114 protein-coding genes and 1 pseudogene (2 of these 115 only partly in view) are annotated in these 112895 nt (G+C 73.6%); 66 read left to right on the top strand and 49 right to left on the bottom strand.

The window, feature by feature from the left end:
- Positions 1 to 1199, bottom strand: the 5' portion of a protein-coding gene (locus tag CRP29_RS14440) for a cytochrome ubiquinol oxidase subunit I (protein WP_245852826.1). It extends 373 nt beyond the left edge of the window; the window shows 1199 of its 1572 coding nt (coding positions 1–1199); the start codon lies at positions 1197 to 1199; its stop codon lies beyond the left edge, outside the window.
- A 120-nt stretch (positions 1200 to 1319) separates the two neighbouring features.
- Between CRP29_RS14440 and CRP29_RS14435 the strand changes: the two genes are divergently transcribed.
- Both CRP29_RS14435 and CRP29_RS14430 read left to right on the top strand, forming a co-directional pair.
- Positions 1320 to 1670 carry a BlaI/MecI/CopY family transcriptional regulator gene (locus CRP29_RS14435; RefSeq protein ID WP_097195764.1) on the top strand — a complete coding sequence of 117 codons (351 nt, stop codon included), beginning with the start codon at positions 1320 to 1322 and terminating at the stop codon, positions 1668 to 1670.
- A gap of 11 nt (positions 1671 to 1681) precedes the next feature.
- The gene (locus CRP29_RS14430) at positions 1682 to 2626 is read left to right on the top strand and encodes a M48 family metalloprotease (RefSeq protein WP_097195763.1); all 945 of its coding nucleotides are present in this window, start codon (positions 1682 to 1684) and stop codon (positions 2624 to 2626) included.
- A gap of 21 nt (positions 2627 to 2647) precedes the next feature.
- Here CRP29_RS14430 and CRP29_RS14425 read toward each other — a convergent pair whose 3' ends face one another.
- The 7 genes from CRP29_RS14425 to CRP29_RS14395 form a co-directional block, all read right to left on the bottom strand.
- Positions 2648 to 3010: a hypothetical protein gene (locus tag CRP29_RS14425; protein ID WP_097195762.1), complete on the bottom strand. Its 363-nt coding sequence runs from the start codon at positions 3008 to 3010 to the stop codon at positions 2648 to 2650.
- A 102-nt stretch (positions 3011 to 3112) separates the two neighbouring features.
- Positions 3113 to 5410, bottom strand: coding sequence for a heavy metal translocating P-type ATPase (locus CRP29_RS14420; protein WP_097195761.1), 2298 nt, complete (start codon positions 5408 to 5410; stop codon positions 3113 to 3115).
- Positions 5407 to 6324, bottom strand: coding sequence for a hypothetical protein (locus tag CRP29_RS14415; protein WP_097195760.1), 918 nt, complete (start codon positions 6322 to 6324; stop codon positions 5407 to 5409). Before CRP29_RS14415 ends, CRP29_RS14420 begins: the two co-directional genes overlap by 4 nt.
- A gap of 31 nt (positions 6325 to 6355) precedes the next feature.
- Complete coding sequence (locus CRP29_RS14410) at positions 6356 to 6562, bottom strand: heavy-metal-associated domain-containing protein (RefSeq protein ID WP_091983833.1); 207 nt, start codon at positions 6560 to 6562, stop codon at positions 6356 to 6358.
- A 32-nt stretch (positions 6563 to 6594) separates the two neighbouring features.
- Entirely contained in the window at positions 6595 to 6864 is a 270-nt protein-coding gene (locus CRP29_RS14405) for a metal-sensitive transcriptional regulator (RefSeq protein ID WP_097195999.1), read from the bottom strand.
- Positions 6865 to 6983: 119 nt separating this feature from the next.
- Positions 6984 to 7319 (bottom strand): helix-turn-helix domain-containing protein, encoded by a 336-nt coding sequence (locus CRP29_RS14400; RefSeq protein WP_097195759.1) that lies wholly within the window; start codon positions 7317 to 7319, stop codon positions 6984 to 6986.
- Between the two features lie 73 nt (positions 7320 to 7392).
- Positions 7393 to 7893 carry an Hsp20/alpha crystallin family protein gene (locus CRP29_RS14395; protein WP_097195998.1) on the bottom strand — a complete coding sequence of 167 codons (501 nt, stop codon included), beginning with the start codon at positions 7891 to 7893 and terminating at the stop codon, positions 7393 to 7395.
- A 178-nt stretch (positions 7894 to 8071) separates the two neighbouring features.
- On the opposite strand from CRP29_RS14395, the gene CRP29_RS14390 reads away from it, so the two are divergent.
- The 6 genes from CRP29_RS14390 (at position 8072) to CRP29_RS14365 (ending at position 12436) form a co-directional block, all read left to right on the top strand.
- On the top strand, positions 8072 to 8488 hold the full coding sequence (locus CRP29_RS14390) for an STAS domain-containing protein (protein WP_097195758.1): 417 nt from the start codon (positions 8072 to 8074) through the stop codon (positions 8486 to 8488).
- 9 nt (positions 8489 to 8497) lie between these two features.
- Complete coding sequence (locus CRP29_RS14385; RefSeq protein WP_097195757.1) at positions 8498 to 9766, top strand: YibE/F family protein; 1269 nt, start codon at positions 8498 to 8500, stop codon at positions 9764 to 9766.
- Between the two features lie 14 nt (positions 9767 to 9780).
- Positions 9781 to 10401, top strand: a complete 621-nt coding sequence (locus CRP29_RS14380) for a class I SAM-dependent methyltransferase (RefSeq protein WP_245852825.1) — start codon at positions 9781 to 9783, stop codon at positions 10399 to 10401.
- The gene (locus CRP29_RS14375; RefSeq protein WP_097195756.1) at positions 10398 to 10724 is read left to right on the top strand and encodes a TraR/DksA family transcriptional regulator; all 327 of its coding nucleotides are present in this window, start codon (positions 10398 to 10400) and stop codon (positions 10722 to 10724) included. Before CRP29_RS14380 ends, CRP29_RS14375 begins: the two co-directional genes overlap by 4 nt.
- A gap of 151 nt (positions 10725 to 10875) precedes the next feature.
- Entirely contained in the window at positions 10876 to 11283 is a 408-nt protein-coding gene (locus CRP29_RS14370; protein ID WP_097195755.1) for a YciI family protein, read from the top strand.
- 7 nt (positions 11284 to 11290) lie between these two features.
- Complete coding sequence (locus CRP29_RS14365) at positions 11291 to 12436, top strand: RNA polymerase sigma factor (RefSeq protein ID WP_097195754.1); 1146 nt, start codon at positions 11291 to 11293, stop codon at positions 12434 to 12436.
- On the opposite strand, the gene CRP29_RS14360 is transcribed toward CRP29_RS14365, so the two are convergent.
- Genes CRP29_RS14360 through CRP29_RS14340 form a run of 5 tightly spaced genes read right to left on the bottom strand, consistent with a single transcriptional unit; the run spans position 12424 to position 17308 of the window.
- The gene (locus tag CRP29_RS14360) at positions 12424 to 13323 is read right to left on the bottom strand and encodes a glycosyltransferase family 2 protein (protein WP_097195753.1); all 900 of its coding nucleotides are present in this window, start codon (positions 13321 to 13323) and stop codon (positions 12424 to 12426) included. The genes CRP29_RS14365 and CRP29_RS14360 overlap by 13 nt on opposite strands.
- Positions 13320 to 14186: a glycosyltransferase family 2 protein gene (locus CRP29_RS14355; RefSeq protein ID WP_245852824.1), complete on the bottom strand. Its 867-nt coding sequence runs from the start codon at positions 14184 to 14186 to the stop codon at positions 13320 to 13322. The genes CRP29_RS14360 and CRP29_RS14355 overlap by 4 nt, the downstream gene beginning before the upstream one ends.
- Complete coding sequence (locus CRP29_RS14350) at positions 14183 to 15295, bottom strand: prenyltransferase/squalene oxidase repeat-containing protein (protein ID WP_245852823.1); 1113 nt, start codon at positions 15293 to 15295, stop codon at positions 14183 to 14185. The genes CRP29_RS14355 and CRP29_RS14350 overlap by 4 nt, the downstream gene beginning before the upstream one ends.
- Entirely contained in the window at positions 15282 to 16061 is a 780-nt protein-coding gene (locus CRP29_RS14345) for a class I SAM-dependent methyltransferase (RefSeq protein WP_097195752.1), read from the bottom strand. Before CRP29_RS14345 ends, CRP29_RS14350 begins: the two co-directional genes overlap by 14 nt.
- Positions 16055 to 17308 (bottom strand): glycosyltransferase family 4 protein, encoded by a 1254-nt coding sequence (locus CRP29_RS14340; RefSeq protein WP_097195751.1) that lies wholly within the window; start codon positions 17306 to 17308, stop codon positions 16055 to 16057. The genes CRP29_RS14345 and CRP29_RS14340 overlap by 7 nt, the downstream gene beginning before the upstream one ends.
- 96 nt (positions 17309 to 17404) lie before the next feature.
- Between CRP29_RS14340 and CRP29_RS14335 the strand changes: the two genes are divergently transcribed.
- The 3 genes from CRP29_RS14335 to CRP29_RS14325 all read left to right on the top strand — a co-directional run bounded on the left by CRP29_RS14335 (position 17405) and on the right by CRP29_RS14325 (position 19711).
- Positions 17405 to 17698 carry a Dabb family protein gene (locus CRP29_RS14335; RefSeq protein WP_097195994.1) on the top strand — a complete coding sequence of 98 codons (294 nt, stop codon included), beginning with the start codon at positions 17405 to 17407 and terminating at the stop codon, positions 17696 to 17698.
- A 61-nt stretch (positions 17699 to 17759) separates the two neighbouring features.
- Positions 17760 to 18524 carry a hypothetical protein gene (locus tag CRP29_RS22795; RefSeq protein WP_097195750.1) on the top strand — a complete coding sequence of 255 codons (765 nt, stop codon included), beginning with the start codon at positions 17760 to 17762 and terminating at the stop codon, positions 18522 to 18524.
- Between the two features lie 95 nt (positions 18525 to 18619).
- A complete protein-coding gene (locus tag CRP29_RS14325; RefSeq protein ID WP_097195749.1) occupies positions 18620 to 19711 on the top strand; it encodes a DUF4192 domain-containing protein in 1092 nt (363 codons plus the stop codon).
- 25 nt (positions 19712 to 19736) lie between these two features.
- Here CRP29_RS14325 and CRP29_RS14320 read toward each other — a convergent pair whose 3' ends face one another.
- Entirely contained in the window at positions 19737 to 21815 is a 2079-nt protein-coding gene (locus CRP29_RS14320) for a S9 family peptidase (protein ID WP_097195748.1), read from the bottom strand.
- A gap of 75 nt (positions 21816 to 21890) precedes the next feature.
- Positions 21891 to 22616, bottom strand: a complete 726-nt coding sequence (locus CRP29_RS14315) for an iron-dependent transcriptional repressor DtxR (RefSeq protein WP_097195747.1) — start codon at positions 22614 to 22616, stop codon at positions 21891 to 21893.
- 186 nt (positions 22617 to 22802) lie between these two features.
- Here CRP29_RS14315 and CRP29_RS14310 point away from each other — a divergent pair, with 186 nt between their 5' ends.
- Positions 22803 to 23984, top strand: a complete 1182-nt coding sequence (locus CRP29_RS14310; RefSeq protein ID WP_097195746.1) for an acetoin utilization protein AcuC — start codon at positions 22803 to 22805, stop codon at positions 23982 to 23984.
- A 13-nt stretch (positions 23985 to 23997) separates the two neighbouring features.
- A complete protein-coding gene (locus CRP29_RS14305; protein WP_097195745.1) occupies positions 23998 to 26694 on the top strand; it encodes a bifunctional acetate--CoA ligase family protein/GNAT family N-acetyltransferase in 2697 nt (898 codons plus the stop codon).
- 103 nt (positions 26695 to 26797) lie between these two features.
- Here the strand turns inward: CRP29_RS14305 and sigB are convergent, their stop codons facing one another.
- Both sigB and dtd read right to left on the bottom strand, forming a co-directional pair.
- Positions 26798 to 27790 carry an RNA polymerase sigma factor SigB gene (sigB, locus tag CRP29_RS14300; RefSeq protein WP_176522977.1) on the bottom strand — a complete coding sequence of 331 codons (993 nt, stop codon included), beginning with the start codon at positions 27788 to 27790 and terminating at the stop codon, positions 26798 to 26800.
- A gap of 243 nt (positions 27791 to 28033) precedes the next feature.
- On the bottom strand, positions 28034 to 28465 hold the full coding sequence (gene dtd / locus CRP29_RS14295; RefSeq protein WP_097195744.1) for a D-aminoacyl-tRNA deacylase: 432 nt from the start codon (positions 28463 to 28465) through the stop codon (positions 28034 to 28036).
- A gap of 154 nt (positions 28466 to 28619) precedes the next feature.
- Here dtd and CRP29_RS14290 point away from each other — a divergent pair, with 154 nt between their 5' ends.
- Both CRP29_RS14290 and CRP29_RS14285 read left to right on the top strand, forming a co-directional pair.
- Positions 28620 to 29033 (top strand): STAS domain-containing protein, encoded by a 414-nt coding sequence (locus CRP29_RS14290; RefSeq protein ID WP_176522976.1) that lies wholly within the window; start codon positions 28620 to 28622, stop codon positions 29031 to 29033.
- A 40-nt stretch (positions 29034 to 29073) separates the two neighbouring features.
- Positions 29074 to 31260: a SpoIIE family protein phosphatase gene (locus tag CRP29_RS14285; protein ID WP_097195742.1), complete on the top strand. Its 2187-nt coding sequence runs from the start codon at positions 29074 to 29076 to the stop codon at positions 31258 to 31260.
- Between the two features lie 96 nt (positions 31261 to 31356).
- Here the strand turns inward: CRP29_RS14285 and CRP29_RS14280 are convergent, their stop codons facing one another.
- Positions 31357 to 32001 carry a dihydrofolate reductase family protein gene (locus CRP29_RS14280; RefSeq protein ID WP_097195741.1) on the bottom strand — a complete coding sequence of 215 codons (645 nt, stop codon included), beginning with the start codon at positions 31999 to 32001 and terminating at the stop codon, positions 31357 to 31359.
- A gap of 153 nt (positions 32002 to 32154) precedes the next feature.
- On the opposite strand from CRP29_RS14280, the gene CRP29_RS14275 reads away from it, so the two are divergent.
- Both CRP29_RS14275 and CRP29_RS14270 read left to right on the top strand, forming a co-directional pair.
- A complete protein-coding gene (locus CRP29_RS14275) occupies positions 32155 to 32535 on the top strand; it encodes an ArsR/SmtB family transcription factor (protein ID WP_097195740.1) in 381 nt (126 codons plus the stop codon).
- A complete protein-coding gene (locus CRP29_RS14270; RefSeq protein WP_097195739.1) occupies positions 32532 to 34238 on the top strand; it encodes a SulP family inorganic anion transporter in 1707 nt (568 codons plus the stop codon). Before CRP29_RS14275 ends, CRP29_RS14270 begins: the two co-directional genes overlap by 4 nt.
- A gap of 33 nt (positions 34239 to 34271) precedes the next feature.
- Here CRP29_RS14270 and CRP29_RS14265 read toward each other — a convergent pair whose 3' ends face one another.
- Positions 34272 to 35564, bottom strand: coding sequence for a nitroreductase/quinone reductase family protein (locus tag CRP29_RS14265; protein ID WP_217991604.1), 1293 nt, complete (start codon positions 35562 to 35564; stop codon positions 34272 to 34274).
- Positions 35565 to 36017: 453 nt separating this feature from the next.
- Between CRP29_RS14265 and CRP29_RS14260 the strand changes: the two genes are divergently transcribed.
- Positions 36018 to 36275 (top strand): nickel-binding protein, encoded by a 258-nt coding sequence (locus tag CRP29_RS14260; protein ID WP_245852822.1) that lies wholly within the window; start codon positions 36018 to 36020, stop codon positions 36273 to 36275.
- Between the two features lie 31 nt (positions 36276 to 36306).
- Here the strand turns inward: CRP29_RS14260 and CRP29_RS14255 are convergent, their stop codons facing one another.
- Positions 36307 to 39186 carry an ATP-binding protein gene (locus tag CRP29_RS14255; protein ID WP_176522975.1) on the bottom strand — a complete coding sequence of 960 codons (2880 nt, stop codon included), beginning with the start codon at positions 39184 to 39186 and terminating at the stop codon, positions 36307 to 36309.
- A 163-nt stretch (positions 39187 to 39349) separates the two neighbouring features.
- Between CRP29_RS14255 and CRP29_RS14250 the strand changes: the two genes are divergently transcribed.
- The 6 genes from CRP29_RS14250 (at position 39350) to CRP29_RS14225 (ending at position 44316) form a co-directional block, all read left to right on the top strand.
- Positions 39350 to 40720, top strand: a complete 1371-nt coding sequence (locus CRP29_RS14250; protein ID WP_097195736.1) for an FAD-binding oxidoreductase — start codon at positions 39350 to 39352, stop codon at positions 40718 to 40720.
- Positions 40721 to 40758: 38 nt separating this feature from the next.
- Positions 40759 to 41121 carry a cupin domain-containing protein gene (locus CRP29_RS14245; protein ID WP_097195735.1) on the top strand — a complete coding sequence of 121 codons (363 nt, stop codon included), beginning with the start codon at positions 40759 to 40761 and terminating at the stop codon, positions 41119 to 41121.
- A gap of 537 nt (positions 41122 to 41658) precedes the next feature.
- Entirely contained in the window at positions 41659 to 41796 is a 138-nt protein-coding gene (locus tag CRP29_RS14240; protein WP_245852821.1) for a hypothetical protein, read from the top strand.
- Positions 41797 to 42026: 230 nt separating this feature from the next.
- Positions 42027 to 42614 carry an HhH-GPD-type base excision DNA repair protein gene (locus CRP29_RS14235; RefSeq protein WP_097195734.1) on the top strand — a complete coding sequence of 196 codons (588 nt, stop codon included), beginning with the start codon at positions 42027 to 42029 and terminating at the stop codon, positions 42612 to 42614.
- 241 nt (positions 42615 to 42855) lie between these two features.
- Entirely contained in the window at positions 42856 to 43662 is an 807-nt protein-coding gene (locus CRP29_RS14230; RefSeq protein WP_097195733.1) for a hypothetical protein, read from the top strand.
- A 15-nt stretch (positions 43663 to 43677) separates the two neighbouring features.
- Positions 43678 to 44316 carry a ribonuclease D gene (locus CRP29_RS14225; RefSeq protein WP_097195732.1) on the top strand — a complete coding sequence of 213 codons (639 nt, stop codon included), beginning with the start codon at positions 43678 to 43680 and terminating at the stop codon, positions 44314 to 44316.
- Here CRP29_RS14225 and CRP29_RS14220 read toward each other — a convergent pair.
- Positions 44310 to 45020: a hypothetical protein gene (locus tag CRP29_RS14220; RefSeq protein ID WP_141437139.1), complete on the bottom strand. Its 711-nt coding sequence runs from the start codon at positions 45018 to 45020 to the stop codon at positions 44310 to 44312. The two genes, CRP29_RS14225 and CRP29_RS14220, sit on opposite strands and share 7 nt — an antisense overlap.
- Before the next feature lie 398 nt (positions 45021 to 45418).
- Between CRP29_RS14220 and CRP29_RS14210 the strand changes: the two genes are divergently transcribed.
- Positions 45419 to 45751, top strand: a complete 333-nt coding sequence (locus tag CRP29_RS14210) for a hypothetical protein (RefSeq protein WP_097195729.1) — start codon at positions 45419 to 45421, stop codon at positions 45749 to 45751.
- Positions 45752 to 45887: 136 nt separating this feature from the next.
- Here CRP29_RS14210 and CRP29_RS14205 read toward each other — a convergent pair whose 3' ends face one another.
- The 4 genes from CRP29_RS14205 to CRP29_RS14190 form a co-directional block, all read right to left on the bottom strand.
- Complete coding sequence (locus CRP29_RS14205; RefSeq protein WP_097195728.1) at positions 45888 to 47222, bottom strand: hypothetical protein; 1335 nt, start codon at positions 47220 to 47222, stop codon at positions 45888 to 45890.
- Entirely contained in the window at positions 47219 to 47590 is a 372-nt protein-coding gene (locus tag CRP29_RS14200; RefSeq protein ID WP_097195727.1) for a hypothetical protein, read from the bottom strand. The genes CRP29_RS14205 and CRP29_RS14200 overlap by 4 nt, the downstream gene beginning before the upstream one ends.
- A 139-nt stretch (positions 47591 to 47729) precedes the next feature.
- Positions 47730 to 48134 (bottom strand): hypothetical protein, encoded by a 405-nt coding sequence (locus CRP29_RS14195; protein WP_097195726.1) that lies wholly within the window; start codon positions 48132 to 48134, stop codon positions 47730 to 47732.
- 101 nt (positions 48135 to 48235) lie between these two features.
- Positions 48236 to 48622: a hypothetical protein gene (locus CRP29_RS14190; protein WP_097195725.1), complete on the bottom strand. Its 387-nt coding sequence runs from the start codon at positions 48620 to 48622 to the stop codon at positions 48236 to 48238.
- A gap of 425 nt (positions 48623 to 49047) precedes the next feature.
- Between CRP29_RS14190 and CRP29_RS14185 the strand changes: the two genes are divergently transcribed.
- On the top strand, positions 49048 to 49533 hold the full coding sequence (locus tag CRP29_RS14185; protein WP_097195724.1) for a MarR family transcriptional regulator: 486 nt from the start codon (positions 49048 to 49050) through the stop codon (positions 49531 to 49533).
- Positions 49534 to 49625: 92 nt separating this feature from the next.
- A complete protein-coding gene (locus CRP29_RS14180) occupies positions 49626 to 49841 on the top strand; it encodes a hypothetical protein (RefSeq protein ID WP_141437138.1) in 216 nt (71 codons plus the stop codon).
- Positions 49842 to 50039: 198 nt separating this feature from the next.
- On the opposite strand, the gene CRP29_RS23315 is transcribed toward CRP29_RS14180, so the two are convergent.
- On the bottom strand, positions 50040 to 50306 hold the full coding sequence (locus CRP29_RS23315; protein WP_245852820.1) for a hypothetical protein: 267 nt from the start codon (positions 50304 to 50306) through the stop codon (positions 50040 to 50042).
- On the opposite strand from CRP29_RS23315, the gene CRP29_RS23820 reads away from it, so the two are divergent.
- On the top strand, positions 50202 to 50852 hold the full coding sequence (locus tag CRP29_RS23820; RefSeq protein ID WP_425427096.1) for a hypothetical protein: 651 nt from the start codon (positions 50202 to 50204) through the stop codon (positions 50850 to 50852). The two genes, CRP29_RS23315 and CRP29_RS23820, sit on opposite strands and share 105 nt — an antisense overlap.
- 2865 nt (positions 50853 to 53717) lie before the next feature.
- Here the strand turns inward: CRP29_RS23820 and CRP29_RS23815 are convergent.
- From CRP29_RS23815 to CRP29_RS14165, 3 genes and pseudogenes are all read right to left on the bottom strand, one after another.
- Positions 53718 to 53933: pseudogene (locus CRP29_RS23815) on the bottom strand (recombinase family protein); the annotation flags it as partial.
- A 614-nt stretch (positions 53934 to 54547) separates the two neighbouring features.
- Positions 54548 to 54853 carry a hypothetical protein gene (locus CRP29_RS14170; RefSeq protein ID WP_097195721.1) on the bottom strand — a complete coding sequence of 102 codons (306 nt, stop codon included), beginning with the start codon at positions 54851 to 54853 and terminating at the stop codon, positions 54548 to 54550.
- A gap of 97 nt (positions 54854 to 54950) precedes the next feature.
- Positions 54951 to 55601, bottom strand: coding sequence for a hypothetical protein (locus CRP29_RS14165; RefSeq protein WP_097195720.1), 651 nt, complete (start codon positions 55599 to 55601; stop codon positions 54951 to 54953).
- An 804-nt stretch (positions 55602 to 56405) separates the two neighbouring features.
- On the opposite strand from CRP29_RS14165, the gene CRP29_RS14160 reads away from it, so the two are divergent.
- The 6 genes from CRP29_RS14160 (at position 56406) to CRP29_RS14135 (ending at position 60826) form a co-directional block, all read left to right on the top strand.
- On the top strand, positions 56406 to 56876 hold the full coding sequence (locus CRP29_RS14160) for a DUF6153 family protein (protein ID WP_141437137.1): 471 nt from the start codon (positions 56406 to 56408) through the stop codon (positions 56874 to 56876).
- 98 nt (positions 56877 to 56974) lie between these two features.
- Positions 56975 to 57625 carry a DUF305 domain-containing protein gene (locus CRP29_RS14155; RefSeq protein ID WP_097195718.1) on the top strand — a complete coding sequence of 217 codons (651 nt, stop codon included), beginning with the start codon at positions 56975 to 56977 and terminating at the stop codon, positions 57623 to 57625.
- 131 nt (positions 57626 to 57756) lie between these two features.
- The gene (locus CRP29_RS14150) at positions 57757 to 58584 is read left to right on the top strand and encodes a F510_1955 family glycosylhydrolase (protein ID WP_245852816.1); all 828 of its coding nucleotides are present in this window, start codon (positions 57757 to 57759) and stop codon (positions 58582 to 58584) included.
- A gap of 243 nt (positions 58585 to 58827) precedes the next feature.
- Positions 58828 to 59088, top strand: coding sequence for a hypothetical protein (locus CRP29_RS14145; protein ID WP_141437136.1), 261 nt, complete (start codon positions 58828 to 58830; stop codon positions 59086 to 59088).
- Positions 59089 to 59117: 29 nt separating this feature from the next.
- Positions 59118 to 59372 (top strand): SHOCT domain-containing protein, encoded by a 255-nt coding sequence (locus CRP29_RS14140; RefSeq protein WP_245852814.1) that lies wholly within the window; start codon positions 59118 to 59120, stop codon positions 59370 to 59372.
- A 62-nt stretch (positions 59373 to 59434) separates the two neighbouring features.
- Positions 59435 to 60826, top strand: a complete 1392-nt coding sequence (locus CRP29_RS14135) for a multicopper oxidase family protein (RefSeq protein WP_245852812.1) — start codon at positions 59435 to 59437, stop codon at positions 60824 to 60826.
- Positions 60827 to 60894: 68 nt separating this feature from the next.
- Here CRP29_RS14135 and CRP29_RS14130 read toward each other — a convergent pair whose 3' ends face one another.
- A complete protein-coding gene (locus tag CRP29_RS14130) occupies positions 60895 to 61491 on the bottom strand; it encodes a DUF305 domain-containing protein (protein WP_097195715.1) in 597 nt (198 codons plus the stop codon).
- A 443-nt stretch (positions 61492 to 61934) separates the two neighbouring features.
- On the opposite strand from CRP29_RS14130, the gene CRP29_RS14125 reads away from it, so the two are divergent.
- The 9 genes from CRP29_RS14125 (at position 61935) to CRP29_RS14080 (ending at position 70913) form a co-directional block, all read left to right on the top strand.
- On the top strand, positions 61935 to 62312 hold the full coding sequence (locus tag CRP29_RS14125) for an ArsR/SmtB family transcription factor (protein ID WP_097195714.1): 378 nt from the start codon (positions 61935 to 61937) through the stop codon (positions 62310 to 62312).
- A 160-nt stretch (positions 62313 to 62472) separates the two neighbouring features.
- The gene (locus tag CRP29_RS14120; protein ID WP_097195713.1) at positions 62473 to 62814 is read left to right on the top strand and encodes an NADH-quinone oxidoreductase subunit A; all 342 of its coding nucleotides are present in this window, start codon (positions 62473 to 62475) and stop codon (positions 62812 to 62814) included.
- Complete coding sequence (locus tag CRP29_RS22425; protein WP_141437135.1) at positions 62805 to 64064, top strand: hypothetical protein; 1260 nt, start codon at positions 62805 to 62807, stop codon at positions 64062 to 64064. The genes CRP29_RS14120 and CRP29_RS22425 overlap by 10 nt, the downstream gene beginning before the upstream one ends.
- On the top strand, positions 64057 to 64995 hold the full coding sequence (locus tag CRP29_RS14105; protein ID WP_097195710.1) for a complex I subunit 1 family protein: 939 nt from the start codon (positions 64057 to 64059) through the stop codon (positions 64993 to 64995). The genes CRP29_RS22425 and CRP29_RS14105 overlap by 8 nt, the downstream gene beginning before the upstream one ends.
- A gap of 10 nt (positions 64996 to 65005) precedes the next feature.
- The gene (locus CRP29_RS14100) at positions 65006 to 65587 is read left to right on the top strand and encodes an NADH-quinone oxidoreductase subunit J (protein WP_097195709.1); all 582 of its coding nucleotides are present in this window, start codon (positions 65006 to 65008) and stop codon (positions 65585 to 65587) included.
- Positions 65584 to 65901 (top strand): NADH-quinone oxidoreductase subunit NuoK, encoded by a 318-nt coding sequence (locus CRP29_RS14095; protein WP_097195708.1) that lies wholly within the window; start codon positions 65584 to 65586, stop codon positions 65899 to 65901. The genes CRP29_RS14100 and CRP29_RS14095 overlap by 4 nt, the downstream gene beginning before the upstream one ends.
- Complete coding sequence (locus tag CRP29_RS14090) at positions 65898 to 67835, top strand: proton-conducting transporter transmembrane domain-containing protein (RefSeq protein WP_097195707.1); 1938 nt, start codon at positions 65898 to 65900, stop codon at positions 67833 to 67835. The genes CRP29_RS14095 and CRP29_RS14090 overlap by 4 nt, the downstream gene beginning before the upstream one ends.
- A gap of 4 nt (positions 67836 to 67839) precedes the next feature.
- Entirely contained in the window at positions 67840 to 69456 is a 1617-nt protein-coding gene (locus CRP29_RS14085; RefSeq protein ID WP_097195706.1) for a complex I subunit 4 family protein, read from the top strand.
- Positions 69457 to 69461: 5 nt separating this feature from the next.
- Entirely contained in the window at positions 69462 to 70913 is a 1452-nt protein-coding gene (locus CRP29_RS14080; RefSeq protein ID WP_097195989.1) for an NADH-quinone oxidoreductase subunit N, read from the top strand.
- A 325-nt stretch (positions 70914 to 71238) separates the two neighbouring features.
- Here the strand turns inward: CRP29_RS14080 and CRP29_RS14070 are convergent, their stop codons facing one another.
- On the bottom strand, positions 71239 to 72855 hold the full coding sequence (locus tag CRP29_RS14070; RefSeq protein WP_097195704.1) for a recombinase family protein: 1617 nt from the start codon (positions 72853 to 72855) through the stop codon (positions 71239 to 71241).
- A gap of 63 nt (positions 72856 to 72918) precedes the next feature.
- Here CRP29_RS14070 and CRP29_RS14065 point away from each other — a divergent pair, with 63 nt between their 5' ends.
- A complete protein-coding gene (locus tag CRP29_RS14065) occupies positions 72919 to 73428 on the top strand; it encodes an HhH-GPD-type base excision DNA repair protein (RefSeq protein ID WP_281256811.1) in 510 nt (169 codons plus the stop codon).
- A gap of 9 nt (positions 73429 to 73437) precedes the next feature.
- Here the strand turns inward: CRP29_RS14065 and CRP29_RS14060 are convergent, their stop codons facing one another.
- Positions 73438 to 74355, bottom strand: a complete 918-nt coding sequence (locus tag CRP29_RS14060; protein ID WP_141437134.1) for a universal stress protein — start codon at positions 74353 to 74355, stop codon at positions 73438 to 73440.
- Between the two features lie 185 nt (positions 74356 to 74540).
- On the opposite strand from CRP29_RS14060, the gene CRP29_RS14055 reads away from it, so the two are divergent.
- A complete protein-coding gene (locus CRP29_RS14055; RefSeq protein WP_097195701.1) occupies positions 74541 to 74873 on the top strand; it encodes a DUF3099 domain-containing protein in 333 nt (110 codons plus the stop codon).
- Here the strand turns inward: CRP29_RS14055 and CRP29_RS14050 are convergent.
- From CRP29_RS14050 to CRP29_RS14035, 4 genes are read right to left on the bottom strand one after another with little or no spacing between them, the layout of a single operon-like run.
- Positions 74860 to 75711: an ABC transporter ATP-binding protein gene (locus tag CRP29_RS14050; protein ID WP_097195700.1), complete on the bottom strand. Its 852-nt coding sequence runs from the start codon at positions 75709 to 75711 to the stop codon at positions 74860 to 74862. The two genes, CRP29_RS14055 and CRP29_RS14050, sit on opposite strands and share 14 nt — an antisense overlap.
- Positions 75708 to 76760, bottom strand: a complete 1053-nt coding sequence (locus tag CRP29_RS14045; protein WP_097195699.1) for a FecCD family ABC transporter permease — start codon at positions 76758 to 76760, stop codon at positions 75708 to 75710. The genes CRP29_RS14050 and CRP29_RS14045 overlap by 4 nt, the downstream gene beginning before the upstream one ends.
- Entirely contained in the window at positions 76757 to 77800 is a 1044-nt protein-coding gene (locus CRP29_RS23045) for a FecCD family ABC transporter permease (protein ID WP_217991602.1), read from the bottom strand. The genes CRP29_RS14045 and CRP29_RS23045 overlap by 4 nt, the downstream gene beginning before the upstream one ends.
- A gap of 23 nt (positions 77801 to 77823) precedes the next feature.
- The gene (locus CRP29_RS14035) at positions 77824 to 78843 is read right to left on the bottom strand and encodes an iron-siderophore ABC transporter substrate-binding protein (RefSeq protein ID WP_097195698.1); all 1020 of its coding nucleotides are present in this window, start codon (positions 78841 to 78843) and stop codon (positions 77824 to 77826) included.
- A gap of 173 nt (positions 78844 to 79016) precedes the next feature.
- On the opposite strand from CRP29_RS14035, the gene CRP29_RS14030 reads away from it, so the two are divergent.
- Positions 79017 to 79247 carry a DUF3039 domain-containing protein gene (locus CRP29_RS14030; protein ID WP_091983777.1) on the top strand — a complete coding sequence of 77 codons (231 nt, stop codon included), beginning with the start codon at positions 79017 to 79019 and terminating at the stop codon, positions 79245 to 79247.
- Positions 79248 to 79369: 122 nt separating this feature from the next.
- On the opposite strand, the gene CRP29_RS14025 is transcribed toward CRP29_RS14030, so the two are convergent.
- The 5 genes from CRP29_RS14025 to ppgK form a co-directional block, all read right to left on the bottom strand.
- Positions 79370 to 80476: a YihY/virulence factor BrkB family protein gene (locus CRP29_RS14025; protein WP_097195697.1), complete on the bottom strand. Its 1107-nt coding sequence runs from the start codon at positions 80474 to 80476 to the stop codon at positions 79370 to 79372.
- A gap of 74 nt (positions 80477 to 80550) precedes the next feature.
- Positions 80551 to 82758, bottom strand: coding sequence for a VanW family protein (locus CRP29_RS14020; protein ID WP_097195696.1), 2208 nt, complete (start codon positions 82756 to 82758; stop codon positions 80551 to 80553).
- Between the two features lie 142 nt (positions 82759 to 82900).
- On the bottom strand, positions 82901 to 83125 hold the full coding sequence (locus CRP29_RS14015; protein ID WP_091764134.1) for a DUF7455 domain-containing protein: 225 nt from the start codon (positions 83123 to 83125) through the stop codon (positions 82901 to 82903).
- A gap of 484 nt (positions 83126 to 83609) precedes the next feature.
- Positions 83610 to 84974, bottom strand: coding sequence for an RNA polymerase sigma factor (locus CRP29_RS14010; RefSeq protein WP_097195695.1), 1365 nt, complete (start codon positions 84972 to 84974; stop codon positions 83610 to 83612).
- Positions 84975 to 85228: 254 nt separating this feature from the next.
- Entirely contained in the window at positions 85229 to 85972 is a 744-nt protein-coding gene (gene ppgK / locus CRP29_RS14005) for a polyphosphate--glucose phosphotransferase (RefSeq protein ID WP_097195694.1), read from the bottom strand.
- A 54-nt stretch (positions 85973 to 86026) separates the two neighbouring features.
- Between ppgK and CRP29_RS14000 the strand changes: the two genes are divergently transcribed.
- Positions 86027 to 86854: an inositol monophosphatase family protein gene (locus tag CRP29_RS14000; RefSeq protein ID WP_097195693.1), complete on the top strand. Its 828-nt coding sequence runs from the start codon at positions 86027 to 86029 to the stop codon at positions 86852 to 86854.
- A gap of 18 nt (positions 86855 to 86872) precedes the next feature.
- Here CRP29_RS14000 and CRP29_RS13995 read toward each other — a convergent pair whose 3' ends face one another.
- Together CRP29_RS13995 and CRP29_RS13990 are read right to left on the bottom strand one after the other, a co-directional pair.
- A complete protein-coding gene (locus tag CRP29_RS13995; RefSeq protein WP_097195692.1) occupies positions 86873 to 87421 on the bottom strand; it encodes a LytR C-terminal domain-containing protein in 549 nt (182 codons plus the stop codon).
- A gap of 29 nt (positions 87422 to 87450) precedes the next feature.
- The gene (locus CRP29_RS13990; RefSeq protein WP_097195691.1) at positions 87451 to 88497 is read right to left on the bottom strand and encodes a phosphotransferase family protein; all 1047 of its coding nucleotides are present in this window, start codon (positions 88495 to 88497) and stop codon (positions 87451 to 87453) included.
- 302 nt (positions 88498 to 88799) lie between these two features.
- Here CRP29_RS13990 and CRP29_RS13985 point away from each other — a divergent pair, with 302 nt between their 5' ends.
- The 6 genes from CRP29_RS13985 to CRP29_RS13960 all read left to right on the top strand — a co-directional run bounded on the left by CRP29_RS13985 (position 88800) and on the right by CRP29_RS13960 (position 92622).
- Positions 88800 to 89099, top strand: a complete 300-nt coding sequence (locus CRP29_RS13985; protein WP_097195690.1) for a DUF4193 domain-containing protein — start codon at positions 88800 to 88802, stop codon at positions 89097 to 89099.
- 61 nt (positions 89100 to 89160) lie between these two features.
- Entirely contained in the window at positions 89161 to 90057 is an 897-nt protein-coding gene (locus CRP29_RS13980; RefSeq protein WP_097195689.1) for a hypothetical protein, read from the top strand.
- A gap of 59 nt (positions 90058 to 90116) precedes the next feature.
- A complete protein-coding gene (dut, locus tag CRP29_RS13975) occupies positions 90117 to 90599 on the top strand; it encodes a dUTP diphosphatase (protein WP_217991601.1) in 483 nt (160 codons plus the stop codon).
- Position 90600: 1 nt separating this feature from the next.
- Positions 90601 to 91359: a DUF3710 domain-containing protein gene (locus CRP29_RS13970; protein ID WP_097195688.1), complete on the top strand. Its 759-nt coding sequence runs from the start codon at positions 90601 to 90603 to the stop codon at positions 91357 to 91359.
- Entirely contained in the window at positions 91356 to 91733 is a 378-nt protein-coding gene (locus tag CRP29_RS13965; RefSeq protein WP_097195687.1) for an OB-fold nucleic acid binding domain-containing protein, read from the top strand. Before CRP29_RS13970 ends, CRP29_RS13965 begins: the two co-directional genes overlap by 4 nt.
- Before the next feature lie 13 nt (positions 91734 to 91746).
- On the top strand, positions 91747 to 92622 hold the full coding sequence (locus CRP29_RS13960; RefSeq protein WP_097195686.1) for a DUF3159 domain-containing protein: 876 nt from the start codon (positions 91747 to 91749) through the stop codon (positions 92620 to 92622).
- On the opposite strand, the gene CRP29_RS13955 is transcribed toward CRP29_RS13960, so the two are convergent.
- Together CRP29_RS13955 and CRP29_RS13950 are read right to left on the bottom strand one after the other, a co-directional pair.
- Positions 92623 to 93303 (bottom strand): potassium channel family protein, encoded by a 681-nt coding sequence (locus tag CRP29_RS13955; RefSeq protein WP_097195685.1) that lies wholly within the window; start codon positions 93301 to 93303, stop codon positions 92623 to 92625.
- Positions 93303 to 93971 carry a potassium channel family protein gene (locus CRP29_RS13950; protein WP_097195684.1) on the bottom strand — a complete coding sequence of 223 codons (669 nt, stop codon included), beginning with the start codon at positions 93969 to 93971 and terminating at the stop codon, positions 93303 to 93305. Before CRP29_RS13950 ends, CRP29_RS13955 begins: the two co-directional genes overlap by 1 nt.
- Positions 93972 to 94141: 170 nt before the next feature.
- Here CRP29_RS13950 and CRP29_RS13945 point away from each other — a divergent pair, with 170 nt between their 5' ends.
- The 7 genes from CRP29_RS13945 to CRP29_RS13915 all read left to right on the top strand — a co-directional run bounded on the left by CRP29_RS13945 (position 94142) and on the right by CRP29_RS13915 (position 101493).
- Positions 94142 to 96178 carry an APC family permease gene (locus CRP29_RS13945; protein ID WP_097195683.1) on the top strand — a complete coding sequence of 679 codons (2037 nt, stop codon included), beginning with the start codon at positions 94142 to 94144 and terminating at the stop codon, positions 96176 to 96178.
- Positions 96171 to 97466, top strand: a complete 1296-nt coding sequence (locus CRP29_RS13940; RefSeq protein WP_097195682.1) for a class I SAM-dependent RNA methyltransferase — start codon at positions 96171 to 96173, stop codon at positions 97464 to 97466. Before CRP29_RS13945 ends, CRP29_RS13940 begins: the two co-directional genes overlap by 8 nt.
- A gap of 83 nt (positions 97467 to 97549) precedes the next feature.
- Entirely contained in the window at positions 97550 to 97780 is a 231-nt protein-coding gene (locus CRP29_RS13935; RefSeq protein WP_097195681.1) for a DUF4177 domain-containing protein, read from the top strand.
- A 60-nt stretch (positions 97781 to 97840) separates the two neighbouring features.
- Positions 97841 to 98209 (top strand): hypothetical protein, encoded by a 369-nt coding sequence (locus CRP29_RS13930; protein WP_217991600.1) that lies wholly within the window; start codon positions 97841 to 97843, stop codon positions 98207 to 98209.
- Between the two features lie 129 nt (positions 98210 to 98338).
- Complete coding sequence (gene dxs, locus CRP29_RS13925; RefSeq protein WP_097195679.1) at positions 98339 to 100255, top strand: 1-deoxy-D-xylulose-5-phosphate synthase; 1917 nt, start codon at positions 98339 to 98341, stop codon at positions 100253 to 100255.
- Positions 100252 to 100536, top strand: coding sequence for a thiamine-binding protein (locus tag CRP29_RS13920; RefSeq protein ID WP_097195678.1), 285 nt, complete (start codon positions 100252 to 100254; stop codon positions 100534 to 100536). The genes dxs and CRP29_RS13920 overlap by 4 nt, the downstream gene beginning before the upstream one ends.
- A gap of 96 nt (positions 100537 to 100632) precedes the next feature.
- A complete protein-coding gene (locus CRP29_RS13915; protein ID WP_097195677.1) occupies positions 100633 to 101493 on the top strand; it encodes a trypsin-like serine protease in 861 nt (286 codons plus the stop codon).
- Between the two features lie 111 nt (positions 101494 to 101604).
- On the opposite strand, the gene CRP29_RS13910 is transcribed toward CRP29_RS13915, so the two are convergent.
- Positions 101605 to 103692: a 3-hydroxyacyl-CoA dehydrogenase NAD-binding domain-containing protein gene (locus tag CRP29_RS13910; protein ID WP_217991599.1), complete on the bottom strand. Its 2088-nt coding sequence runs from the start codon at positions 103690 to 103692 to the stop codon at positions 101605 to 101607.
- Positions 103689 to 104894: a thiolase family protein gene (locus CRP29_RS13905; RefSeq protein ID WP_097195676.1), complete on the bottom strand. Its 1206-nt coding sequence runs from the start codon at positions 104892 to 104894 to the stop codon at positions 103689 to 103691. Before CRP29_RS13905 ends, CRP29_RS13910 begins: the two co-directional genes overlap by 4 nt.
- Before the next feature lie 227 nt (positions 104895 to 105121).
- Between CRP29_RS13905 and CRP29_RS13900 the strand changes: the two genes are divergently transcribed.
- Entirely contained in the window at positions 105122 to 106102 is a 981-nt protein-coding gene (locus tag CRP29_RS13900) for a hypothetical protein (protein ID WP_097195675.1), read from the top strand.
- 388 nt (positions 106103 to 106490) lie between these two features.
- Here CRP29_RS13900 and CRP29_RS13895 read toward each other — a convergent pair whose 3' ends face one another.
- Together CRP29_RS13895 and CRP29_RS13890 are read right to left on the bottom strand one after the other, a co-directional pair.
- Positions 106491 to 107693: an HRDC domain-containing protein gene (locus tag CRP29_RS13895; RefSeq protein ID WP_245852806.1), complete on the bottom strand. Its 1203-nt coding sequence runs from the start codon at positions 107691 to 107693 to the stop codon at positions 106491 to 106493.
- A gap of 140 nt (positions 107694 to 107833) precedes the next feature.
- Positions 107834 to 108451 (bottom strand): DUF3000 domain-containing protein, encoded by a 618-nt coding sequence (locus CRP29_RS13890; protein ID WP_097195984.1) that lies wholly within the window; start codon positions 108449 to 108451, stop codon positions 107834 to 107836.
- Between the two features lie 115 nt (positions 108452 to 108566).
- On the opposite strand from CRP29_RS13890, the gene hemE reads away from it, so the two are divergent.
- The 5 genes from hemE to hemQ all read left to right on the top strand — a co-directional run.
- The gene (gene hemE / locus CRP29_RS13885) at positions 108567 to 109643 is read left to right on the top strand and encodes a uroporphyrinogen decarboxylase (RefSeq protein ID WP_245852805.1); all 1077 of its coding nucleotides are present in this window, start codon (positions 108567 to 108569) and stop codon (positions 109641 to 109643) included.
- Positions 109640 to 111016: a protoporphyrinogen oxidase gene (gene hemG, locus CRP29_RS13880; RefSeq protein ID WP_097195673.1), complete on the top strand. Its 1377-nt coding sequence runs from the start codon at positions 109640 to 109642 to the stop codon at positions 111014 to 111016. The genes hemE and hemG overlap by 4 nt, the downstream gene beginning before the upstream one ends.
- Before the next feature lie 52 nt (positions 111017 to 111068).
- Entirely contained in the window at positions 111069 to 112037 is a 969-nt protein-coding gene (locus tag CRP29_RS13875; protein ID WP_097195672.1) for a hypothetical protein, read from the top strand.
- Positions 112038 to 112102: 65 nt separating this feature from the next.
- Positions 112103 to 112252, top strand: a complete 150-nt coding sequence (locus CRP29_RS22790; RefSeq protein ID WP_176522974.1) for a hypothetical protein — start codon at positions 112103 to 112105, stop codon at positions 112250 to 112252.
- A 67-nt stretch (positions 112253 to 112319) separates the two neighbouring features.
- Positions 112320 to 112895, top strand: the 5' portion of a protein-coding gene (gene hemQ, locus CRP29_RS13870) for a hydrogen peroxide-dependent heme synthase (protein ID WP_097195671.1). The gene runs 141 nt beyond the window's last position; 576 of the gene's 717 nt are visible here — the first part of the coding sequence; it begins with the start codon at positions 112320 to 112322; its stop codon lies off the right edge, out of view.

Genomic DNA, 112895 nt, shown 5'->3' with positions numbered 1-112895 from the left:
GATCCGTAGACGCCGATCCGCGACGTCGGTACCCGGCCGCGGCGGGTGGACCAGAGGGCGTAGGCGGCGACCGCGGCCGACAGCCCGCCCATGCCGATCATCAGCCGGAAGTTCCAGTAGGTGACCGCGAGCAGGGGCGTGTAGTCGATCGGCTCGCCGGCCTTGTCGCCGAAGGACGGGTCGTCGGGGTAGGTCTCGCCGTAGACGGCCGCGTACTCCTCCTGCAGCTCGTTGACGCCCGGGACGGGGGAGGAGAAGTCGCCGTGGGCCAGGTAGCTGAGGATGTACGGGACGGTGATCGAGTGGACGTCGTCGCACTCGTTCGAGCCGAACTTGCCGAAGGCGAAGATGGAGAACGACGCCGGCGCCTCGGTCTCGCAGAGCGCCTCGGCCGAGCTCATCTTCAGCGGCTGCTGCTCGTACATGAGCTTGCCCTGCCAGTCACCGGTGACGGCGGTGAGCACGAACGCCGCCAGCGAGACCCAGCCGCCGAGCCGGACCGAGCGGCGCCACACCGCGTGGTCGACGTCGGTGGTGGGCTGCCCGGCCAGCTTCCGCTTCCGCAGGTGCCACAGGCCGATGCCGACCAGGAGCGCGCCGGCGACCATGAGCGCGGCGACGATGGCGTGGCTGAACGCGGCCAGCGCGGTGCTGTTGGTGAGGACCGCGAGGAAGTCGACCTGCACGGGCCGGCCGTCCTCGCCCACCTCGACGCCGACCGGGTGCTGCATCCAGGAGTTGGCCGCGATGATGAAGTACGCGCTCACGACCGAGCCGATGACCGCGGCCCACAGCGTGGCCAGGTGCACCTTCTTCGGGATCCGGCCCCAGCCGAAGATCCACAGGCCCAGGAAGGTCGACTCCAGGAAGAACGCCAGCAGCGCCTCCAGCGCCAGCAGCGAGCCGAAGACGTCACCGACGAAGCGCGAGTACTCGCTCCAGGCCAGGCCGAACTGGAACTCCTGCACCAGGCCGGTGGCGACGCCGAGCACGAAGTTGATCAGGTAGATCCGGCCCCAGAAGCGGGTCATCCGCAGCCACTCGGGCTTGTCGGTGCGCACCCACATCGTGTGCATGACCGCGACCAGGATCCCCAGTCCGATGGTCAGCGGGACCATCAGGAAGTGGTAGACGGTCGTGATCCCGAACTGCCAGCGCGCGATGTCCAGCGTGTCCATGCCCAGGACGTCCACGGGCACTGCTCCTCGTCTCTCGGCGGCGACCGTCGTACGATCGGCGCACTCTTTCTACGCCGAGTAGAAGGGTCTTTTCTACGACACGTAGAAGAACGCGCTGTGAGCCGCACGACAGGAGGACCGATGGCCACGCTGGGTGAGCTGGAGCGGGCCGTCATGGATCAGCTCTGGTCGGCCGACGGGCCGGTCGCGGCGACCACGCTGCGCGAGGGTCTCGCCGACCGCGGCATCGCCCTGACCACCGTGCACACCGTGCTGACCCGGCTCGAGCAGAAGGGGTTCGTCGTCCACGACGACGCCCGGCCGCGGCGCTTCACCGCCCGCGCCAGCCGCGAGGACCACGCCGCCGAGCTCATGCACGAGGTGCTCGGTCAGGCGGCCGACCGGCAGGCGGTGCTGGCCCGGTTCGTCGGCAGCGTGAACGACGACGAGGCGCGCCTGCTCCGGGAGCTGCTCGCCGGCGACGGTCGCTGACCCCACCCCTCATGCTGCCCGCCACCGCGGCCGCTCTCGCCGTCCTCGCCGCCGCACTGGCGTGGCCGGTGCCGGCGCTGCTGGGCCGCGCGCGCTGGCCGGGCCGCGACCCGCTCGTCGCGCTGGTCTGCTGGCAGGCGATCGGGCTGGCCGGAGGACTCTCGATCATCGGCGCGCTGCTTGTGCACGGCCTGGCTCCCTGGGGCCACTCGCTGCCCGAGGCCTGGTGGTCGTGGGTGCGCGGCGAGCCGGCCGGCGGCCCGGTCCGCGGTGACCACTGGGTCGCCATGACGCTGGCCGCCGTGCTGGCCCTGCAACTGGTGGGGGTGCTGGCACTGTCCTGGTTCCGCACCGCGCGCGTCCGGCGTCGCCACCGCCAGCTGCTGGAGCTCGTGGTCGAACCGGGCGCCGCGCCCGACACCCGGCTGCTGGAGCACCCCGCTCCGGTGGCGTTCTGCATCCCCGGCGCGCGGCCGCTGCTGGTGCTCTCCTCGGGGATGGTCGCCGAGCTGGACGCGGCCGAGCTCGCCGCCGTCATCGCGCACGAGCGGGCGCACCTGCGCGAGCACCACCACCTGCTGCTGCTGCCGTTCGTCGCGTGGGAGGCGGCGCTGCCGGTGCTGCCGGCGGCCGGGCGCGCGCACGCGGCGGTCCGGGAGCTGGTGGAGATGCGCGCCGACGACGTCGCGCTCCGCGAACTGGGCGGGGGCGACCTCGACGGCGCCGACCCGCGGCGCACCCTGGCGCAGGCGGTCGTGGCTGCCGCGGCCCGCCCCGGGGCAGCGGAGGTGCCCGGCGGCGCGCTCGCGGTGACCGGCGGCGCGGTGCGGGCCCGTGTGGTCCGGCTGCTCGAACCGCCGGCGCCACTGCCACCGGCGGCCCGGGCGGCCGCCCTGCTCGGCGCCGTCCTGCTGCTGCTCCTGCCGACGGCGCTGCTGCTGCTACCGGCGCTGTGACTGCTACCGGCGCTGTGACTGCTACGGGCGCTGTGACCCGGCGAGCACCCACTCGGCCACCGCGGAGCCGAGCGCGACCGCCGCGCTGATCCGGGCCGCCCGCCCGTACCGGGCCGAGCCGAGGAACGGCAGCATGCTCGCAGCGTGCAGCAGGTCGATGCCGGCTGCCGCGGCGAGGACCGCCGGCTCCGGACGGGCGAGCACCGCGGCGTGCTGACCGAGCATCCGGGCGCCGAGCGCGCGGAGCAGCCAGTGGCGTTCCGGCGGGAACGCCGGCGCGACGGCGTCGAGCACCTGCTGGGGGCGGGCGAGCACGACCAGCCCGAGCGTGGCGCCGGCCGCGGCCAGGACGCGGATCGGGGTGCGTGGCAGCTGGTGGCGCATCAGGACCTCCGGGGGCCGAGGGGTGGTTCGCGCACAGTCGGTCTCTGCCCACGGGGGGTGGGCAGAGACCGACTGTGCCGGAGAACGTTCCCGGCGGAGAGGTCAGTACCGGGCGGGCACCTCGACGCGGGCCGCGCCCGACGGCAGCGCGGTGGCGGCGTCCCGGTTCTCCGGCAGGGGCGCGAAGCCGCGCAGCCGCAGCGAGTTCGAGACGACGAACACCGAGCTGAACGCCATCGCGGCGCCCGCGATCATCGGGTTGAGCAGCCCGGCCATCGCGAGCGGGAGCGCCGCGACGTTGTAGCCGAACGCCCAGAACAGGTTGCCCTTGATGGTGCCCAGGGTGCGGCGGGCCAGCCGGATCGCGTCGGTCGCGGCCCGGAGGTCGCCGCGGACCAGGGTCAGGTCGCTGGCCTCGATCGCGACGTCGGTGCCCGTGCCCATGGCCAGGCCGAGGTCGGCCTGGGCGAGCGCGGCCGCGTCGTTGACGCCGTCGCCGACCATGGCGACGACCCGGCCCTCGGCCTGCAGCCGCTTCACCACGTCGACCTTCTCCTGCGGCAGCACCTCGGCGATCACCTCGTCGATGCCGACGGCGGCGGCCACGCTGCGGGCGGCCCGCTCGTTGTCGCCGGTGAGCAGGATCGGGGTGAGTCCCAGTGCGCGCAGCTGCGCGACGGCCGTGGCCGAGGTCGACTTGATCGCATCGGCGACCACCAGGATCCCGCGCGGTGCGCCGTCCCAGGCGACGGCGACGGCGGTGCTCCCGGCCTGCTCAGCGGCGTCCACCGCCCGCTGCAGCGCAGGCGTCGGCGCAGCCGACCAGTCGGCCAGCAGCCGGGGCCGGCCGACGACCACCGCCGCGCCGTCCACGACGCCGTGCACGCCCAGCCCCTCGACGTTGGTGAAGCCCTCCACTGCGGGTAGCTCCCCGCGCTCGGCGGCGGCAGCAGCCACCGCCCGGGCGATCGGGTGCTCCGAGGCGGCCTCCAGCGCACCGGCCAGGCGCAGCAGCCGGTCGGCGTCCTCGCCCTCGGCGGGGACGACCTCCAGCAGGGTCATCCGGCCGGTGGTGACCGTGCCGGTCTTGTCCAGGACGACGGTGTCGACCCGGTGGGTGCTCTCCAGCACCTCGGGGCCCTTGATCAGGATGCCCAGCTGCGCGCCGCGGCCGGTGCCGACCATCAGCGCGGTCGGCGTGGCCAGCCCGAGGGCGCAGGGGCAGGCGATGATCAGGACGGCGACGGCGGCGGTGAACGCGGCCGGGAGACCGGCGCCGGTGCCGATCCAGAAGCCGAGCGTGGCGACGGTCAGCGCCAGCACGATCGGCACGAACACGCCGGAGATCCGGTCGGCCAGGCGCTGCACCTCGGCCTTGCCGTTCTGCGCGTCCTCGACCAGGCGGGCCATCTGGGCCAGCTGGGTCGCCGAGCCCACCCGCGTGGCCCGCACGACCAGCCGGCCGCCGGCGTTCACGGTGCCGCCCACGACAGGGTCGCCCAGGCCGACCTCGACCGGCACGGGCTCGCCGGTGAGCATCGAGGCGTCGACCGCCGACGAGCCCTCGGTGACCTCGCCGTCGGCCGCGAGCTTCTCCCCGGGCCGGACGACGAACAGGTCGCCGACGGCGAGCTGGTCGATCGGCACCCGGACCTCGGTGCCGCCGCGCAGCACCGAGACCTCCTTGGCGCCGAGCTCCAGCAGGGCCCGCAGCGCCGCCCCGGCCTGCCGCTTGGAGCGCGCCTCGAACCAGCGCCCGGCGAGCAGGAAGGTGGTGACCCCGGCGGCGGCCTCCAGGTAGATGTTCGCGCTGCCGTCCGAGCGCTCGATGGTCAGCTCGAAGGGGTGCACCAGGCCCGGCGTGCCGGCGGTGCCCCAGAACAGCGCGTAAAGCGACCAGCCGAACGCGGCCAGGGTGCCGAGCGAGACCAGGGTGTCCATCGTCGCCGCGCCGTGCCGCAGGTTCGTCCACGCGGCCCGGTGGAACGGCAGGCCGCCCCACACCACGACGGGCGCGGCCAGGGTCAGCGACAGCCACTGCCAGTACTCGAACTGCCAGGCCGGCACCATCGCCAGCACGACCACCGGCACGCTGAGCAGTGCGCTCACCACCAGCCGGGTGCGCAGCGCCCGCGCCGGGTCGGCGACGGGCTCCGCGTCCGGCTCGGCACGCGGCGGCTCGGGGAGCGAGGCGGTGTAGCCGGTCTTCTCGACGGTGGCGATCAGGTCGTCGGTGGTGACGTCACCGGAGACGCTCACCCGCGCCTTCTCCGTGGCGTAGTTGACCGTGGCGGTCACGCCGTCGAGCTTGTTCAGCTTCTTCTCGACGCGGGCGGCGCACGAGGCGCAGGTCATCCCGCCGATGAGCAGTTCGACGTCGGTGAGCGGGGTCTGCGTCATGAGCCGTGCTCCTCGTGTGCGCCGACGGTCACCGTGAAGGCGGCCGTGCGGACGACGTCGCCGTGCCGGAAGTCCAGGAACAGCCGGTAGCTGCCGGCCGACGGCGCGGTGGTGACGAAGGCGATGTTCGGGCCGGGCGCCGGAGCAGCGCCGCCCGGCGGGTCGGCCGGATGCACGTGCAGGTACCCGAGGTCGCCCGAACGCAGCGCCACCAGGTGCCCGAACGCGCCCAGGTACGGCTGGAGATCGGTGACGGGGACGCCGTCGCGGCTGATGCCGAACCGCAGCTCCGACTCCTCGCCGGCGGTCAGGGAGCCGTCGAGGACGACGGTGTAGCCGTCCACCTCGGCGACGGCGGCCGGATCGGGCAGCGGCTCGGGGCTGTATTCGCCGGCCACCGAGAGGTCGGCGCCCAGGACGCGGTCCTCGCCGTCGGCCCCCGCGGCGAAGTCGGCGAAGACCCGCCAGGAACCGGGGGAGAGGTCCAGCGGCACGCGCCAGACGCCGTCGGCGCCCAGGTCGGGGTGCATGTGCTGGTAGCCGGTGAGATCCCGGCGGACGGCGACCAGGTGCAGGTCCTCGTCGTGGCGCAGCGCGTAGTCGGTGAGCGGAACCCCACCGGGACCGAGGACGCGGAAAGCCAGCGGGATCGCGGCGCCGGCCGGCAGCGTCGGCTGGTCCAGCGCGAGCGTGTAGCCGTCCTCGGAGACGGCGAGGCCTGCGGGCAGGTGCGCGTCGGTCGCCGGGCCGGCGTCGTCGTCGTGCCCGGCCGTGCCGCCCATGTCGTGCCCGGCGGCGGAGCTCTCCTCCGCCGCCGGGCCGACCGGGCCGACGACCGCGCCGAGGCCGGTCGCGGCACCGAAGACGGCGACCAGGCCGACGCCGAAGGCGGCGAGCTTGACCGGTGTGTTCATGACGTTGCGGTTCCCCGGGGGACCGGCCGGGTCAGCCGGCCACCGAGTAACCGGCCTCCTCCACGGCGGCGCGGACGGCGGCCTCGTCGACCGGGGCGTCGCTGGTGACGGTGAGCCCGCCGGACTCGAGGTCGACCTCGACGGCGCCGACGCCGGGGACGGCCGAGACCTCCTCGGTGACGGAGGCGACGCAGTGGCCGCAGGTCATGCCGACGACGGTGTAGCTGGCGGTGGTCATGGGGTGTCCTCTACCGGTTGGGGGATGGGGGATCAGGAACGGACCAGGCGGGCGATCGCCTCGGTGGCCTCGCGGATCTTCTCGTCGGCCTCGCGGCCGCCGGTCCGTGCGGCGGCGACCACGCAGTGGCTGAGGTGCTCCTCGAGCAGACCGAGCGAGACCGCCTGCAGTGCCTTCGTCATGGCCGACACCTGGGTGAGGATGTCGATGCAGTACTTCTCGTCCTCGACCATCCGCTGCAGCCCGCGGGCCTGGCCCTCGATCCGCCGCAGACGCTTCAGGTACTCGTCCTTGCGGTGGATGTAGCCGTGCTGGTGGTCGGAGTGCGCGCACTCCGCGGATGGCGTCGCGGCGCCCGCCTCGTCGACACTGGTCACTGCAGCCTCCTGATCGGGCGGCTCGGACTGCCGCCCGACAGGAACTATACCCCCCTAGGGTTTCTGCGCAAGGACTTCCTCAGTCGGTCCGCATCGGCGCGGGCGGCGGCGAGCTGGTCCTGCAGGTCGACGATCGTCTCCGCCGAGGCCAGGGGGTGGCCGTCGTCGAGCAGTCCCCGGAGCCGGGCCGCCAGGCCCAGCTGGCTCCGGGAGTACCGGCGGTGACCACCGGTCGAGCGGTGCGGCTGCAGTGCGCCCGAGGAGTCCAGGCTGCGCAGGAACGCGGCCTGCACACCGAGGAGTTCCGCGGCCTGGCTCATCGTCAGCGCCGGGAAGTCGGGGTCGTCGAGGCGGCGCAGCCGGTCGTCGGCGTCGGTCATCGCCGTCCTTCCCTCGGGTCGTGGAACGCGGAGGGGCCGGACCCGCCGGGTCCGGCCCCTCCGGTGGCCGCCGTCAGCTGGTGACGGCCTTCTGGTCCGCGGGCGAGGAGTCGCCCTCGATGGTGCGGGCCCCGACGGTCGCGGGGGTGTCCGCGCGGGTCACGGTGATCTTGCGCGCCCGGGCCTTCTCGGCGATCGGGATGCTCACCGTGAGCACGCCGTCGTGGTAACTGGCCTCGAGCCGGTCGGTGTCCAGGCTGCGGCCGAGCACCAGCTGCCGCGTGTAGCTGCCGTACGGCCGCTCGGCCGCGACCCACTCGGCGTTCTCCAGCTGGGGGACGGAGCGCTCGGCGCTGATCGTCAGCGTGGTGCCCTCGACCGAGAGGTCGATCGAGCCCGGGTCGACGCCCGGCAGGTCGAAGTGCGCGACGAAGTTGTCGCCGACCTTGTAGGCGTCCATCGGCATGCCCGAGAGCGGGCGGGCGGTCATCGAGCCGGATCGGCCGGCCAGCTGGTCCAGCGCGCGGAAGGCCGCGGACGTGGCGGCGAACGGGTCGTAGGCGGTCAGCATCATGATCGACACCTCCACAGGAGTTGCTGTTCTGTTCGCTGCCCGAGGTGAAACCTCTAGTGGCAACCGAAGATTACCTCGGACGAGCAGTAGTGCAAACGTCTGGCCGCGCCAGATGTTTCCAGCGGCTCCCGTCGGGTCGCGTGCGTGAACGGAGGCCCGGCGGGGAAGAGACAGGCGCATGGCAGAGAGCGCGGTGCGGGGCGGGTCCGGAGGCGAGACCGAGCCGGAGGTGCGCACCGCCGACGAGGGCGACGTCGTCTCGCTCACGCTGGAGGGCGAGCTCACCGACACGGCACGGCGGCCGCTGGTGCGGGTGCTGACCGAGGCGCTGCTGTCCGGGAAGCCGCTGCGCCGGATCGAGCTGCACCTGGGCGGCGTCCCGTTCATGAACTCCGCCGGCATGGCGGTGCTCGTGCAGTTGCAGCGGATGGCCGCTCCGCGCGGGGTGGAGGTGGCCCTCGTGACGCCGTCGCCCGCCGTAGCCCGGCCGCTGCAGCTGAGCGGCCTGTGGCTCCGCTTCCCGATCCTGGACGAGAACGGGGACGAGGACGAGGACGCCCCCGGCCTCCCCCCGGCCGGGGAGCGCGACTCCTAGCCTGGCCGGGTGCCTCCCAGCCACTCGCACAGCCACGGACCCGACCCCGACGCTCCGCCGCCCGGCCCGGAGGCGGTGCGGCTGCGGCGGCGTGCGGTCTGGCTGATGCTGCTGCTCCTGGTGCCGGTCGGCCTGGCCACCGTCATCGGCCTGCTGGTGATGTGGCCCGGCGGCGAGCCGACCCGCGCCGAGCAGGTGGCCGCGACGTACCTGCCCCCGGGGACCACCTACCCCGACGGCCGCGTCGTGTCGGTGGAGGAGTTCGACTGCGGCGATCCCGGCCGGCCCGCCACCTGCGCCCGCGCGGTCGTCGAGATCCTCGACGGCGACGGGACCGGCGACTACCAGCAGATCGACCTGGACGCCGTCGTCGTCGCCAACGGGGTCGAGGAGGGCGACACGCTGGTCCTGACCCGGGACGTCGGCGCCGAGGGTGGGGCCACCTACGTCTTCTACGACTTCGCCCGCGGCACCCCGATGCTCACGCTGGCGGTCGCCTTCGCCGTCGTCGTCGGGCTGGTCGCGCGGTTGCGCGGCCTCGCCTCGCTGCTCGGGCTGGCGATCGCGTTCTTCGTGCTCCTGAAGTTCGTGCTCCCCGGGCTGCTCGGCGACTCCTCCCCGGTGCTGGTGACCCTCGTCGGCTCCTCGGCGATCATGTTCGTGGTCCTCTACCTGGCGCACGGCTTCTCCGCCCGGACGACGACGGCGCTCGTCGGCACCCTCTTCGGGCTGACGCTGGTGGCCGTCCTGGGGTCGCTCGCGGTCGCCACCGCCCGGCTGACCGGCCTCACGAGCGAGGAGACCAACACCCTCAACACCTACGACCCGACGCTGGACTTCTCCGGCCTGGTCCTCGCCGGCGTCGTGGTCGCGGGGCTCGGTGTGCTCAACGACGTCACCATCACGCAGGCCTCGGCGGTGTGGCAGCTGCACGAGGTCGACCGGGCGATGACCTGGCGGGAGCTGTACGACCGGGGGATGGCGGTGGGCCGGGACCACATCGCCTCGACCGTCTACACGATCGTCTTCGCCTATGCCGGTGCCTCGCTGCCGCTGCTGCTGCTGTTCGAGCTCTACGACCAGCCGTGGGACGTCGTCGTGACCTCGTCCGGGCTCGGCGAGGAGGTCATCCGCACGATGGTGGGCGCGATCGCCCTGGTCCTGGCGGTACCGGTGACGACGGCGGTCGGCGCGTTCTTCGCCAAGGCCGCCGAAGGTTCCGCGGGTGCCGCGACCGAGCGCCGGATGACCGCCCTGCGCACCCGCTTCGCGCGATAGGCGAGGCTGTGCGGGTGCACACCGATCTCCTCGCCGCCGCCTCCGCCGCCCCCGGCTTCATGCCCGACGACGAGGGCCGCGCCCTCTACGAGGCCGCCCGGGCGCTCGACGTCCCCGGGCCGCTGCTCGAGGTGGGCAGCTGGATGGGCCGTTCGGCGCTCTTCCTGGCCGCCGCGGCCCGGGAGACCGGCCGTCAGGTGATCACCGTCGACCACCACCGCGGCTCCGAGGAGCACCAGCCCGGCTGGGAGTACCACGACCCGTCGCTGGTCGACCCGGCCGTCGGGCTGGTCGACACGCTGCCGAGCTTCCGCCGCACCATCGCCACCGCCGGGGCCGAGGACGTCGTCATCGCGATCGTGACCCGCTCGGAGGTGCTCGCCCCGCTGTGGAGCACGCCGCTGGCGCTGCTCTTCCTCGACGGCAGCCACACCGAGGAGTCCGCGCGCCGCGACCAGGACGCATGGGTCGCCAAGCTCGCCGTCGGCGGCACGCTCGCGATCCACGACGTCTTCCCCGACCCGGCCGACGGCGGGCAGGCGCCGTACGGCGTCTACCGCCGGGTGCTGGAGTCCGGCGACTTCACCGAGCTGCCCGGCGTCGGGTCGATGCGGCTGCTGCGCCGGGACCGATGAGCGATCCGCTCTCGGCCGAGCGGGCCGCCGCGCTGGCCCAGATCGAGGCGCTGACCCGCGAGTTCGACGAGGTCGTGGCGGCGTCGAAGGCGTCCAACGCCGACGACGAGCACGACCCCGAGGGCGCCACCATCGCCTTCGAGCGCCAGCAGGTGGCGGCGCTGCTGGACCAGGCCCGGCGCCGGCTGGCCGACGTCGACGCCGCCGTCACCGCCGTGGAGGCCGGCACCTACGGCCGCTGCGAGACCTGCGGCGGGCCGATCGCCCCGGAGCGGCTCGAGGCCCGTCCCGCGGCGCGCACCTGCATCGACTGCGCCCGCTGAGACCCGGGCATGGGAAGCGATACCTCCGTTTTCGCGCCGAGAACGCATGTATCGCTTCCCATGCCTGGGGCGGATGTCGAGAAGGGGCGATCGGCTCCGTCCCCGGGGTGCACGCGGCCACAATGGGCCGCACATCCGCGAGGAGAACACGATGGCCAAGTACCTGCTGCTGAAGCACTACCGGGGCGCTCCCACCGAGCCCGACTTCGTGCCGATGGACCGGTGGACCCCGGACGAGGTCGATGCGCACATCCAGTACATGCGGGACTTCGCCGCCAAGCTGGAGAGCACCGGCGAGTACGTCGACGGTCAGGCGCTCGCCGAGGAGGGCACCTGGGTCCGCTCCGGCGGCGAGGGGCGGCCGCCGGTCACCGACGGCCCGTTCGCCGAGACCAAGGACCTGATCGCCGGCTGGATGGTGATCGACGTCGACAGCTACGAGCGGGCGCTGGCGCTCGCCGGTGAGCTCTCCGCCGCGCCGGGTGCGGGCGGCAGGCCGATCCGCGAGTGGCTCGAGCTGCGCCCGTTCATGAGCCCGCCGCCCACCGTCACCGAGTGAGCCGGCGGTGGACGAGTCCCGGCTGAGGGCCGTCGTCCCGTCCGTGATCGGGATCCTCGGCCGCCGCGGAGCCGACTTCGCGGCGGCCGAGGACGCCGTCCAGGAGGCACTGGTCGAGGCGCTGCGGAGCTGGCCGGACGACCCGCCCCGGGATCCGCAGGGCTGGCTGGTCACCGTGGCGTGGCGGAAGTTCCTCGACGCCACCCGCGCCGAGACCTCCCGGCGGCGGCGGGAGGAGCGGGTCGAGGAGGAGCCGGCGCCCGGGCCGGCGCCGGAGGTCGACGACACCCTGCAGCTGTACTTCCTCTGCGCGCACCCGTCCCTGTCACCGACCTCGGCGGTCGCGCTCACGCTGCGCGCGCTCGGCGGGCTGACCACGCGGCAGATCGCCGCCGCCTACCTGGTGCCGGAGGCGACGATGGCCCAGCGGATCAGCCGGGCCAAGCGCACCGTCGCGGGCGTCCGGTTCGACGCGCCGGGCGACGTCGGCACCGTGCTCCGGGTGCTGTACCTGATGTTCAACGAGGGCTACTCCGGCGACGTCGACCTCGCGGCCGAGGCGATCCGGCTGACCCGCGAGCTGGTGTCCCGCGTCGACGCGGAGGAGGCGGCCGGCCTGCTCGCGCTCATGCTGCTGCACCACGCCCGACGTCCGGCACGGACGCGCTCCGACGGCAGCCTGGTGCCGCTCGCCGAGCAGGACCGCGCGCGCTGGGATCCCCGGCTGATCACCGAGGGCGTGGAGATCCTGCAGGCGGCACTGGCCCGCGACCGGCTCGGCGAGTTCCAGGCGCAGGCCGCGATCGCCGCGCTGCACGCCGACGCGCGGTCGGCCGCGGAGACCGACTGGGTGCAGATCGTCGAGTGGTACGACGAGCTGGTGCGGCTCACCGGCAGCCCGGTCGCCCGGCTCAACCGGGCGGTCGCGGTGGGGGAGGCGGACGGCGGGCGGGCCGGGCTGGCCGCGCTGGCCGGGCTGGATCCGGCGTTGCCCCGCCACGCAGCCGTCGCCGCCTACCTGCACGAGAAGGACGGCGACCGGGTCACCGCCGCCCGGCTCTACGCCGAGGCGGCCCGGGCGGCGCCGAACCTGCCCGAGCGGGACCACCTCACCCGGCAGGCCGCCCGGCTCCACGGGGGTCAGCTCACGTAGCGGCGGGCGGTGGAGTGGCGCTGCACTGCGTCCAGCGCGGCGAAGCGGGCCTCCGCGTGCGGGGGCAGCACCCGGCGGTCGCGCAGCACCCAGGGCGCTCCGCGCACCGCGTCGAGCAGGCCCAGCGCGGTGATCCGGTCGCGGGGAACGGTGCGCAGCAGGTGCAGGGTGCGGCGGAGCGCCGGACGGATGGGGCGGCGCAGCCACGTCGTCCACAGGGTGTTGCGGATGCCGTCGCGGCGCCGCCGATGCGGATCGCGTGCGCGGCTGGCGTGGTGGTGCACGGTGAGGGCAGGGAGGTAGCAGAGCTCCCAGCCGCGGGAGGCGAGGTCGCCGGCCATGAGCTCCTCCTCGCCGCCGAGCCACAGCCGCTCGGAGAACCCGCCGACCCCCTCGAACGCCGCCCGGCGGACTACCGAGGCCCCGGCCAGGAAGGAGCCCAGCGCCGGGCCGGGCAGCCAGTCGGCGCCGCGCACGGGGGAGTCGCGGAGCTCGGGCACGATCGGGTCCTCGGAGCCATCGGGCTCCACCAGGATCCGGGCCGTGACGACGGCGAGCCGCGGGTGGGCCGCCAGGGTGTCGGCGGCCGTGCGCAGCGAGCCCGGCTCCCACCAGGTGTCGTCGTCGCAGAACGCCACGTACGGGGTGTCCAGCCGGGCGACGCCGAGGTTGCGTCCCACCGCGCCGAGGTTCACCGGGCTGGCGATCAGCTCGACCGCCGGGAACAGCTGCCGCACCGCGGCGGCCGTCCCGTCGGTGGAACCGTTGTCCACCACCACCACGTGCGGCTCCTCGGGCAGCGCGAGCAGCCGGTCCAGCGCCAGTAGCAGCTCGTCCCGTCGCTGGTGGGTGATGACGACGACGGCGATCCGGGGGTCGGCGCTCATCCCGCCTCCCCGGCGAGCAGCCGCAGGTCGGCCCGCACCCGGGGCGGCACGGGGCGCCGGCGGCGCAGCGCGGCCGGCACGTCGGGCAGCGCCCGGGCCAGTCCGGTCAGGCCGGGTCGGCCGGCTCGCACGGCGTCGAGGAGCAACCCGGCGACCTCCGGAGCCGGCAGCCGCATCGCGGCGGTCAGCAGCCGGCTGCGCCAGATCCCGGCCTGCCGGCGGCCGGGGGCGTCGCGCCGCGGAGAGGGGTGGTGGTGGATGGTCACCTCGTCGACGTAGGCCATCGACCAGCCCGCGGTCGCGAGGTCGAGGGCCAGCCGCTCCTCCTCGCCGGGGAAGCGGACGACGGGGTCGAACCCGCCGACCGCCTCGAACGCCTCCCGGCGCACCAGGGCGGCGCACGCCACGAACCCGAGCAGCGCCGGCCCGGGCAGCCCCTCACCGCACAGCGGGCTCCGTGCCAGCTCGGCGCACACCGGGTCCAGCCGTTCCTCCGGGCCGACCAGGATTCGGGCGTTGAGGATGGCGAGCCGCGGATGTGCCCGCATGATGTCCACCGCGCGGGCGAGATCCCCGGGAGCCCACCAGGAGTCGTCGTCCGCGAACGCGACGAACGGCGTCCCGGCCTGCGCCGCGCCCAGGGTGCGGGCGCGGGCTCCCAGGTTGCGGTCCAGTGGAATCACGGTCACGGCGGGGTGCGCGGCCAGCACCGCCTCGACCGTCCCGTCGGTGGAGCCGTTGTCGACGAGGATCACCGGCGCCTCGTGACGGGGCAGGGTGACCAGGAGGTCCTCGCGGCGGTTCTGGCTGGCGACCACCACGGTGACGTCCGCGGTGGGAGAGGCGCGGTGGGATGCGGTCACGGGGTGACCGTGCCCGCACCCCCCGGGAGCCAATCCACGGTGCGCGCGCCGTCGTCGGTGGTGCCGGCCGCGGGCAGCGCCGCGGGGGCGGCGAAGAGACCGGACGCCGGCGTGGCGCCGGAGAGCGCGTCCGCGGCCAGCAGCACGGCGGCGGCGGTCCACGTGGTCCGCTCGATCGGCCAGCGGGCCTCGTCGGCGTAGACGAGGCCGGTCCAGTACGAACCGTCGTCGTCGCGCAGGTGCTGCATCGCGGCGACCTGCTCGAGGGCGGCGTCCCGCTGCCCGGCGACGATCAGCGCGAGGGCCAGCTCGCAGGTCTCGGCCCCGGTCACCCACGGCCGGTCCGAGACGCACCGCGCGCCCAGCCCCGGGACGACGAAGGTGTCCCAGCCGGTGGCGAGCAGGTCGCGGGCCTGCTCGCCGGTGACCGCGCCGCCCAGCACCGGGTAGTACCAGTCCATCGAGTAGCGCGACCGGTCGGCGAAGGCGTCGGGCCGGGTGCGCAGCGCGGTGCCGAGGTCGGCGACCGCCAGCTCCCAGTCCGGCTGCGGCTCGCCGACCAGCCCGGCCAGCGCGATCCCGCAGCGCAGCGCCTGGAACAGGCTGGCGTTGCCGGTGAGCAGCGCCAGCGGGTCGGGGGTGCGGTCGGGACGCAGCGCCCAGCCGATCGCCCCGCCGTCCAGCTGCATGGCGACCACCAGGTCCAGCCCGCGGCGCACCGTCGGCCAGAGCTCGGTGACGAGCTGCTCGTCGGCGGTGATCAGCCAGCGGTGCCACAGACCGACGGCGAGGTAGCCGGCGTGGTTGCTCTCCACGTCCGCCGAGACCTCGGCGCCGTCGCGGTACTCCGCGGCCCACGAGCCGTCGGGGCGCTGCCGACGGGCGAGCCAGCGGTAGGCCGCGGCGGCGCGGTCGTGCTCGCCGCCGATGTCGAGGGCCATGGCGGCCTCGACGGAGTCCCACGGGTCGAGCTGTCCACCACGGAACCAGGGGAGAGCGCCGTCGGCGGCCTGCTCACCGGCGATCCAGGCGACCGTCGTCCGCACCTGGTCGCCGGTCAGGATCCCCGGTAGCTCGGGCAGCAACCGGGCACCGTCAGCCGACGGCAAGGGCCCGCTCCGCCTCGACCGGTGCGGAGCCGACGGCCGTCAGGGGCTTGTCGGCGTAGATCGCGAGGCTCTTGCCGAACACCGGGTCCAGCACCTTCTCCGCGGTGCGGGTCAGCCACGGCCGGTGCATGAGGTCCCAGACCAGCAGCTTGTGGTAGCCGCGGACCGCGACGTTGTCCTCCTTCTCCACGCCGACCGCGCACTTCAGCCACCAGAAGGGCGCGTGCAGGGCGTGCGCGTGGTGCGTCGCGCCGGGGACGAGCCCGACCGAGGCGAGCCGCTCGCGCAGCTGGCTGCGGCGGTAGATGCGGATGTGCCCGCCCTCGTTGGCGTGGTACTCGTCGGACAGCGCCCAGCAGATCCGCTCCGGGCCGTAGCGCGGCACGGTGATGACCATGCGGCCACCTGGCTTGAGCACGCGGAAGATCTCGGCCATCGCGGTGACGTCGTCCGGGATGTGCTCGAGCACCTCCGAGGCCATCACCCGGTCGACGCTGCCGTCGGGGACGGGCAGGTGCAGCAGGTCGCCGCGGACCACCTCGAAGCGCGCCGGCGTGCCATCGGGGCGCAGGCCCGCCTCGCCGGCCTCGCCGATGGCGCCGAGCCACCGCTTGGTGGTCTCCACCTCGGAGACGCCCCAGTCGACGGCGACGACGTCGGCACCCCGCCGGTAGGCCTCGAAGGCGTGCCGGCCCTCGCCGCAGCCGAGGTCGAGGACGCGCATCCCCGGCCGCAGGTCGAGCAGGTCGTAGTCGACGGTCAGCAAGGACGTCCCTTCCGTTCCAGGGTCTGCGCGTACCAGTCGGCGGTGCGCTCGGCGGTGGCCCGCCAGGTGTAGTTGTCCAGGACCCGGCGCCGGCCGGCGCGACCCAGCTGGTCGCCCAGCGACGGCGACTCGAGCACCAGCTTCAGCGCCGCGGTGAGCTCGCCGACGTCACCGGCCTTCACCCGGAGCCCGGCACGGGTGCCGACGACCTCGGGCAGCGCGCCGGCGTCGGTGGTGACCAGCGGCGCGCCGCAGGCCATGGCCTCGATCGCGGGCAGCGAGAAGCCCTCGTAGAGGGAGGGGATCGCCACGACGGTCGCCCGCTGCATGAGCTCGATGAGCTCGCGCTCCGGCACCGGTCCGGTGAAGCGGACGGCGTCCTGCAGGCCCAGCCGGTCGCGCGTCGTCTCGGCCGGGCCGCCCGGGCGGGCGCTGCCGACGACGGTGAGCGTCACCGGCCGCTCCGTGCGCAGCTTGGCCAGCGCCTCGAGCAGGTGCACCAGGCCCTTGAGCGGCACGTCGGCGCTGGTGACGACGAGGATCGAGTCGGTGTCGCGGCGCTGCCCCTCGGGCGGGGGCGAGAACGTGCCGGGGTCGATGCCGTTGGGGATGAGGTCGACGCGCGAGGCGGGCAGCCCCATGTGCTTCTCGATGTCGACCCGCGAGGTCTCGGACACGGTCGTGACCGCGTCGAGCCGCTGCACCACCTTCGCCTGCATGCGGGTGAAGGCGTACCAGCGCCGCAGCGTCAGCTTCTTGTACAGCGACGGGGCGGCGGCGAGCTCGAGCTCGCGGTCGATCGCGATCGGGTGGTGCACGGTCGCGACGGTGGGCAGCCCGGCCCGCGTCAGCCGCAGCAGCCCGTACCCGAGCGACTGGTTGTCGTGGACGACGTCGAACTCGCCGGCGCGGGGGAGCAGGTGGCGGGCGGCGCGCAGCGTGAAGGTGAGCGGCTCGGGGAAGCCGGCGGCGCACATGGTGGCCCATTCGGAGACGTCGATCCAGTCGCGGAACTCCGACGGGCGGGGCATCCGGAAGGGGTCGGGCTCGCGGTAGAGGTCGAGGCTGGGCAGCTTCGTGAGCGGCACGCCGTCGTCCAGCACGGGGTAGGGCTGGCCGCTGAACACCTCGACGCGGTGACCCAGTTCGGTCAGTTCGCGGGAGAGCGCCCGGACGTAGACGCCCTGGCCGCCGCCGTGCGGCTTGCTGCGGTAGGACAGCAGTGCAATGCGCAACGACCGTCCCATGGTCGGGGACTCTAACGAGGCCACCCGGCGCATCCCGCCACCAGCCGCGTCCGGACCCCCGTCCGGGTGGCGCGCGGACCTGGGATGGTGGAGGCCATGATCCGTCACGTCGTCACCTTCACGTGGGCACCGACGGCCTCCCGGGAGCAGATCGCCGCCACGATCGAGGCGCTCCGCGGCCTGCGGCACGAGGTCGGTGGGATGAGCTACCTGGTCGTCGCGGAGGACGCCGGTCTGACCGAGGGCAACGCCTCCGCGGTGCTGATCGCCGACTTCCCCGACGCCGAGGCGTTCTACCGCTATGCCCAGGACCCGGTGCACCTGTCGGTCATCGCCGAGTTCGTCCGCCCGATCCTGCACTCCCGGGCCGCCGTCCAGTACCGCGCCTGAGGGGCGCACCCTCTCCGGTCCGGACGGGTGCCCGGTCGGCGCGGCCGGTTACGGTCAGCGGATGTCGATCACCCGCCGCTCGTTCCGTCTGCGTGGCCTCCTGGCCGCCGGCCTGCTGTCCACCGCCGTCCTCACCGGGTGCGGCGGGGACGACGGTGAGGCCGAGCCGCGGGCCGACTCCGAGGGCAAGGCGGCGGAGGCCTCGTCGAAGGAGGAGGCCGAGGTCGACCTCGCCTCCGGCCTGCTGCCCGCCGACGCCTTCGGCCCGGACGCCGTCGTGGCGGCGGTCTCGCCCGAGGAGCTCGAGCAGGGTGCTGGCCTGGCGGCCTCGTTCAGCGACGTGCAGGTGACGCCGGAGGCCTGCAACAGCGCCGTGCAGGGCACGCAGCCCGACCTCGACGACTTCGACGACATCGCCGCGGTCAGCGCCACCGAGGGCACCACGGTGGTCGTGGAGATGCTGGTCCGCGGCGGTCCGACCGAGGGGACGGTCGAGGCGCTCGCCGAGGCCGCGGAGCGCTGCCCCGAGGCGCAGATCAGCTCGCCGGACATCGGCTCGGCCAGGGTGCTGTTCGAGAACCTGCCCGTCGCCGACCTCGGCGACGGCGCGGCCGCGCTCCGCTACACCACGGTGGTGGCGATGCCGGACGGCACGGAGCTGTCCGTGCCGGCGCTGCTGGGCGCCGTGGAGGACGGCGACCGGCTGATCGTCCTCACCTCGCTGGCGGTGGACCCGACGGGAGCCGCCGTTCCGCCGCTCGACGGGGCGGCGTTCACGGCCCTGCTCGAGCAGGCGTACCAGGCGCAGGCCGACGCGCTGGACTGAGCCGTCCGGACCGGCGCCCGTCCACAGGACGGGCGCCGGTCCACAGATCCCCGCGGGTGGGTCCGCGGCGGTGCCCCGGGATCCAGGGTCGGGGCATGCCTCTCCCCGGCCCGGCAGACCCGGCCCCCTTCCCCCCGTCCGCGGCTCCGGGCTCCTGGGGTCCGCCGCCTCCGGTCACCGTCCGCATCGGCGACGCCGGCGAGCTCGCCGCGGGGTTGCCGCAGCTGCTCGGCTACCACCCGCGGGAGTCGGTGGTGCTGGTCGCCCTCGCCGGGGAGTCCGGGTACCGGGTCGGGCTGACCGCGCGGGCCGACCTCCCGCCTGCCGAGCACGACGGCGCGCTGGCGTCGATGCTCGCGTGCTACCTGGCCACGGACGGTCCGCGCGCCGCGCTGGCGTTCGTCGTCTCCGAGGTGCCCGACGAGAGCGACGTCGGCCTGCCGCACCGCCCGCTGGTGCACGAGCTCGTGCTGGCACTGGACGCCGTGGGGATCCCGCTGGAACAGGCGGTGCTGGTACGCGATGGCCGGTGGTGGGACTTCGACTGTCCCGGCGCGTGCTGCGCTCCCGGTGGGGGCACCCCGCTGCCCGACGAGGTCGGCGAACTGGCGGCCGTGGCCGTCGCCTCGGGCACCGTGGTGGCGGCCGACCGCGATGCCCTGGCGGCGCGGCTCGCCCCGCTGGGGGAGGCGGCGCAGACGGCGATGGAGGGCACGGTCCTTCGGGTGGGAGCCGAGGGGCCGGTGGCCCGGTCGGCGGCCAGGCGGCGGATCAGGTCGGCGGTGGCGCGCTCCCGTCCGGGACGCGACCAGGAGCGGCCGGGGGACGAGGAGGTCGCCCGGATCGCGTGGAGCCTCCGGCAGCCCCAGGTGCGGGACTGGGCGCTGCTGCTCTCGCTGGGCGAGGACGCGGCGGCGGCCGAGGCATTGTGGACCGAGTGCACCCGGCGGGCGCCGTCCCCGCTGGACGCCTTCCCGGCCTCGCTGGTAGCGGTCTGCGCGTGGCTGCGGGGCGACGGCGCGCTGGCGAACATCGCCCTGGACCGGGCGCTGGACAGCGAACCGGGCAACTCCCTCGCGGGGCTGCTGCAGGACGCGCTGGCGGCCTGCGTCGCGCCGCGGGAGCTGCGTGCGCTGCTGGTGGAGGCCGGTCGCGCCGCCGGCGTGACCGGTGCGCCGGGCCGCTGAGGCGGCGGCCCGGCGCCGACCGTGCTCAGAGCAGCGCGGGCCGCTCCCAGGGCTCCTCGCGCACGTGCTCGGCCAGGAACGCCAGCACCGTCTCGTACCAGACCGTGGAGTTCCCCGGGGTCAGCACCCAGTGGTTCTCGTCCGGGAAGTAGAGGAACTTCGAGGGCACGCCGCGCTTCTGCAGGTCGTACCAGAGATGCAGCGCCTCGCCGACCGGGACGCGGTAGTCCTTGTCGCCGTGGATGACGAGCATCGGCGTCCGGATCGCGTCCGCGTAGCGGTGCGGGGAGTTCTGCTCGTAGCGGCGCGGCTCGGCCAGCGGGTCGCCCCACTCCTTCTCCCAGTAGTAGGCCGCATCCGTGGTCGAGGTGAACGAGTCGATGTGCCACAGGCCGGCGTGGCTGACGATCGCCCGGAAGCGGTCGGTCTGCGTGGCGATCCAGTTGGCCATGTAGCCGCCGAACGAGCCGCCCATGGCCGCCGTCCGAGATGCGTCGATGTCCGGGCGCTCCTCGGCGGCGTCCACCGCGGCCATCAGATCGGTGTAGGGAGCCTCGCCCCACGCCCCCCAGCCACGGCGCACGAAGTCCTGCCCGAACCCCTGGGACAGCGCCGGGTTGGGCAGCAGGACGGCGTAGCCCTGGGCGGCCAGCACCCACGGGCACCAGCGCCACGACCAGGAGTTCCAGCTCATCAGCGGGCCGCCGTGGATCCAGAGCACCAGCGGCGCGGGGGAGTCGGCCGACGCCCCCTCGGGCAGGACCAGCCAGGACTGGACGCGGCTGCCGTCGGCGGCGGTGGCCTGCACCTCGTGCAGGGTGCCGGGGAGCGGGCCGATCGTGCCCGGGCTCGGCAGGACCGGCGGCTCCTGCCCGGTCGCCGCCGGATCGAGGCGGACCGGCACCGACGGCGAGTCGTAGGCGGACCGCAGGGCGTACAGGGCGCTGCCGTCCGGGGCGACCTGCAGGTCGCTGTAGGCGCCGTCGCCGGTGAGCCGGACCGGCTCCCCGCCGTCCACCGCCACCCGGAACACGGCGTGCCGGCCGTCGTCGTCGGCCAGGAAGTAGACGCCGGTGCCGTCGGCCGAGAACTGCGGCGCGCTGGGCCACCGGTCGAACCCTGGGGTCAGGTCCCGCGACGTACCCGAGGCCACGTCGACCACGAGCAGCGTGTAGTCCGGCGGCTCGGCATAGCTGGACAGGGACTCCCGCACGCACACCAGCGCCGCACCGTCGGGGGAGAAGCGCGCCGCGTACACGTCGGCCAGCGGGTCGTCGACCAGCACCCGGGTGCCGCTGCCGTCGGTGGCGGTGACGACCAGCCGGTTGCGGTGACCGGCCGGCCCGTCGGGGATCTCCTCGGACCGGGCCAGGAGCCGGCCGTCGGGGGAGAGGGTGAACTCCTCACCGGCGCCGTGCGGCGGAGTGGCGTCCGGCGTGAGGTCGCGCAGCACCGACGACCCGGCCGGATCGTCCTCGGGCACCCGGCCCGCCCAGAAGAGGTGCGGTGCCGCCGGGCCGAGGTCGTGGTCCCAGTGCCGGACCGGATAGGCCTCGTGCAGAACAGCGGTCACCCCGGCGTCCGTCCGCGCCTTGCGGCGTTCCTCGTCGGCCTCGGCCTCGGCGCCGCCGGGCAGGGTGGCGGCCGCGACGACGACGTCACCGGTGCCGGCGGCGACCGCGACGCCGGAGATCCCGCCGGGCCGGCTCAGCACCGGCCGGGCCTCCCCGCCGCCGGGCGGCAGGCTCCACAGCGACGGCTTCGGCTCGCCGGCGTCGGCCACGGTGGGATCGGGGCGGGCGGAGGTGAACAGCAGCGAACCGTCGGGTGCCCACACCGGCGAGGACTCGCCCGGCGCGCTGCGGGTCAGCCGTCGGGCGGGGCGGGCGCCGGTCGGGTCGACCTCCCACAGCGCGGACTGCCACTTCTTCTTCGCCGGGTCCAGCGTGGCGACCGAGATCGCCAGCCGGATGCCGTCCACGGACAGCGCGAGCGCGCCGACGCGCGGGAGCGCCGCGACGTCGGCCGGCCGGGCGAAGGGGTCCGGTGCGGCGGACGCGCCGGTATCGGTCGCAGTGGTGTCGGACGAGTCGGACGGGCTCACCGGGACCTGCTCTCAGGAGGGGTCGACGTCGGGCTCACCGTAGTGAGCGCCGACCCCTCCCGGGACGACGCCCGCTCAGAGCAGGGGCGCGGCCTCCAGCGGGCTCAGCTGCTCGTCGAGCGCGCTGACGAACATGTGCCGGGCGACGTCGAGCGGCAGCGGGTAGCCGTCCAGGGTCACCGAGCCCTCGACCAACTGGGCCTGCATCGTCACACCGGGGCGGACGCCGTGCTGGGCCAGCGCACGCAGCAGCTCCGGATCCTCCTGCAGCTGCTCGCTGATCCGCCGGATCACGACGGGGCGGCCCTCGGCGGTCGCCGTGGTGGACAGCACCGTGAGCGCGTCGAGCACGGCGGAGGTCTCGCCGCCGAGCGGCTCGTCGCCGCGCAGCGCCTCGAGCCCGGGGATCGGGTTGCCGAACGGCGAGACGCTCGGGTTGCCCAGCAGGGCCAGCAAGCGGCGCTCGACGGCCTCGCTCATGACGTGCTCCCAGCGGCACGCCTCCTCGTGGACGTCGGCGTAGTCCAGGCCGATGACGTCGACGAGGAGGCACTCCGCCAGCCGGTGCTTGCGCATGACCGCGGTGGCCAGCTGCCGGCCCTCGTCGGAGAGCTGCAGGTGGCGGTCGCCCTCCACGGTCAGCAGACCGTCGCGCTCCATGCGGGCCACCGTCTGGCTCACGGTGGGGCCGCTCTGGTGGAGACGTTCCGCGATCCGGGCCCGAAGCGGGGTGATCCCCTCCTCCTCGAGCTCGAAGATGGTGCGGAGGTACATCTCCGTGGTGTCGATCAGGTCGTTCACAGGTACTCCTCCGGGTCGATCGGTCAGTCTACGGGCGGGACGCCACACCGCCGGGGGCGCGCGCCGCGGACGCAGGGGGCGCGTTGCCTGGTCATCGCCGGTAGCGTCGCGCACGACGGGGAGGCGGTCGTGCTCCCGCGCACGGGCACGAGGAGGTGCGGTGACCGCGAGAGCGACGGTCGGGCGATGAGCGACTCCGTCGCCGTCATCTGGGACGAGAGCCTGCTCGGCTACACCATGGGTGGAGATCACCCGCTGCACCCGGTCCGGCTGGACCTGACCATGCGCCTGGCCGACAGCCTGGGCGTCCTGACCGGCGACCGGCTCCGGGTGATGCGGCCCGACCCGGCGACCGCGGAGCTGCTCACCCTCGTGCACGACCCGGCCTACCTCGAGGCGGTCCGGCGGGCCCCGTCCGACCCGACTGTCGGCCACGGCCTCGGGACGTCGGACAACCCGATCTTCCCCGCCATGTACGACGCCGCCGCGCTGATCACCGGCGGCACCCTCCTGGCCGCCCAGCAGGTGCACAGCGGTGCGGCACAGCACGCGGTCAACATCGCCGGCGGCCTGCACCACGCCATGCGCGACGCGGCCTCCGGCTTTTGCATCTTCAACGACGCGGCCGTCGCGATCGCCTGGCTGCTCGGCCAGGGCTACGAGCGGATCGCCTACGTCGACCTCGACGTGCACCACGGCGACGGCGTCCAGGCCGCCTTCTGGGAGGACCCCCGGGTGCTCACGGTGAGCATCCACCAGACCCCGCTCACCCTCTGGCCGGGCACCGGCTTCCCGGAGGAGACCGGCGACGCGGCGAAGGCGTCGGGCAGCGCGGTCAACCTCGCCCTGCCCAACGGCACCGAGGACTCCGCCTGGCTGCGCGCGTTCAGCGCCGTCGTGCCCAGCGTGCTGCGCGCCTTCGAGCCGCAGATCATCGTGACGCAGTGCGGGTGCGACGCCCACCACGAGGACCCGCTGGCCGACCTCGGCCTGACCATCGACGGGCAGCGCGCCAGCTACCGGGCGATGCACGAACTGGCCCACGAGATCTGCGAGGGGCGCTGGATCGTCCTCGGGGGCGGCGGCTACGGCCTGGTCCGGGCGGTGCCGCGCGCCTGGACCCACCTGATCGCCGAGGTGTCCGGCAGTCCGCTGGACCCGGCGACGGAGATCCCGCAGTCCTGGCGGGACGACGTCGTGGCCCGCGGGCTGCGGGCCCGACCGCCCACGCACATGACCGAGGGCGGCTACACCGGCTTCGCCCGGTGGGACGCCTTCACCGAGAACCGGGTGGACCGGGCGATCCTCCGCACCCGGCGAGCCAGCTTCCCGCTGTTCGGCCTCGATCCGGACGACCCCCGTGACTGAGCCGCGAGGACCGGTGACCGCCACGCCGGCCGAAGACGACGCCCCGCCCACCCCGCCGCGGCACTGGGAGGCCGACATCGTGGCCGCCGACGGCGGCACGGTGCACCTGCGGCCGATCCGCCCGGAGGACGCCGACGCGCTCACCGGGCTCATGGACCGCAGCAGCGACCAGACGCGGTACTACCGGTTCTTCGGCCCGATGAAGCGGCTGTCGGCCAAGGAGCTGCACCGCTTCACGCACGTCGACCACGACTCCCGGGTCGCGTTCGTCGTGCTCCTCGGGGACCAGATCATCGGCGTGGGCCGCTACGACCGCTATCCCGGCACCGACGACGCCGAGGTCGCGTTCCTCATCGAGGACGCCCACCAGCGCCGCGGGCTGGGGTCGGTGCTGCTCGAGCACCTGGCCGCGGCCGCCCGCGAGCGCGGGATCAAGCGCTTCGTCGCCGAGGTGCTCGCCCAGAACAGCACGATGGTGCGGGTCTTCCAGGACGCCGGCTACAAGTCCCAGCGTTCCTACGAGGACGGCGTCGTCCACCTCACCTTCCCGATCGAGCAGACCGAGGACGCGCTCGCGGTCACCTACGAGCGCGAGCAGCGCAGCGAGTCGCGCTCCATCGCCCGGCTGCTCACGCCCTCGTCGGTGGCCGTCGTGGGCGCCAGCAACGACGACGGCAAGATCGGCAACGCGCTGCTGCGGCACCTGCTCGACTACGGCTTCGCCGGTCCGATCTACCCGGTCAACCCCTCGGCCAGGCACGTGCGCGGCGTGCCCGCCTACGCCGACATCGAGGCCATCCCCGACGACGTGGACCTCGCCGTCCTGGCCGTTCCGGCCGACGAGGTGGCCGGCGTCGTCGAGGCCTGCCGCCGCAAGCGGGTGCGCGGGCTGGTCGTGGTCTCCGGCGGCTTCGGGGAGTCCGGGCCCGAGGGGCGGGAGGCCGAGCGCCGGCTGGTCGCCTCCGCTCGCGCCTCGGGCATGCGGGTCGTGGGACCGAACTGCCTGGGCATCGTGAACACCGACCCCGGTGTCCGGCTGAACGCCTCGCTGGCGCCGATGGTCCCCGGGCGCGGCCGGGTCGGCTTCTTCGCCCAGTCCGGGGCGCTGGGCGTGGCCCTGCTGGAGCGGGCCCGTGGCCGGGGCATCGGGCTGTCCACGTTCGTGTCCGCCGGCAACCGCGCCGACGTCAGCGGGAACGACCTGCTCCAGTACTGGGCCACCGACCCGGGCACCGAGGTGGTGCTGCTGCACCTGGAGAGCTTCGGTAACCCCCGCAAGTTCGCCCGCCTGGCCCGGACCGTCGGCCGTACCAAGCCGGTGGTCGCGGTGAAGAGCGGCCGCCACGTCGGCGTCACCCCGGGGCTGGCCGGCACGTCGGTCGCGGTACCGGAGCAGTCGGTCGCGGCGCTGTTCGCCTCCGCCGGCGTGATCCGCGTCGAGACGGTGGCCCAGCTGTTCGACGTCGGCACCCTGCTGGCCCACCAGCCGCTGCCGGCCGGCGACCGGGTCGCGATCGTCGGCAACTCCACCGCCATCGGGGTGCTGGTCGCCGACGCGGTGCTGGAGGAGGGGCTGCAGCTGGCCCACGAGCGCCCGGTCGACATCGGGGTGAACGGAACGCCCGAGCAGTTCCGGTCCGCGCTGCAGCAGGCGGTCGACGACGAGGGCGTGGACGCGGTCATCGCCGTGTTCCTGCCGCCGCTGATGGCCGGGTCGGACGAGTTCGGCCCCGCGCTGCGCGACGTCGCGGTCGGCTCGACCAAGCCGGTCGTCGCCAGCTTCCTCTCCACCGAGGGCATCCCGCCCGAACTCGCGGTCCTCGACGAGCACGGCATGCCGGCCCGCGGCTCCGTGCCCTCCTACAGCACGCCCGAGCGCGCGGTGATCGCGCTGGCCAAGGCCAGCGAGTACGCCCGCTGGCGGCGCCGTCCCGTCGGGGAGGTCCCCGAGCTGCCCGACGTGGACGAGGATGCTGCCCGGACGGTGGTGCGCCGCGCGCTGGAGGCGGCACCGGCCGGCCGCGAGCTGGACGACGACGAGCTGATCGCGCTGCTCGGCGCCTACGGCGTGCCCCTGCTGCACACCCGGACGGTCACCGACCCCGAGGCGGCCGTCGCGGCGGCGGCCGAGATCGGCTACCCGGTGGTGCTCAAGTCGACGGCGCCCTGGCTGCGGCACCGCTCGGACCTGGGCGGTGTGCGCCTGGACCTGGTCGACGCCGATGCGGTGCGCACCGCCTACGCCGCCATCCCCTCCGGCGACCCGGTGATCGTGCAGGAGATGGCGGCCCCGGGCGTGGCCACGGTCGTGGAGATCGTCGACGACCCGTCGTTCGGCGCGCTGGTCAGCTTCGGCGTCGGGGGAGTGGCCACCGAGCTGCTCGGCGACCGCGCGTTCCGGACGCTGCCGCTCACCGACCTCGACGCCGCGGAGCTCGTGCGCGGCCCGCGGGCCTGGCCGCTGCTCGACGGCTGGCGAGGTTCGGAGCCGGTCGACACCGCGGCGCTGGAGGACCTGCTGCTGCGCGTCGCCCGGCTGGCCGACGACCTGCCCGAGGTGCTGCGTCTGACCCTCGAGCCGGTGATCGTGGGCCCGGCCAACCCCTGGCACGGCGGGCGGTCACTGGTGGTCGCCGGCGGCACCGCTCGCGTCGGCCCGCCCACGGCGCGCGTCGACCCCGGCCCCCGCCGCATGAGGTCGCCTGTGTGAGACGACGAGAGCCCGTCCCTGGTGAGGGACGGGCTCTCGTGCGCCGTGGACACGCCCAGCGCAGCCGGGGGCGGCTCCTGGCCGCGGTGAGGTCCGGAGGACCTCAGGCGAGGTAGTCGCGGAGGGCGTCGGCGCGCTGCGGGTCGCGGAGCTTGTTCATCGTCTCGCGCTCGATCTGCCGTACCCGCTCGCGGGAGAGACCGAACTGCTTGCCGATCTGCTCCAGCGTGCGCGGCTGCCCGCCGTCCAGACCGAAGCGCAGGATGACGACGTCGCGCTCGCGGTCCTCGAGGGTCTCCAGGACGTTGCGCACGTCGCCCTTCATCATCTGGAAGGCGACGGCGTCCTCGGCGACGGCGGCGTCGGCGTCCTCGATGAAGTCACCGAGCCGCGACTCCTCGTCGGCGCCGACGGTCTGGTCCAGGCTGACCAGGTCGCGGCTGTGCTCGAGCAGCTCGACCACCCGCGCCTCGGTCATGTCCAGCTCGAGACCGATCTCCTCCGGCGTGGGCTCGCGCTCCAGCTCCTGGTGCATGCGGCGCCGGGTGCGGACCACCTTGTTCACCTGCTCGGCGAGGTGGACGGGGAGCCGGATGGTGCGCCCGGAGTCGGCCATCGCGCGGGTGATCGCCTGGCGGATCCACCAGGTGGCGTAGGTCGAGAACTTGAAGCCCTTGGTGTAGTCGAACTTCTCCACGGCGCGGATCAGCCCGACGTTCCCCTCCTGGATGAGGTCCAGGAACGTCATGCCATGGCCGGTGTAGCGCTTGGCCACCGAGACGACGAGCCGGAGGTTGGCCTCCAGCAGGTGGGCCTTCGCGGCCCTCCCGTCGACGGCGAGGATCTTGTAGTCCCGCTTCTTGGCGGGGGAGAGGGCCGGCTTCTCGGCGAGCAGGCGGTCGGCGTAGAGCCCGGCCTCGATCCGCTTGGCGAGCTCGACCTCCTGCTCGGCGGTCAGCAGCGCCGTCTTGCCGATGGTGTTGAGGTACACCCGCACGAGGTCGGTCGACACCAGGCCGGTGGTGTCGGGCTCCCGGCGCGGCGTGCGCGAGCGCACCTCGAGGGTGTCGTTGGGGGAAGACTGCAGCAGCGTCACGATGCTTCTTCGTCCTTGCCTTCGGTTCGGATGCATCCGCCGGTCATCGGTGGCGCGGCGGTCCTGGCATCCGGGCGTCAATGGGGTTCCGGGGTGTCCGGACCGGCCCCGTTGCTCATGTGTCCGGTGTGGTACGCCCTGCACAACGGTCGGTACGGGGGCGTGTGTTCCGCCATCCCCCGGTTCACAGGCAACCCGCAGGGAGTGTTGTCGCTCACGCCCACTACCCGCAGGCGACCGGGCTCAGACCTCGAGCAGCAAGGTCATCGGTCCCTCGTTGACCGAGGAGACCTGCATCCGTGCGCCGAACACCCCGGTGGCCACCGTCGCGCCGCGGCGCCGCAACTCGGCCACCACCTCCGCGACCAGCGGCTCCGCGGTCTCGCCCGGGGCCGCCTCGGACCAGGAGGGGCGCCGGCCCTTGCGGGTGTCGGCGTAGAGCGTGAACTGGCTGACGACCAGCACCGGAAGGCCCAGGTCGGACGCCGACACGGCGCCGTCGGTCCCCGGGAAGATGCGCAGCTCGTGGATCTTCCGGGCCAGCAGCCGCGCCCGGGCGACGTCGTCGTCGTGACCGACCCCGACCAGTGCCAGCAGTCCCGCGCCGATCTCGCCCACGACGGCGCCGTCGACCGTTACAGCGGCTGCATTGACCCTGCTCACGACCGCGCGCACCCGTCCATCCTCGCCTAGCGCTCGGGCACGGAACTGCCGGCCTTGAAGCGTGCCGCGATCAGGGCTTGCGGCGTAGCGTCGGCACGGGCGGGCGGTGGAGCCGGGCCGCACGGCCCCTGCACGCCCGCTGCTGGTCGCCGGCGAGGGAGCGCACGTGGACGCGGAGCGCGGGTCAGCCGGTGCCGCCGGGTCGATCACGGTCGAGCTGGAGAGCTCCGGCCGTCGCGTCCTGCGACTGGCCGGCAACGTGGACACCGCCGTCGCTGCACGGTTCCGGGCCGAGCACGGGCGGGAACGCGAGCCGGTCGACGCCGTCGACGCCGGGGCCGTGACCTTCATCAGCTCGTCGGCGGTGAGCCTGATCGTGATGTTCGTCGAGGCGTCCGTGGCGGCCGGTCGTCGTCCGGTGCTCCGCTCGGCGTCCCGCCAGATGCTGCGCGTGATCCAGCTGGCGGGCATCGCGTCCCTGCTCCCGCGCCCGGATCCCCCTGCCGGCCCGCCTGCGAGCGGCGAGCCCCGTCGGCCGGCCCGAGCGGCTGAGCGCGGCACCCGACGCACGGACCGGTGAGCGGCGGTCAGCGATCGGTCCGTGGAGAGGAGGAGCAGGCATGGGCATCCCCGAGCCGCCGGAGGACCCCGCAGGTCCCCGCGCCGCGCTGGAGCTGCTGCCGACAGGGCTGGCGATCGTCGACCGCGAGCTCCGTGTTATGCTGGCCAACCGGGCGCTGAGAGCTGTGGTCGGCGTCGGCGGCGGAGCACCGGCCGACCCGGTCGGGCGCCTGCTGGGCGACGTGCTGCCCGGAGCCGAGCCGGTGGTGGCCGCCTGCCGGGAGGTGCTGGCCGACGGCCGCCCCGTGGCCGGGCGTCTGGTGCCCGGAGGCGGCGCGCCGCGGCGCGGTGCCTCGACCTGCCTGCGGATCGACGTCAGCCCCGGAGTCGCCGTGGGCGGACGGCCGGAGACCCTGGTCGTCGCGATCGAGGACGTCACCGAGTACCGCCGCGCCCTGGACGCGGCCGCGTCCCTGGAGGCGCTCACCGAGGAGCTCTCCGGTGCCCTCTCCCTCGACGACGTCCTCCGGGTCGCGCTCGACCGCGCCGCCGCGGCCGTGGGGGCGGCCGCCTGCTCCGTCGGCCTGGTGGAGCCGGGCCGCGACGTCCTGCGGGTCATCACCGTGGGCTTTCCCGGAGAGGTGGTGGGCGCCTTCGCGGAGCTGCCGGCGGATGCCGCGCTGCCCGGCCCCGCCGTGGTGCGCGACGGGCGGGCGCGCTACTTCGCCGACCGGCGGGCCGCGGTCGAGCAGTTCCCCCAGGCGGCGGCGATCCTGGCCGGCACCGCCTTCGAGGCGGCCGCGGTCCAGCCCCTGCTCCTCGACGGTGAGCGGCTGGGTTACCTCGCGGTGCACTTCACCGACCGGGGCCAGCTCGGGCCGGTCGACCGAGAGCTGCTGGCCGCGGTCGCCCGCGGCTGCGCGGCGGCCGCCCATCGGGCGCGGCGCGGTGACGAGCAACGCGCCGAGCGGGACCTGGCCCGGCGGCTGCAGTTCCTTGCCGGCGCCCTCGCGGTCGCCTCGACCGCCGACGAGGTCGCCGCCATCCTGACCGAGCAGACCCCGGCGGTGCTGGGCGCCACCGTTGCCATCGTGGGCATCTACGACCCCGAGACCCGCTCCTTCAGGATGGCGGTGCCCACCAGCACGGTGCCCGGCCGGACCCGGGCCCAGTTCGAGCACTGGCCGTTGGATGCGCCGCTGCCCTCGCGCGACGTGTTCGCCACCGGCCGGCCGGTGGTGTTCGGGTCGCTGGCCGAGCGGGACCGGCTGTATCCGGCCCTGGTCGGGGTGGAGGTGGCGGAGCAGGCGTGGGTGCAGTTGCCGCTGCAGGTCCAGGGACGGCTGCTCGGCACCGTCTCCTTCGGCTGGCCGGATCCACGCCGGTTCGCCGCCGAGGAGATCATGCGGGCGCACACCATCGCGGAACTGTGCTCCGGTGCGCTGGAACGGGCGCGACTGGCCGACGGGCAACGGCAGATCTCCGAGGTCCTCCAGCGCAGCCTCCTGCCCCGTCGGCTCCCCGACGTCCCGGGGTGGCAGCTCGCGGCGCGGTACCAGCCGGCCGGTGAGGCCGTACGCGCCGGCGGTGACTGGTTCGACGCCTTCGGTCTCCCCGGGGGCCGCCTCGGCCTGCTCATCGGGGACGTGGCCGGCCACGGCGTGACCGCGGCCGGCCTCATGGGACAGGTGCGCGCTCTGGCCCGGGCCCTCGCCCGGAGCGGCAGCCCACCGGGCGCGGTGCTCGAGTCGCTCAGCACTGCCGTCCACGACCTCGGCGCCGGCGCCGGCGCCGACGGCGACGACGACGGCGTCTTCGTGACCTGCTGCTACGTCCAGGTGGACGCGGCGCGCGCCCGGTTGAGCGTCGCCAGCGCCGGCCACCTGGCGCCCCTCATGCGGATGCCGCCGGTGGGCGACCGGCCCGGGCGGGTCCGTGCGGTGGACCTCCGGGTCGGGTTCCCGCTCGGGGTCCGGCGGTCCGCCGCCTACGCCGAGTGCGAGTCGCCGCTGCTGCCCGGGTCCACGGTGCTGCTGTTCACCGACGGTCTCGTCGAACGGCACGACCGGCTGCTCGACGACGGCCTGGCCGAGCTGGCCGACCGGTTCTCCGCCGCCCCGTCGGGGGTCGACGCCCTCTGCGACGACCTCATGGCCGCGGTGCAGGCCGGCGGGGAGGTCAGCGACGACGTCGCACTGCTCGCCGCGAGCCCCGGGGGAAGTCCTCGCACGATGGCGTGTGCGTAGCGGTCGGCGCGGCCGTGGGCTCAGGTGGCCGCGCGGCGCCGGCTGACGCAGGCGGCGTGTCCTCGGTGCCGGACGGGTCTGGCGCGGTAGCCGTGGTCACCTCCGCCAGAAGAGGTGGTGCACGACACCGCTCGGGCTGGGGACGACCTCGCGGTGGAAGCGGTCGAGCAGCTCGTCGGGCGACGTCCACAGCCGCGTTCCCGACCCGAGCTCCAGCGGCGAGACCGCCACGTGCAGGGTGTCGACGAGGTCGGCGTCGAGGAACTGCCGGACGACCGACGCCCCGCCGCCGAGCCGCACGTCCTGTCCGCCGGCCGCGGCCTTCGCCTGCTCCAGCACCGCCGCCGGGTCGCCGCCGACGAATGAGAACGTGGTGTCCGACAGCGTGAACGGCGGCCGCGGGTGGTGGGTCATGACGAACACCGGTGTGTGGAACGGCGGCTCGTCGCCCCACCAGCCCTGCCACTCGTGGTCGGTCCACGGCCCGCGCTGCGGCCCGAACTTGTTCCGGCCCATGATCTCGGCGCCGATGCCGTGGGCGAAGTCCCGCGTGAAGTAGTCGTCCAGCCCGCGGCTGCCGCCGGGTTCGGTGCGGTTGGGGAAGCTCGCCGTGCCGAGGGCCCAGGCCATCAGCTCGCCGGGGTTCGCGTGCCCGAACGGCCGTTCCAGGCTCTGCCCCTCGCCGGCACCGAATCCGTCGCTCGACACGGTGAAGTTCTGGACTCTCAGCAGCTGGGTCACGGGGCTCCTCGTTCGTGGTGGTCGCCGGTTGGACCGCGCGCGGGAGGCGAACTCATCGCTGCGCCGGCAGGCGGATCGAGGCGGAGGCTCCGGCGAGCGAGGTCACACGCGGGAACACTGTTTGGCAGATCCATCAAGTTCTAAAGTGGTGCCGTGCCGTTCACCCCCGGTCGTCCTGTCACCGAAGCCAAGGCCGACCTGTTCAAGGCACTCGCTCATCCGGGGCGGGTGCGGATCCTCGAGCTCCTGGCCGAGGGGGAGCACACCGTGGGCGAGCTGGCCGGCGGGACGGGGATGGAGCTGTCGCACCTGTCCCAGCAGGTGACGGTGCTGCGTCGGGTGGGGCTGGTGGACAGCCGGCGGGTCAAGAACACGGTCGTCTGCTCGCTGCGCGATCCGCAGACCGCCGAGTTGCTGGCGGTCGCCCGGCGGATGCTGACGCGCACGCTGGAGCACGACCGGGAGCTGCTCGCCGCCCTCGGCCAGGCCGACGACGCGGTGGCGCTGGCCGACCGATCACGACCGCGGCCGTGAGTGGCGACCGCGCGGGAACGGTCGCGCGCGCACTCCGGCCGGTCCTCGGACTGCTGCCGCGGCGCGCGGACTATGCCGGGCTGCGCCGCTCCTGGCCCCGCGATCTGGTCGCTGGGGTCACGGTCGGCGTGGTCGCCCTCCCGCTGGCACTCGGCTTCGGCGTCGCCTCGGGCGTGGGCGCGGCCCCCGGCCTGGTCACCGCGGTCATCGCCGGCGTGGTGGCGGCGGTGTTCGGCGGGTCGTCCCTCCAGGTCTCGGGGCCGACCGGGGCCATGACCGTGGTGCTCGTCCCGCTGGTCGCCGCGCACGGCCCCGAGGTGGTCTACCCGGTGGCGGTCCTGGCCGGCGTCCTCGTGGTGGTGGCGGCCGTGCTGCGGCTGGGACGGCTGCTGGCCTTCGTGCCCTGGCCGCTCGTGGAGGGCTTCACCCTGGGCATCGCGGTGGTCATCGCCGCCCAGCAGATCCCGAGCGGCCTCGGGGTCGCCCGACCGGAGGTCGAGAACGCCGTGGGGGCCGCCGCGGTGGCCGTGGTCCGGTTCGCCGCGGCACCGGACTGGGTGGTGCTCGGCCTCCTGGCGATGTCGGTGGTGCTCACCGCCGCGCTGCCGCGACTGCACCGGTCGCTGCCGGCGAGCCTGCTCGCCATCGCCGTCGTCACGCTCGTCGTCGAACTGTCCGGGGCCGGCGTCGCCCGGATCGGCGCACTGCCCTCCTCGCTTCCCGTGCCGGCGCTCCCGGACTTCGGCAACGCCCGCGACCTGATCGGCGCGGCGGCCGTGGTGGCGTTCCTCGCCGGGCTGGAGAGCCTGCTGTCGGCACGCGTCGCCGACGGGATGAGCGACGTGCCGCGGCACGATCCCGACCGCGAGTTGTTCGGGCAGGGGCTGGCCAACATGGTGTCGGGTCTGTGCGGCGGCCTGCCGGCGACCGGCGCGATCGCCCGGACGGCGGTCAACGCCCGGGCCGGCGCCAGCACCCGCGTCGCAGCGCTGAGCCATGCGCTGGTGCTGGCGGGAATCGTCTACGCCGCCTCCGATCTGGTCGGGCGGATCCCGCTGGTCGCGCTGGCCGGCGTGCTGCTGGTGACCGCGTACCGGATGGTCGAGCGGCACACGACGCGCGCGGTGCTGACCTCCACCCGCGGCGACGCGCTGGTCTTCGTCCTCACCGCCCTGTGCACCGTCGCCTTCGACCTCGTCACCGCCGTCGAGGTGGGACTGGCCGTCGCGGGAGTCCTCGCCCTGGTCCGGCTGGCCGGAACCGCCCGTGCGGTGCCCGAACCACTGACCGATGACGGGGTGGACCGCGCCACCGAGCACGCCCTGCTCGCCGGGCAGGTGCTGGCCTACCGCCTGGACGGCCCCCTGTTCTTCGCCGTCGCCGACCGGTTTCTCCGCGAGATCACGGCCACCACGGACGTGCGCGTGGTGATCCTCCGGCTCGGAGCACTGGACCTGCTCGACGCCACCGGCGCCCGGGTGCTCGGCGAGATCGTCGAGCACCTGCGCCGCGAGGGCATCGAGGTGCTGGTGAAGAGTGATGACGCGGAACACCGGCGGCTGCTCACCGCCGTCGGCACGCTCGCGCCGCTGGTCGAGCGCGGACACGTCTTCGCCACCTTCCCCGAGGCTGTGGCCCATGCCGCCGAGCACGTGGCCGCACCGGCCGCCCGGGGGCAGGAGCGAGTCCGCGCCGGGCGGTGAGTGCTCCGGGTCGCGCTCGGCACGCCGGGCCTCCTACGGGTCGTGCGCCGGATCCGGGACGACGCGGAAAGTCGGGAACCGGTCGGCCACGGTGGCGATCTCCTCCACGGCGAGGTCCGGCCCGACGCCGAAGAACGCCCGGGCCTCGCGGCTGACGGCGGAGCTGCCCAGGCGTCGCCCCGCCCGCAGCGCGTAGGAGCGGATCACCGGCGCGCGGTCGGGCGTCGGCACCTCGACCAGCGTCACCACCTGGCGACGCCCCCGGCGGGCCAGCACGACGCGACCGCGGGCCGCCCGGACGTTGCGGACCCACTCCGACTCGCCGGTGAGGGAGACCAGGTAGTCCTGACCGCCGTGCTCCGCTCGCACCAGGTCGGTGCGCCGGAGGACGCCGCTGCGGCGGCCGGGCACCTCGAGGGTGACCACGTAGCGCGGGCTCAGGCCCAGGCCGGTCAGCGCGTGCCCCAGCCACTGGAGGCGGGCGTAGAGCCGTGGAGGTGGCCGATAGCGGTCCGCGCGCGGATCCCCGACCCGGACGAGGAGCCGGTCGACCATTCGCAGCCGGCGACTGCGGCCGTCGTCGGCGAGGGCCTGCAGCACCTCCGCCGTCCCGACGGCCACCGGATACCCGTGCCCCGGCGCCAGCACCCGGGGAGTCAGGGCGGCCAGCGCCGCGATGGACTCTCGAGCCGCGCGCCGGTTCCACGTCGAGTACCAGGGCGGCCCGGCGGGCTTCTGCCGGGCGGAGAGGATGCCGGAGACCGAGTTCGGGTCGACGGTGAGGATGGCGTCCCCGGAGACCAGCACGCCGTCGCGGCGCCGCAGATAGGCGACGGAGCCGGGGGTGTGCCCCGGGGCGGCGATCCACTCCCAGTCCGGCAGCCCGGGTACGGCACCCCCTGGCGGGAGGCCGCGGATGACATCGGTGATGTCACCGGCTGCCTCGATGCGGGACCGGGTGCCGGCCGGCAGCAGACGCATGATGGGCATGACGACCCAGTGGTCCAGCGGCATGTCGAACTCGGGCAGGTACCGACCGGATCCCATCGGCAGCTCGTCGGGGTGGACGTGGACCGCCACCTCCCACGTCCGGGCGAGCTCGCCGGCGGCAGCCGAGTGGTCGGGATGGATGTGGGTGAGCAGGATCGCCGCCGGGCGCGCGCCAGGGCCGAACAGCGACTCGGCCGTCCGTCGGATCGCGCCGGCGTCGCCTGCCCAGCCCGCATCGATCAGCGCCCATGAGTCACCGGAACGCACGAAGTAGACGTTGGAGGCGGGGAATCCGCGGCCCAGCGTGACGCCCTGGACGCCCTCGGCGACCTGCACGGGACCCCGCCGTCCCGCCGGCGGCGGCCAGCGGTCCCGGCTTCGTTCCAGGTGCCGCCCGAGGCCGGACCGGACCCGCCGTTGCGACCAGGCGCCGCCGACCTGCGGCAGCTGGGTCGCCGGCCGCCACGACCCGCGCGCTCGGGTCGCCCAGGACCAGCGATGCGGCCGCTCGTCGCCGGCCCTCGGCCCTTCCGTGCGGGTCACGGCCTTCCCTTCCTCACCGGTAACGGTTGCCCGGACGGCTCCGGGACCGGGAGGGCCGGACGATTCCTCGTGTGACGGACCATCGTCCCGGGCCGCCGTCCTCGTCGACGACACCCGCTGATGGAGCCGGCGGAAGCCGGCACGTGCGCTGACGAAGCAGTGCGTCCGGCGCCGAGAACACCGCCACGCGGGCGTCGGCGCGTACGGTCGCACTCTCCGTCGAAGGGCCCGACGATGCCTGTCTTCATGATCGAGCGCCGCTATGCCGACGACCTCGAACTCACGGCCGACGATGCGGACGGCGTCAACCGGATCAACGCCGACGAAGGTGTCGAGTGGCTCTACTCGTTCCTGTCCGCCGACAAGCGGAAGACGTACTGCCTGTACGAAGCGCCCTCCGCCGAGGCGATCCGGCGGGCCGCCGCGCGTGCCGGGCTGCCGGCGGATGTCGTCGTCGAGATGTCGGCGACGGTGCGCCCCGACGGCTCGATGGCGCCGCTCTGACCGGCCGCTCGGACGTCCGCTGCCCGAGTCGCTAGTCGAGCAGTCCCTGTGCGGCGGCGAACATGGCTGCTTGCGTCCGGTTCGCGGAGCCGGTCTTCGCCAGGATGCTGCGCACGTGGTTGGCCGCGGTGTTCTCGCTGATGACCAGCCGCTGGGCGATCTCACGGTTGAGCAGGCCCGCACCGAGCAGCTGCAGCACCTCCGTCTCGCGGGAGGTCAGCCCGCCGGGTGAGTGTGCCGGCGCACGGGGCGCCGGCCCACCGAGCAGTCGCAGCACCCGCCGGAGACCCAGCGGTTCGGCCAGTCGCCGGGCCCGTCCGGAGAGCTCCTCCAGCAGCCGGCCGTCGGTACCGGCCCGGCGGCCGTGGAGCACCTGTGCCACGAGCGTGTGCGCCTCGTGCACGGCGGAGCCCATCCGGATGTCCATCTCGAGGGCCGCGGCCAGGCTGTCCGCTGCTCCCGTCCTGCCGAGCAGCGAGTCCAGGGCGCCCAGGTACCGGTCCGCGCTCCCGAACACGGCGACGAACTGGCCGGCGACGAGGTTGGTGCCGGCGTACTCACCGATCATCGGTCGCAGCGCCCTCGCGGCCGACTCGTCCTCCAGGTACAGCGCCGCCTCGATCGCGTAGACCAGGACGCAGGGCCACTGCGCGGAGTCCTCGTGCCGGGCCAGTTCCCCGTCGAGCAGCCAGGCCAGCAGTCGCGCCGCCGGCCCGGGCAGCTCCAGTTCGGTGTAGAGCGCGAGCAGGCCCGGCGCCCAGTGCTCCTCGGGCCGCTCGGCCCCCGTGATCAGGGCGCGGACCCGTTCGACCGCCCCGTTCTCTCGCCGGATCATGTAGCTCTGCACGGCGCAGGGGCCCTCGGTGTCGTCGCTGCCGAACGACGTGCCCAGGTCCTGCAACTCGCCGCAGGTGCGGTGTGCCGCCGCGAAATCGCCGGCGCTGAACTGCCGGGCGTAGCTCACGCAGCCGGCCATGTACTCGAAGAAGGTCTGCCCCGTGGCCCGGGCCACCCGCACCAGGTCGCCGTGGGCCTGCGCGAGGGCGACCGGCTCACCCTGCAGGTAGGAGATGACGCCGCGGTAGTAGGCCGCAGGTCCGAGGTGCCCCAGCGCCCCCGTCCGGTCGGCCAGCCGGGACAGCTCCCCGGCGCGGGCGAACTTGTCCGGCGCGTCCTCCGGCCGCAGGCCGTTCCAGAGACTGGCCTGCAGGGTATGGGCGAGCAGGTCGTCGTTCCCGAGCTCTCGGGCGAGGGCCACCGCGCGGCGGCCGAAGGCATCGGCCTCCGCGGTGGCGCCGGTGAAGGCCATCGCCCGGCCGAGGCTGGCCAGGCCCCGCACGTGGCCCGGGTCGGTCGGGTCTGCCTCGACGGCTGCGAGGGCCGTGCCCAGGAGGTCCACCGCCCGGTGACCGGGGAGACCGGGGCGCCAGGACGCGTCCTCGTACGCGACCGCGGCCGCCAGTCGTTGCGCGGCAACCCCCGTTCCGGTGGCCACCCGCTCGGCGAGCTCCCGGGCGCGGGCGAAGTCGCCGGCGAGGAGGTGGCTGCCCGCTGCCGAGAGCACCAGCCCGCAGCTCTCGGCGTCGTCCTCGCAGAGCGCGGCGGCCTGCTCGAACCAGCCCGCCGCGTCCTCGTGGGCGAGGCCGCGCGCCGCGGACCGGGCCGCCTCGGTCAGGTAGTGCACCGCCCGGGCGGCATGGCCGAGGGCTTGCGCCTGGGCGAAGTGGAAGGCCAGCTGCTGGGTCCGTCGCTCCGAGGGAGGAACGGTCGCCTCCACCGCCAACGCCACGCCGGCGTGCTGCTGGAGACGACGGGAGGCCGGCATCAGGTCCAGGACCGCCTGCCGGCACAGTGCGTGGGGGAAGCGCAGGACGTCGTCCCCGGGCGGCACCGGCTCCAGCAGCCCGAACGCGACGGCCTCGTCCAGCCCGGCCAGCGTCGTCCCGCGGCTCCAGTGGGAGGCCGTGAGCACCGTGGCCACGTCGACGTCCTCGCCCACGACGGCGGCCAGCTCGACGGTCTGCCGCGCGGGCAGGGGCAGGCGTTCCAGCCGCGCGAGGATCGTGTCGCGCACCGAGGCCGGCGCCTGCCGGCCGACGAGCAGCGCCCCGCCGCGCGCGGCGTGGTCCCGCCACAGCTCGCGCAGGAAGAACGGGTTGCCGCCGGTCTGGTCCCGCAGGACGGCGGCGGCGCCGCGGGCGGCGCGCGGGGAGAGCCGGCCCTCCTGGACCAGGTACTGGGCGATGTCCTCGGTCGCCAGGCCGGCCAGGTCCAGCCGGCGCACACCGTCGAGCCGGTAGAGCTGCCCGATGGTCCGCACCAGTCCCGCTGAGCGGTCCGGCGCTGTGGTGCGGTGCGTGCCGAGCACCAGGACGGGGCAGTCCGCGGTCCGTTCGACCAGGTGGTCCAGCAGTTGCAGCGAGGAGGGCCCGGCCCAGTGCAGGTCCTCCAGCGCCAGGACGAGCGGCTGCCGGGAAGAGGCATCGCAGACGGCGTCGACCGCGGCGTCGTAGAGCACCCGCCGGTACTCGTGCGAGGGGGCGCCGGCGTCCTCCGGCGGCCCCCTCCCGGCCAGGGTCGACAACCGCTCGTCCTGCCCGGTCCCCGGCCGGGCGCCGAGCAGCGCCCCGAGCGGCTCCCCGAACGGCTGGTAGGGCGGCCCGAACTCCGCGGCGCAGGTGCCGACCAGCACCAGCGCCCCGTGCCGGTGCAGGGTCGTGGCGACCTCGGCGAGCAGGCGGGACTTGCCGGCGCCCGGCCCCCCGCCGACGAAGACGACCTGCCGGCTGCCGGCGAGCACCGCGGTCCAGACCTCCTCGAAGGTGGCGAGCTCGGCCCACCGGCCGACGAACGCCGGGCGCGCGGGTGCCGACCAGCGCGCCGGCAGCGGTGGTGGCGCCCAGCCGGACACCCGTCCGACGCTAGACCCCGGCGGTGCGGGAGCGCATGACCAGATCTGGTCATGCGCTCCCGCGGGGGGAAGTTCCGCACTTCTGGTCATGTGCCGGCTCCCTCGACGTCCCTAGCGTCGGCCGTGTCCCGCCGGAGCGGCGGACCGGACCGGAGGAGCAGCCATGGTCATGCCAGCACTGGACACCCTCGCCGAACGGGTGAGCGGACCCCTGGTTCGCCCCGGGGACGCGGCCTACGAGGACGCCCGGCACGTCTACAACGCGATGATCGATGCGCACCCGGCGGTGGTGGTCCGGTGCACGGACACGGCCGACGTGGTCGCGACCGTGCGCTACGCCGCCGAGACCGGCAGCCCGCTGGCCGTCCGCGGCGGCGGGCACAGCGTGCCCGGCTTCGGCACTGCGGACGACGCGGTCGTGGCGGACCTGTCGGACCTGCAGGCCGTGGACGTCGACGACGCCTTCCGCACCGCGACCGCCGGTGGCGGCACCACGTGGGGTCGCTTCAACGACGTCACCGCCGCCCACGGGCTGGCGACGACCGGCGGCATCATCTCCACCACCGGCGTCGGCGGCCTGACCCTCGGGGGCGGCATCGGCTATCTCTCCCGCGGCTACGGGCTCTCCTGCGACAACGTCCTGGCGGCCGAGGTGGTGACCGCCGACGGATCGGTCGTGACCGCGAGCGAGTCCGAGCACCCGGACCTGTTCTGGGCGTTGCGCGGAGGCGGGGGCAATTTCGGCGTGGTCACCCGGTTCACCTACCGGCTGCACCCGGTGACCACCGTCTACGGCGGTCCGATGTTCTTCGAGCTGGCGGACGGGGCGGCCGTGCTGGCGCACTTCCGGGACTTCATCCGGACGGCGCCGCGCGAGTACGGCGGCTTCCCGGCCTTCCAGATCGCCCCGCCGCTGCCGTTCGTCCCGGAGAACCGGGTCGGGGAGCCGTTCGTGGCCGTGGTGTCCTGCTGGACCGGCTCGGCCACCGAGGGCGAGGCCCTCCTCGACGGTTTCCGGCAGGTCGCCCACCCGGTGGCCGAGCACGTCGGCGAGATGCCGTATGCGGCACTGAACAGCGCCTTCGACGGCCTGGTGCCGCCCGGCCTCCAGCACTACTGGAAGGCGGCCTTCGTCCGGGAGCTGACCGACGAGGCGATCGCCGCTCACATGGAGCACGGACCCAAGGTGCCGACCGTCAACTCCACGGTGCACCTGTACCCGATCAACGGCGCCGTCCACGACGTGGCGCGCGACGCCACGGCCTTCGGGCACCGTGACGCGTCGTTCGCCCCCGTGATCGCCGGCATGTGGCCGGACCCGGCGGACAACGAGCGCAACACGGCGTGGGTCCGCGACTACTACGCCGCGATCGCCCCGCACTCCGAGACCGGCGGCTACGTCAACTTCGCGTCCGCCGACGACCAGTCGCGGGCCGGGGCCAACTACGGCGCCAACCACGCCCGCCTGCGGGAGGTGAAGCGGCGCTACGACCCCGCCAACCTGTTCCACCTGAACCAGAACATCGAGCCCTGATCCGGTGCCCACCGCGGCACCCGAACCGAGGAGACATCATGCGCGTTCTCAACCGCACGGACCTGCCCATGGCGATCGAGGACGGGGGTGTCGAGTTCCGGACCGACCCGTTCGGCGAGAACAGCATCGCCTGGGTGCGCCTTCCTGCGGGAGCGGACCTCCGGCCGGGTCTGACCGGCCTGCCCGGTGACCTCTGCCAGTGCCCGCACTGGGGCTACATGATCTCCGGCCGGCTGGTCATGCACACCAAGGACGGCGACTCCACCTACGAGGCGGGGCAGGCCTTCTACTGGGCGCCCGGGCACGCGCCGGAGGCACTCGAGGACTGCGAGTACGTCGACGTCTCGCCGTCGGCCGAGCTCGGCGCGGTCGTGCGCCACCTGCAGGGGGGTGCCGCCTAGACACTGCCCGTCCGTAGCGCCTGGCCATCGTGCGGAGGGATTGCCGGACCTGCACCACGGTTGCCGGCCGGGCAGCGAATGTGAGGACACCGAAGCGGCACCATCTCCGGTGTGCCGAACCGCCTCCCCTCGGAGGTTCTGTCATGTCCGTGCAGGCCACCTCGCGCACTACCCCCAGCTGCTCCGCCGGCCCTACGGGCTCGGACTCGCCGACGGGCGCCTGGCGGCCGCGGGCGGCCGCCAGGTAGGAGACCTGGCACGAGGGCGAACGCCCCGCCAGTCCGCTGCCTGGCTGTGGCGCGGCCACAGCGGGCAACCGCCGGCGGGGCTGGAGGTCGACACGCCGCTCTGATCCGCGGTCGGCTTCGCGGACCGAATCTCCGGCCCCCGAGCGACGAGTCCACCCCGAGGTGACGGTCGGCCGCCGCCGACGAGGTGGGTCCGGCGTCGTCGGCGGCGGTGGCGGTCGCAGCCGGGCGTCAGCAACCGTGCTGGCGGGCGATTGTCGCGGGATCTCTCTGCGGCACGATGTCCGGTGTGCCGACACTCCGCATCGCCCAGGACGACGCCGCCGACGAACTGCTCGGCCGCGACCCGCTCGCGCTGCTGATCGGGATGCTGCTGGACCAGCACATGCGTCAAGGAAGCACTGGCGTCGCCGGTCTTCCGGAGTAGGGGTACGGGAGCGGCGGGCCGCTCTGCCTGCGACGGACGTCCTCGCGAGGATGCCGGCGCATCGGTGCGGCAGCGCTGGTCTCGCCGTGGTGTCGACGTAGGGGAGGGCTCCCCGGCTGCCGTGCCCGTCGGCGATGCCGGTGGACGCCCACTGGTGGGGGCTGGCCGCGAGCTGATGTGGGGCGACCGGGCACGGCGGCTGGCGACCGACCGTGCGGCACACTGCCCGAGTGCCGCAGATCCGCATAGCCCAGGACGACGCCGCCGACGATCTGCTGGGCCGGGACCCGCTCGCACTCGTTGTCGGCATGCTCCTTGATCAGCAGTTCGCCATGGAACGCGCCTTCGCCGCTCCGCGCCTGCTGGCGGACCGGCTTGGTGTCGATGTCCTCTCCGCTGCGGACCTCGCCGACGCCGACCCGGAGCAGCTCGTGAAGGTCTTCCAGGGGCCGCCGGCGCTGCACCGCTACCCGAGTTCGATGGCTGCCCGGACTCAGGCGGTGTGCCGGCTGCTCGTCGAGCGCTACGGCGGGCGGGCCGACGGGTTGTGGACCGATGTTCAGGATGGCGCCACCCTGCTGGAGCGGATCGGTGAGCTGCCCGGGTTCGGTGCGCAGAAGGCCAAGATCTTCGTCGCACTGCTGGGCAAGCAGTACGGGGTGATGCCGCCGGGGTGGCGCGAGGCCGCCGGCGACTACGGCCTGGAGGGCTCGCGGCGGTCGGTCGCCGACGTCACCGGGCCCGACTCGCTGGCGGAGGTCCGCCAGTTCAAGCAGGAGCAGAAGGCCGCCGCGAAGAAGGCCGCAGACGCCGGCTGACGGGGCGGAGACCGGCCGGTCCGTCGTGAACGATCCACGTCCACCGTCGGGTGATCATCGAGGTGAGCCGCTTCGAGGCGCTGGACGAGAGGAGCACCCAGCAGCCTGACCAAGGCTGTCCGCAACTGTCCTTGGTTGTCCCGGCTCATCCGAGCTGCCACGACCTAGGAGCGAGGCCCAGGGCTTAGGCGTCGGCCCGCGCGTCCCGCTGAGTGTCGGACCCCTTCTCTAGGTTCGCTTCGTGTCCCACAACAACCAGGCTCGGCGGATCAACACGCTCGCGACGACCGCCATGGTGCTCAGCGCCGTCATCGTGGCGATTCTGCTGCTGGTGCTGGCGAACAATGTCTTCACCGGATGGCTAAGCACGGTCACCGAGCAGGTGGGCGGCACCGTTCTGGTGGCGGCCCTTCTGAGCGTCGCCTGGGACCTCGTCGGGCGGCGTGCTCTGGCCGGTGAGGTCATGGAGGTGGCGGGGCTGTCTGGCGACGTCCAACAGGCTGGACTGACGAGCATCGGATCCGACTTCCGGAAGGCCCCCTGGGATCGACTGCTCCAGGCGGAGAAGATCGACATCTACCTCGGACTTGGGCGAACCTTCTACACCACCTACTCCACCGCCCTGACCAACGCTGCCGCGAAGGCAGACACGAGGATCCGCGTCGTCCTGCCAGATCCGACAGACGATGCCGCCGTGGACTGCATGGCCGAGCGCTTCACGCGAAGTGCTGATGACGTCCGTGGGGACATCCGGGCGACGACGGAGAAGTTCCACGCCCTCGGCCGAGGTGGGGCTGGGACGGTGGAGGTCTACCACCGCACGGGCGAACCTCTCAGCGCGCTCTACCGATTCGACAACGAGGCCGTGGTCACGCTCTACAGCCACCGGCGGGGCTACGGCGATGTTCCCTATCTCCTCTGCCGCAGCGGCGGAAGCCTGTACGACTTCGTCCGCCAGGAGTTCGACAAGCTCATTCAGCAAGGCGTCCACCAGACCGGACAGCCACCCCAGCCGCCCTCTCCGCCGACCCCCGCGCCGACGCCCTAGAACCAGGAGGCCACCGTGGACACCACGCTGTCGTCACCCGTCATGCTCCGGCACGGGGACATCACCACCGAAGACCTGACGCTCGTCCTGTCGATGCGCTCAGTCGCTTGGGACATCGAGACCTCGGGCTTGAGCTGGGCCCAGGACTCGATCGGCACTTGCCAGCTGCACCTCCCGCACCACGGAACCTTGATGGTGCAGATGGAGGACAAGAAGGTCCCCGACCGGTTGGCCGCCGTGCTCAGTGACCCGGACGTCACCAAGGTCTTCCATCACGCAATGTTCGACCTGCGCTTCATGGCCCACCAATGGCAGGTACGCCCGGCCAGCGTGGCCTGCACCAAGATCGCGTCGAAGCTCCGTCAGCCGTATGCCGACAACTCGGAGAACAGCCTCCAGCGGGTGCTCTGGGAGCGGCTCGGCGTCCGCATCTACAAGGACCAGCAGGTCTCCGATTGGCTGGCGCCGCAGCTCACCAACGATCAGCTCCGATACGCCGCCGCCGACGTCGAGCACCTGCTGCCGCTGTACCGGGCGCTGAGGTCGGATCTTCGCGCTCATGGGCTCAGCGACCTCTACGACCGCTGCGTTGCTCATCTGCCCACCCGGGTCGACCTGGAGATCGGCGGCTTCGGGGATCCGTTCACCTACTGACTCGGCGGTGAAGCGTCCGGCCCCGCTGCTCGGGCGGCGCACCGTTGCTGGAACAGATCGAGCGCCGCTTTGGTGAGCGCGTACGCACACCCGGCAGTCATGCCCACCATGCTGATGTTGGGGCCGTCCTCTAGGAGGACCATGCCTGGCGTCGTGCTCGGAAGTGGACTGCCCCGGTGAATGGTCGGCCAGATCTTCCCGTGCGCGTCGCCGCTGGCGAGTCGCCAGGCGCTGCGGATGCCCTGCTGACGCCAGACGTCGTCAGCGGCGACGAGAGCGGCCGCGTCCTTGATGACGTCGGTCATGTTCACCGGCTGCACGGCGAACCCTCGCCGCCGCAGCTCGGCAGACGCTTTGGACTGCCGCTCCGTCGCACCTGCGAGCTGCCGCTCGGCAGCCTGTCTCGCAGATGCCGGCAGGGCATCTCGAAGTGGGAGCTCCAATGCCTCGCGGGCGAGGTGTCGGGACTCCTTGAACTCCTCATGGATGACGAGAAGCTGCCGCCTCACCCGTTCGTCCTGAGACTCCGGCTGGAGCGTCCAGAGCACCTGCGCGCCCCCCATCAAAGCCGGACGCAGGAGCGACTGTACGGCGACGGCATCATCATCTGGGACGCCTGCATGAGACGTCTGCATGCGGCTAGATGTTCGATGGCTGAGGCCATGCAGCGCCATGCAACGGTGCTGGCGGGCAGCATCGGCCATGCCAAGTCGTCGTCCGCGAGCATGCTCCCAGCCGCTGTGCTCGGGGGCGTCTTCAGCAACGGTTCCCATGTCTGCGTCACGGTGAAGATGGCCGAGAGGCGCTGTTCCCACTCGATCCATTCCGGGGTCCGGAAACTGCCTTCGGTTGGCTCGGAAGGGGTCGGCACTGGCCGAGGCTACGGGGGCGCGCGGGCGCTGCGGGTGGTCCTGTGCGGGACGGGGTCCTGCGGTCGTCGCCCACCCGGGCAGAGCTACCCGACCGCGAGGCGTGGCGGCCGGCCCGATGGCTGGTCCGGCAACGCTGGCGGAAGTGCACACGTCCAAGCAGGAGCAGAAGGCCGCCGCGAAGAACCGACGACCTGATTGACGAGGCGGGCTGCGTCGACACAGTCGCCGGCATGCGATCGACGGATGCCAACACCACCATCACCCTGACCATCAGGCTCAACGAACGCCTGGCCGAGATGCTCCCGAACAGCTCGGCACCGAACTTCTACGCGGATCAGCCCTCCCGGTTCGAGCTGCTCGGTGAGCCAGACCTGCCAGTACCGGCCGACCCGGTGTTCGCCGGCGGCACCATGAGATGGCTGGACTCCGTCACAGACCTCGTGCTGTTTCGCGCATACGAGGAGCAGCACGGGTACGCAGTCAGGCCGCTGTACGACCTGGCTGGAGAGGAGGGCTTCGTGCTGCTGTCTTCCCGGCCGAATCCGTGGGGGATCGCCAGCTAGGTCGCCGACTGCGCCGGACTGTTGCCTTCCGGCGGCGGTGCCACTGCCGACGCACCCGCTCACCGAGACGCGTACGGAGCTCGTCTGGCAGACCGAGACTGGGGGGAGGAGCGCGATGCTCCTCCCCCCAGTGGTGCTACTCCGGCTGCGCGCCGTCGGTGAGCGCGCGGTGCGCGTCCTGGACCTGCGCGGCCAGGGCGGCCCGGAGGCCCTCGGCAGTACTGCGGATGTTGATCAGCGCCTTCTCCGCGGTGGATACGTGCTTGCTGACGTCCTCGAAGCGGGTCAGCAAGTCGAGTAGGTGCCCGATGGCGGTCCGCGCGCGGCTGGCGTCGACCGTGGGGTCGGCGCCGGTCGACGCGGCGGCCAGGACGGTCAGCTCGCGAACCACGCCGAGGACCAGGGTCATCACCTGGGGATCCTCGGCGGCCACGATCCAGCTGGCGGTGTCCACGCGCGCCCAGCTGCTGCCGGGCGGCCCGGGAACGTCGTCTGCGGTTGGCACGACCGCGAGTGCGGCGTGCGCACCACGGACACGGCGGGCCTCTGCGAGTTCGTCGCGGAAGGCCCGCATGCTGGGCCGCTTCTGCCGGTGCTTGGCCTCGACGATCAGTACCGGCTGGTTGCCGGACATGATGCGCACGAGGACGTCGCCGGTCTTCCGCGTGGAGCTTCCAGGTGCCGGCCGGCTCCCCACGTGCTCTACGACGTCGGCCGAGGCCTGAGCCCAGCTGGCCACGGCCAACGCGACGGTGTCCTCCCAATCCCTCCCGATGGCGGCGGAGGTCTTGGTGTGGGCGGCCTGACCGGCCTGCTGCGCCTGAACGAGCGCACGCACCGCGGCAAGCCCGTCGACCAGCTCACGACGTGTGTTCTCCACGGTGGCCGTGAGATCGCGACGAAGTGCGGCGATGGGTGAACCCGGGTTCTCCGTAGAGATGACCGCGCGCACCTGCTCGCTGTGCAGGGTGACCACCCGCTCGAGGGCGGCAAGCGCCTCGGCCTGAGCCGTTGCGGTGGCCTGTCGGACGGCCTCTCGGACGTCGTCGGCGCCACCGGCCAGCGAGATGCTCAGCCCACGCTCGATCTGAGCGGGGAGCTGGGCCAGCGTCGTCGCGACGGCCTGCCGCGTGGCTGCCTCGGTGGCATCGACCCGGCTCAGCAGTCCGTCGAGCTGCGCCACGGTGGCAGCTGCGCGGGCCTTGACCGCCTTGTCGAAGCCGGTGAGCGCCCGCTGCATGGCTGCAGTGGTGTCACCGGTGCTGCGCTGCAGCCCGGTGGCGACCATGCCGACGACGACGGCGCCGGCGATGGTGTCGGCCAGGGCGGCCGGGCCGTGCTCGGCGAGCTCTCGTCGGGCGATGGCGACCGTCTCGGGGTGGGTGATCCGCAGGTGCGAGATTTCCACCCCGTCGTCGGTCACGGTGACGGGCTCGGTGTCGCGATCGCGCTGCACGGGGATGGCGGTCATCGGGCCAGCTCCAGGCCGATCAGCTGCCGAACGGGATCCGGTAGGCCGTCGGCCAGCCGGCGGCAGACCAGGCATCCCGTTGATGACGTCGACCCGTCGCCGGAGTGCTCGGCGTTGAGCAGCGCCAGCAGCAGGTCCGTCTGCACGGCTTCCCACGTGAGCGGGTGTCGCGAGTCCAGGACCCCCTCGATGGCGCGGACGGCGTCGGTGAGGTCGTCGGGCTCGTCCGCACCGCCGTGCGCCTGGGCGATGAGGAGACGTGCGCTGAGTGCCCACCACGAGGTGAGCAGCCGCTGCAGGTCCCGGCGCCGGTGCGCCGGCTCGGTGGCGCGTCGGGCGGAACCGGTGCGCAGGATGGGTTGTGACACGGTGACCCCTTGGGTCGCGCGGGCGCGGGGAAGAGCTCCCCGCAGGTCCCCGCGGGGTGGCTCTCGTCCACCGCCGCGGACCGTCCGCGCGGCGCCACCGGTCACAACCCTCGACGGCGAGAACCGGCAGGAGTGCCGGTCAGGCGTCCCGATCTGCGGCGAAGCGGGCTGACGCCCGCAGCGCCCGCTCCTGGTCGGCGACGGCCACCCGCTCCGGCACTTCACCGGACAGCAGGCTGGACGGCTGTGTCAACCACGTCCAGGCCGTCCAGCCGTCGATGCCGGCGCCGAGGAGTCGCTCGAGCAGCGGACGCAGTTCAGGGCGCGGCTCGGCTGCCTCGGTGAGCTGGAACGCTGGAACGACCAAGGACCGGTCCGGCAGAACGCACGCTATGAGGGAACGCTCCAGGCGCCGCACGGCCACCCAGTCGCCGGTGGCGTCGGGGTCCTGTTCACCACGTCGGGACGCGAGCTGACCGAGCGTCAGTGCGCCGCCCGAGAGGCGTGCACGAAAGTCGGCCAGCCGCCCGGCCTGCTCCTCCATCGGCCCGGTCCCGTTCACGATGGGCAAGCTACGGACAGGGACCGACCATCCGACACGACGGCCTCACGCACAGCCGAGTTGTCCGGCACTGGAGAGGCGGCTCAGCGGCCGGGGTCCGGCTGGTGGTCGCGGACCCACATCAGGCCCACGAGACCGCCGTTCCACACCTCCTCGGCGAAGCTCTGCAGCTGCTCCCAGTCGGCGTCGCTGAGGATCGTCGGGCCCGCGGCCTCGTAGATCGCGTCCAGCGCCATGCGGGGTTGTGCGGAGAGCAGCCAGGACGGTCTGCTGCAGCTCACCTCGAGGCGGGCGCACGGGCAGTGCGTGCCCTCCGCGGTCAGCCCGCACGCGTAGCAGGTGGCGCACACCACGGACGTCGAGAGCGGCAGAGTGCCCTCCAGAGGCAGACCGTCGCGCACCGCGTCGAGGCAGGCCTCGTCGCAGACCATGACATGTGCTCCGCGGGCGTCGACGGGGATGAAGAACACGAGGAGCCTCCAGGGGCTCGGTCGACGACCCGCCGGCGGGGACGGTGCCGCTGGCGGCACCGCAGTCGCACCGTGCCGTCGTCATCCGTCCGTGCACTCGACCATGAGCCAGCCACCGCGGGGCCTGACGCGCGGCACCGACAGCGATTGTGCTGCCCGACCCCTGACCGACCCGACCACGGTCTCGTCGGTGCCGCCGCAGGCGGCGAGCGGTGCGGAGCACCGCCCCCTACCCCTACAGAGCGTAGAAGGCCGTAGCGAGAAGCCGCAGGTGAAGCACGGGTTTCACCGCCGTGCGCGTGGTCGGCTCGCCACGTTCGCGTGGCCAAGCGGCCACGGACCCATGCGGACCTGCGACGGCGCCGGACCGGTGCTGGGGACGCCGCAGAGGGCGGCGTCGCTGCCCACATTGGAAGGCACCGGCAATGACCCGCGCAAACCCCACCCGACTGCTCCAGGACGTGGAGACCGAAGAGGTCATCCACGTCCTCACCCCGAAGGTCCGGCGCCACCGGCAGCCGTTCACGATGGTGTTCTGCGACGCCCTCCTGGCCCTGCTCTGCACCGAGGGGCGGCGCCACCCGGACGACACCGGGCTGACCCTGGTGCATGTGCGGGTGCTGCTCTACCTTCTGGCCAGCGCCGAGTACGAGAACCGGCTGGAGCGATTCGTGATCGAGATCGCCGATGACCTCAAGCACGACCGGAGCACCGTCAGCAAGGCTCTCGACCTCCTCGAGGAGCGGGAGCTCATCCGCAGGACGCCTAACGGCCACGGGCGCCCGTTCATCATCGACATCCACCCGGCGCTCGCGTTCCGCGGCAAGGCCGGGCAGCGTGCCGCGGTCCTGCATGAGTGCTGGGCGGACGTGCGGATGCCGGCGGCACTGATCTGGACGCCGCGGCCGTAGTCGAGGGCGTGCCCGTGCGCAGTCAGCGCACGGGCACGCCTGCGGGCCGCCGGATGGTGGCGCTCGGGCCATGGCTCGGCACCGTGGAGAACATGACCCCTCGCTCCTCCGCAGCAGCAGTCACCCGATCAACCCGACGGCTTCCTCGCGGGGGGGCCACCGACGTTCTCGGATCGGTCGCCAGCGCGCTGGAGGTCGGTGTCGACGGTGACGACTGGCTGGTTCTCGAGGCGTGGGCCCTCGCGATCACCGCGGTGACGCTGGCCGCGCTGCAGGAGGTCCCGGACGAGCTGCACGACCTTCTCTGAACTCGTCCGATGGCTGGAAGTGTTGCGGTGCACCGCTGGAAGCTCTGCCAGCGTGCGCCGGTAGAGCCCCAGCAACAGCACCTCGGGTCACATGGCACGGGATCCTGCACAGCCCGCGGCGATCGCGATCGCCAATCGAGGCTGTAGCCCTGCCTGCGATCAAGGAACGCTCATGGCTTTCGCAGACGACGTCGCTGGTCAGAGGCGCAGTAGGTCGCGTTCGCATGGAACGAGGCCCACAGGCGTCGGCTGTTCGCCGGTTGGCACATCACTTGCGTGTCGCAAGGCTTCTGTCAACATCGTCAGATGCTGTTGACGGTTGCCGAAGCGGCGTCGCGCCTCGCGGTCGGTGAGCCCGAAGTGCGGCGCCTGGCCCGGAGCGGAGCCCTGCGGGCGCAGCGCTTCGGACGGACGCTGATGTTCGATCCACATGATGTAGACGCCCGGACCCGCTTGCTGATCCACACCGGGCGCACGTGGGCGCCATGGACCGCGTGGGCGGCACTGTGGGAGCTCAGCGGGGAGCGAGCGGACTGGCTGGATGCGTCCACCAGATCCCGCCTGCGGGCCCGGCTGCGGGCTTGCACGGCTGATCAACTGCTCGCCGCCGTGCGGGGACGGGCCATGCGGTACGACCTCGCACCGTCTCACAATGACCAGAACAAGCTCGGCGCTGCGTGGTTGGTTCTGAGTGGGCAAACAGCAGCAAGGCTCGCCGGCGTGTACGTCTCGGCGGAGAGGCCAGCCCCCCGCCATTCGATCGAGGGGTACTGCGTGGCCAGCAGGCTTCAGGAGACGCTCGGCTGGTTCCGCCTCCCGTTACCCCATCAGCCCGACCGGACCATGGAGGTGATCGTCCGGGTGCCCCGATTCGATGGCCTGCCGCTGCGTCCGCGCCATCGCATGCCGGTTGCCGTGATCGGCGTGGACCTTGCCGAGTCCAGAGATGCGGGAGTTCGCCAGGCTGGCTTGAAGGTGCTCACGGACGCGCTGGGCGCTTTGAGTCGGTAGCGCGGTATCGCTCGGCGTACCGCAGGTCGAGGGCTTGCAGACCGGAGTGCTGACGCCGCCCGTGCCGTGATCCGACGTTCGTGGCATTGCGACCGTCAGGCGGCGGTACGTGGTGTCGGGGTTGGGTTCCGCGCTCCGCAGGGGCACCGGGCGAGGGTGGGCGGGCAGGTCCGTGCGGCGGAAGCGGCGGGTGCCGCCGTCGGTGACCAGCGAGGGGATGCGGCCCGCGATCGCGGCTGCGCGCAACTGGGGGACCGTCATCCCGAACCGCTCGGCCGCGGCGCCGATACCGATCAGGTCGGCTGCGTGCCGGTCTCGCCACTCCTGGGGAACCGCGTCCACGTCGGCCACCTGGAACAGCAGGGTGTTGCCTCGGACGCCGCCGCGAGCGGCGGCGAGCTTGCCGGTGTCGAGCAAGAACGCCCGCAGGTAGTGCTCGGGGACGCCGAGGCGCTCGGTGGCCTGGGGGAGGCTGAGCCGGCCGTCGTCGGTGGTGCGCTGGCCGTAGGTGGCCTGCCAGCGGGCGGCGAGGGCGCGCACGTCGGCGCTGTCGAGGACGCGTTGGTCGTAGCGGCGGGGCCGCTGCTCGCAGGCGACGAGCCCGTCATCGCTCCACTGGCGCAGCGCGCTGGTGCTGACCTGCAGGTAGGCGGCGGCCTCCCCGATGGTCAGCATCGGTCGGGGACGGGCGCCGGGGGCAACCGGCGGCGGTGCCTCGGTGAGGACGGTGCCCGGCGTCTTGCCGAGGTCGTGGTGCTGCCCGGCGGGGCCGTTCCAGAGCTCGAAGTAGCCCGGCGGCAGGTCGGTGCCGTCGGGGGTGGCCCGGCAGGTGGTGCAGACCAGGCCGGACCACGGCGCGGTCTCCACGGTGGGCAGGACGTGCAGCAGCCAGTGCCCGGCGTGGCAGTGGCGCGGCCGGACCCGCTGGCCCGGGCCCTTGATCCGCTCGAGCACGCCGCGGTACTTCTCGTTCGGCCCGTCGCACAGGTACATGACCTGCTGGATGGTGCAGCCCACGCGGGCGGCGATGTCGCCGGCGGGCAGCCCGTCCGTCAGGTCGACGCCCTGACCGAGGAGCGTGCTGAGGACGGCGAGGACCTGACGGTCGAGGGTCACGTCGCGGCCGACCCAGCTGTTGGCGTGGCTGACCGGAGCCAGGTAGTGCGGTGCGACGATCTGCTCGAACTGCTCGTCATCGCCGGTGGTGTCGCCGGTGACGGCGTTCCACACGGCGCGTTTGGTCTCCCGCAGGGGGCAGTCGACGATCGCGGACCGGCCGCCGCGGGAGGGCACGTTGACGGGGTGGTGGTCCTTGAGCCAGGCGCGCACCCGGGTGACGGTCTCGGCCCGGGTCCAGCCCAGCTGTTCGGCGACGGCATCGACGGTGTACCCGTCGCGCAAGATCAGGGCGGCGGCTGTCTCGCGCCGCGCGTTCTCCCGCGCTGCCTCGTCGAGGTCCCGCTTCCGGTTCTCGACCGGGAAGCTGATCCGCAGCGGGACGACGGTGCCGTCCTCGGCTGGCCAGTCCAAGGAATCGGTGATCCGCAGCATCCGGGGCAGCACCGGGTCGGGCCGGACGTCGATCCGTGCACGGGACAGCCGGTGGAGCACGTCGGAGACGGCGCGCGGCATGCGGTGGCCGGCGGCGCCGTCGAGGATGCCGAACAGCAGAGCCGGCTCGCTGATGTCCACGGACACGGTGCGGATCGGGACGGCCGTCTCGGTCGGCGCCGGGGAGAGGACCAGCGCCTCCTGCTCTTCGGTCAGGACCTTCAGGTCCGTGCGGGCGGCAACGAGGCTGGCTGTCGCCTGCTCGATCCCACGTCCGCGCTCCGTGGCCCGCTCGTGCACCACCTCGGCGTCATCGACGGCATCGGTCGCAACGACGATGAGGTGCTCAAGTTCGGCGAGCCGCTCGGTGCGGCGACGCTCCTGCTCGGCCGGGTCGGGCAGCGGACGCAGGTCGATGACGACCGGCTCGAAGGCGCCGATGTGGGCCGCGGCCTGGGCGATGCCGGCGCGGGCGTACCCGGTGTCGAGGTCCCACCGGCGCACCGAGAACAGGTGCTCGCCCTCCCGGCTGTTCCACCCGCGCAGCTCGGCGCGGTCGTTGTGAGCTTCCTCGCGGGGGCGGCGGAACACCTCGTAGCTGTCGCCGTTGGCGACGATGCGCAGGTTGTGCGTCCAGTCGGGGTCGCCGGCCTCGCGGCGCTCGCCGGTGGCAGTGACGAACCACTGCTGACGGACGTCGGCGAACGGAGCGCGGGGCCCGTCGGTGCGGGTGTCGCGCGGCGTGCGGTCGTGGATGCGGCGCTCCCAGGCGTCCCACTGGTCGTCGGTGAGATCGATGCAGTGCTCGGGCAGGTCGACGACCCGCTGGATGCTGCCGAACCGCCCGGGGCGGCGGTCGTCGTGGTCGACGGCGAACCCCTCGAAGTCCTGGTCGCGCCGGATGGCGAAGGGGACCCCCTTGTCGACCATGTACTCCCGGGCGCGCAGGAGCCGCACGTGCTCGGCCAGGGTGCGCGAGGCCCGCTCGAGCTGCTGCTCGGTGAGCTGGTCGTAGGTCTTCGCCGTGCCGTCAGGGTTCACGTGCCGGGTGCCCCGGACGGGCACCTTGTGAGCGGCCAGGTGCTTGCCGGCCGCGAGGAACGTGCCGCCCTCGGCGACGGCGTGCGCCCAGGCTTGCCAGCCGCCGGCGTGCTGTCCCGTCGCCGACTGCAGGTACCGGGTGCGGTGTGTCTTGCCGTCATCGCCGCGCTGCCGCTTGTACGCCAACTCGTACGCGGGGAAGAGCAGCACCTCGGCGTACGGCCACTCGATCCTGCCGCTGACGCCGAGGATCTTGGTGAGCACACCCCGTGTCGTCCGCTTGCGGATCCCGTTGCGCTCGCCGGACGCGGTCCCGTCCTTCATGCCGGCGACCATGGTGCCTTCGGTCGTGGTGATGTCGATGCGCTCGGTGCCCTCGTAGATGTCCACGCCGCCCAGCTGCGCGGCGGCCCGGACGGCCGCACCGAAGTGCGGCGAGCGAACCCAGCGGTCCCACTCGGCGACGTAGAGCCGGTGGATCTCGTCCATCAGGCACACCTCGGCGAGCACGCTGCTCACGGCGTTGCCCGGCAACGGCTCGTCGGGGTTGTCCACGGTGGGATCGGCGGCGCTGTCGAACAGCATGAGGATGACCGCCGCGTGCTCTCGGAGCGGCAGCGCCCAGCCCATGAGCTGCCCGGGGTTGAGCGCGTACCGGTGGGCGTTGGCGCGCCGGATCTCGATCAGCCCCACGGACCGCCGGAGCCGCTCGCCGGCAGCCGACTTGTCCAGTAGTAGAGCTTCCACGTCGAGCGTCTGGAGGTGGGCGATGGCCGGATGCGATCGCAGCTTCGTGCTCGCGGCGTTGACGTTGGCCTTGAGCTCCTTCGGGTTCTGGGCGCTCACCCGGAGCTCGATGGCGTCGCAGGGCCCATCCGGCAGCGTGCCGGCGAGCAGAGCGGGAAGGAGCGGCGGAACGGCGCTGAGGGTCACTGGTGTCTCCGTGAGATCTCCCGGGCTGGCCCCGGCTGCGGAGCACCGTGCGCGCCGTCCGCCGTGTCGCAATCAACTGCGCTTCGCGGCTGAGCTGGGACATCCGCGAAGCGCCGTAGATCGTGGTTCGCCCACCAGCGGGTTGAGCAGCCGGGAGATCTCCGGCGCTGTCAGCCGGCGACCCTGACCCGGGCGCGCTCGACCATGCGGCCGTCGCTCAGCAGCTCGCGGACGACTGGCTCGAGCCGCTGCGCAGGCGAGGGCGCTGCGACGTCGCTCGGGTGGTCGCCGGACGCGTGCAGGCAGCCCTCCCCATCCACGTCCTGGCTGTCGCCTGTGTCCACCTGTGGTGGCGGGGTCAGCGCGGCCTGCACGGCGGTGCGGGCATCCGCGACCAGGCTCAGGAAGCGATCGCGGGCTGCACGGTCGGGAGAGCAGATGTCGCCGGTGGCGACGTAGTCAGGCGTCGAGGTCACTGCCTGGACCGTCGGCGGGGGTCCCCCCGAGCGCAATGAGCTGCTTGTCGACGCCGACTACCTCGACCGGCCCCGACGGCGACCGGTGGGCGTCCGCTCAGCCGGTCGGGCTGCTGGGCGGGGAGGGGTCCGTCGACCAGGTGAGCGGATGTCCGCGGTCGGTGGCGTTGTCGTAGGGCGTCAGCCACCCGCGCACCGTCAGCTCTTCGCCGAGGCCGAGGACCGCGGCGAGTTGCTCGTCGTTCTCGATGCCGTCGAGGTGCGGCATGAACAGCATCTCGTGGTCGAGGTCCTGGAAGACCAAATCGGGGATCGACTCCATGTCGACGGCGCCCGGGTCGTGCCCAGTGCTCCACCACGGCGGCTCGCCGCTGTCGAGGACCTCCTGCAACTCCTCGACCAGGATCTCGGCTCGTTCCAGGACGGCGCGCATCGCGAATGCTTCCATCGTGCAGCTGGGTTGCGTTCCGGGCTGATTGCCCAGCTTCCAGATGACGGCGTCGAGAGCGTGGGTGAAGGCCAGCGCGGTGTAGGCGTCGTAGCTCCCGCGCGTCGCCGAAGGAAGGCAGTCAGCGAACCCGAACGGCCCCAGTTCGACCTCCCACGGCTGGCAGTCGGCGTCCGTGGCGTCGAGCTCCGCGCGGAGTTCGTCGACCAGCAGAGAACAGGTCAGCCACAGGTGGGCTCGCGTGTCGGGGTTGAGCTCGAGCCATGCGGCGAAGTCCTGCGAGGTAGCTCGTCCGGGCACCCACCCATCCTGCGCTGCCCCCGCGGGCGCGTCGACTACTGACGGCCGTCACCAACCGGAAGCGGGTCTCGCGGCGGACGCGCCCCGTGCCGCTGGTCACCGTCGGCTCAGGCCGCCTGCGCCTGGGGGCTGGCGCGGGAGGCCCCACGAGCAGCTCGGCAACACCCGCAGCTCGGCGACGCGGTGCGCCCAGAGGATGCCCCTGCGGTAGGCCCGCTTCTGCTCGGCGAGCCACTGGGCCGGGCGATGCGGCATCCCCGGGTTGGACTTCTGCAGCGGGCCGTGCTCGTTGGTCCACTCGACGAGCTAGCGGAGCTTGCGCTGCAACCGCTCCTCGGCGCTGACCGCGCCAGCGCGACACTCCTCCCGGGAGGTCCTCGCGCTCTGCGACGAGGTGGGAGTCGCCCTACGGGTTTCACCTTTCGGGGGTTCCTTGGCCTGTCTGACGGATTCCCGATGCAACGCGGAGGCCCCACCTCAGACCCTTGCGCTCCATACCTCCGGGGGTACGACTACTACGGACGGGTACCTCCAGGGGTACCCAGCGAAGGGAGAGTCATGACGAGCACCGAGTACGCCGTCCGCGCTGAGGTCCGGATGCCCGGCTCCCACTACGACCTCGCCTAGTACGACGGTGCACCGTGTCTCTCGCCTGGAGTCAGGGACGGCAGGCCCGTTCGTCCCTGCCGAAGGTCCCGTCCAGTAGGGCGCACCGGCTCTGAACCGTCGGCCGTCGTGGCGGTGCCTGGGTCCGGCCGCGGGCCGTCCGGCGGCTCGGAGCGGAGAGCTCGTAGCCTCGACGTCGTGGGGGTGGCCATCAACGGGCGGCGCGCAGCGGCAGTGCTGCTGCTGTTCGCAGTCCTGTTCATGCACGGGCTGCAGTGCAGCTCAGCCGATGTCGTCGCCTCCTCCGCTGCACCCGGCTCGGCGGTCCCCGTGGTGATGGGCACCGCATCGGGCGGCCACCTCGCCCCGGACCACGCCTCGCACACCGCCGCCCCCCCGTCGGTCGAGGTCATGGCCGTCGCCGATCAGGCCTCGGCCGTGGCCGTGCCGATCGGCGAGCACGGCAGCGCGCCCCACGGAGCGGGGCACTTGTGGGCGGTGTGCCTGGCGGTGCTGGCAGCCGGGCTCGCCGTCCTGCTCGCCGTGTTGGCGTCACGACTGGTGCCACGTTGGAAGGCCGTTTGGAAGAGCTCCTTCAGCCGCGCTACCGGGGGTCTGTCGTTGCCGCGACCACCGGATCTCCACGCTCTCTGCCTGCTGCGGATCTAGGCCGATCCGTCCGACCGCCTCGCCCCGGCTCCGGCCGGCCCGCGGCGGTCGTTCGCGCACGCCTTCGTCCGACCACTCATCAGGAGAGAAGTACATCCATGAAGCGCACCACCGCACGCCTCACCGGCATCGCCGGCGCCCTTGTCGCCGGGACCCTGCTGCTCGCCGGCTGCTCCGGCGACGACTCCGACGCCACCAGCCAGACCTCGACCAGCAGCGGGCCGGCCGGCGCCTCGACGAGCGCCGCGGCCGACCACAACGATGCTGACGTCGCCTTCGCCAGCGACATGATCCCGCACCACGGATCCGCGATCGTCATGGCGCAGATGGCTCAGGATCAGGCCGCTGACCAGCGGGTCAAGGACCTCGCCGCCCGCATCGAGGCCGCTCAGGACCCGGAGATCGAGACGATGTCCGGCTGGCTCGCCGACTGGGGCGCCGCCTCGAGCAGCGCCGCCGACGACGGCATGGGAGGCATGGACCACGGCGACAGCGACGACGAGGGCATGGACGACGGGGGCATGGGGGCGATGGACACCGACGCCCTGTCCGGCATGTCCGGGGCCGAGTTCGACCGGATGTTCCTGACGATGATGATCGAGCACCACCGGGGCGCCGTGGAGATGGCCGAGACGGAGCTCTCCAACGGCCGGAACGCCGACGCGATCACCCTGGCCGAGTCCATCCGCGACAGCCAGAACGCCGAGATCGCCGAGATGGAGCAGCTGCTCACCGAACTCGGCGGCTGATCCGACCGCGGCGGAGCGGGCTCACCGGCCCGCTCCGCCGCGACTTGAGCCTCCTCGCCCACTGCCCACACCTCCGGAGATCTTCCATGCGCGCTCTACGCCCGATCCCACCTGTCGTCGCCGCAACAGCGATGTCCGTGATCACCCTGCTGGCCGGCTGCTCCGCGTCGGATCCGGCTCCGGCCGCTGGCTCGACGGTGAGCCAGAACGGCGGCCTGCCCCCCGCGCACGTGCACGCCCTCGCCATCGACCCGCGCGACGGCGCACTGCTCCTGGCCACGCACGAGGGCCTCGTCGAGGTTGGCGAGGATGCACGGCCCGCCGCAGTCGGTCCGGTCATCGACCTCATGGGCTTCACCCTCACTGGCCCCGACCACTACCTGGCCTCGGGACACCCCGGCTTGCGCACGGACCTGCCCAACCCGGTGGGGCTGATCGAGACGACCGACGGCGGCGAGACGTGGACGCCGCTGTCGCGTGCCGGCGAGTCCGACTTCCACGCCCTCACCGCGCTCGGCGACGGCGGCGTCCTCGGCTACGACGGTGCGCTGCGCCGCAGTTCCGACAACCGGACGTGGGAGCAGCTGGACATCCCGGCTGAGCCGCACACCATCGCCGCCGCACCGGACGGCAGTGCCGTGCTGGCAACCACCTCGGAGGGTGTGCTGCGCTCACCTGACGGCGGCGCCACGTGGGCGCCCGTCGACGGGGCGCCGCTGCTGCAGGTCGTCACATGGGCCGATGTCGGCACGGCAGCCGGGGTGGATGCCGCCGGCACCGTGTGGACCAGTACCGACGCCGCCGGGACGTGGCAGCGGGCCGCGGACCTCGGCGCCGCCCCGCACGCGGTGGCCGCGGTGCCCGTGGACGGCGCGGTCCGGATTGCCGTCGTCACCGACGCCGGCTTGGCCGAGTCGCTCGACAGCGGGGGCACGTTCACGACGCTGTTGGCTTCCTGAGCCCACCGGCACACAGGCGCCCAGGCCAGCGGGGCGCCGCGTCGGCGCCGGGTAGAGCGCAGCTCGCGGCAGGCCGGTCGCGAGCCCGGCGGAGCCGTACCCCCCGGGGTATGCTGGACATCGTCGTCGGGCTCAGGGTGCACGCACGGACACTCGCTACGACGTTGCCGGACCGACAGGACCAGTCCGGCGACGAGGCCGTCGCGAGGGGCCCTCGGTCGACATCGAAGGCAGGGACGGTCAGTGCACATCACCGGATGGCAGGACGTGCTCGCAGGTCCCGGAGGGCCGGTCGGGGTGGGTGCCGGGTGGGGGAGCGCGACCGCGTGGCTGGTCGCCGCGATCCTCGTCTCCCTGCTGGTCTTGGTGTGGTGGGCGGTCGGACGTGGCCGGCGGGGGCGGGGAGCGGAAGTGGCGCTGCGCCGCTACGACCTGCAGCGCCCGGCTGCTCCGGATCGCGGCGTGGACGACGCCCGGCGCGGGCAGCGTCGTCGCAGGCACTGATCCGACGGACGAGACGAGAGGGAGGGGCCGTGGGATCTGGCGTGGGCATGGGCATGGGCTGGATGTGGCTGTTCTGGGTGCTGCTGATCCTCGGAGTGGTGCTGCTGGCCGTGGTCGCCGTCCGGGCGTTCGGCGGCGGTGTCACCAGGAGCGACAGAGGGGACGGTCGCATGTCGCAGGAACGGAGCCGTGCGCGGCAGGTCCTCGATGAGCGCTACGCCCGGGGAGAGATCACCACGGAGGAGTATCGGGAGCGGCTGAGCGCATTGGGGGAGGACCGGTAGTGCGGCCGATCAGCCGACGTCACGCCTTGCAGCTTGCTGGGCTGGGAGTCCTCAGTGCTGCCGTGGGCGGCACGGGGATCGTGCTGTCGGGTGGGTCGCGGCTCGATCCGGCGGTCGGCGCGCAGCTGTCCGAGCCCGAGGCGCTGCGCAGCGAGGGCGGGGTGCTGCGGCTGCGGCTCGAGGCCGCCGAGGGGTCGTTGACGGTCGCGGGCCGTCGTGCGCGCGCCTACGGCTACAACGGCAGCCTGCCAGGGCCGACGCTGCGCCTGCGACCGGGTGATCGGTTGCAGGTGCAGCTCGTCAACCGGCTGGACGCACCGACCAACCTGCACGTCCACGGCCTGTACGTGTCCCCCGAGGGCAAAGGCGACAACGTCTTCGTCACCGTGCAGCCGGGGGAGACGTTCGACTACGACTACCGGTTGCCCGACGATCATCCGCCCGGCGTGTACTGGTACCACCCGCACCACCACGGCATGGTGGCCGACCAGGTGTTCGGCGGGCTCTACGGGGCCATCCTCGTCGAGGACCCCCAGGACCTGCCGGTCGCGCGGGAGCGGGTGCTGGTCGTCTCCGACATCACGCTCGACGGCGCCGGTCGGCTGCAGCAGCCCTCGGGGATGGACCAGATGATGGGCCGTGAGGGAGACCTGGTCCTGGTCAACGGGCAGGTCCGGCCGTCACTGACCGCGCGGCCCGGTGAGCGGGAGCGGTGGCGGATCGTCAACGCGTGTGCGGCTCGGTACGTCCGGCTACGTCTGGACGGGCAGCGCATGGACCTGCTGGGCATCGACTCCGGCCGGTATCCCGAACCTCGTTCCGTGGAGGAGGTCGTGCTCGCGACCGGCAACCGCGCCGACGTGCTGGTCACCACCACCGAGGGCAGCAGTGCGCTCGAGGTGCTGGGCGTCGACCGTGGCGGCATGGGCGCGATGGGCGGGATGATGGGCGGCTCGTTCTCCGGCGACGTCGGCACCGTGGCGACCCTCGAGGTGACCGGCGGGTCGGTCACCGCGGCGGCGCCCATCCCGCCGCGGCCGGAACCGCGCGACCTGCGCGGGGTGGAGCCCGCGGGGCGCCGTCGGCTGGTCTTCGCCATGGGCATGGGTGGCGGCATCGGGCCCGGCGGGATGTCCTTCACGATCGACGGCCGGGAGTTCGACCCCGACCGGGTCGACCAGGAGGTGGTGGTCGGCGCGGTCGAGGAGTGGACCATCGGCAACACCTCACCGATGGGCCACCCGATGCACCTGCACGTCTGGCCGATGCAGATCGTCGCCGAGGACGGTCGTCCGGTTGACGACGTCCGCTGGCAGGACGTCGTCAACGTGCCCGCCGGCGGCGAGGTCACCGTCCGCATTTCCTTCGACCGGTTCGGCGGACGGACCGTCTACCACTGCCACATCCTCGACCACGAGGACCGCGGCATGATGGGTGTCGTCGAGGCGCGCTGAGGTGCCGGCCGTGCGCCGTTGCCACCGCGCCTCCGGGTCTCCGGGCGCGCGTGCCGCGTTCGTCCGGCTCAGCCCGTCGGGCAGTCGCGCAACGCTTCCGCCGGGAAGTCGGGGACCGGTCGGGCCTGGGCCTCCTGGACGGTCTCCGCCTCGCCGTTCTCCTCGATGTCCTGGATGAGCCACTCCATCTCGGCGATCTCCCGCCGCTGCGCCTCGCTGATCTCGCGGGCGAGCTGGCACACGCGAACGTCGGTGATCTCGGCGCGCTCGGAGCGGGTGATGGCCAGCGAGTGGTGCGGGATCATCGCGCTCATCCAGGCGGAGTCCTGCACGGTGGTCTGGCTGCGGTCGAGGAAGATCCCGCCACCGAGCAGCAGCAGGCTCGCCGCGACGATGGCGATGTTGGCCTTGGTGTTCTTGTACATGCTCAGCATCCAGCCGAGCATGATCAGCCCCATGGTCCCGCCCATGGTGAGCGTCATGAACAGGCGGCTCTCGCTCCACCGGACGTGGCTCCACTCCCACGTGCCGGCGAACATGGTCCAGTACATGACGACCATGGCCGTCAGGATCATGGCTCCGAAGCGCAAGTACATCTTCGTCTCGTGCGACATCCCGCCGCCCTGACCGTGCTCGTTGCCATTTTCATTCCGCGTCGTCGACATGGATCAGTTCTCCGCTTCTCGTCATCGGTGGAGGGGGTCACGCGCCTTCGTCCGCGCCGGGACGTTCCGGCCTCGTCCGGTGACGCGGAACCGGGTCGCGGTCTCGCGCGCAATGCCGGGGACCGGATGGTGCAGGCGACGACGCCGTGGATCCGTCCGCATGCCCGTACGTTCGTCCGGATAAACTCGCTACTGGAGCGATGCACTCGGTGCCCGGGGAGCAGAAGCCGGCGCTTCGCTGAGCATGCGGAGCAGCCCCTCCTCGCCCGTCGGAGGGATCGTCCCGCCTCGATGCAGGCCTACAGCGTCTGCCCGTCGATCCCTTTGGGTGCTACGTCAGGAGCCGAGCACCCGGACTATCACGGTTGGGCCAGGGCCGTCGTCGGGAGCCCCGGCGTACCCGCAGACCCCTACGGGCATGGACGGATCGGAGGTGTTGCTCGATGTCCGAACCCGACCATGGGCACCCGGTCGACCCTGAGCGCGTTGCCCACGCCCGTGCGCGACTTCCGGGGCGGGAGGAAACCGCCCAGTTGACGAGCGTGCTGAGCCTGATGGCCGACCCCACCCGGGCCCGGGTCCTTTTCGCCCTCGACATGGTCGAGGAACTCTGCGTCGGCGATCTGGCACTGGCACTGGACGCGAACGAGGACGCAGTCGGGTACGCACTGCGACTGCTGCGCACCGCGGGTCTCGTGACCAACCGGAAGCAGGGGCGTGTCGTGTTCTACCGCCTGGCCGAAGGTTTCCCCGAGCCGCTGCGGGAGCACTGCCTCCGCCAGTTGGTCGTGCTCGCGGACGCGGCGCCCGACGACGACTGACGGTGGCGTGTCGAGTCCGAAGCGGGTGGCCATCGCCGCGCGAGCGTCCTTGACCGCCCCTACAGTCGGCGATACCGGGACGGTCGTCCGGATGTTCGTATCGCCTCCCGACCCAGGTCTGGTCACTCTCGGGGGCATCTCGTGAGGCGAGGAGGGCGCCATGGTTGCTCTGCTGACGTTGGTGGCTCTCGTCGTGGCCGGCATCGTGGCGCTCTACGCCGTCTCGTCGGCGCTGCGAAGCACCCGGGAACTCGCCTTGGTGCTGCCGTACGAGTCGGGTCTGCTCCCGCAGCAGCACGCCGTCTCCCGCTACCACGCGCGGTGGTACGCGATCACGGTCCTCTTCCTCGCCTTCGACATGGAAATGATCTTCATGTACCCGTGGGCGGTCGTGGTCGCGGACATGGGGGCGAAGGCCGTCGTCGAGATGTTCGGGTTCCTCGCCGTCCTGCTCGTCGGGGTCACCTACGTCTGGCGTGAAGGTGCGCTGCGATGGACCTGATCGCTCGACTGCGGGCTTGGGCGCTGGCCCGGCCGCGGGTGCTGCTCGTCGATGTCCCCGGCGGGGTGACACTCCGGTGGTCTGTCGAGGCCGAGCTGGACCGGCGTGGCTGGCGGTTGGCCGTGTCTCCCGCGGACGCTGATCTCCTGGTCGTCCTCGGGAAACCAGGCCCGGAACTTGCAGCAGCCGTCGAAGTCCTGTGGAGCCAGATACCTGAGCCGCGGTACCGGGTCGATGTACCCGGTGAGGGCGCCGTCGCCGTCGATCTGGACGCCGGTGTGGATGCGCTGGCCCGGCGGGCCGCATCGGGGGTGGGCGGGGATGACCGGCCGTCGCCGGCGTCGTTGCTCGGTAAGGATGGCGACGCCGACGACGAGGGCATGGACCACGGCGGTGGTCACGAGGGCATGGACCACGGCGGTGGTCACGAGGGCATGGACCACGGCGGTGGTCACGAGGGCATGGACCACGGCGGTGGTCACGAGGGCATGGACCACGGCGGTGGTCACGAGGGCATGGACCACGGCGGTGGTCACGAGGGCATGGACCACGGCGGTGGTCACGAGGGCATGGACCACGGCGGTGGTCACGAGGGTCACCACATGCACCACGGCGGCGAGGTGGCCGGGCTGCCGATGGCCTCCACCGGCTCGGACCGGGACGGTCTCGAGCTCGACGTCCTCAAGGTGTCGCTCGGACCGGTGCTGCCGGGCTGGCCGACCGGTCTGGTCCTTCGGGCGGACCTGCAGGGTGACGTCCTCGCGTCCTCAGAGCTGGCCTGGCTCGATGCCGGCATCCTCCCCGCTGCGTCCCCGCCTCCGGAGGCCCAGCGGGCGGCGCTGGACCGGCTTGCCCGGTTCCTGGACGTGGCCGGCTGGCCCTCTGCCGCCCGTGACGCACGCCGGGCACGGGACGGGCTCGCCGCTCACGGGCCCGGTCACGGGGGAGCGCAACGGCTCGCCGAGACGGTGGCGCGGCGGGTGCGCCGGTCGCGGACCCTGTCGTGGACGGCCGGTGGTATCGGGCAGATCGCGACGGAGCGCGGTTCCGGTGAGGACGTCCTGGCCCGCGTCCGGCGCTGGTGCGACATCGCGTCGGGGCAACCGGTCGACGATCGGCCCGCGACGTCGCTGGCCGAGGTCGCAGCCCTCCTCGAGGGCGCGGAGATCGGCAGCGCGCGCCTGATCGTGGCCAGCCTCGACCTCGCGCCGGTGCCCGCGGCGCCGGCTCCGGAGCACGCGCATGCCTGAGCAGACCCTGGCAGAGGCGTGGGGACTGGCGCCGGCGGTCCTCGGCGTCGTGGCGATCGGCCTGGTCCTGGGGCTGGTCGTGGCGGGAGTCGACCGCGCCGTGGTCTCCGGCGCACCGAGGACCGCTGTCGAGCCGATCCGCTCGAGCGCACGCCTGCTGGTCGAGCAGCGGCGGACCACGCTGGCACCGGACCGGCTCCTGTGGCGACTGGGCTGCGCAGCGGTGCCGGCCCTGGCGCTGTTGTCGCTGGCTGTCGTCCCGATCGGCGGGCGCACGCTGTGGTCGACCAGTGCCGACCTCGTGTGGTTCAACGCCATGGAGGCCCTGCTGTGGGCCGCGGTCTGGCTGGTCGGCTGGGGACCGAACGCCGTCCACGCGCTGACCGGCGGCTACCGCTTCCTCGCCCAGGGGCTGGCCTACGAGCTCCCGCTGATGTTCGCGCTCATCACCGCCGGGCTGGCCGCCGGATCGCTGCGGACGACGGACATACTCGCCGCCCAGCAGGACCTGTGGTTCGTGGTCACGATGCCGGTCGCCTTCGTGGTGTTCGTGGGTAGCGCCGCGGCCTTCGCCTTCTGGGGGCCGTTCGCCGCCCCCACCGCGGCCGACATCGCCGGCGGTGTCACCTCCGAGCTGTCCGGGGTGGACCGGCTGCTGGTCGAGGCAGGTCGCGCCGTCTTCCTCGGCGCCACGGCGGCAATGGCGGCGGCGCTGTTCCTCGGCGGCGGTTCAGGCCCATGGCTCCCCGGCCCGCTGTGGCATCTGGTGAAGACCCTGGCCGTCGTTGCCGCCCTGGTCTGGGCGGGACGACGGATTCCCCTGCTGCGACCCGACCGCACGGTGGAGGTGGGGTGGACCGTCCTCGTCCCGCTGACACTGCTGCAGGCGCTGGTCGTCGCCGTACTCGTTCTCAACGGGTTCTACGCGTGAGGAGGGAACGATGCTGACCGAGCTCTCCGGCTGGGCAATCACCGCCGTCGCCGTCCTCGGGGTCCTGTCGGTCGCCGCGGGGATCGCCGTCTTCGTCGTCGACTCGATGGCCCGGGCGACCTTCGCCCTCCTGGCGTCCTTCCTCGCCGTGGCGGGCGTGCTGCTGGCCCTGGACCTGGTCTACCTGGCCGTCGTGACGGCGCTGATGATGACCATCGAGATGGCGATCATGGCTGTCTTCATGATCATGTTCATGATGAACCCGGCCGGGCTCATGCCGATGACGATGGTGCACAACGCCAAGGCGTCGGCCGTCATGGGTGCGGGCGCGTTCGTCGTCCTCGCCGTCGGGATCTGGACGATCGACTGGCCGACGCGGAACCCCCCGCGCCCCGCGGACAGCACCCGGCAGCTCGGCGAGGCGATCATGGGCAGCCACATGCTGGTCATGCTGGTCATCGGCATCGCACTGTTCGCGACGATTCTGGCCGGCACGATCCTGGCCACGGCGCGTGGCCGCTACGACCGGCTCGGCCCCGGGCTGGACGCGACGCACCCGGACGACCCGGTACCCGGGGGACTGCCGCGATGACCGCCGAGCTCGTGCTGCAGATCCTGCTGACGGTCGCTGTCGCCCTGGTCGGGGTGGGCCTGTTCGGTGCGCTGTCCCAGCAGTCGATCGTCATGGTGATGATGGGCCTCGAGCTCGTGCTCAACGGTGTGCTGCTGGCCGGGGGAGCGGCCTGGTACTTCCTCGCCCCCGAGCTGCCCGACGCCCAGGTCCTCGTCGTCGTCGCGCTGGTGGTCATGGCGGTGGAGATGGCCATGGGCTTCGCCGTCACCGTCGCCATCTACCGTGCCCGCCAGGTGGACATGGTCGACATGGCCACGGACCTCCGCGGATGAGCGGCGCGCTCACAGCCCTGGTGCTGCTGCCGGCTGTCTGCGGGACGGGGCTGCTGGTCACCGGACGAGTGGCGGACCGTATCGCCGGGCCGGTCGCCGTGGGTGTCGCCGGCGCCGGCGTCGTGCTCGCGGCCCTGGTGGCGGACGCCCGGCCGAGCGTCTCGATGCCGTTCCTCGGCATCGTCGACGGCGGGGATCTGCGGCTGGTGGTCGACGGCCTGTCCGCGGTGCTCGTGGTGCTGGTCGCTGCCATCGCCCTGCTGGTCACCGTCTTCGCCGTCGCCGACCTTCCGGCAGACGATGCGCGGGCCCGCTTCTTCGGCTACCTGTTGCTGTTCGTCGCGGCGATGCTGGCCACGGTGACCGCGGCGACGCTGCCGACGCTGCTGCTGGCGTGGGAGGTCATGGGTGCGACCTCCTTCGCGCTGATCGGCTTCCGGTGGGAGGAGCCGGGCAAGCTCGCCGCCGGCACGCGGGCCTTCGTCACGACGCGGGCCGGAGATCTCGGGCTGTACGTCGCCGCCGGTGCCGCGCTGGCGGCCACCGGGAGTCTCGCCCTGGCCGACCTGGGCAGGGCGACCGGCGGCTGGGCGGACGTCGCGGCTGCCGGTGTGCTCGTCGCCGCGCTGGGCAAGTCTGCGCAGCTGCCCTTCTCCGCCTGGCTGTCGGCGGCCATGCAGGGCCCGAGCCCGGTCAGCGCCCTGCTGCACTCGGCGACGATGGTCGCGGCCGGTGGGTACCTGCTCATCCGCCTGCAGCCGTTGCTGGCCGGGACCGGCTGGGCCGCGACGGCCGCGGCGTGGGCCGGTGCGCTGACCGCACTCGTGCTGGGTGCGGTGGCCGTGGCGCAGACCGACCTCAAGCAGTTGCTGGCGGCCAGCACCGCCGCGCAGATCGGATTCGTCGTTCTCGCCGCCGGGGTGGGCGCCACCGCTGGCGGCACCGCGCAGCTGGTCGCCCATGCCGCGGTCAAGGCGGGGCTGTTCGTCGCCGCCGGCGCCTGGCTCACCGCGCTGGGCACCAAGGAACTTGCCGACCTGCGGGGCGCGGCCCGCCGGTACCCGGGCATCGGCGCCGCTGCCACCGTCGCCGCCCTCGCGCTGGCCGGCGTGCCGCCGCTCTCGCTGTGGGCCACCAAGGACGAGGTGCTCGCCGGGGTCGACGGGACGGCGCTGCACGTCGTCGGCCTTGCCGCCGCCGCGGTCTCGGCCGTGTACGCCGGCCGGATCCTGGCCGTCGTCCTCGCCCGGCCGGCGGGGGATGAGGCCGTCGACGCCGAGGAGCCGGGAACCCGACGGATCCCGGTCCTGACCACCGCTGTCGCCGGTGTGCTGGCGGTGTTCGCCGCCGGGCTCGGGCTGCTCGCGCTGCCTGCTGTGGCCGAGGAACTGAAGGCGGTGCTGGACGCGCAGGGGGAGACATCCCCGGTGCTGGGAGAACTGCTTCTCTCCGGGGCGCTGGCGCTCGGCGTGCTCGGGCTGACCGTCGCCGCTGTGCGCGCGCGTCCGGCTGTCGTGGAGTGGCTCGCCAGGAGTCTGCTCGGGTCGTGGGCCGGCCTGGGCCGGTTGCTGTCCCCCCGACCGGCACTGGCGCTGGCCCGGGTGCTGGCGACCGTGGACGACCGGGTACTCGACCGTGCGGTCATGGGGGTGGCGGCCAGCGGTCGCCGGCTCGCGGGGCTCTCCGCCAAGGCGGACGACGCGATCCTCGACCGGGCAGTGTCCGGCGTCGTCACGGCCACCCGCCGGACGGCGGACAGCTCGGCTCGGATCGACAACGGACTTGTGGACGGCGCGGTCCGGGCGACCGCGCGGATGTTCCGTCGCGCCGGCGATGCCGCGCGCCGTCCTCAGACCGGGCTGCTGCACCAGTACTACGCCCAGGCCGTGGTCGGTCTCGGGGTCCTGCTCGTCCTGCTGCTCGTCGTGAGGTGAACCGGTGCTGCTGACCGTCGTGATCTTCCTGCCGCTGGTGGCCGCCGGCGTGCTGCTGGCCGCGCCCCGGCTCGGCGGCCGGGCGGCCGTCGGCGTCTGGGTGGCGGCGTCCGCCCTCGACCTCGCGCTCATCGGCTGGATGTGGTGGCGCTTCGACCCGGGCGACGGCGCCTCGGGCCTCGTCGACGGCCTGGCGTACGAGGCCGACCTGCAGTGGATCCCGACGGTGGACGCGGGCTACCACGTCGGTGTCGACGGGCTCTCCCTCCCGCTCCTGGCCCTGACCGGTGTGCTGTTCCTGGCCTGCGCGGTCTACTCCCTGCGGGAGCCGGACCGGCCGCGGACGTACGCCGCGCTGTTCCTCTTCCTGCAGACCGCCTGCCTCGGCACGTTCGCCTCGCTCGACCTGATCCTGTTCTTCGTCTTCTTCGACCTGACCATCGTCGGGATGTACTTCGTCATCGCCGGCTGGGGCCACGGCAACGCCCGGCGCAGCGCGCTCAAGTTCTTCCTCTACACGTTCGTCGGGTCGCTGGCGCTGCTGGTCGGTTTCATCGGACTGTTCCTCGGCAGCGAGGAGCGCACCTTCGACATGGTCGCGCTGGCGGCCAACCCGCCGCTGGCCGACTCCCCGGTGGCCGGCGGCCTGGTGCTCCTGGCGATCGGCCTGGGGCTGGCCGTGAAAACGCCGCTGTTCCCGTTCCACACCTGGCTGCCCGATGCGCACACCGACGCGCCCGCGGCCGGGTCCGCCGTCCTCGCCGGGATCCTGCTGAAGCTGGGCACCTACGGCTTCGTGCGGATCGCCATGCCGATCCTGCCCGACGCCTGGCAGCGGTGGGCGATGGTCGCCGTCGTCGTCGGCGTGATCAGCGTGCTGTGGGGCGCGTTCGTCGCCCTGGCGCAGACGGACGTCAAACGGATGATCGCCTACACCTCGGTCAACCACATGGGCTACGTCCTGCTCGGCCTCGGTGCCGCGGGCCTGGTGGCCTCCGCCGACGAGGGCGCGCGGACCGTGGCCACGGTCGGCGCGATGTACCAGATGGTCAGTCACGGGCTGCTCACCGGCGCGTTGTTCCTGCTCAGCGGGTGGCTGTGGTCCCGCGGGCACAGCTATGCCTTCGACCGCTGGGGCGGCCTGGCCCGCCCGGCGCCGGTGTTCGCCGCCTGCCTCGCGGTGGCCGCCTTCGGCTCGCTGGGGCTGCCCGGGTTCTCCAGCTTCATCGCCGAGTTCCAGGTCTTCACCGGCGCCCTGCAGGCCGCGCCCGTGGCCACGGTGATCGCCGTCCTCGGCATCCTGGTGACCGCCGGGCTGTTCCTGCTCACGTTGCAGCGGCTGCTCACCGGCGACACCGTCGCTCCGGAGGAGCCGGACGCCGGCCAGGAGACGGACGCCGGCCAGGTGCAGGAGGACCCGGCTCCGGCCCGAGCGGGCGGTGGCACCGCGGTCGCCGCCGAGACCCGGCAGACGACCCGGATCCGCGACCTGCGCGCCAACGAGGTGGTCGCGATCGTCCCGCTGCTCGCGCTCGCCGTCGTGCTGGGGCTGTTCCCCCGCGTCCTGCTGGATGTCCTCGAGCCGGCGGCGATGGCGGTCGTGGAGCTGGTGGCTCGGTGACGGGCATGTCCGGGAGCGGGGAGGCCTGGTCGGCCTTGCTGCCGGAGGCCTTCCTTCTGCTGGGCGCGGTCGGCGGGCTGCTCCTCGGCCTGTGGACGCCGCAGCAGCGGCAGTGGCGGGTCCGGGTCCTGGTCACCGTCGCCTGCCTGGCCAGCGCGGTTTCCGCTGCCCTGGCGCTGCCCGATCCCGCGCAGCGGGTCTTCGAGGGCACCTGGGTCGTCGACACCACCACCGGTGTCGTCCGCGTCGTCGTCGCCCTGGGTGTCGCCGCCCTCGTGTGGCTGGCCGCGCCGTCAGTGGCCGGGCATCCCCGGGAGACCGAGGCCTACGTGCTGATGCTGCTGGGCGCGCTCGGGACGGTCGCGCTGGCCGCCAGTGGCGACCTGCTGCTGCTCGTCGCCGCCTACCTGCTGGCCAGCGTCCCGCTCTACGCCCTGGCCGGCTTCGCCAAGGACTCGGCCGGGACCGAGGCGACGATGAAGTACTACCTCATGGGCGCCTTCGTCGGCGTCCTGCTGCTCGTGGGAGTCGCCGCCCTGGTGCTCGCCTCCGGCACGACCGGCTACTCCGAGCTCGCCGCGCTGCTCCCCGAGTCGTCACCGGTGCTGCTGGCCGTCGGGGTCCTCGGCGTGCTCGCCGGCGTCGCCTTCAAGGCCGGTGCCGTTCCCGTGCACTTCTGGGTTCCCGACGTGACGGCAGGGACGACGCCGCCGATGGCCGCCTACCTCACCACGATCCCCAAGATCGGTGCCGTTGCCGCAGCCTTCCGCCTGCTCGCCGAGCCGTTCGCGGACCTGCCCCTCGACGTCCCGCTGCTCGTCGCCGTCATCGCCGCAGCCAGCATGACGCTGGGCAACCTGGCCGCATTCGCCCAGACCGACGTGCTGCGGCTGCTGGCCTACTCGACCGTCAGCCAGGTCGGCTATCTGTTCATGGTCGTCGCCGTCGCAGCCCGCACCGACCTCGCGGTCCCTGCCCTTGCCATCTACCTGGCCGCCTACGCAGTCACCAACATCGGGGCCTTCGCCGCCGTCGTCGCCACCCCGGCGGCCCGCACGATCACCGACTGGGCCACGGCCGCAGCGCAGCACCGGTGGCTGGTGGTCAGCCTCGTGATCTGCCTGCTCGGCCTGGTCGGGACGCCGCCGACGGCGGTCTTCGTCGGCAAGCTCGCCGTCTTCGCCGCGGCGTGGGACGGCGCGATGCCGTGGCTGGTGGTCGTGGCCGCGGTGAACACCGTCGCCAGCCTCTTCTACTACCTGCGCTGGATCGCGCCGGCCTTCGTCGGAGTGCCAGTCGCAGCGGCCACGGCGGAGGGGTCTGTCGGGACGGGGGCGCGCACCGCGGCCGGTACGGCGCAGACGGTTCAGCGAGTTCCGGTGGTCGTGCTCCACGCCGCTGCGGCGATGTCGATCCTGCTCGGCGTGGGCGCCGGCCTGTGGCTCGGGGCGGTCTGACGCCGTACCCGCGTGGCCGGCAGACCGGACAGCGGACCCCGGCGGGACGGCGACAGGCGGTGCGACCCCCCGTGCCATCGAGCGCCTCACGCGACCGTGCGTTGTCCGGAGTGAGGTCGTTCCCCCTTTCGAGTCAGGGATGACTGCGCTTCTCCGGGGCCTGCGGACGGTCCGCCCGCATGACGACGAGCGGGGCCACCACAGCCCACTGCATCTACGACCTCGATGAGGCTCTCGCGCACCACCTCGCCGATGCCCCGGCGATGACGCCGCAGCGGTGGGCTCGCCTGCGCCCGCGCCTCGAGGCGCAGGCGGTGCGCCGCCTTCAGTCCGCCGGCGGCTCGTCCGTCCGCCAGACGATCGACAGGCGCGTGTAGTCGAACCTGTTGCTCCGCTGCACGGCGGGCCGGACGACGATGGCCGTGATCTCCTCTTCGACGTAGGCCCGGCGCTTGTCGACCGTCATGTCGTCCCAGTCCTCGGGCCCGACCTTCGCGTGCCGGACGCTGCGACCGTGCTGGAACACCCACCGCGCCCGCTCGGCCTGCAGTTCCTCCACCCGGTCCGAGAGCTTGGTGAACTCCGCGTTCAGGAGCTGACGGGCCTGGCCCTCGGCCTCCACCAGCTGCGGCATCAGCGCTCTCATCTGCGCCTTCGTGGCCGCCAGCTCGTCCTCGTCCGGCCAGGTGTCCTCCTCGTGGACCGTCAGGGTGCTGATCGCCATCCGCTGCTTCATGGCGGCCTCAATCAGCGCCTCGACCGCCCGCCCGGAGCAGGTCACCTTCCCGCAGCCGGCCTTCCCCTTCTGCCCGGTGCGAGGTTTGCAGGCGTAGAAGTGGCTGCCGTCCGACCGTGCGTTGGCCGACATCGATCCTCCGCACTGCGAGCACTGGAGCAGGCCGGACAGCAGGTACGACCGGCGGCCCTCGTTCTTGCGGTGCCCGGACCCCTTCGCCTGGAGGGTGTCGAAGACCTGCTGCCACGTGTCCTCGTCCAGGATCGGATCCCACTCGCCCTTGACGAAGGCCGTCCCCTCCTTGTCGGCGATGAACGTGCCCTGGTGCACGCGGAAGCCGGCCAGCCGGGGGCTCTCCAGCATCAACCGCAACGGTCCCGGCCTCCACTCGTTGCCGCGGGTGGTGCGGATGCCGCGCTGATTGAGGTCGCGGCAGATCGTGGTCAGCGAGACCCCGAGCAGGACGTCCTGGGCGGCCTGCTCGATGACCTTCGCCTCCGCCTCGAGGACGGCGTGCTGCCGCTTCCCGGCGGCGATCACGCGGCCGTCCTTGAGCGTGAGCGGCGCCTTGCCGTCGGTCCACTGCCAGCCGAAGGGGCGAGTGCCGCCGACAGGCCGCCCGGTGAGCGCGACCTCGCGGTGCTTCAGCGCGACGCGGCGGGCGGTGTCCCGGCTGGCCTTGTTCGCGAAGGCCACCATGACCCGGGCCAGGGTGAGGCCGTCCGCACTGGCGAGGTCGATCTTGTCCTGGGCCGTGGCGAAGAAGAGCTGGCGCCCCTCCTTCGCCGCGCGGTCGTAGATGTCGATGACCTTCTCGAGGTCCACCGGACGGCGGGCCAGGCGGTCGAGGTCGTAGACGACGATCCCGTCGATCGTGCCGTTCCGCAGGTCTTCCAGCATGAGCTCGAACTGCGGGCGGACCACATCCTTGAAGGCGCTGACGTCGTTGTCCTCGTACCAGGCCGCGACCGTCCACACGAGCGGCTGGCTGGTGATCGACATCAGCTTGCAGACCTGGTCGACCGCCTCGCGCTGCCGGGCGACGCCCGCCCCGCGGTCACCGGTGCCCTCGTCCTCCTGGTCGTCGCTGATCCGCCCGTACCCGCCGAGGAGGAGCTCCCGCGCGGTCAGGAGTTCGGCCTGCTTCTCCTGCACGAGCTGGACGGCACCCATGCGGAAGATGGCACCGTGGTCCTTGCGCGCCACGCCAGCGCCCCTCTCGACGGAGTGCGCTCGGCCGGTCGCTCTGCGTCACTGCTTGGCTGAACGATACGCTGCGACCAGCAGTTCCCGATGGAGCGCGCCTTCTCGGCGCCCCGCCTGCTCGCCGACCGGCTCGGCGCCGACACCCTGGACGCCGGACAGCTGGCCGGCGCGGACCCCGAGGAGCTCACCGCCGTCTTCCAGGGCCCGCCGGCGCTGCACCGGTACCCGGGCTCGATGGCCGGCCGCACCCAGGACCTGTGCCGGCTCCTGGTGGAGCGCTACGACGGACGCGCGGAGAACCTGTGGGCCGACGCCCCGGACGGGAAGGCCCTGCTGCGCCGGCTCAAGGAGCTCCCGGGCTTCGGCGCGCAGAAGGCCTCGATCTTCCTGGCGCTGCTCGGCAAGCAGTACGGGGTCACCCCGGCCGGCTGGCGCGAGGCCGCCGGGGCCTACGGCGACGAGGGCTCCACCCGGTCGGTCGCCGACATCACCGGCCCCGAGTCGCTGGCCGACGTGCGCCGGTTCAAGCAGGAGCAGAAGGCGGCGGCGAAGAAGCAGGCCGACGCCGGCTGAGCGCTCCGCTCAGCTCGGCCCGGGACCGGAGGCCTGACCCGGCTGCTCCCGGAGCGGGACGACGGCGACCGGGCACGCCGCGCGGTGCAGCACGGCGTGGGTGGTCGAGCCCAGACGCGCGAGACGGCTCCGGTGCCGGTGGCCCACCACGAGCAGCTGGGCGGAGGCCGAGGCGTGCAGCAGGGCGGTGGCGGCCCGGTCGCGCGCCACCACCTCCTCGATCCGCACGCCGTGGTCGCCGCTGCGCCACCCGGCGAGGGCCTCGCTCAGCTGCCGCTGCTCCTCCGCCTCGATCGCGCTCCAGTCGACCACCGGACCGAACCCGCCGACGGCCGACTCGACGGTGACGTCGCGCCACGCGTGCACGGCACGGAGGTCGACCCCCCGTGCTGCGGCCTCCTCGACGGCGAAGGCCAGCACCGCGTCGTCGCCGGGCCGCCCCTCGACGCCGACCACGACGGGCAGCCGCCCGCCCTCCTGCGTGCCGAGCTCGTCGGGCAGGGCGATCACCGGGCACTCGGCGTGCTGGACCAGCGCGCCGGCGGTGGACCCGAGCAGCAGTCCGGGCAGCCCGCCGATGCCGCGGCGGCCGGTCACCAGCAGGGCGGCCTCGGACGACAGCGCCAGCAGGCCGTCGACGGGGTAGTCGTCGATCACCGCTGCGGTGATGTCGGTCAGGCCGGTGGCCGCCCGGGCGGCGGCAGCAGCCGCCTCGACCAGCGCGGTGGCGCTCTCCCCGAACCGCGCCTGGATCTCGCGCGCGGCCATCGGGACACCTCCGCCCCGCGGGGTCACGTGCACCACCAGCAGGCCCAGCCCCCGGCGGCGCGCGCACTCCGCCGCGTGGACCGCGGCGCGGGTCGAGGAGTCCGAGCCGTCGACCCCGGCCACCACCAGCCCCGCCGCTGAGACCGTCACATCGCCCACCGGACACCTCCCGTCACAGGAACGGCCTCTGCCGTCCCGTCCGCAGTCTGCACCGGAGGGGTCCACGGGCGGAACGACCGGTACGCCTGCACGCACTCCCTCCGCGGTGGCACCATGGGCCGCGGATCCGGGGGAGCGCCGGGGCGCTCGCCCCCGCGCACCGGCCGGCGGAGGGATGGAAGCCCGTGGCCACCAGCCAGCAGTTCCCGCGGCCGGGCCGCGCCGAGCCCGTGCTCATCACCGAGGCCCAGGTCAGCCAGGTCGACCAGCACGCCGCGCGGAAGAAGCGCTACGCCCTGACCATGCTCGTCCGCGGCATCTCCCTGGTCCTGGCCGCGGTGTTCTACCAGACGGTGTGGCTGATGCTGATCTTCGCGTTCCTCGGCACCGTGCTGCCCTGGATCGCGGTGATCATGGCCAACGACCGGCCGCCGAAGAAGAAGCAGCACGTCCACCGCTACGTCGCCGGCCCCGACCGGCAGCTCGAGAGCAAGCCGCACCGCGTCATCGAGGGCTGAGCGCCTCGGACGCGCCGCGGACCTCCGCGGCCACCGGGGCGGTGGCGTGGTGCCGCCCGATCGGCAGCATGAGCGGCTTCCCCGAGATCGGGTCGGCGATCACCCGGCTCTCCAGCCCGAAGACCGCGCGCACGCAGTCCTCGGTCAGCACGGTGCCGGGCTCGCCGGCCGCGTGGATCCGTCCGGACTCCAGCGCGACCAGGTGGTCGGCGTACCGGGCGGCCAGGTTGAGGTCGTGCAGCACCATCACGATCGTCGTGCCCCGCACGCGGTTGAGGTCGGTGAGCAGGTCGAGCACCTCGATCTGATGGCTCACGTCGAGGAACGTCGTCGGCTCGTCCAGCAGCAGCAGATCGGTCTGCTGGGCGAGCGCCATGGCGATCCACACCCGCTGCCGCTGGCCGCCCGACAGCTCGTCCACGGCGCGCTCGGCCAGCTCCGTCGTCGAGGTCGCCTCCAGCGCCGCGGCCACCGCGGCGTCGTCCTCGCGGCTCCACCGCGAGAAGACGCCCTGGTGCGGGTGCCGGCCGCGGCCGACCAGGTCGGAGACGGTGATGCCTTCCGGGGCGATGGGGGACTGCGGCAGCAGGCCGAGGGTCCGCGCCAGCTCCTTGGCCGGCATCCGGTGCACCGCCCGGCCGTCGAGCAGCACCCGGCCGGCGCGCGGGGCCAGCAACCGGGACATCGACCGCAGCAGGGTCGACTTGCCCGAGGCGTTGGCGCCGACGATGGCGGTGATCCGCCCCGCCGGGACGGCGAGGTCCAGCCCCTCGATGACGGTCCGCTCGCCGTAGGCGAGCGTGAGCTCCTCGGCGACCAGCGTGTGCGTCGTGGTCATAGCGAGCCTCCGGCCCGGTTGGTGCGGATGATCAGGTAGATCAGGTACGGGGCGCCGAGCACGCCGGTGACGACGCCGACCGGGAACCGGGTGTCCAGCGCGAACTGGCCGACGAGGTCGGCGACCAGCACCAGCAGGGCCCCGACCAGGGCGGCCGGCACGAGCAGCGAGCCGTTCGGCCCGACGATGCGCGCCGCGATCGGCCCCGCGAGGAAGGACACGAAGGCGATCGGCCCGCAGGCCGCGGTCGCGAACGCGACCAGGCCGACCGCGGCGATGATCGCGATCACCCGCGTGCGCTCGACCCGCACCCCCAGCGCGGCGGCGGTGTCGTCCCCGAGCTGCAGCGTGGCGAGGTTCCTGGTCTGCCCCAGCAGGACCGGGGCGAGGACGAGCAGGGCGAGCAGGGCGGGCAGGACCGTCGTCCAGGAGGTGCCGTTGAGGCTCCCGGTGAGCCAGCGCAGCGCCTCCTGGTAGTCCCACTGGCCGGCCCGCGAGAGCACGTACTGGATGACGCTGTTCAGCATCGCGCCGACGCCGATGCCGATGAGGATCAGTCGAGTGCCGGCCACGCCGTCCTTGAAGGCGAGCACGTAGATGAGCAGTGCGACGCCGAGGGCCGCGGCGACGGCGAGGCTCGAGACGGCCGTCCCGTCGAGGGAGAAGAGCACGATGCCCACGACGGCGGCGGCGCTGGCACCCGAGCTGATGCCGATGACGTCCGGGCTGGCGAGCGGATTGCGCAGCATCGTCTGGAAGGTGACCCCGGCCAGCCCGAAGCTCAGCCCGGCGACGACGGCGAGGACGCCGCGGGGGAGCCGGAGCCGGCCGACGGTGAACGAGGCACCCGGCACCTTCTCGCCGGTGATGACGCGCAGCACGTCACCGGGCGGGTAGAAGGTCCGGCCGACCATCAGCGTGACGGCGAACGCGACGACCACCAGCACGGCCAGGACGACGATCACCAGCCGGCGGCGGGAGGCGCGACGGGTCCGCTGGTGGAGGACGGAGTCGACGGCGGCGTCCGGCGGGGCGGCGAGGGCGGTCACAGCTCGCGCACCTTCTGCCGGCGCACGACGGCGATGAAGAACGGTGCGCCGATCAGCGCGGTGATGATGCCGACGTCGAGCTCCCCGGGCCGGGCGACGATGCGGCCGAGCACGTCGGAGGCGGTCACCAGGCAGGCGCCGGCGAGAGCGCTGAACGGCAGCAGCCAGCGGTGGTCGACGCCGACCAGGAGCCGGCACAGGTGCGGGACCACGAGCCCGACGAACCAGATCGGGCCGGCGACGGCGGTGGCCGCGCCGCAGAGCAGCACCGAGCCCAGGGCGGCGAGACCGCGGGCGAGGGCGACGCGCTCCCCGAGCCCGGCGGCGAGCTCGTCACCCAGGGCCAGGGAGTTGAGGCTGCGCGCCGAGAGCAGGCTGATGACCAGGCCGACCGCGAGGAAGGGCAGCACGGGCGTGATCGTCGAGCCGGTCGCGCCGCCCACCCCGCCCACCTGCCAGGACTGCACGTTCGCGGCGATGTCGCCGCGGGGCAGCGCGATGGCGGTGATGAACGACGTCAGCGCCGCCGCGGTGGCCGCGCCGGCCAGCGCGAGCTTCAGCGGCGTGGGGCCGCCGCGGCCCAGCGAGCCGACGGCGTAGACGAACACCGCCGCGAGGGCGGCGCCGGCGATGGCCGTGACGATGATGCTGGTCGCGCTGAACAGCCCGAACCACGCCAGCCCGGCGACGACGGCGAGCGAGGCGCCCATGTTGATGCCCAGGACGCCGGGGTCGGCCAGCGGGTTGCGGGTGACCCCCTGCATCACGGCGCCGGCGAGCCCGAGGGCCGCACCGACCAGCACCGCCAGGAACGTGCGGGGGATGCGTTTGGTGACCGCCGCCTCCGCGACGGTCTCCTGCGAGCCGCCGAGCGCGGCGACGATGTCGCCCCAGCCGACGCCGCGCGAGCCGATCGCCACCGAGGCGGCCATCAGCAGGACGAGCGCGGCCAGGACGACGAGCAGCCAGAGGAACCGGACCGACCCCGGGCGCCGCGGGGGAGCGGCGTCCGGGGCCGGGACGGACAGGACCGAGGTCACGAGGAGATCGCCACAGCCAGCAGTCAGGAGGCCTTGTCGGCGGCCTCGGCCAGCATGGCCACGTAGTCCTCGAGGACCCAGGAGATCGCCAGCGGCGTCGGGTTGGCGGCGGTGCCCAGCGGGGTGTCGGGCAGCAGCACGATCGCGCCGTTCTTCACCGCGGGCATCTGGGAGAGCAGCGGGTCGGCGTTCAGCGCGTCCACGAGCTCCTGGTCGCCGTAGGTGACGATCAGCTCGACGTCGTCCAGGGTGTCGACCTGCTCGGCGCTGATCGTGCCGGAGAACTTCTCCGGGTCCGAGGAGGCCTCCCGCACGCTGGCGGGGGTCGACAGACCGAGGTCCTCGAAGAAGGCGCTGCGCGTGTCGTACGGCGTGTAGAAGCTGACCTCGCTGAGGTCGGTCGTGTCCACGTGGGTGAGGAACATCGTCGACGCGCCGGCCAGCTGCGGGTACTCGCCGACGGTGTCGCTGATCTCCTGCTCGAGGTCGGCGATCAGCTCCTCGCCCTCGTCGGCCATGCCCATGCCGGCCGAGTTGATCTCGATCATGTCCCGCCACGAGGTCGCCCAGGGGCCCTCGGGGTAGGCGATGACCGGCGCGATCTCGCTGAGCGTGTCGTAGTCCTCCTGGGTCAGCCCGGAGTAGCCGGCGAGGATGACGTCGGGCTCGGTGTCGGCGACGGCCTCGAAGTCGATCCCGTCGGTCTCGTCGAACAGCACCGGGACGTCGGCGTCGAGCTCCTCGAGGCGCTCGCTGACCCAGGGGAGCAGGCCGTCGCCGTCGTCGTCACCGAAGTTGGCGGCGGCCATGCCGACCGGCACGACGCCGAGGGCCAGGGGCACCTCGTGGTTGGCCCAGGCCACCGTGGCCACGCGCTCGGGCAACTCGCCGATGGTCGTGGTGCCGAGCGCGTGCTCGATGGTGATCGGCGAGAAGTCGCCGGAGCCCGAGGTCTCCGGGTCGGAGTCGTCGGAGCAGGCGGCGAGGCCGCCGATCAGGAGAGTAGCGGCGGCGAGAGCGACCAGTCGTGGTGCGCGGTGCATGGGGACCTTCCGGAAGATCGACTGAGGTGAGGCTCGCCTAACTTAGCGGGTTGCTCGACGCTGTCGATCACGGGACGGTCACGATCGTCGGCCGCCCTGTCATCATGGAGACCGGCGTGGGAGCGCCCGGATCCCGGGCTTCGACCGGCGCACGGACCACGAAGGAGATCCCAGTGAGCAGCAGCGACATCCTCGAGCGGCCCGACGTCCGCGATGCCGACACCGGCAGCGCGAACGAGGTCTTCCACTACGTGCGGAAGAACAAGATCGCTGAGAGCGCGGTCATGGGCACGATGGTCGAGGCCCTCTGCGGCGAGGTCTTCCCGGTGACCAAGACCCCCAAGCCCGGCAGCCCGGTGTGCCCGGCCTGCAAGGAGGTCTACCAGCAGCTCAAGAAGGACTGAGCACATCGTCGTCCTCCGGACGACACCGCGGCCATGAGCCGTCCCCTGCTGCGTGGAGTCCTCTCCCGCGGCTCCGCCGGGACCCTCCGGGCCCGCGTCGGCGACGCGGAGGCGCTTCGCGCCTAGCTCCCGTTCAGCCGCCGGGCCTCCTCGGCCAGCTTGGCCTCGCGGCGGGCGCGGCGGCGGGGGTCGTGGCGGCGCAGCGGGGCCGGCCAGCGGGCCTGGATCGTGGCATTGAGCTCGGCACCCAGCAGGACGGCCATGCCGAAGAAGAAACAGAACAGCAGGATGCCGATGGGCGCGGCCAGCGCGCCGTAGGGCAGCGCCGCGGTGAGGACGTCGGCGACATAGGTCCGCAGCACGAGGGCGGCCACCATGAAGAAGCCGAGCGCCAGCACCGCGCCGGGCAGGTGCCGGCTCCACGGCAGCCGGTTGGGCAGCGTCACGTTGTAGAAACTGGTCAGCGCCAGCAGCAGACCGACGAGCACCAGCGGCCAGTAGATCCCGTTGATCAGCACGGTCGCCGCCGGCTGCCAGCCGGTGGGCAGCAGCGCGACCAGCACCCCGCGGCCGAGCACCAGCAGTGGCAGGGTCAGGACGGCGACGACCATGCCGACGATGAACAGCCACAGCGCCTTGAGCCGGGTGCGGATCGGCCCGCGGACGTCCCGCTGGTCGTAGGCGATGACCGTCGTGTTCATGAAGGTCGCCGTCGCCGAGGAGCCGGCCCACAGCGAGATCAGGAAACCCAGGCTGACGACGTCGAGCCGGCCGGAGCTGAGGATGTCGTTCAGCGTGGGCGCGACCAGCGAGTCGACGACGTCGGGCGTGAGCACCTCGGCGGACGCGCTGAGCAGGTAGTCCTCGATCTCCCGGACCGCGTCGGCGCCGATCACGTCACCGAGGTAGCCCAGCGAGCCGAGCAGCCCGATGAGCAGCGGCGGGACGGAGAGGATCTGCCAGAAGGCCGCCTCGCCGGACAGCCCCAGGATCCGGTCCTGCCACGCCTTCGCCAGGGTGCGGCCGAGCACCTGGAGGGGCACGCGGAGAACGGCCGGCCACGAGCCCAGCCGCTCCCGGGGCCGATCCGCGGGCCGGGTGGCACCCGAGCCCTCGGCGTCCGACCCGCCGGCCGGGAGCGCGCCGGGCAGGTCCTCGGCGGGAGCGCCGGCGGATCCCACGGGCTCGTCGGCCTGCGCCGGCGGACCGCTGGGCAGCACGGCGCTCATGCGCCCAGTGTGCACGTCACCGACGTCGGACCCGGGCGCCTCCCGGTCGGGAACCGCTCCGCCGGGGGAGCCGGTCAGCGCACCCGCCGGCCGCCGGGACGCCGGCCGCCGGGGGCGGGAGCACCCGCCGGAGCGGTGCCCTCCGGGGCCGCGGGCGGTGCGGGGCTGTCCGGCGGCACGCAGTTGATGACCGCCTCGGCGTTGTAGCGGGTCCGGAAGTCCTCCCGCTTGACGACGGCGCCGGTGGACAGGTCCTTGAACACGCGCGTCACCGTGATGTCGAATCCCGGCACGCCGGACTGCCGCGTGCAGTTCCCGTCGTCGATCTTGTCGATGACCGCCGGCTGCCGCGGGTTGCGCCGCTCGCTGCTGACCGACTCGATCTCGTAGCGCTTGGTGCCGTAGAAGGTGACGGTGAGCGCGGACGGCGTCCACTGGGTGTCGATGAAGACACCGGTGTCGCCGTCGTTGCGCCACTGGAGATCGATCGCGCCTTCGTACACGGTGGCCTCGCGGCCGGCCGGGTAGCGGCTGATGTAGAAGCTGTGCGGCTTGTGGAAGACGTCCTCGAGCCCGGCGAAGAACACCGCGTTGAACATCGTCGTGGCGAACTGGCTGATGCCGCCGCCGACGGCTTTGGACAGCTCGCCGTTCTGGATGACGGCGGCCTCGACGTAACCCTGCGCCTTGCCGCGCGGGCCGGTGAACGTGTTGAGGCTGAAGGTCTCGCCCGGGAGCACGAGTGCCCCGTCGACCTCGGCCGCCACGACGCGGATGTTCTCGCCGCTGGCCGGATTGCCGATGTTGGTCGTGAAGGTGCTGATCTGCTCGCGGATGCCGAGCGCCTCGGCCTCCTGCGTGGTGAAGTCGGCCGGCACGGGGCGGGGTTCGGCGGTGACCGATCGCGGGGCGGGGTCGTCCAGCACGGGCAGGAGCTGCTCGGCCAGGTGTGTGGGGTCGATCCCGGTGCCGTCCACCGAGGGCACGATGCGCACGGAGCCGCCGGTCACCTCGAACCGGGCGTCCCGGGCGGGGGAGCCGAAGACGGCCAGCTCGTCGCCGAGGGCGTTCTGCAGCGCAGCCGGGTCGATGCCGACCTCGAGGGTGCCCGCGTCGCCGGGCGTGAAGGTGAGCGCCGCGGCCAGGGCGGTCACCGGCACCTCCGCGGTGCGGTTCCCGCCGTCGCCGGTCACCTCCACGGGCGCGGCGAGGGCCGGCTGGACGGTCTCGGCGAGCACGCGCTCGGCCTCGGGGGTGTCGACCGAGGCGGGCTCGACGGAGACGGGCAGCTCGACCGGCGTGCCGGGGTCCGCGCTGGTCAGGGCCGCGGTGATCGTCTCCTCGGCGCCGTCCCGGTCGAGCGTCCGGCCGTCGAGGGGTTCCACCACGCGCGCGGTGGTGCCGTCGATGGCGATGGTGGCGTCGGCCGGGGCGCGGTCGACCTGCTCGGCGAAGGTCGCGAGCTGCGCCTCGAAGGAGCCGAGCTCGTCGGCGACGGCGGACTCGTCGACACCGACGACCGGCTCGACCTCGCGCTCGGTGAACAGCGTCGTCAGGCGCGTCCAGGGGTTCAGCGGCTGGTCGTCCGCGGCGTCGACGGTCTCCTCGGCGTCCAGGCGGAAGCCGGCCCGCGTGGGGGAGAGGAGGCCTTCCACGTCGTCGGCCACGATGGTGCGGTCGGCCGCCACCCGGCTGCCGAGCTCCTCGGCGAGCAGCTTCTCGGCGGCCGCGGGGGAGAGCCCGCCGATCTCGACGCCGGCGACGACGGTCGAGCGCGGGACGTCGCCGGAGGAGAGGGCGAGGTCGGCGCCGTAGACGGCGCCGAGCAGGAGGACCGCGCCGGCGGGCACGAGCACGGCACGGCGCCGCCACCACGGGGAGCCGGCCCGGTCGGCGCCGTCGCCGGCCGGGGGCAGGCCGTCGTCACCGGCGCCGCCGGATCCGCCGTCGTCGGATCCGCCGTCGTCGGTCGCGTCGCCGTCCGCCCGGTCGTCGCTCGCGTGGGGGAGCGCCGCTCCGTCGAGGACGCCGGTGTCCTCGACGCCGGGCTGTGCGGGGGGCTCGGCCACCGCGGCGGTCTCGGCCTCCGGGGCGCCGCTGAGCCAGTCGCGGGGCACGGGCCGGGTGTCGTCGACCTCGCCACCGGCCGGAAACGCGTTCTGCGGTCCGGGCGTGTCGACGGCGCCCGACGTGCCGGGCGAGGCCTCGACGGGGGGCCGGCTGTCCGGCCCGTCGGGGCGCATGCGCACGGTCTCGTCGTGCGCGGGGGGCTGCTGGGCCATGGGGGTGTCCTCCGGTTGCCGCGTACCGGGGGTGCCCGGGGACGACGGAGCCGCCGACCCTCCGTCCGCTCGAGGCGGTGCGGAGGAGTCGGCGGCGTCGTCGGGTGAGGCTGTCATCGCGGGCGCGACGTTAGCGGTTCTCTCACGCAGTTACGTGCTGCTCGCCCTCGGTGTCGATGATGTCGACGGCGATGTCACGAAGCTTGCTCTCGTACTCACGCGCGTGGTGCCCGCAGAAGACGAGGTCGCTGCCACTGGCGAGTACGACTCGCACCTTGGCCAGAGCCCCACAGCGGTCGCAGTGGAAGGGAACGACGAGGTCATCGGTGGGCGGGGTCGTCGTCAGCGTCTGGGTCATCTGGCTCATCACTCGCTCTCTACCGCACGGATCCGCGGATGCGGATCGGCCTCCTGCACAGCGCCAGGATGGCCCCTCGTGTTCCCGTTCCGCTGTCGGCGAACCCGGACTCTCAGATCGAGACGAGTCCGTGATGTGCCATCGGTGGAGCGGGTTCAGCAGGGGACGTCACTGGGGTGGTACCGGTCGTTCTCGTGCTGGTCTCGCGTGCCGTCCCGGCCGGGTGACCGGAGCGGCTGTGGGTCCGCTGCTGTTCTGACGTCCCCCACGCTACGCGGTCTACCCGACAGATGTGGGGGCCAACCCGCCCGGCCGCCCCACCCGCCCCATCCGGGTGGGGCGGTGACGGGACTGCCGGTCGACGCGGACCGCCAGGGGGGTGACCACACGAGTTCGTGCCGAGTGGGGCCCGGAGGGTCCCGCGCAGGCACGACGGAGGGCTCAGCGCGGCAGGGGGACGGCTCCTGGCCGCGGTCAGCAGCCCGGAGGGCTGCTAATCGAGATAGTCGCGCAGCACCTGGGAGCGGCTGGGGTGGCGGAGCTTGCTCATCGTCTTGGACTCGATCTGCCGGATCCGCTCGCGCGTGACGCCGTAGACCTGCCCGATCTCGTCGAGGGTGCGCGGCTGGCCGTCGGTGAGGCCGAAGCGCAGCCGGACGACGCCGGCCTCCCGCTCGGAGAGCGTCTGCAGCACGCTGGTCAGCTGGTCCTGCATCAGCGTGAAGCTCACCGCATCGACGGCCACCACGGCTTCGGAGTCCTCGATGAAGTCGCCGAGCTGGCTGTCGCCCTCGTCGCCGATGGTCTGGTCGAGGCTGATCGGCTCCCGGGCGTACTGCTGGATCTCCAGCACCTTCTCCGGGGTGATGTCCATCTCCTTGGCCAGCTCCTCCGGCGTGGGCTCGCGGCCCAGGTCCTGGAGCAGCTCGCGCTGTATGCGGCCGAGCTTGTTGATGACCTCGACCATGTGCACCGGGATGCGGATGGTGCGGGCCTGGTCGGCCATCGCGCGGGTGATCGCCTGGCGGATCCACCACGTGGCGTAGGTCGAGAACTTGTAGCCCTTGGTGTAGTCGAACTTCTCGACCGCGCGGATCAGGCCGAGGTTGCCCTCCTGGATGAGGTCCAGGAAGGCCATCCCGCGGCCGGTGTAGCGCTTGGCGAGGGAGACGACGAGGCGCAGGTTGGCCTCGAGCAGGTGGTTCTTGGCGCGCTCGCCGTCGCGGATGATCCAGTTCAGGTCGCGGCGCATCTGCGGGGAGAGCTTGATGCTCTCCTCCTCGACCTGGCGCAGCCGCTCGGAGCCGTAGAGCCCGGCCTCGATGCGCTTGGCGAGGTCGACCTCCTCCTCGGCGTTGAGCAGGGCGACCTTGCCGATCTGCTTGAGGTAGGCGCGGACGGAGTCGGCCGAGGCGGTGAGCTCGGCGTCCTTGCGGGCCTGGCGCAGCGCCTCGGACTCCTCCTCCTCGTCCCACTCGAAGTCGGTGCCGGGCTCGGCTGCCTCGTCCTCGGCCGGCGCGACCTCGACGCCGTCCTTGCCCGTCACGACCGTCTCGTCGAGGGTCAGGCCCTCCGAGCCGGCGTCGACCACGGCCACGGATGACCCGTCGGCGGCCACGGCGGTCAGGACGGTGCCCTCACCGGCGGAGGTGGACGGCGTGATCGCCGGCTTCGTCCTGCCCTTGGCGGGGGCCTTGGCGGGCTTCTTCGCCGCCGCCTTCTTCGGGGGGGCGGCCGCCTCAGCGCTGTCCGGAACCGCAGCGGTGGCCCTCGAGGCGCGGGTGCCGGCAGCGACGGTCCTGGACCGCTTCGTGGCGCTCGCGTCGGCTGCTTCCGGTGCTGGCTGGTCGGCGGGCACTCAGGTTCCTTCCCGTGCTGGGGGCGTACGCCAGGGGACCGTCTGATCCTCGGGTAGCGGCCCCTGCTCCCGCCCTCCGGCGTCGGGTACCTCGGCCGACCTGCGCGGGGTTTGACCGCTGGTCGGCCGGGGGATCCCTCCTCGCTGGAGGACGTCGGCCCGGGGCATTCTCATTGTAACGACGGCCACCGGCGTTTCCACTGACCAGCGCACGGATCGGCTCCCGCAGGGGAGCCCGCGGCACCCCGTCGGGCTCAGTGCTCCGGGCGCTCGGAGGCCGCCAGGGCCGCGCCGACGATGCCGGCGTCGTTCTGCAGCTGGGCGGGGACGACGGGGGTCCGGGTGCTGAGCAGCGGCACCCACTTGTGCGCCTTCTTGCTGACCCCGCCGCCGACGATGATCAGGTCGGGCCAGAGGCCGGCCTCGAGCACGTCCAGGTACCGGTCGACGCGGCGGGCCCACTCCGGGTAGCCGAGGTCCTCGCGCTCGCGTGCGGAGGCCGCCGCCCGCTTCTCGCCGTCCTCCCCGTCGACCTGGATGTGGCCGAACTCGGTGTTGGGCACGAGGTGCCCGTCGACGAACAGGGCGCTGCCGATGCCGGTGCCGAAGGTCAGCATCAGGACGACGCCCTGCCGGTCGCGGCCCGCGCCGTACCGCATCTCGGCGATCCCGGCCGCGTCGGCGTCGTTGAGCGTCTCCACCGTTCCCGGCACGAACGCCCCCAGCCCGGCGTCGACATCGGTGCCGATCCAGCTCTTGTCGACGTTGGCGGCGGTGTACGCCACGCCGTGCTTCATGACCCCCGGGAACGTGACGCCGATCCGGCCGGTCCAGCCGAAGGACTCCACGATCCCCCCGACGACGCCGTAGACCGGGTCGGGGAGGGCGGGCTGCGGCGTCTCGATCCGCAGCCGCTCACCGACGAGCTCCCCCTTCTCGAGGTCCACCAGGCACCCCTTGATGCCGCTGCCGCCGATGTCCACGCCGAAGCCCTGCATCGGGCCAGGCTAGTGAGCGCACCTCCGGCCGCCCAGCTGCGGGAGGATCGGCCGGTGACCGCTCCCTCCGGTGCTCCCGCCCCCGACCTCCCGGCCCTGCTGGCGCTGGCCGTCGCCACCGCCCGGGAGGCAGCCGAGCTGGTCCGCCTCGGCCGGGCCGGCGCGGGCGACGACGTGGCCGTCAAGTCCAGCCCCGTCGACGTCGTGACCGCCGTGGACACCGCCAGCGAGCACCTGATCGTGGGGCGGCTGCTCGGCGCCCGCCCCGATGACGGCGTGCTGGGGGAGGAGGGCGCCCAGCGCGACGGCACCAGCGGTGTCCGCTGGGTGGTCGATCCGATCGACGGCACGGTGAACTTCCTCTACGACCTGCCGGCCTACGCCGTCTCCATCGCCGCCGAGGTCGACGGCGTCGTCCGCGCGGGCGTCGTCCTCAACGTCGCGACCGGCGAGCTCTTCACCGCCGTCGCCGGGAGCGGCGCCTTCCTCTCGACGCCGGCCGCGCCGGAGCCGGTCCGCCTGGCCGGCAGTGGGGCCACCGCTCTGGAGCACAGCCTGGTGGCGACCGGCTTCGGCTACCGCGTCGAGCAGCGGCGGGCGCAGGGCGCCGTCGTGGCCGAGCTGCTGCCGCGGGTCCGGGACCTCCGCCGGCACGGCAGCGCGGCGCTGGAGCTGTGCGCGGTCGCGGCCGGGCGGGTGGACGCCTACTACGAGGCCGACCTCCAGCCGTGGGACCACGCCGCCGGAGCGCTGATCGCCGCCGAGGCCGGCGCGGTCGTGGCGGGACTCGCCGGTCGGCCCGTCGGTGAGCCGATGGTCGTGGCGGCCGCGCCGGGGATCGGCGGGGCGTTCCTGGACCTGCTGGACGAGCTGCACCCGTAGCCGGGCGCCCGGGCCGCCTCAGCAGTCGGCGGCGGCCTCCTCGGCCGGCGCGAGCGCGGCCGTGACGTCGTCGTCGGTGGCCAGGCTCTCGCCGATGACGAAGTCCGGGCCGAGCACGAGGTCCACCTGCTGGGTGGCGCGGATGTCCTGCCACAGCTCGGCGCCGGGCAGGTACAGCGCCACGAACGCCGCGGTGCCCTTGCCGCTGGGCCCGTGCCGCACCTCGCCGACGCCGGTCACCTCGCGACCGCTCGGGTCGTTGGCGATCTCGGCGATGGTGAACCCGCGCGCGCCGAGGTCGTCCGCGACGGCCTGGGCCAGGCCACCCTGGTCGGAGGCGTTGTAGACGCGGACGGACACCGTGGCCGGGTCCAGCGCCTGGGGAGCGGCCTCCGCCTCGGCGCAGGCGGCGTCCCGCTCGGCCCGGAGGTCGGCGTCCTGCCGGAAGACGTTCCACCAGACGCCGAGGGCGACCAGCGCCAGCACCAGCAGGAAGATCAGCGGCGGCAGGGGCCGACGCCCGCTGCGGGCGCGCACCGCGGGGCGTTCGGTCCGCAGCGTCGTCACGGCCGGAATCCTAGAGCGGGATCGGCCGGCTAGATCGCACCGTCCTCGAGCGCGGCGCGTCCCAGTTCGACGACCGGGTCGATGCGCTCGGCGTAGCCGCTGGTGTTCTTGCCGGCCATCGCGCCGGCCGCCGACCGGGCGACGATGCCGGCGACGATCGCGGCGAACTTGAAGAAGGCGAAGCCGACGTACCAGTTGAGCTCCGAGAGGTCGGCCCCGCTGCGCTGCGCGTAGCGCTCGGCCACCTCGAGGCGCGTCGGGAAGCCGGGCAGGGCGGTGACCCCGCTCGCGGCCGAGGCGCGGTCCTCGCCCGCCTGCGGCCAGTAGACGAACATCATCCCGATGTCGGTCAGCGGGTCGCCCAGCGTCGACATCTCCCAGTCCAGCACCGCCTTGATCCGGCCCGGCTCGGCCGGGTCGAGCAGGCAGTTGTCGAGCCGGTAGTCGCCGTGGACGATGGTCGACCGCTGCGTCGTCGGCACGGTCTCGGCCAGCCGGGCGGCGAGGGCGTCGAGGTTCGGCCGGTCGCGGTCGCGGGTGGCGTCCCACTGCTTGGTCCAGCGGCGCACCTGGCGTGCCGCGAAGCCCTCGGGGCGCCCGAAGTCGGCCAGCCCGACGGCCACCGGGTCCACCGCGTGCAGGTCGGCCAGGACGTCGACCAGGCCGTCGCCGATGGCACGGCGCTGCTCCGGCCGGTCGGCGTAGCCCTCGGGGAGCGAGCCGACGACGTGGACACCGACGACGCGCTCCATGACGTAGAAGGGCGCGCCGAGCACCGACTCGTCGGTGCACATGTGCAGCGTGCGCGGCACCGGCACCGAGGTGCCGGCCAGCGCCGAGATCACGCGGTGCTCACGGGCCATGTCGTGCGCGGTCGCCAGCACGGCGCCGGTCGGGGGGCGGCGGAGGATCACCGCGTCGTCCGGTGAGCCGTCCTTCGGCGTCACGACGTACGTGAGGTTGGACATACCGGCTGCGATGAGGTCGACGGTCACCTCCTGCCATCGCTGGTCGCCCAGCGCACGCGCCAGGTAGGGGCCCACGACGGTCGGATCAGCACCCACAGGAGTCGCCACGGCGGCAGGGTAACCTCTGGCGCTCCGCAGCCCGGACGCCCGTCCATGGGCCCGATGTGTCGCCCATGACTCCTCGGGCACAAACCGGGCCCGTACGGCGTTGGGCGGCTGCCGGTCCTGTCCACCGTCCACCAGGACAGCAGGGAGCGACCGGCACGGAGCAGGGCGCCGCGCGTGCGGGCCCCTGTCGCAGACACACCGATCGCCCACCGGCGATCGGCCGAGACGACGGAGCCCATCCGGCACCGCGTCAGCAGAAGCGGGCGCCCGCCGCCCGCGAGAACCCGGAGGAGGGGCACCCCATGGCCACCGACTACGACGCCCCGCGCCGCAACGAGGCCGACGAGCTCGGCGAGGACTCGCTCGAGGAGCTCAAGGCCCGACGGGCCGAGGCCCAGTCCTCGTCCGTCGACGTCGACGAGACCGATTTCAACGAGAACCTCGAGCTGCCCGGCGCAGACCTCTCGAACGAGGAGCTCACCGTCCGCGTGCTGCCCAAGCAGGAGGACGAGTTCACCTGCTCCCGCTGCTTCCTGGTGCAGCACCGCAGCCGGCTGGCCGCGACCAAGGGCGACGCCCTGTACTGCCGCGACTGCGCCTGACGAAGCACCGCCGCCCCCCGCACGACGTGCGGGGGCCGCAGGACGCCGGGGAGGGGAGCCGATGACCGAGCAGTCGCCGCGCACGGGGGCAGCTCGTGACGTCCCGCCGCCCCGGCCGGTGACGCCCACGCCGGCGCCGGTCGAGGAGAGCGGGCTCGCCCGTGCCGCGCGTGCCCTCGCAGACGCCGTCTCCGGCCTCCTCGGCGGCGCCGAGCCCGCTCCCGGCGAGGCGGCGGGCGAGGCCCCCGGGCGCTCCGCCCGGACCGGGTTGCGCGACGTGCTCGGCGCGGTCGTCACGGCGGTCGGCGCGGCCGTCGGAGGGGGTCGCGACGCACCGCCGGAGGGGTCGGTCCCGGCGGACGGTCCCGCCGACGATCCGGGCCGCTCGCCCGGCGCCGTCCTGGGTGACCTGCTGTCCGCCGCCGCTCCGCGGCTGCCCATCCGGGATGCCGGGCGGTTGCGGGCGGCGCATCCCGGTGTCTCCGACGCCGGGATCGCCGACGCCCTCGTCGCCCGCTCGGCCCGCCTCACCGCCGGCATCGGCGCGGCGACCGGAGGGTTCTCGGCGGCGCACTGGTTCGCGCCGCCGTCGCTCCTCGTCGTCCCGCTCGAGCTGGGCGCCGAGACGCTGCTGACCGCGGCGGTCGAGGTCGTGCTGATCGGCGAGCTGCACGAGCTGCACGGCCGGCCGGCGCCCGGCGACGCCCGGGCCCGCGGGGCGGCCTACCTCTCCAGCTGGTCGGCGCAGCGCTCCGTGCAGAGCGCGGCGGGGTTCGGCTCCGTCCTGGGCGTCGCCGGCCTGAACGCGCTCCGGCGGCGCGTCGGCCGCCGGCTGGTCGGCAGCGTGCCCGCCGCGGCACCGCTCCTGCTGGGGGCCGCGCTGGCCGGTCGCAGCAACCGCCGGGCCACCGAGACGCTGGCCCGCCGGGTACTGCGCGACCTGCGCGGCGGGGCCTGAACCCCGCGCCCCGGGTCGGCGCGAGGACGCCGTCGCCCGGCGCGGCTAGGGTCGCCGACGTGCCCGACCTCCCCCCGTCCGACCTGGACGTGCCGGTCTCCCTGCTCTCTCCCGAGGGCACCGTGCCGCGCTACGCGCTACCCGGCGACGCCGGAGCCGACCTGACCCTCGCCGAGGACGTCGAGCTGGCGCCGCTGCAGCGCGCGCTGGTCGGCACGGGGGTCGCCGTGGCGATCCCCGAGGGCTACGCCGGCTTCGTGCACCCGAGGTCCGGGCTGGCCCACCGCCTCGGGCTGAGCCTGGTCAACGCGCCTGGGACGATCGACTCCGGCTACCGGGGTGAGATCAAGGTGAACCTGGTCAACCTCGACCCGGTGTCGACGCTGACCCTGCGGCGCGGTGACCGGGTCGCCCAGCTGGTGGTGCAGCCGGTGGTCCGGGCGCGGTTCGTGCCGGTGGACCGGCTCCCGGGCAGCGAGCGGGGAGCGGGCGGGCACGGCTCGACGGGAGTCGCGACCACGGTGGACGAGGAGCAGGGCTGACATGCCGTTCGGACGACGACGCAATCGGATCGACCGCAGCCTGCGCGAGCGCGGCGTGCCGCCGGAGCCGCAGGTGCGCGAGCGCGACGTGGCGGAGACCACCGGGCCCTGGGACGTCGCGGACGCTCCCGAGGACGGCATTCCCCGCCTCGACCTCGGGGCGCTGCGGCTGCCCGCCCGCCCCGGCATGGAGCTGCGGGTGGACCTGAACCCGCAGGGGCAGGTGGTCGGCGCGACGCTGCGCTCGGGGGACTCGCTGCTGCAGGTGGCCGCCTTCGCCGCCCCGCGGGCCGCCGGCATCTGGGACGACGTCCGCACGGACATCGCCACGACCGCTTCCGGCCAGGGCGCGTCGCTGCGCGAGGTCGAGGGCCCCTTCGGCCCCGAGCTCGCGGGCACGGTCGTGGCCGCCCCGCCGGCCCAGCCCGGCCAGCCGGCGCCGGAGCCGACCCGGCGCCCGGCCCGCTTCCTCGGCGTCGACGGCCCGCGCTGGTTCCTGCGCGGCACGATCAGCGGGTCGGCGGCGTCCAGCCCGGAGGCGGCCACCGCGCTCGAGGACGCCTTCCGCGCGATCGTCGTCGTCCGCGGGCCGGAGCCCATGCCGGTGCGCGAGGCGCTGCCGCTGACCCTGCCGGCCGAGGCGGCCGCGCGGATCGCCGCCCAGCAGCAGGCGGCCGCCGACGGCGCCACGCGCACGCCCCCCGCCGGGGGGAGCGGTGGCGGCGCGACCGCCCCCGGCGGCACTACGCTGGGCCCGTGACCGAGACCCGTCCGGTCGGCTGGTTGTCGCGGACCCTGCAGCGGCTGACCGCCGACGACCACACCATCGACGCCCAGGAGCTGCGCGCCGAGTCGGCGAGCGCCGGCTGCGAGCCGCTCGGCTCCTGCCGCAAGGGGGCGGTCGTGACGGTGACCGGCCGGCTGAAGTCGGTCGTCTACACCCCCCGCGAGACCGTGCCGACGCTCGAGGCGGAGCTGTTCGACGGCTCCGGTTCGGTGACGCTGGTCTGGCTGGGCCGCCGGCGGATCGCCGGCATCGAGCCCGGGCGCACGCTCACCGCACGCGGCCGGTTCGCCGCTTTCGACGGCAGGCGGGTCATCTACAACCCCTGGTACGAGCTCGGCTCCTGCTGAGCGCCGGGCGTCCGTGAGCGAGCACGAGAGCGGTTCGAGCGGCCCCGTGCCGTCCCCCGACGACGAGCGCCCGGCCGGCTCCGGCGACGACACCGGCGCGCGCCCCCTCGTCTTCGACCGGCACCTGGTGCTGGAGCAGCTCGGCGGCTGGCGCGGCATGGTCGATGCCACGGTGCCGACGCTGGCCTTCATCGTGGCCAACGGCATCGGCGGGCTCCGGCCGGGCATCTGGGCCGCCCTCGGCACCGCGGTGCTGATCTTCGCGCTCCGGCTGGCCCGGCGGGAGAGCGTGCAGCAGGCGGTCAGCGGCCTGTTCGCCGTCGGCGTCGCGGTGGCCATCGCGGCCGCCACCGGGCAGGCCCGCGACTTCTACGTCCCGGGCATCCTGCGCAACGCCGTCCTCACCGTGGTGCTGCTCGGCTCCGTCGTCCTCCGGCGTCCGCTCGTGGGCGTCATCGCGGAGTTCCTGGCGCCGAGCCACCTGGGGGCGATGGCCGCACCGGGCTCGGCGTTCCCGGGGATGCGTGGCCGGGTGGAGCGCGCCCGCGCCGCCGCGCACCCGGCCGAGCGCGATCCGGCGACCGGGCGGGCGCAGCCGGACCCGGCGCCCGAACGACCCTGGCGCGAGGACCCGCGGCTGGTCCGGGCGTACGGGTGGCTGACCGTGCTGTGGGCCGCGGTGTTCCTCCTGAGGGCCGGCGTGCAGGGCTACCTGTACCTCGGCAGCGAGGACGGCGACGCCACGGACCTGGGCATCGTCTCGCTGCTGCTGGGCGTCCCGGTCACCGCCGTCGAGGTGGTCGTGACGCTGTGGGTGGTGTCCCGGCTGCACCGGCACCGCGCGGTGGCCGGGACCGCCGAGGGGCCGGAGGAGCGGCCCGCCCCCTGATCAGGCGGTGCGTCCGCCGTCCGCCGCTGGGGCGAAGACGGTCTTCAGCTGGTCCTCGACCTCGGCGTGGGTGATGAACAGCAGCTCGTCGCCGGCCTCCAGCGGCTCGTCCGGGGTCGGCGTGATCACCCGCTGGCCGCGCAGGATCGCGCTCAGCACCGTCTCGCGGGGGAGCGGCACCTCGCGCAGCGCCCGGCCCACCCACGGGGTGTCCTCGGCGAGGGTGATCTCGACGAGGTTGGCCGCGCCCTTGCGGAAGCTCATCAGCCGGACGACGTCGCCCACGGTGACGGCCTCCTCGACCAGCGCCGCGAGCACCCGCGGGGTGGAGACGGCGACGTCGACGCCCCACGCCTCCGTGTAGAGCCACTCGTTGCGGGGGTCCTTGACCCGGGCGACGACGCGGTTGACCGCGAACTCGGTCTTGGCCAGCAGCGAGACGACGAGGTTGGCCTTGTCGTCACCGGTGGCCGCGACGACGACGTCGCAGGTGGCCAGCTGGGCCTCCTCCAGCGAGGAGACCTCGCAGGCGTCGGCCTGCACCCACTCGGCACCCGGCACCGACTTGGTGCGCACCTTGCGGGGATCCTTCTCGATCAGCATCACGGTGTGCCCGTTGCCGAGCAGCTCGCCGGCGATCGACCGGCCGACGGCGCCCGCGCCGACGATGGCGACGCGCATCAGTGCTCGCCTCCCTGGGGCCCGCGCTCGACGACCTCGTGCACCCGGCCGGTGATCTCGTCGGTCACCGCGACGACCAGCTGGTCGCCGTCCTGCAGGATCGTCGAGGCGGTGGGCAGCTGGGACTCCCCGAAGCGCACCAGCCACGCGGCGCGGGCGCCGGTGGCGGCCTCCAGCTCCGTCAGCCGGCGGCCGATCCAGCCCTCGGTGACGGTGATCCGCAGGAGCGAGACCTTGCCGGTGGGCTCCCGCCACAGCTCGCTCACCTTGACCGAGAGCAGCTCGCGGATCAGCCGGTTGACCGTCCACGGCACGGTGGCGACGCTCGGGATGCCCATCCGCTCGTAGACCTCGGCCCGCTTGGAGTCGTAGATGCGGGCGACCACGTGCTGGACGCCGAAGGTCTCGCGGGCCACCCGGGCGCTGATGATGTTGGAGTTGTCGCCGCTGCTGACCGCGGCGAACGCGCCGGCCGAGTCGATGCCGGCGTCGAGCAGCGTCTGCCGGTCGAAGCCCAGACCGGTGACCTGACGGCCACCGAAGTCGGGGCCGAGCCGGCGGAACGCGGCCGGATCCTGGTCGATCACCGCGACGCTGTGCCCGACCTCCTCGAGCCGGCGGGCGACGGCGGAGCCGACCCGACCGCAGCCCATGACGACCACGTGCACGTGCAGCTCCCACGGGACATCGCGCCGGCGGCCGTCCGCCCGCGCACCGGGCGCGAAGCTACACCCGTGACCGGCGCCGGTCCGGGCACGACCGGGCCTCCTCACCCGTGTGAGGCGCGGTACAGCACGTCGGCCCCGGACGGTGCCCCGGCGTCCGTACCATCGCCGCCGTGCCCACGCTGTCCGACCTCGGGCAACTCCCGAAACGCCTCGTCCTGGGGCGTGCCGTGCGCAGCGACCGCCTCGGCGAGTCCCTGCTGCCCAAGCGGTACGCGCTGCCGATCTTCGCCAGCGACCCGCTCTCCTCCGTGGCCTACGCCACGCAGGAGATCCTCATCGTCCTGACGCTGGCCGGGACGGCGTTCCTCTACCTGGCGCCGTGGCTGGCGGCGGGCGTCGTGCTGCTGCTGATCACGGTGGTGCTCAGCTACCGCCAGGTCGTGCACGCCTACCCCTCGGGCGGAGGTGACTACGAGGTCGCGATGAAGAACCACGGGCAGTTCGCCGGGCTCGTCGTCGCCAGCGCGCTGCTCACGGACTACGTCCTCACCGTGGCCGTCTCGGTGTCGGCCGGCACCGACAACATCATCTCGGCGTTCCCCGGGCTGAACCAGCACCGCGTGCTGATCGCCGTCGTCCTCGTGTCCCTGCTCGCCGCCGCCAACCTGCGCGGCGTGCGCGAGTCGGGCAAGGCCTTCGCCGCACCGACCTACCTGTTCATCACCGGCATCGGCGTCCTGATCGTGACCGGCCTGATCCGCTGGTTCTTCACCGACGGCGGGCTGGTCGCCGAGACGGCGCAGTACACCGTCACTCCCGAGCCCGCGTACGAACAGCTGGGCGGCCTGGCGCTGCTGTTCTTCGCGCTGCGGGCCTTCGCGTCCGGCTGCACCGCGCTCACCGGGGTCGAGGCGATCGCCAACGGGGTCCCGGCCTTCCGGCCCCCGAAGAGCAGGAACGCCGCCGCCACGCTGGTGCTGATGGGCGGCATCGCGGCCACGATGTTCGCCGGCGTCACGGCGCTGGCGCTGCTCAGCGACGTCAAGTACGTCGAGCACCCCTGCGACCTGCAGGGCTTCGCCGACTGCGAGACCGAGCCGCAGCGCACCGTCATCGCGCAGCTCGCGGCTGCCACGTTCGGCGGGGACACCTCGGTCGGCTTCTTCTACATCCAGGCCGCGACCGCACTGGTCCTGGTGCTGGCGGCGAACACCGCGTTCAACGGGTTCCCGCTGCTGGGCTCGGTGCTCGCGCAGGACAGCTTCATGCCCCGGCAGCTGCACACCCGCGGCGACAAGCTGGTGTTCAGCAACGGCATCCTGCTGCTCGCCGGGTTCGCGATCCTGCTGATCGTCGCGTTCGACGCCGACGTGACCCGGCTGATCCAGCTCTACATCATCGGCGTCTTCACCAGCTTCAGCATCGGCCAGTGGGGGATGGTGCGGCACTGGAACCGGGAGATGCGGGCCACCCAGGACCCGGTCGAACGCCGCCGGATGCGCCGCTCGCAGATCATCAACACCCTGGGCGGCACGCTCACGACCGTCGTCCTCGTGATCATCGTGATCACCAAGTTCACCCACGGCGCGTGGCTGGTCATCGTGGCGATGCCGATCCTGTTCGGTCTCATGCGGGCGATCAACAAGCACTACTCGCACGTCTCCGCACAGCTGGTCCCCGACAGCGACGCCCGCACGCTGCCCAGCAAGGTGCACGCCGTCGTGCTGGTGTCCAAGGTGCACAAGCCGACCCTCCGCGCGCTCGCGTTCGCCCGGGCCACCCGGCCCGACGAGCTGACCGCGCTCACCGTCAACGTCGACGACGCCGAGACCCGCGCGCTGCAGGCCGCCTGGGAACGCTTCGACATCCCCGTACCGCTCACCGTGCTCGAGTCGCCCTACCGGGAGATCACCCGACCGGTCATCGACTTCGTGAAGAGCATCCGCCGCAACAGCCCGCGCGAGCTGGTCGTGGTCTTCGTCCCGCAGTACGTCGTCGGGCACTGGTGGGAGAACCTGCTGCACAACCAGAGCGCGCTGCGGCTGCGTGCCCGGCTGCAGTTCCAGCCCGGCGTCATGATCACCACCGTGCCCTGGCAGCTGGAGAGCTCGATCGGCCTGGACGGCGGTGAGCGCGGAGGCCCCGCGCCGGGCGATCTCCGGCGCGGGCTCGCCGACGACACCATCGACGGCACGCCCTATGGCTGACCGCCGCGGCCGCCGTCCGGCCCGCGCGGCCGGCCCGCGGCCCGACCGCGGCGGTGGGTGGACCGGCACCGAGTTCGAGGTGACCGTGGGGCCCGTCGCGCACGGCGGGCACTGCGTGGCCCGGCACGAGGGCCGGGTCGTCTTCGTCCGGCACGGCCTGCCCGGCGAGCGGGTCGTGGTGCGGGTGACCGAAGACCGGCACCCCGGCTTCTGCCGCGCGGACGCGATCGAGGTGCTCGAGGCGTCGCCGTCCCGGGTCGATCGGCCCTGCCCGTACAGCGGGCCGGGGCTGTGCGGCGGCTGCGACTGGCAGCACGTCGACCCGGCCGAGCAGCGCCGGCTCAAGGCCGCGGTGGTCCGCGAGCAGCTGGCCCGGCTGGCCCGGCTCGACCACGTCGAGGTGGTCGTGGAGGAGCTCCCGGGCGGGCCGCTGCGCTGGCGCTCGCGGGCCCGGTTCGCCGTCGACCGCACCGGTGCGCCCGGGCTGCGCCGGCACCGCTCGCACGACGTCGTCGTCCTCGACGACTGCCCGATCACGGTGGAGCCGGCTGCGCAGGCCGTGCTGGGCCGGTCGTGGCCGGGCGCCGGCGCGGTCGACGTCTCCATCGACTCCACCGGCGCGGTGACCACCAGCCGGCTGGACCGCGCCGGGCGGGCGACGTCGAGCCGCGTGGTCCGGCCCGGTGGCGACCTGCCGGAGGAGCCGGCGACGCGGGCCGAGCGGCGCGCCGGCGGACGGGACTGGGAGGTGGAGGGCACCGGCTTCTGGCAGGTGCACCCCGCCGCCGCCGACGCCCTCGTCGGGGCGGTGGCGGAGTTCGCCGCCGTCCGGCCGGGGGAGACGGTGCTGGACCTGTACGCGGGCGCCGGGCTGTTCGGCGGAGCGCTGGCGCCGGTGGTGGGGGAGACCGGCCGGGTGGTCTGCGTGGAGTCCGACCCGGGCGCCTGCGCTGCCGCGGACGCCAACCTCGCGGACCTGCCGCACGCCGAGGTGTGGCAGGGGGAGGTCGACGCCGAGGGGCTGCGCGAGCTGCTCGAGGAGCTGGGCACCCCGCCGGACGTCGTCGTCCTGGACCCGCCGCGCGCCGGTGCGGGCCCGGCCGTGAGCCGGCTCCTCGCCGGCACCGGGGCCCGGGCCGTCGTCTACGTGGCCTGCGACCCGGCAGCCCTGGCCCGGGACGTCGCCGCCTTCGGCGAGGCCGGCTACCGGCTCGCGGGGATCCGTGGCTTCGACGCCTTCCCGATGACGGCGCACGTGGAGTGCGTGGCGCTGCTCGTCCCGCGCTGACTCCCCGGCCGGGGCGGGCGCCGGCGCGGCGCTGTGCCGCGCCCGGAATGACCCCCGGAGGGGCGGTTGGCTACGGTTGAGGTGTGCCCACGTGGGAATACGCCTCGGTCATCACAGCCAACGATGCGGAGTCGGAGCGGGCCGGGGTGAGCGTCAAGCTCCCCGGCGGTGCGTCGGAACGCCAGCAGGGCGACACCAGCACCGTGCTCAACCAGCTCGGCGGCGAGGGGTGGGAGCTGGTCAGCTACCACTCCAGCGGCGCCGGAACCTGGGGCTTCGAGCAGTTCTGGCTGAAGCGTCAGAAGGACTCATAGCTCCGTAGTCCGCGCCGCGTCGGTCGAACGCGTGTTCGATCGATGCGGCACACTGGAGTGGTGGACGCGACGGTGCCGCCGGGCTGGCCGGAGGAGGTGCGGCCCCAGGGCGCCCCCGACTGGGAGCGCACGGCCGTCGTCTGGCTGTTCGACCTCGTCCCACCGGACTACCGGGCGCACGAGGTGCTGCGCCGGTATCCGGTGCTGCTCGCCCGGTTCGCCGCCGACCACGTCGCCGCCGGGCTGGAGGCGGCCCGCGCCGGCTGGCGGACCGTCCGGGTCGAGCTCGCCGACCAGCTGCCCGCCGAGGCGATCGAGGCGGCGATGCGCGCCTACGAGCGCGAGGGCGCCCGGCTGGCCGCCGCGGCGCGGGGCGTGGAGGTGGTGGCCGGGGCGCTGCGGGGGGAGCGCTGGGTGCCGCGGCTGTAGGACGTCGCTGTGAGCTGCGTCCAGGGCGGGCTCTCGACCGGAAGAGATCCACATCCGCACGTACAGTTGACGGGCGGCGCGGACGCACTGCCGCGCACCTGCCGCCGACGGAGAGGAAGACACCGCACCGTGTCGCTCCTGCGATCGCTCTCCGGCCCGGAGGAACTCCGCGCGCTGGCCCCCGAGCAGCTCCCCGTCCTCGCCGCGGAGATCCGCGACGCGCTGGTCACCAGCGTGGCGAAGACCGGCGGGCACCTCGGCCCCAACCTCGGCTGCGTCGAGCTGACCATCGCCCTGCACCGGGTGTTCGACAGCCCGCGCGAGCCGATCGTCTTCGACACCGGCCACCAGTCCTACGTGCACAAGATGCTCACCGGCCGGACCGAGGACTTCGAGCGGCTGCGCCAGCGCGGCGGCCTGTCCGGCTACCCCAGCCGCGCCGAGAGCGAGCACGACTGGGTCGAGAACAGCCACGCCTCGACGTCGCTCTCCTACGCCGACGGGCTGGCCAAGGCCTTCGCCATCCGCGGTGACTCGCGTCCCGTCGTCGCCGTCATCGGGGACGGCGCGCTGACCGGCGGCATGGCCTGGGAGGCGCTGAACAACATCGCCGCCGCGCAGGACCGGCCCGTCGTCATCGTGGTCAACGACAACGGCCGCTCCTACTCGCCGACCATCGGTGGCGTCGCCGATGCGCTGGCCACCCTGCGGCTGCGCCCCGGCTACGAGAACGCCCTGCTGCAGGTGCGCCAGGCGCTGCACCGCGCGCCGGTCGTCGGCTCGGCGCTCTACGACGCGCTGCACGCCATCAAGAAGGGCCTCAAGGACGTCCTGTCCCCGCAGGGCATGTTCGAGGACCTCGGCATGAAGTACGTCGGTCCCGTCGACGGGCACGACATCGAGGTCATGGAGTCCGCGCTGCGGCGGGCCCGCTCGTTCGGCGGGCCGGTCATCGTGCACGCCGTCACCACCAAGGGCTTCGGGTACGCGCCGGCCGAGACCGACCAGATCGACGCCTGGCACGCGACCGGGATCTTCGACCCCGACAGCGGGGCCAGCGTGCGCAAGACCGGCCTGGCCTGGACCGACGCGTTCTCCGACGAGCTCGTCCGGGTCGGTGCCGAGCGGCCCGACGTCGTGGCCATCACCGCGGCGATGCTGCACCCGACCGGGCTGGCCGCCTTCGCCGAGCGGTTCCCCGAGCGCACCTTCGACGTCGGCATCGCCGAACAGCACGCGCTGACCTCGGCGGCCGGCCTGGCGATGGCCGGGATGCACCCCGTCGTCGCCGTCTACTCGACGTTCCTCAACCGGGCGTTCGACCAGCTGCTCATGGACGTCGCCCTGCACCGCCAGCCGGTGACCGTGGTGCTCGACCGCGCCGGCGTGACCGGTGACGACGGCGCCTCGCACAACGGCATGTGGGACATGTCGATCCTCTCCGTCGTCCCCGGCGTGCACCTGGCCGCGCCGCGGGACGAGGCGACGCTGCGCGAGGCGCTGCGGGAGGCGGTCGCGATCTCCGACGGACCGTCGGTCGTCCGCTTCCCGAAGGGCGTCCTGCCGCCGGACCTGCCCGCGCTGGAGCGCCGTGGCCCGGTCGACGTGCTGCGCCGGGGCGAGGGCGACGTCCTGCTCGTCGCCGTCGGCTCGATGGTCCCGATGTGCCTGGCCGCCGCCGAGCGCGCCGCCGACCACGGCATCGACGTCACGGTCGTCGACCCGCGCTGGGTGCTGCCGGTCTCCGACGAGCTGGTGTCGCTGGCGTCCGGCCACCGGCTCGTGGTCACCGTCGAGGACGGCGGCCGCGCCGGGGGCGTGGGCACGACGCTGACCCAGGCGCTCCAGGACCGCGAGATCGACGTGCCCGTGCGCGCGCTCGGTCTGCCGCAGCAGTTCTTCGACCACGGCAGCCGCGGCCAGGTGCTGGCCGACGTCGGCCTCACCGAGCAGGACGTCGCCCGCCGGATCACCGAGTGGAGCGCGACCCTCGGCGAGCGGCGCGAGGAGCAGGTCGCCGAGCGCGTGGACGGCGCCCAGCAGTGACGGTCATCGCGGAGATCCAGGTCGCGCCCTCGCCGCCGGGAACTCCCGAGGACCCGCACGCCCACGTCGAGGCCGCGATCGCGGTCATCCAGGCGTCCGGCCTGCGCTACGAGGTCGGCGCGCTCGGCACCACCCTCGAGGGCGAGGCCGACGCGGTCTGGGCGACCCTGCGCGCCGCGCACGAGGCGATGATCGCCGCGGGCGCGACCGGCGGGCTCTCGCACATCAAGGTCGCCTCGGTGCACCGCACGATGGACAGCCTCACCCACAAGTTCCGCTGAGCCGCGGGTTCTCACGCAGTGGACACGACGACTCGCCGCTGAGTCACCAGCCGATTACGTTTCGGATTCGTACTCGTCCTGCGAGAGGAATCCTGAATGCGCACGCGCGTGTCCGCGGTCGCCGCAGCAGCAGCCGCCGTCGTCCTGGCCGGCGCCGCTCCGGCCGGCGCCATCACCGGCGGCACCTTCGACAGCGAGAACGTCCACGACAACGTCGGACTGATCGCCTTCTACGACGACGGCCAGCGCTACCGCTGCTCGGCCACCCTCGTCTCGCCCACCGTGCTGCTCACCGCGGCGCACTGCACCTACGGCGTCGAGGGGGGCACCGTCGTCACCTTCGACAACCACCTCGCCGACGGGCCGCCGTCCCCCCTGCCCACGGCCGCGAACCCGACCGCGGGCTACCAGCCGACCGACGTCCTCCCCGAGGGGTACTCCTACGGCGTCGGCGAGTCCCACCCCGGGTACTCGGACTTCACCGACATGACGAACTGGAACGACGTCGGGATCGTGCGCCTGGCGACGCCGATCACGGACATCGAGCCCGCCCGGCTGGCCCCGGCCGGCCACCTCGACACGTTCGCCCAGCCGGCGCTGAACAAGACGCTGTTCGAGATCGTCGGCTACGGGACGCACGTGCGGAAGCCCGAGAGCGGCCCGCGGAAGCCCACGCCGGAGAGCTACCCGCTGCAGCGCGAGTTCACGACGGCGCCGGGTCAGAAGCTCACGCCGCAGATCCTGCAGGTCAACGGCAACGAGCACGACCCCCGCGGCGGCGGCGGCAGCTGCTTCGGCGACTCCGGCGGGCCGGCCTTCTCGCCGGACGACTACCTCGTCACGGTGACCAGCTACGGCTACACGTCGAACTGCCGCTACCTCGACGGGCTGCAGCGGGTCGACATCCCGGTGGTCCAGGAGTGGCTGGCCGGGTTCGGGGTCGTCCCCGCGGCCTGACCGGCGTTCCGCACGCGGCGTCGTCCTCCCTCACGGCAGAGCGTCCTCCCTCACGGTGCACGGTGAGGGAGGACGCTCGGGGATCAGGGAACCTGATCGTGGCCGCGGAGGTCAGGTGGGCAGTGAGGCCACGCCCTTCGGCAGGAACCGCGCACCGGTGACCTGCTCCGAGACACCGGACCGGTCCAGGTAGGCGGAGATGCCGCCCAGCCAGAACGGCCAGCCGGCGCCCAGGATCATCGCCAGGTCGATGTCCTGCACCGCCTGCACGACGCCCTCGTCCAGCATCAGCCGGATCTCCTGCGCGAGCGCTCCCAGCGCGCGGGCGCGCACCTGCTCCTCGGTGAGGGGTTCGTCGCCCGCGAACGCGTCCGCGAGCTCCGGGTCGATCACGCCGGGCGCGGAGAGCACGCTCGCCTTGCCCAGCTCGACGACCTTGCGCAGCCCCTCGCCGACGGCGAACCGGTCGGGGAAGGCCTCGTGCATGCGCTCGGCCACGTGCAGCGCCACCGCGGGGCCGACGAGCGAGAGCAGCTCGAACGGCGTCATCGGCAGGCCCAGCGGGTCCAGCGCCTTCTCGGCCACGCCCACCGGGGTGCCCTGCTCGACGGCGGAGGTGATCTCGCCGAGGAAGCGGGTGAGCAGCCGGTTGACCACGAACGCCGGGGCGTCCGCGACCAGCACGCACGACTTCTTCAGCTGCTTGCCGACGGCGAAGGCGGTGGCCAGCGTGGCGTCGTCGGTCTCCTCGGCGCGGACCACCTCCAGCAGCGGGAGGACGGCGACCGGGTTGAAGAAGTGCAGCCCGACGACCCGCTCCGGGTGCGCCAGCTTCGAGGCCATCTCGGTGACCGACAGCGCGGAGGTGTTGGTCGCCAGCACGCACTCGGCCGAGACGATCGCCTCGACCTCGGCGAACACCTGCTGCTTCACCGACATCTCCTCGAACACGGCCTCGATCACGAGGTCCGCGTCGGCGAAGACGTCCTTGGACAGCGAGCCGGTGACCAGGCCCTTGAGCTGGTTCAGCTTGTCCTGGTTCAGCCGGCCGCGGGCGGCCAGCTTGTCCAGCTCGCCGTGCACGTAGGCCACGCCCTTGTCCACGCGGGCCTGGTCGATGTCGGTCAGCACGACCGGCACCGTGAGCTGGCGGACGAAGAGCATCGCCAGCTGGGAGGCCATCAGGCCCGCACCCACGACGCCGACCTTGGTGACCTTCCGCGCCAGCTTCCTGTCCGGCGCACCCGCGGGTCGCTTGGCCCGCTTGTTCACCAGGTCGAAGCTGTAGAGCGAGGCCCGCAGCGGGTCGCTCATGAGCAGCTCGGTGAGGGCGTCGTCCTCGGCGGCGGTGCCGGCGGTGAACGCCTCGCCCTCGATGCCGTTGCGCGCGAGGTCCAGCAGCTCGACCGCCCGCACGGCGCCCGGGGAGGCGTTGCGGGTGCGGCCGGCGACCACGGCGCGGGCCCGCTCGATCGCGGCGTCCCAGCCGGACCGGTCGATCTCCGGCCGCTCGACGGCGACGGCGCCGGAGAGCACGCCCACGGCCCACTCGAGCGAGCGCTCCAGGAAGTCGGCCGGCTCGAACAGCGCGTCGGCGATGCCGAGCTGCGCGGCCTTCGGCCCCGGCGTCACCTTGTTCTGGGCCAGGGCGTTCTCGACGACGACCGAGACGGCCGGCTCGATGCCGATCAGGTTCGGCAGCAGCTGCGTGCCGCCCCAGCCGGGGACCAGCCCGAGGAAGACCTCGGGGAAGGCGACGACGGCGCCGCCGCTGATCGTCCGGTACCGGCAGTGCAACGCCAGCTCCAGGCCGCCGCCGAGCGCTGCCCCGTTGACGAAGGCGAACGTCGGGATCGCGGAGTCCTTGAGCCGCCGGAAGACCCGGTGCCCGGTCTCGGCGATCTCCCGCGCCTGGGTGGCGTCGGTGATCGACGGGACACCCGAGAGGTCGGCGCCTACGGCGAAGATGAACGGCTTGCCCGTGACGGCGATCGCCGCGGGGGCGGGGGAGTGCGCCGCGATCTCGTCGAGCGCGGCGTCCAGCGACGCCAGCCCGCCGGGGCCGAAGGTGGACGGGCGGGTGTGGTCGTGCCCGTTGTCCAGGGTGATCAGGGCGATCTCGCCGGCCAGGCCCGGGTAGGGCAGGTAGCGGACGAGGGCCTTCGTGACGACCTCGTCGTCGAACACTGCGTGGCTCACTTGGCGGCACCTTCCCAGTTCGGGTTCTCCCAGATCACCGTGGCGCCCATGCCGAGGCCCACGCACATGGCGGTGAGGCCGTAGCGGACGTCGGGGCGTTCGGCGAACTGGCGGGACAGCTGGGTCATCAGGCGGACGCCCGAGGAGGCCAGCGGGTGGCCGACGGCGATGGCGCCGCCCCACGGGTTGACGCGCGCGTCGTCGTCGGCGATGCCGAAGTGGTCGAGGAAGGCCAGCACCTGGACGGCGAAGGCCTCGTTGAGCTCGAACAGCCCGATGTCCTCGATGGTCAGGCCGGTGCGGGCCAGGGCGCGCTCGGTGGAGGGCACCGGGCCGACGCCCATGACCTCGGGCTCGACGCCCACGTAGCCGTAGCCGACCAGGCGCATGCCCACGTTCAGGCCGAGCTCCTCGGCCACGTCCTCGGCGGCCAGCAGGCAGCCGGTGGCGCCGTCGTTCAGCCCGGCGGCGTTGCCGGCGGTCACGTGCCCGTGCGGGCGGAACGGCGTCTTCAGCGTGCCGAGCTGCTCCAGCGTGGTGCCGGGCCGTGGCGGCTCGTCGACGGTGGCCATGCCCCAGCCGTGCTCGGCCGAGCGGGTGGCGACGGGGACCAGCTCCGGGCCGATCTTGCCCTCGGCGACGGCGGCGGCGTACTTCTGCTGGCTGGCCAGCGCGAACGCGTCGGCGCGCTCCTTGGTGAGGTGCGGGAAGCGGTCGTGCAGGTTCTCCGCGGTCGAGCCCATGACCAGGGCCGACGGGTCGACGATCTTCTCGCTCAGGATCCGCGGGTTCGGGTCGACGCCCTCGCCCATGGGGTGGCGGCCCATGTGCTCGACCCCGCCGGCGATGGCGACGTCGTAGGCGCCGAAGGCGATGCCGCTGGCGGTGGTGGTCACCGCGGTCATGGCGCCGGCGCACATGCGGTCGATGGAGTAGCCGGGCACGGACGTCGGCAGCCCGGCCAGCAGCGCCGCCGTCCGCCCGAGGGTCAGGCCCTGGTCGCCGATCTGCGTGGTGGCGGCGATGGCCACCTCGTCGACGCGGTCGGCGGGCAGGGCGGGGTTGCGGCGCAGGAGCTCGCGGATCACGCGGACGACGAGGTCGTCGGCGCGGGTCTCGGCGTAGATGCCCTTGGGGCCGGCCTTGCCGAACGGGGTGCGAACGCCGTCGACGAAGACGACCTCACGCAGCGAGCGGGTCATGGAACCTCCGGTGTCGATGCCGGCGCCCGGCGGCGCACGGCACCCCCTAAGTTACCCGCCGGTAACCGGGGCGCACGGAGGCCGTCCCCCCTGCGGGGCCAGTACGGCAACACGTGGGGGGTTTGGTGACACATCTGTCCACTGGGTTGGCGGGACTGGCGATGGACTGCCCGTACGGTCGCGCCGTGGCTGACGTTGTTCCCGACGATGCGAGGAGTAGTACCGGCGTGGCTGAGCCGACGACCGTGCCGGCCTACCGGGACACCACGGGTGCGTACAACCGGGACGGCTGGGTCAGGCTCAAGGGTCCGGTGACCTCGACCGCTGTGGCGGCCGCCGCCACCAAGCTGGCGTCTCGGCCGGAGGCGCGCCTGTTCCTCGCCGACGCGAAGGACACAGACCTCGGCTTCCTGGCCGACCTGCCGCCGCTGCACGCCTTCGAGGTGGTCCTCTCCGGCGTTCGGGATGTGTCGGCGTTGGCCCAGCACGCCGCGACCCTGCGCAGCGTGCACTTGGAGCTGGGGCGCCACCCGGTCTCGGTCGACGTGCTCGGCGCGCTGCCGCACCTGAGCCAGCTGTACCTGCGCAAGGACGGCGCCGCCCCGGTCAAGGGCGCGCCCGCCGCGATCGCGTCCGCCGCCCAGCTGGAGCACGTGGTGCTGCACAGCGTCGCCCTGCCGAGCGTGGCGCCGCTGACCGCGTTGCCGCGGCTGCGCGGCCTGGCGCTCAAGCTCGGTGGCGCGGCGGACCTCACCGCGTTCCCGGAGCTGCCGGCGTTGCGCTTCTTCGAGGCCTGGCAGGTGCGCGGCTTGGCCGATCTGCGTCCGGTCGCCGCGTCCCGGACGCTGGAGGTGCTGTACCTGGAGAGCCTGCGCCAGGCAGCGCTGCCGGACTTCTCCGGGGCGGCATCGCTGGCGCACGTCCGCATCGACAACCTCCCGATCACCGAGGGGCTCGCCGGCCTGGCCGCCGCTCCGGCACTTCGGCAGCTGCGCATCACCCGGCGCGTGTTCGACCCCGAGGAGGTTGCGGTGCTCCGTGGCCACCCGACCCTGCAGGCTGCCTTCGTTCCGCTCCGGGGTCGCGTGCCCGAGGAGGAGATGCGGCTCGGGTTGGCCTCGGTGCACGACGCACCGTTCGTTGCGTTCGGCGCCGGAGTGATGGGCCTGCCGCCGATCGGCTGGGACGGCGCCTACCTGCAGCAGTAGCGGCAGGTCAGCGGACGGCGAACCGCGCGCGCGGGCACGGCGGGGCTCGACCGGGTGATGCCGTCGGACCGGGACGGGGTTGCCGTCCTCGTCGAGCTTGCCGGACGGGCGGCTTCGTCGTCCGCCCCGGCGCGCCTCCTCAGCGGTCAGGGTCACGGTCACTCGGGCCACCCTCACCGCAGACGCCTGCCGCGGCGGCCCTGCTGGCCCTCAGCTCCGCTCTCGGCCCAGCCAGGATGTGTCACCAAACCCCCCACGTGTTGCCGTACTGGCTGCGGGGTGGATCCGGGGACCCGTCCTCCCTCACGGCGGAGCGTCCTCCCTCACCGTGCACCGTGAGGGAGGACGCTCGGGGATCAGGTCACCTGATCGTGGCTCCGGTGGGGGGTCAGGCGCGGGTGGCCGCGTCGGTGAGCAGGTCGGCGGTGAGACCGATCTGCCACTCGCGCGCGCCCCCGGCCCGCAGCACCTCGACGACGGCCTCGCGCTCGCGGGGCTCCGGCGGATTCCACATGAGCCGGCGCACGAGGTCGGGGGAGACCACGTTCTCCACCGGCACGGAGTGCTTCTCCGACACCTCCGCGAGGCCCGCGCGGGCCGCCTGCAGCCGGGTGGCCGCCGCGGGGTCGCGGTCGGCCCACCGGTTCACCGGGGGAGGGCCGTCACCGGTCCGGCTGTGCGGCGGGAGCTCGTCCTCGGGCAGCGCCTTGCCGCGGGCCAGCGCCTCGAACCAGTGCGCCACCAGCCGCCGGTTGGCCCGGCCGCGGAACACCGGCAGCTCCAGCAGGGCGCCCTCGTTCTTCGGATCGGCCTGCACCGCGGAGACCATCGCGGAGTCGGGCAGCACCCGGCCGGGGGCGATGTCCCGGCGGCGGGCCAGCTCGTCGCGGGCCTCCCAGATCGCCCGCAGCATCCCGAGCTGACGGCGGCTGCGCAGGCCATGCACGCCGGAGGTGCGCCGCCACGGATCGACCTTGGCCGCCGGTGGGCCGGCGGCGAGGATCGCCTCGAACTCCTGGCGGGCCCACTCGGTCTTGCCCTGCTCGTCGAGGATCGCGGCCAGGGCGTCGCGCAGGTCGACCAGCACCTCGACGTCGAGGGCGGCGTAGACCAGCCACTCCTCGGGCAGCGGCCGGGTGCTCCAGTCGGCGGCGGAGTGGCCCTTCTGCAGCGAGAAGCCGAGCAGCGAATCGACCACGGCCCCGAGGCCGACGCGCGGGAGACCGGCGAGGCGGGCGGCGAGCTCGGTGTCGAACAGCCGGCGGGGCGCCAGGCCGATCTCGGCGAGGCAGGGCAGGTCCTGGTTGGCGGCGTGCAGCACCCACTCGGCATCGCCGATCGCGTCCTGGAGGACGGAGAGGTCGGGCAGCGGCACCGGGTCGACCAGGCCGGAGCCCGAGCCGTTGCGGCGCAGCTGCACCAGGTAGGCGCGCTGGCCGTAGCGGTAGCCGGACGCCCGCTCGGCGTCGACGGCGACCGGCCCGGTGCCCTCGCGCAGCGCCTGGGCGTACTCGACCAGCTGGGTGGAGTTCTCGATGACCGGGGGCAGGCCGTCGCGGGGGGCGAGCAGCGGAACGGCGGTGGACTCCACCGCGGCGTCGTCCGTCGCCGTCCGGGGAGTGGGCTCGGTGCTCAGTTGCCGTCCACCTTCTCGCCGGTGCTCGTCGGTCGGGCACCGGGCGGACGCCCGCGTGCCGGTACCGATGTTAGAGAGTCTCGCCGGCGGACCAGTCAGCGACTCTCCCCGCCCGGGCCCAGCAGGTGGACCCCCGGCGGCGGCAGGCCGGCCGCGTTGGCCAGCACCTGGAGCCAGGCGAGCAGGTGCTTGTCCAGGGCGCTGTCCCCGGCGGTCCACGAGGCACGCATCTCGACGTCGACCGAGTGCTCGGGCGAGGCCAGCTCGCCGAAGCGCGTGGACGCCGTGCGGGTGACCGTGCCGCCGACCGTCGCGTGCGCGGCGCCGGACTCGGTCAGGGCGTCGGTGAGCCAGCTCCACGCCACCTCGGAGAACATCGTGTCGTCCACGAGCTCCTCGTCGGTCTCGGCGGAGAGGTAGCCGACGCACCTAGTGGTGCCGTGCCAGGTCTCGTGGCCCTCGGGGTCGTACAGCACGATGAACCGGGCGCTGGCGATCTCGACGTCCTCGTCGCCGTCCCGCTCGCTCACCGACGCGCCCAGGGCGTGCGCGAAGGGGGCCAGCCGCTGGGGTGCCGGGATCTGCTCCAGGACGATCTCCGGCCGGGCGCGCACTCCCGCCAGGGCGTCCAGGGCGGCCTGGAACGCGGCGGGGACGTCCCCGCGCGCGTCCTTGCCTCTGTTCCCGGCATTCGCCAGGATGTGCGGCTCCACGTCCGCAGGGTAGGGCGCCGGGTAGCACAGCGCGCCCGACGCGCCGCAGCGGTGCCCGACTCCCGTGCGACGCTCCGGGAACACGGCCGGGGCCCGTCTGGGAGTATCGGCAGGTGTGAGCTCCGCACCCGCACCGGTCCCGTCGACGTCACCGGCCGACTCCGACCTCGTCCGCGCCGCCCGAGGGCTGCCGGTCAGCCGCACCCCGGTCTGGTTCATGCGTCAGGCGGGCCGGTCGCTGCCGGAGTACCGCAGCCTGCGCGCCGGCACGGTGATGCTCGACGCCTGTCAGGACCCGGACATGGTCACCGAGATCACGCTGCAGCCGGTCCGCCGGCACGGCGTGGACGCGGCGATCCTCTTCTCCGACATCGTGCTGCCCCTGGTGGTCGCCGGGATGGACGTCGAGATCAAGCCGGGCATCGGCCCGGTCATCGCGAACCCGGTCCGCTCCGTCGCCGACGTCGACGCGCTGCCGCCCCTGGAGCCCGAGGCGCTGGGCTTCCTGGAGACGGCGGTGCGCCAGCTGGTGGCCGAGCTGGGCCCGACCCCGCTGATCGGGTTCGCCGGGGCGCCGTTCACCCTCGCCACCTACCTCATCGAGGGCGGCCCCTCCAAGGAGCACGCCCGCACCAAGGCCTTCATGTACGCCGAGCCGGAGGCCTGGGGGCGGCTGCTGGACAAGCTGGCGGTCTCGGCGGCGATCTTCCTGCGGGCCCAGGTCGACGCCGGCGCGGTGGCCGTGCAGCTGTTCGACTCGTGGGCCGGCGTCCTCTCCGCGGTCGACTACGCCGAGCGGGTGCTGCCCTTCTCCCGCTCGGTCTTCGACGGCCTGGGTGACCGGGAGCAGGGCGTCCGCGACGTCCCGCGCATCCACTTCGGCGTGGGCACCGGCGAGCTGCTGCCGCTGATCGGGGACGCCGGCGCGGACGTCGTCGGCGTCGACTGGCGGATCCCGCTGGACGAGGCCGCCCGCCGGGTCGGCCCGCAGCGCTCCCTGCAGGGCAACCTCGACCCCGCGGTCCTGCTGGCCGACCGCGCCACCGTCGACCGCGAGGTGCGCCGGGTCGTCGAGCAGGGGAAGGCGGCCCGCGGGCACATCTTCAACCTCGGCCACGGCGTGCTGCCCGACACCGATCCGGGTGTGCTCACGCACGTGACGGAGCTGGTGCACGAGCTCACCACCTCATGACCGCACGCCGGCTGGTCGTCGTCGGCGCCGGCATCACCGGCCTGGCCGCCGCCTTCGAGTGGCGGCGCCGCCGGCCCGACGACGAGATCGTCGTCCTCGAGGCCGGCGACCGGATCGGCGGCAAGCTGCATCGTGTCGAGCTGGCCGGGCACTGGTACGACACCGGTCCCGAGGCGATGCTGGCCCGGGTGCCCGAGGCGGTCGCGCTGGTCGAGGCGCTGGGCCTCGGCGACCGGCTGGTCGCCCCGGCGACCACGCAGGCGTCGGTGGTCCTGCCGCACGGCCGGTTCCCGCTGCCGGCGGGCACCGTCCTCGGCGTCCCCGCCTCGGCGGACGGCCTCGAGGGCTTCCTCTCCGACGACGGCGTCGCGCGGGTGCGCGCCGAGACCGATCTGCCCCCCGTCCGACTGGACGGCGACGTCGCCGTCGGCGCGCTGCTGCGCGAGCGGCTGGGCGACGAGGTCGTCGACCGGCTGGTCGAGCCGCTGCTGGGCGGCGTCTACGCCGGCCGCGCCGACGAGCTGTCCCTGCAGGCCACCATGCCGGCGCTCGCCGCGCACCTGCCGCGGGCCGGGTCGGTCCTCGGCGCGGCGGCCGCGGCCCGCGACGCCGGTGCCCGGAGCCGCGGCGACGCCGACGGCCCGGTCTTCGTCACCGTCTCCGACGGCATCGGCTCGCTGCCCGCCGCACTGGTCGCCGCCTCGGGCGCCCAGGTCCGGCTGCGCACGCCCGCGCACGGCCTGCGGCGGACGGCGACCGGCTTCGAGCTGTCGATCGGCTCCGCCGCGGAGCCCGAGCTGCTTCCCGCCGACCACGTTCTCGTGACCGCACCGGCGGGCAAGGCGGCCCGGCTGCTGCGCGAGGCCGTGCCCGGGGCCGTCGAGCCGCTGCTGGGCATCCCGTACGCGTCGATGGCCGTCGTCGCCATGGCCTTCCCGGCGCAGGAGATCGCCGCGGGGTCCGGGCTGCTCGTGCCCCCGGTGACCGGCCGGTTGGTCAAGGGCGTGACGGTGTCGTCGGCCAAGTGGCCGCACCTCGACGGCGGCGAGGCGCTGCTGGTCCGGTCCTCGGTCGGCCGGTTCCGCGCCGAGGAGGACCTGCAGCGGGACGACGACGAGCTCACCGCCGCGGTGGTCGCCGACGTCGCCGACCTGCTCGGCCTGGCACGACCGGAGCCGCTGGAGACGGCGCTCGTCCGCTGGGGCGGCGGGCTGCCGCAGTACCTCGTCGGGCATTCCGGCCGGGTCGCCGCGGTGCGCGCCGCCGTGGCCGTGGTCCCGGGGCTGGAGATCGCCGGCGCCGCCTTCGACGGCGTGGGCGTGCCGGCCTGCATCCGCGACGCGAATCGCGCGGTCACCGCCCTGCTCGGCTGACCCGCGCCGTCGTCTGTTGCCGAGTCCGCCCCGCACCAGCAGGGTCGGGTCCATGACCGGGACCTTTCCGCGTGGACTGGCCGCAGGTGCGGCCGGCGCCACGGCACTGAACGTCGTCACCTACCTCGACATGGCGCTGCGGGGCCGCCCGGCGAGCACCGTGCCCGAGCAGGTCGTCGACGCCCTCGCCGAGCGCACCGGCCGGTCCGTCCCGGGCCTCGGGGCGGTCCGGGAGTCGCGGCGGACCGCGCTGGGAGCGCTGGCCGGCCTCGCCAACGGGCTCGGGGTGGGCGTGCTGGCCAGCACCGTCCGGTCGTTCGGCGTGCGCTTTCCCGCCCCGGTCGGCGCCGTGCTGACCGGAGCCGTGTCCACCGCGGCGACCGACCTGCCGGTCGCCGCCCTGGGCATCAGCGATCCGCGCACCTGGACGGCCGCCGACTGGGCCGCCGACGTCGTGCCGCACCTGGCCTACGGGATGGCCGTGCAGGCGGTGCTGGAGGCCGCGCCCACCGACCGGGAACGACGCACTCCGCGCCAGCCGGCCGACGCCGGGGTCGTGCTGCGCGCGGCGCTGCTCGGGCTGGCCACCGGCAGCCGCAGCAGCCTCGGCTTCGCCGGCCCGATCCTCACCGCCCCGCGGGGGACCGGCCCCGGACGGGCGACCCGCGGAGCCAAGCTGGCCACGGGCGCCGCGCTGTCCGCGGAGTTCCTCGCCGACAAGCGGCGGGACGCGCCGTCGCGGCTGCGCGGCGCCGGGCTGCCCACGCGCGTGCTCGGCGGCGCGGAGGGCGGCGCCCGGCTGGCCACGCGCGCGGGCGCCAACGGTGCGCTGCCCGCGACGGTGGGAGCGGCGGCCGCGGCCGCGAGCTCGGTGGCGGGTGCCGCCTGGCGGCGATGGGCGGTCGGACGCATGCCGGCGGCGACCGCGGCGCTGATCGAGGACGGCGCCGCCCTCGCGCTCGCCGCGCTGGCCTGCCTGCCCGGGCGCTCCCGGCCCGCCCTGGTGGTCGTGCCGCGCTGAGTACCGGCGTGGCGGAGGACACCGGGAGGCGGGCATCCCGGTGCAGCCGCCGGTGTTGCACGGACGTGAGCACCCAGCACGACCAGACCCACCCGACCGCCCCTCGACCCCGCCGCGCCGCCCGCTGCTTCCGCCACCACGTGTGGCTGGCCGCGTGCGACGACTGCCGCGAGGCGCACGCAGACCTGCTCGGCGCCCGGCCCGCGGCTCGGTGAACCGCCCCCGCCCGTGACCCGCACACCGGGTCGCGGGCGGGTCTGCGTCCGGGGGGATGATGGGGCCATGACCGAGCAGACCGAAGAACGCAGCATCGGCAAGCGGGCGAACGAGCTCAACGCGAGCATCCGTTACACGATGTGGTCGGTGTTCAGGTTGGCCCGCCCGCTGGCCGACGACGCCCGCACCGCCGCCGCGGACGAGGCGTCCGCGCTGATCGACGAGCTCGCCGGCAAGGACGTCGTCGTCCGCGGGATCTACGACGTCGCCGGCCTGCGCGCCGACGCCGACGTCATGGTCTGGTGGCACGCCGAGACGCCGGACGCGCTGCAGGAGGCCTACACCCGCCTCCGCCGCACGACGCTCGGCCGGCACCTGGACCCGGTCTGGTCGCAGATGGCGCTGCACCGCCCGGCGGAGTTCAACCGCAGCCACATCCCGGCGTTCCTCGCCGACGAGGAGCCGCGCCGCTACGTCTGCGTCTACCCGTTCGTGCGGTCCTACGAGTGGTACCTGCTCCCCGACGAGGAGCGCCGCGACATGCTCAAGGAGCACGGCATGCAGGCGCGGCCCTACCCGGACGTGCGGGCCAACACCGTCGCCTCGTTCGGCCTCGGCGACTACGAGTGGATGCTCGCCTTC

It is taken from the genome of Blastococcus aggregatus, from assembly GCF_900221005.1.
Classification (GTDB): domain Bacteria; phylum Actinomycetota; class Actinomycetes; order Mycobacteriales; family Geodermatophilaceae; genus Blastococcus; species Blastococcus aggregatus.
Note: the sequence above shows the minus strand (reverse complement) of the source record. Positions and strands in the feature narration are given on the sequence as shown.

Coding starts and splice junctions, on each gene's coding strand:
- CRP29_RS14325 (WP_097195749.1), top strand. CDS start 18,620: ATGCCTCTCCCCGGCCCGGCAGACCCGGCCCCCTTCCCCCCGTCCGCG.
- CRP29_RS22795 (WP_097195750.1), top strand. CDS start 17,760: ATGTCGATCACCCGCCGCTCGTTCCGTCTGCGTGGCCTCCTGGCCGCC.
- CRP29_RS14130 (WP_097195715.1), bottom strand. CDS start 61,491: ATGTCGACGACGCGGAATGAAAATGGCAACGAGCACGGTCAGGGCGGC.
- CRP29_RS13970 (WP_097195688.1), top strand. CDS start 90,601: ATGCCGTTCGGACGACGACGCAATCGGATCGACCGCAGCCTGCGCGAG.
- CRP29_RS14125 (WP_097195714.1), top strand. CDS start 61,935: ATGTCCGAACCCGACCATGGGCACCCGGTCGACCCTGAGCGCGTTGCC.
- CRP29_RS14335 (WP_097195994.1), top strand. CDS start 17,405: ATGATCCGTCACGTCGTCACCTTCACGTGGGCACCGACGGCCTCCCGG.
- CRP29_RS14410 (WP_091983833.1), bottom strand. CDS start 6,562: ATGACCACCGCCAGCTACACCGTCGTCGGCATGACCTGCGGCCACTGC.
- CRP29_RS14205 (WP_097195728.1), bottom strand. CDS start 47,222: ATGACCGCCATCCCCGTGCAGCGCGATCGCGACACCGAGCCCGTCACC.
- CRP29_RS14250 (WP_097195736.1), top strand. CDS start 39,350: ATGGTCATGCCAGCACTGGACACCCTCGCCGAACGGGTGAGCGGACCC.
- CRP29_RS13915 (WP_097195677.1), top strand. CDS start 100,633: ATGCGCACGCGCGTGTCCGCGGTCGCCGCAGCAGCAGCCGCCGTCGTC.
- CRP29_RS14015 (WP_091764134.1), bottom strand. CDS start 83,125: ATGAGCCAGATGACCCAGACGCTGACGACGACCCCGCCCACCGATGAC.
- CRP29_RS14020 (WP_097195696.1), bottom strand. CDS start 82,758: ATGGCCCAGCAGCCCCCCGCGCACGACGAGACCGTGCGCATGCGCCCC.
- CRP29_RS14395 (WP_097195998.1), bottom strand. CDS start 7,893: ATGATGCTGACCGCCTACGACCCGTTCGCCGCCACGTCCGCGGCCTTC.
- CRP29_RS14105 (WP_097195710.1), top strand. CDS start 64,057: ATGCCTGAGCAGACCCTGGCAGAGGCGTGGGGACTGGCGCCGGCGGTC.
- CRP29_RS14220 (WP_141437139.1), bottom strand. CDS start 45,020: ATGGCCGATGCTGCCCGCCAGCACCGTTGCATGGCGCTGCATGGCCTC.
- CRP29_RS14080 (WP_097195989.1), top strand. CDS start 69,462: ATGTCCGGGAGCGGGGAGGCCTGGTCGGCCTTGCTGCCGGAGGCCTTC.
- CRP29_RS14210 (WP_097195729.1), top strand. CDS start 45,419: ATGCGATCGACGGATGCCAACACCACCATCACCCTGACCATCAGGCTC.
- CRP29_RS14095 (WP_097195708.1), top strand. CDS start 65,584: ATGACCGCCGAGCTCGTGCTGCAGATCCTGCTGACGGTCGCTGTCGCC.
- CRP29_RS14150 (WP_245852816.1), top strand. CDS start 57,757: ATGTCCGTGATCACCCTGCTGGCCGGCTGCTCCGCGTCGGATCCGGCT.
- CRP29_RS14340 (WP_097195751.1), bottom strand. CDS start 17,308: ATGGGACGGTCGTTGCGCATTGCACTGCTGTCCTACCGCAGCAAGCCG.
- CRP29_RS14180 (WP_141437138.1), top strand. CDS start 49,626: ATGACCCCTCGCTCCTCCGCAGCAGCAGTCACCCGATCAACCCGACGG.
- CRP29_RS14245 (WP_097195735.1), top strand. CDS start 40,759: ATGCGCGTTCTCAACCGCACGGACCTGCCCATGGCGATCGAGGACGGG.
- CRP29_RS14370 (WP_097195755.1), top strand. CDS start 10,876: ATGGCCAAGTACCTGCTGCTGAAGCACTACCGGGGCGCTCCCACCGAG.
- CRP29_RS14260 (WP_245852822.1), top strand. CDS start 36,018: ATGATCGAGCGCCGCTATGCCGACGACCTCGAACTCACGGCCGACGAT.
- CRP29_RS13875 (WP_097195672.1), top strand. CDS start 111,069: ATGACCGGGACCTTTCCGCGTGGACTGGCCGCAGGTGCGGCCGGCGCC.
- CRP29_RS14285 (WP_097195742.1), top strand. CDS start 29,074: ATGGGCATCCCCGAGCCGCCGGAGGACCCCGCAGGTCCCCGCGCCGCG.
- CRP29_RS14430 (WP_097195763.1), top strand. CDS start 1,682: ATGCTGCCCGCCACCGCGGCCGCTCTCGCCGTCCTCGCCGCCGCACTG.
- CRP29_RS13980 (WP_097195689.1), top strand. CDS start 89,161: ATGACCGAGCAGTCGCCGCGCACGGGGGCAGCTCGTGACGTCCCGCCG.
- CRP29_RS14025 (WP_097195697.1), bottom strand. CDS start 80,476: ATGAGCGCCGTGCTGCCCAGCGGTCCGCCGGCGCAGGCCGACGAGCCC.
- CRP29_RS14415 (WP_097195760.1), bottom strand. CDS start 6,324: ATGAACACACCGGTCAAGCTCGCCGCCTTCGGCGTCGGCCTGGTCGCC.
- CRP29_RS14155 (WP_097195718.1), top strand. CDS start 56,975: ATGAAGCGCACCACCGCACGCCTCACCGGCATCGCCGGCGCCCTTGTC.
- CRP29_RS14035 (WP_097195698.1), bottom strand. CDS start 78,843: ATGCACCGCGCACCACGACTGGTCGCTCTCGCCGCCGCTACTCTCCTG.
- CRP29_RS14420 (WP_097195761.1), bottom strand. CDS start 5,410: ATGACGCAGACCCCGCTCACCGACGTCGAACTGCTCATCGGCGGGATG.
- ppgK (WP_097195694.1), bottom strand. CDS start 85,972: ATGCAGGGCTTCGGCGTGGACATCGGCGGCAGCGGCATCAAGGGGTGC.
- CRP29_RS14195 (WP_097195726.1), bottom strand. CDS start 48,134: ATGGAGGAGCAGGCCGGGCGGCTGGCCGACTTTCGTGCACGCCTCTCG.
- CRP29_RS13955 (WP_097195685.1), bottom strand. CDS start 93,303: ATGCGCGTCGCCATCGTCGGCGCGGGCGCCGTCGGCCGGTCGATCGCC.
- CRP29_RS14375 (WP_097195756.1), top strand. CDS start 10,398: ATGAGCGATCCGCTCTCGGCCGAGCGGGCCGCCGCGCTGGCCCAGATC.
- CRP29_RS14400 (WP_097195759.1), bottom strand. CDS start 7,319: ATGACCGACGCCGACGACCGGCTGCGCCGCCTCGACGACCCCGACTTC.
- hemG (WP_097195673.1), top strand. CDS start 109,640: ATGACCGCACGCCGGCTGGTCGTCGTCGGCGCCGGCATCACCGGCCTG.
- CRP29_RS14090 (WP_097195707.1), top strand. CDS start 65,898: ATGAGCGGCGCGCTCACAGCCCTGGTGCTGCTGCCGGCTGTCTGCGGG.
- CRP29_RS14050 (WP_097195700.1), bottom strand. CDS start 75,711: ATGACCACGACGCACACGCTGGTCGCCGAGGAGCTCACGCTCGCCTAC.
- CRP29_RS14100 (WP_097195709.1), top strand. CDS start 65,006: ATGCTGACCGAGCTCTCCGGCTGGGCAATCACCGCCGTCGCCGTCCTC.
- CRP29_RS14390 (WP_097195758.1), top strand. CDS start 8,072: ATGGCAGAGAGCGCGGTGCGGGGCGGGTCCGGAGGCGAGACCGAGCCG.
- CRP29_RS14435 (WP_097195764.1), top strand. CDS start 1,320: ATGGCCACGCTGGGTGAGCTGGAGCGGGCCGTCATGGATCAGCTCTGG.
- CRP29_RS14360 (WP_097195753.1), bottom strand. CDS start 13,323: ATGAGCGCCGACCCCCGGATCGCCGTCGTCGTCATCACCCACCAGCGA.
- CRP29_RS13940 (WP_097195682.1), top strand. CDS start 96,171: ATGGCTGACCGCCGCGGCCGCCGTCCGGCCCGCGCGGCCGGCCCGCGG.
- CRP29_RS14310 (WP_097195746.1), top strand. CDS start 22,803: ATGAGCGACTCCGTCGCCGTCATCTGGGACGAGAGCCTGCTCGGCTAC.
- CRP29_RS14425 (WP_097195762.1), bottom strand. CDS start 3,010: ATGCGCCACCAGCTGCCACGCACCCCGATCCGCGTCCTGGCCGCGGCC.
- CRP29_RS14120 (WP_097195713.1), top strand. CDS start 62,473: ATGGTTGCTCTGCTGACGTTGGTGGCTCTCGTCGTGGCCGGCATCGTG.
- CRP29_RS22425 (WP_141437135.1), top strand. CDS start 62,805: ATGGACCTGATCGCTCGACTGCGGGCTTGGGCGCTGGCCCGGCCGCGG.
- CRP29_RS14185 (WP_097195724.1), top strand. CDS start 49,048: ATGACCCGCGCAAACCCCACCCGACTGCTCCAGGACGTGGAGACCGAA.
- CRP29_RS13985 (WP_097195690.1), top strand. CDS start 88,800: ATGGCCACCGACTACGACGCCCCGCGCCGCAACGAGGCCGACGAGCTC.
- CRP29_RS13905 (WP_097195676.1), bottom strand. CDS start 104,894: ATGACCCGCTCGCTGCGTGAGGTCGTCTTCGTCGACGGCGTTCGCACC.